This is a genomic window from Salmonella sp. HY31, from assembly GCF_042604575.1.
Taxonomy (GTDB): Bacteria; Pseudomonadota; Gammaproteobacteria; order Enterobacterales; family Enterobacteriaceae; genus Salmonella; species Salmonella diarizonae.
Genome location: NZ_CP170479.1, coordinates 345292 through 457014, shown reverse-complemented (window position 1 = coordinate 457014; position 111723 = coordinate 345292). Strand labels below are relative to the sequence as shown.

Below are 111723 nucleotides of genomic sequence, written 5' to 3'. Positions count from 1 at the left end.
TAAAATATTGCCGGGTGGCGCAAGCTTACCCGGCCTACACGCTATCCGCCCGTTCCGTATTGCCGTAGACTAAATGCATCGGCTAACTGAGGGCACCCGTATGGCACTCCCCCGCATTACCCAAAAAGAGATGACCGAGCGCGAACAACGCGAACTGAAAACGTTGCTGGACCGCGCCCGTATTGCGCACGGTCGTCCGCTGACCAATTCTGAGACCAACAGCGTAAAAAAGGAGTACATCGATAAGCTGATGGCGCTGCGTGAGGCTGAAGCGAAAAAAGCCCGCCAGTTGAAGAAAAAGCAGGCGTATAAACCCGATACGGAAGCGTCATTCTCCTGGTCGGCAAATACGCCGACGCGCGGCAGACGTTAACGTCCTTTCTTCTTTCTTCCCGGCGAGGTAAAGCGTTTACCGCTCGATGCCGGGCGCGCTTTATCATTGCTTTTTTCGATCGCAACGACCGGACGCTTAATGCCCGCGGTTTTCGGCTTCGCTTTGGTTTTTGTTTTGGCTTCGGAAGAAGAACGCTCAATCAATTTAAACAGATCGATCAGCTCATCGTCCGTCAGATCGCGCCACTCGCCCAGCGGAATCCCGCTCAGGCTGACGTTCATAATGCGCGTACGCTCCAGCTTCTTCACTTCATAACCAAAGTGTTCACACATACGACGGATCTGACGATTTAGCCCCTGTACCAGGATGATGCGAAAGACAAACGGCGCCTCTTTTTTCACCTTACATTTTTTGGTGACAGTACCAAGAATCGGTACACCCGCGCCCATACCACGAATAAACTCGTCGGTAACGGGTTTATCCACCGTCACCAGATACTCTTTTTCATGATCGTTACCGGCACGCAGAATCTTATTGACCAGATCGCCGTGGTTAGTCAGAAATATCAGCCCCTGCGAATCCTTATCCAGACGGCCAATCGGGAAGATACGTTTGCTGTGGTTCACAAAATCGACGATGTTGTCGCGCTCGCCGTCTTCAGTGGTACTGACAATGCCAACCGGTTTATTCAGCGCAATCAGCACTAAATCATCCGCTTCTCGCGGCTCAATCAACCGACCATTTACTTTAACAACATCCCCAGCGACCACCTGATCGCCAATAGCGGCGCGTTTGCCGTTGATAAAGACGTTGCCCTGTTCGATAAAGCGGTCCGCCTCGCGACGTGAACAGATGCCGCTTTCACTGATATATTTATTAAGTCGGGTAGATGTGTCGGTCAGCATATTTACTCTCTGAGAAATTTTTTCTACATAAACATTGGTAATGTGACTTACCACATCAAATCGTCGGGAACTTTAAAATCGGCATACGGATCATCTTCGTCCTGCTCTTCCTGACTCAGCGCACTGTTTACGACAATACTGTCCGCATCTCGTTGTGCAATTTTATCGGCGACGCTCGCGGGAATAATCGCATATTCACATTCCCCGCTATTCTCGATAACCAGACGCGCAATCGCGAGACGACCATTAATCAGTTGCGTCTGGGTGAGCTTATCCACGTCTATTTTTTTGATGACGTTATTATCTGTGAAGTTAAAACCAATATCGCCTTTAGATACATTGATTCTATTCATTTCAATGAGTTGCTTAACCTGAGCTTTAAACTCTTTCGCTAAAACCGCTTGTTTTTGCTGTTCACTGAGTTGTTTATCACGCTCAAGTTGCGCCTTTTTATTTTCTTCCACCGCCTCTCTGGCCTCACGAGCCTGAACGCGTGATTTTTTAGCCGTGCGTTGGACTTTGGCCATTTTTTTACTGGTCACTAATCCCGCTTGTAACAGTTGCTCTTGTAAGGTCAGTTTTGCCATTTTCGTCTCTAAACTCGTTAAATAATTTTGCGGATTATACCTGTAATTTTTCAGGCTATACCAGATGACAGATCTGGCCTGGTTTCACTTTTAGCGTCCCTGCGCTTCGCATGCTTTGCCCGTAACACGCGCAACATCATGAGCCATGTCAGTAAGGCAATAAATGGATAATGGTAGCATTATTGCGTTTTGACATTTCCTGATGAGGTGGAGAAGTAATGGAACTGCTTTTATTAAGTAACTCGACGCTGCCGGGTAAAGCCTGGCTGGAACACGCTCTGCCGCTGATAGCGAATCAGTTGAACGGTCGACGCTCAGCCGTGTTTATTCCGTTTGCCGGGGTCACGCAAACATGGGATGAGTACACGGATAAAACCGCAGAGGTGCTTGCGCCATTAGGCATAAACGTCACAGGGATTCATCGTGTCGCCGATCCGCTTGCGGCGATTGAGAAAGCGGAAATCATTATTGTCGGCGGCGGAAATACCTTCCAGCTACTGAAAGAATCGCGTGAACGCGGGCTGCTGGCGCCGGTGGCGGACAGGGTAAAACGCGGTGCGCTGTATATCGGCTGGAGCGCGGGCGCCAATCTTGCCTGCCCGACTATCCGCACGACTAACGATATGCCGATCGTTGATCCAAACGGTTTCGACGCGCTGGATCTGTTCCCGCTGCAAATTAATCCTCACTTCACTAACGCCTTGCCGGAAGGCCATAAGGGCGAGACCCGCGAGCAGCGTATTCGTGAACTGCTGGTGGTCGCGCCGGAACTGACAGTGATTGGTTTGCCGGAAGGTAACTGGATTCAGGTGAGCAACGGCCAGGCGGTTCTCGGCGGCCCGAATACCACCTGGGTGTTTAAAGCGGGCGAAGAGGCGGTGGCGCTGGAAGCGGGTCATCGCTTTTAATCCCTGGCCACATTGAATGCCGGATGGCGGGCCTACACGCATGTTCTCCGTAGACCAGAAGACGTTTACGCCGCCATCCGGCATTTCACTTAATAATCGCCCCGTTCCTCGTCCTGATCCGGCTGTTCCAGTACGCTATAGGCGACCGAACAGAACAGTGAGTTAAGACGCTTCATATCGCCCAGAAGCCCTAAATGGAGCGAGCTGGTTTCAATGCTTTGCACGTTCTGCTGGTGCAGGCGGTCGACATGCGCATGTGAGTATCGGCGATTAAGTATACGGAAGCGATGTTTACTGCGGCGCAACCGACGGGCGCTGGTGACATCGCCGGAGAAAAAGACCGACATCGCCAGTTGCAGATTACTGAGCAGTTGATCGTAAAGCGCATCCAGTTCTTTCAATCCTTCTTCTGAAAATGCCCGACGCGCCGCCAGCGACTTGTCGGCAATCTCACTGCCCATTCGCTCGATAATATCCGACGCCTGTTCGAGGTTCAGGGCCATCTCGATAATCTCCGCCCACCGGCGGGACTCCTCCGCCGCCAGCTCGTCTTTCGGCATTCGCGCCAGATAAAGCTTAATCGCGGTGTAGAGCACGTTAACGTCATCCGCCAGCTTGCGCAGCGCTTTCTCTTCACGCGGCTCGCCGTGCATGACCTTTTTTAGCCCTTCCATCATCTGTTCCATCGCATCGCCAATGCGCAACACCTCACGGGCAGCATTAGCCAGCGCCAACGTTGGCGTATCCAGCGCGCTGACATCCAGATGTTTCGGCTTCAGATGGGTATCCAGTTCAGGCTCATCACGAATAATCCGTTTACAAAAACGCGCCATCAGCTCGGCAAATGGCACCATCGCCAGGCAGCGCACCAGGTTATAGAAAACGTGGAAATAGATCACCAACTCTGATTTCGGTAGCGGTAGCTCATCCATCAGATTCGCCAGCGGATGGACAAACGGTAGGATGACCAGGCTGCCGATCAATTTGAACAATAGGCTGCCGAGCGCCACGCGACGCGCGGCAGCATTGGCGGCGCTGTTATTAAGCATCGCCAGCAGCCCCGATCCCAGGTTGGCACCGATAACCAGACACAACGCGACCGGGAACGATATAATCCCCGCCGCCGTCAGGGTTGCTGTCAGCAACACCGCCGCCAGGCTGGAATAACTGATAATGGCGAACATCGCGCCAATCAACGCATCCAGCATAATGTCGCCCGTCAGCGACGCGAAAATTACCTGCACGCCATTAGCTTGAGTGATCGGCGTCACCGCCTGCACAATCAGCTCCAGCGCCAGTAGAATCAGGCCAAGCCCGATACCGACGCGACCAAGCTGTCCGGCGCGGGACTGCTTACGTCCCAAAAAGAAGATCACGCCAATAAAAATTAGTAGCGGCGATAGCCACGACAAATCAAAGGTGAGAATACGCGCCATTAGCGCAGTACCCACATCGGCGCCCAACACAATCACCAGCGCTGGCGTCAGGGCGACAAGATCCTGGGCGACAAACGACGTTACCAATAAGGTGGTGGCGTTACTGCTTTGTACCAGCGCGGTAACACCGATACCCGCACAAAAGGCGAGCGGTTTCTTTTCCACACTGCGGCTGAGAACAGTGCGCAGACGCGCGCCAAACACGCGCATTACGCCAGTACGAACGATATGTGTTCCCCACACCAACAGCGCAACGGCAGAAAGTAGATGGAGCAAAGTTAACACGGCGTCAGGTTCTCCTTATCGTTATACGTTTTCCTGAAGCTCACTTGCGATAAATTGCCTGATGGCGCACAGCGTTAAGGCCTACTTGCATTGCCCGTCACCGGGCTTACTATGCGCAATACCATAAGCTGGATAAGGCGTTTACGCCGCCATCCGGCAAATTCAGCGTAGAGCCTTCCTTCAGTATAAGGGTTTAATTGTAAGAAAGAGACAGGACGCTCAACGAACGTCCTGTGAGTTGTAAGGAAAAGTGACGATTTTATGAATCAGTCCGCATCGTAGCCCAGGTTCGGCGCTAGCCACCGCTCAACGTCCTCAACGCTCATTCCTTTACGGAAAGCATAATCTGTCACCTGATCGCGTTGGATCTGCGCCACTGCGAAGTATTTGCTCTCAGGATGGCTGAAGTACCAGCCGGAGACCGACGCGCCAGGCCACATGGCGAAAGATTCGGTGAGCTTCATCCCGGTGTGTTTTTCGACATCCAGTAGCTGCCAGATAGTGCCTTTTTCGGTATGTTCCGGGCAGGCAGGATAACCCGGCGCCGGGCGAATCCCCTGGTAGTTTTCGCGGATCAGCTCTTCATTACTGAGGCTCTCTCCTGGTGCATAACCCCAGTAAACCTTACGCACGCGCTCATGTAGATACTCGGCAAACGCTTCCGCCAGACGGTCGGCAATCGCTTTCACCATGATCTTGTTATAGTCGTCGTGTTGCGCCTCGTAAGCATCAGCCAGGGCGTCTTCTTCAAGACCGCCAGTGACTGCAAACGCGCCGATGTAGTCTGCTTTTCCACTCAGTTTCGGCGCGACAAAATCCGCCAGACAGTAGTTGGCAAAACCCACTTTCTCGGTCTGCTGGCGCAGGTGGTGGCTGACCGTCAGCACATGAGTACGGGTTTCGTCGCGATAAATTTCGATGTCATCGACGACGCGGTTCGCCGGAAACAGCCCAACCACGCCACGCGGATTCAACAGTTTCTCCGCGCTCAGTTTATCCAGCATGTCATTGGCGTCTTTAAACAGCCGTTTGGCCTCCTCGCCCACCACCTCATCTTCCAGAATGCGCGGGTATTTGCCTGCCAGCGACCAGGTCATAAAGAACGGCGTCCAGTCAATGTAGTTGCGCAGGGTTTCGATGCTTGCTTCCACCTCCTGCACGCCCAGACGGTGAGCTACCGGCGGGGTGTAGCGTTCCCAATCGAATGCCAGATCGTTATCGCGCGCCGCTTCCAGCGTGACCGGCGGCGTGCGCGGTTTTTTGCGGGCGTGCTGAATACGCACCGTTTCATACTCTTTGCGGGTACGGGCGACAAAATCATCGCGCTGGGTGTCGGAGAGTAGCGCCGCCACCACGCCCACGGTACGCGAAGCATTCTGCACGTAAACCGTCGGACCGCTGTAGTTCTGCTCGATTTTTACCGCCGTATGCGCTTTCGAAGTGGTCGCGCCGCCGATCAGTAGTGGAATCGTGAAGCCCTGACGCTCCATCTCTTTCGCCACGTTAACCATCTCGTCCAGCGACGGGGTAATCAGCCCGGAGAGGCCGATCAGGTCCGCGTTCACTTCACGGGCGGTTTTAAGGATTTTATCCGCTGGCACCATCACGCCAAGATCGATAATTTCGTAGTTGTTGCATTGCAGCACCACGCCGACGATATTTTTACCAATGTCGTGAACATCGCCCTTCACGGTGGCAATCACCATCTTGCCGTTGCTGGAACCTTTCTCTTTGCTGGCTTCGATAAACGGCTCCAGGTAAGCCACCGCTTGTTTCATCACGCGGGCGGATTTCACCACCTGCGGCAGGAACATTTTCCCTTCGCCAAACAGGTCGCCGACCACATTCATGCCGTCCATCAGCGGCCCTTCTATCACCTCAATCGGGCGTGCGGCCTGCTGGCGGGCTTCTTCGGTATCCTGCTCGATAAACTCGGTAATGCCTTTCACCAGCGAATATTCGAGGCGTTTTTTGACATCCCAGGAGCGCCATTCCGCTTGCTGGGCATTGGCGGCCTCGTCGGTTTTACTACCGCGATATTTCTCCGCCAGATCCAGCAAACGCTCGGTGCCGTCATCGCGACGGTTAAGAATGACATCTTCAACTGCATCGCGCAGTTCGGCAGGCAGGTCGTCATAAATCGCCAGTTGCCCGGCGTTGACGATGCCCATATCCATGCCATTACGGATGGCGTAGTAGAGGAATACAGCGTGAATCGCCTCGCGCACCGGATCGTTGCCGCGGAATGAGAACGAAACGTTAGAGACACCGCCGGAGATCAGCGCGTGCGGCAGTTCACGTTTAATATCTTCACAAGCGCCGATAAAGTCCTGCGCGTAGTTGTTGTGCTCGTCGATACCGGTCGCTACGGCGAAGATGTTTGGATCGAAAATAATGTCTTCCGGCGGGAAACCGACCTCTTTGGTCAGAATATTGTAGGCACGGCGGCAAATTTCGATTTTACGCTCGCGGGTGTCGGCCTGTCCCTGTTCGTCAAAGGCCATGACCACCACTGCCGCGCCGTAGCGACGCAGCAGCTTCGCGTGATGGATAAAAGTTTCCACCCCCTCTTTCATCGAGATGGAATTAACGATGCCTTTACCCTGGATGCACTTCAGCCCTTTTTCGATAACCTCCCATTTGGAGGAGTCGATCATGATTGGCACACGGGCAATGTCCGGCTCACCGGCAATCAGACTGAGGAAACGTACCATCGCCGCTTCGGCATCAAGCATCCCCTCATCCATGTTGATATCAATAATCTGCGCGCCGCTTTCTACCTGCTGACGGGCAACATCCAGCGCTTCACTGTATTTCTCTTCTTTGATCAGGCGTTTAAATTTCGCCGAACCGGTGACGTTGGTACGTTCGCCGACGTTGACGAACAGGCTGTCATCGCCAATATTTAGCGGCTCCAGGCCAGAGAGACGGCAGGCGACCGGGATTTCCGGCAGCTTACGCGGCGGCAAGTGTTCTACTGCGCGGCTCATCGCCGCAATATGTTCCGGCGTGGTACCGCAGCAGCCGCCAACGATATTCAGGAAGCCCGCCTGCGCCCATTCGCGAATGTGCTTCGCCATCGTATCGGCGTCCAGATCGTATTCGCCAAAGGCGTTTGGCAGGCCAGCGTTCGGGTGCGCGGTAACGTAGCATTCGGCAATGCGCGACAGCTCCTGGACGTACTGACGCAGTTCATCCGGCCCCAGAGCGCAGTTAAGGCCAAAGGTGAGCGCCTCGGCATGGCGCAGCGAGTTATAGAACGCTTCGGTAGTCTGGCCGGAAAGCGTGCGCCCGGAAGCGTCGGTGATGGTGCCGGAAATCATGATCGGCAAGTCTACGCCCAACGCCTCAAACTCCTCTTTCACCGCGAAGACCGCCGCTTTCGCATTCAGGGTGTCAAAAACGGTCTCAATCAGAATCAGGTCTGCGCCACCTTCCACCAGCGCTTTGGTGGATTCACGGTAGGCCGCCACCAGTTGATCGAAGGTGATATTACGAAACGCCGGGTCGTTGACGTCCGGTGAAATGGAGGCCGTGCGGTTAGTTGGACCAAGCACGCCCGCAACAAAGCGCGGTTTTTCTGGTGTTCGCGCGGACCATTCATCGGCGCAGGCGCGCGCCAGTTTGGCCGCCGCATAGTTAATTTCCGCCGACAGGGATTCCATCCGGTAATCCGCCATCGCAATGGTTGTCGAGTTAAAGGTGTTGGTTTCGATGATATCCGCGCCAGCCTCAAAGTAGGCGTTGTGGATAGCGGCGATCACCTCCGGCTTGCTGAGTACCAGCAGATCGTTGTTGCCTTTCAGGTCGCAGGACCAGTCGGCAAAGCGCTCCCCGCGGAAATCTTCTTCATGTAGACGATAACTCTGGATCATGGTGCCCATACCGCCGTCCAGCACCAGAATACGTTCATTTAACTGCGCACGCAGTTGTTCAACTTTGCTGCTCACACTCGCTCCCGACAACGCTCCACGTAACGAGTCATACTGGCACAAAGCATGCTGGCGGAAAAGAGAACAACGGGCAACATGAGACATGTTCAGCTTGCTGACGCTATTGGTTCTGTTTTGCCGGATGGCGGCGCAAGCACCTTATTCGGCCTACGATCCCTGGTAGGCCTGATAAACGAAGCGCCATCAGGCAGCTTGTTGTCGGTCACTCATCCGATCAGTTCAGGAACTCTTGCATTATAATTAAATAAAACGAAAATGATTTCCACGATACAGAAAAAGGAGTCTGCCATGGTTGCCCCTGTTCCCGCGAAACGCGGGAGAAAACCTACCGCTACCACTGCACCCGTAACCGGGCAGGTTCAGTCTTTAACCCGCGGTCTTAAGCTGCTGGAGTGGATTGCGGAGTCCAACGGTAGCGTCGCGCTGACCGAACTGGCGCAGCAGGCGGGTTTACCTAATTCCACCACTCACCGTCTACTCACCACCATGCAACAGCAGGGGTTTGTCCGCCAGGTCGGTGAGCTGGGCCACTGGGCCGTAGGCGCACACGCGTTTATCGTCGGCAGCAGCTTTTTGCAGAGCCGTAATCTGCTGGCGATTGTCCATCCGATTTTGCGCAAGCTGATGGAGGACTCCGGCGAAACGGTAAACCTTGCCGTACTCGACCAGAGCGACCATCAGGCAATTATTATCGACCAGGTGCAGTGCACGCAATTGATGCGCATGTCCGCTCCTATTGGCGGTAAACTGCCGATGCATGCGTCCGGGGCGGGCAAGGCGTTTTTATCGCAGCTCAGTGAGGAGCAGGTTACAAGTCTGCTGCACCGCAAGGGGTTGCACGCTTATACCCATGCGACGCTGGTGTCGCCGATCCATCTGAAAGATGACCTCGCCCAGACACGCAAGCGCGGCTACTCCTTTGACGATGAAGAACATGCGCTCGGTCTGCGCTGCGTGGCCTCGTGTATTTATGACGAGCACCGCGAACCGTTTGCGGCCCTCTCTATTTCCGGCCCCTGCTCACGCATTACCGACGATCGCGTCACCGAACTTGGCGCCATGGTGATTAAAGCGGCAAAAGAAGTGACGCTGGCGTATGGTGGAGTTCGCTGAAATGAGCAGCCTGAAATTATACTGGCAGGAGAAGTACCCACAGGCCTTCTGTTGGTCTTTCGGTGATTCGCCGACGCTGGCCGACGAGCTGGCGGCGCTGGTGGTCGCCGGTAAAAAGCGTGGCACCTGTAGCTCGCTGGTTAGCTATCAGAAAGAGCAGCCCCCTGTCACGCCCGGGGCATATCACATTGTGCTCAACGGCACAGGCGACGCCGTGTGCGTCATACGCACGCTGACGCTCAGGCTGATCCGTTTTAACGAGATGAGCGCCGATCTCGCCGCACTGGAAGGCGAAGGCGATCTTAGCCTGGCGTACTGGCAAACGGCACACCGGGCCTTTTTTGAGCGCGAGGGTAATTGGTCCCCGGAGATGGAACTGGTTTACGAAGAGTTTGCCGTACTCGAGATCGCGCCGTAGCGTACGCCAAAGCGCTGGCGACGACGATAGGCATACACATCTTCTATATGCCCTTCTTTAATACGCGTCTGTAGCGCGCGCCAGTAATCGGCGCGAAACAGGTCGGCATGCATCTCTTCAAACAATGGCCCGATACGCGGATCGGCGCATAGCCAGTGACGAAACTCCTCCGGGAAAACGTCACCCGGCGAGACGCTATACCAGGGTTCGCTGGCCAGTTCGTCTTCCGGATAACGCGCTGGCGGAATATCGCGGAAATTCACTTCCGTCATGTAGCAAATTTCATCGTAGTCGTAGAACACCACGCGACCATGACGGGTAACGCCAAAGTTTTTAAACAACATATCGCCGGGGAAAATATTAGCGGCGGCAAGCTGGCGAATCGCATTACCATATTCTTCTATCGCATCGCGCAACTGCTGGCCTTCTACCTGTTCCAGCCAGATATTGAGCGGCACCATGCGACGTTCAATATAGAGATGGCGAATGACGATCTGTTCCCCAAGATCGGTAATCTTCTCTGGCGCTTCTTGCCGTAACAGCGCCATCAGCGCCGGATCGATTTGCCGTTTATCCAGCACGAAATTCTCAAACTCCTGGGTATCCGCCATACGACCGACGCGATCATGCTCTTTTACCAGTTGATAACAGGCACGCACATGGGCGGCAGACATCTCTTTCTGCGGGGCGAATTTGTCTTTAATGATTTTAAATACCCGGTCGAAACCTGGCAGAGTAAACACCAACATCACCATGCCGCGGATGCCAGGCGCCTCAATGAATTTCTCATCGCTTTCAGCCAGATAACACAAATATTCGCGGTAGCTTTCGGTTTTCGCATGTTTCTGGCAGCCAATCGCCATATACAGCTCGGCGGTGGTTTTGCCCGGCAGGATTTCACGCAACCACTCAACCAGCGCGGCAGGCAGCGGCGCATACACCATAAAATAAGAGCGGGCAAAACCAAACACAATGCTCGCTTCTGCCGTAGTGGTCAGGCAGGTATCGACAAACAGTTCGCCCTCATCAGTGCGATGAATCGGCAATAAAAACGGCAGCGTACCGTCAGGTGTGGTTAATTTACCTACCAGCCAGGCCGCTTTATTACGGTAAAACAACTCGTTCGCCACCTGGACATGGCAGCGAGGTAGCGCGTCCTCGCCCAATGTTTCAGTCAGGTGCGCGATGATATAGCGGATATCCCGGCTTTTATTCTGCCAGGGCAGACGCAGCGGTAAATCACTGAGTATCCGCATCAACAGCGACTCCCAACCGTGATCGGGAAAGAAGTCTTTGGCCAGCGGACGCGGGATAGTACGGAAGCGGCGCTCCGGTTGTGAACTGAAAATAAACAACCGCTCGGGTGTTAACGAGCGGTGGTCAAATAACCGGCAATAAACGGAGTTGAAAAAGCTCTCCGCAATCTCGAAGCGCGGGTAATCCGGCAACAGCCGGGTGTAATGCTCTTTAACGCGTAAAAGGAAATCCGCGTCGGTACTTTTGCCATCGGTAATACAACGCAGTTGCTCCACCACCAGACCCACATGATGATCATAGAGATGGATACGGCTTTTCATCGCCTGTTGGACGGCCTGCCAGTCGGCCTGTTCAAAACGCTGCTGCGCGCCGGAAGTCACTTCCAGAAATCGACCATACTGCGCGTCAAAGCCTTGCAGGATGGTTTGAGCAATCAGTAATTCCAGGCAACGCGGCATTTTTTCCCCCATCCGGCACCACGTCATGCCGGATGGCGCGTTTGCTTATCCGGCCTACGATATCTGTAGGCCCGGTAAGCGCTGCGCCACCGGGCATCAATCAAAACTGCGATTCTTCCGTCGATCCTGTTAACGCGGTAACGGATGACGCGCCGCCCTGGATAATGGTGGTGACTTTGTCGAAGTAACCTGTACCCACTTCCTGCTGGTGGGAAACAAAGGTGTAGCCGTCTTTCGCCGCGGCGAACTCGGGTTGTTGAACCTTCTCAACATAGTGTTTCATACCCTCGCCCTGAGCGTATGCATGCGCCAGGTCGAACATGTTGAACCACATGCTGTGGATGCCCGCCAGGGTAATAAACTGGTATTTGTAACCCATGTCCGACAACTGCTGCTGGAAGCTGGCAATGGTCTTGTCGTCCAGATTTTTCTGCCAGTTGAAGGACGGCGAGCAGTTATAGGCCAGCAGTTTTCCCGGATACTTCGCGTGGATAGCATCGGCAAAACGACGCGCCAGTTCGAGATCCGGCGTAGAGGTCTCGCACCACACCAGATCGGCATAAGGGGCATACGCCAGACCGCGGCTGATCGCCTGCTCAATGCCCGCATGGGTGCGGTAGAAACCTTCGCTGGTGCGTTCACCGGTAATAAAACCGCTGTCATAGGGATCGCAGTCGGAGGTGATCAGATCTGCCGCATCCGCATCGGTACGCGCAATCACCAGCGTCGGGACGCCCATCACATCAGCGGCCAGACGCGCAGCAACCAGTTTCTGAATCGCCTCCTGCGTGGGGACCAGCACCTTGCCGCCCATATGCCCGCACTTTTTCACCGACGCCAACTGATCTTCGAAGTGTACCGCCGCTGCACCGGCTTCAATCATCGATTTCATCAGTTCGAAGGCATTCAGAACGCCGCCAAAACCGGCTTCCGCATCAGCAACGATCGGCAGGAAGTAATCCACATAGCGCGGATCGTTGGGTTCAATACCGGATGCCCACTGGATCTGATCCGCACGACGGAAAGTGTTGTTGATCCGATCCACCACCGCCGGAACAGAGTTTGCCGGATACAACGATTGATCCGGGTACATGCTGGATGCAAGGTTGGCATCCGCCGCGACCTGCCAGCCGGAGAGATAGACCGCCTCAATACCGGCTTTCGCCTGTTGCAACGCCTGACCGCCGGTCAGCGCGCCAAGACTGTTGATATAGCCTTTTTTCGCTTCTCCGTGCAACAGCCGCCACATTTTCGCGGCGCCGAGCTGTGCCAGCGTGCATTCAGGGTTAACCGATCCGCGTAATTTCACCACCTCCTCCGCACTGTACGGGCGGGTGATGCCTTCCCAGCGCGGTTGTGTCCACTCTTTCTGTAATTCTTCGATTTGTTGAGTACGGGTTTTCATGTGCAGATGCTCCATATTGTTATGTGGTGAATTAAGCCAGTAAGCGATAGCCCGGCAGGGTGAGGAAGTCGATTAAGTCATCTGAGGTGGTGATTTGCTCCATCAGACGTGCGGCATCGTCGAAACGCCCGCTGCTGTAGCGGTGCTCGCCCAGTTCGTCCTGGATTACCCGCATCTCTTCCGCCAACATTTCGCGGAAAAGCGCTTTCGTTACGGGTTTTCCATTGCTCAGTGTTTTCTCATGGTGAATCCACTGCCAGATAGAGGTTCGTGAGATTTCCGCCGTCGCGGCATCCTCCATCAGACCGTAAATCGGTACACAGCCATTGCCGGAGATCCACGCTTCAATGTACTGCACTGCCACGCGAATATTGGCGCGCATTCCCGCTTCTGTACGTTCGCCTTCACACGGCTCCAGTAACTGCTCAGCGGTAATCGGCGCATCTTCATCACGAGTAATGAACAACTGATTTTTGTGCTCGCCCAGTACCTCGTTAAAGACTGCCATTGCGGTATCCGCCAACCCGGGATGCGCAATCCACGTGCCGTCGTGGCCGTTGTTAGCTTCCAGCGCTTTATCCGCTTTCACTTTGGCAAGGACCTGATTGTTGCGTTCAACATCTTTACTCGGGATAAACGCCGCCATACCGCCCATCGCGAACGCGCCGCGCTTGTGACAGGTTTTGATCAGCAGGCGCGAGTAGGCACTCAGAAACGGTTTGTCCATCGTTACCACCTGCCTGTCCGGCAGGACGCGATCCGGGTGATTTTTCAACGTCTTGATATAGCTGAAAATATAATCCCAGCGACCACAGTTGAGGCCGACGATATGATCACGCAGCGCATGAAGAATCTCATCCATCTGGAAAACAGCAGGCAGGGTTTCAATCAACAGGGTCGCTTTGATCGTACCGCGCGGCAGGTTGAAGCGGTCTTCGGCGTAGCTGAAGACTTCGCTCCACCAGGCAGCCTCCTGCCAGGCTTGCGTTTTCGGCAGGTAAAAATACGGGCCGCTACCTTTAGCGAGCAGCGCTTTGTAGTTGTGGAAAAAATACAGAGCAAAATCAAACAGGCTCCCGGGAATTGCTTCACCCCGCCAGGTAACATGCTTTTCTGGCAGATGCAGACCGCGTACACGACAAATCAATACGGCCGGATCGGGCTTGAGCTGATAGATTTTTCCGGCTTCGTTGGTATAGCTAATGGTGCCGTTCACCGCATCACGTAGGTTGATTTGACCATCAATAACTTTATTCCAGTCCGGCGCCAGCGAGTCTTCAAAATCCGCCATAAACACTTTCACATTTGCGTTCAGGGCATTAATTACCATTTTACGTTCAACCGGCCCGGTAATTTCCACCCGGCGATCCTGTAAATCCTCAGGAATACCACGAATCTGCCAATTACTTTTTCTAATGGAAGTGGTTTCCGAAATAAAATCAGGCAACTTACCGTTATCAATATCCTGCTGTTGCTGGATACGTGCAGCCAGGAGTTTATTGCGTTTTGGCGTAAAACGTGTGACTAATTCCGTCAAAAACTCGACTGCCTCAGCGGTCAGGACTTTCTTTTCCAGCTCGCCTTGCGGCCTGGTAAAGGTTAATTCATCAGTTGTGGTTGCCTGTGGATTCATCATGCTGCTCCTCGTCGTTGATCCAGATACATCCCCAATGCGAACGAAGGATCATTGTGCGCTTTTCGTTCAACACAACTAAGACTACTCAATTAAAAATCAAAATCAAAAACAATTTCCATTTTTAATGGAAATTAAATATAACCTATTGATAAAAAAGGATATAAAGTTTAATCAGAAGGTGAAGGTGATTTCACAAATGAAAAAAGCACCCAAAGGTGCCTGATTCATTATGCTGAAACGCTTTAGGATCGTCAGGAGCAGAAGATTAATCCAGGGTTGGATTCATGTGACGCAGATCATATGGCGTAATCTGGTAGACATAATAGTTGAGCCAGTTAGTAAAGAGTAAATTACCGTGGCTGCGCCAGGTTGCGCGCGGTATGTTTTGCGGATCGTTTTTCGGGAAATAGTTGTACGGAATATCCGGATTTAACCCAGCCTCAACGTCACGAAAATATTCACTCGCTAACGTATGAGCGTCATATTCAGGATGGCCGGTGACAAACGCAATACGTTTATCTTTGCTGGCAAACAGGTACGCATCCCCCTCTTCTGTTTCGGCCAGAATGTCAAGATCCGTATAATCTCGTATCAGCGCCGCCGGGAAATCGGCATAACGTGAGTGTGGCGCAAGAAACGAATCATCAAAACCACGCGTCAACAGAGCATGAGGATGAAGGATGTGATGTTCATAGACGCCGGAAAGTTTATCTGTACGGGTCTGCTTAGGGATACCATAAAGAATATTGAGCGCGGCCTGAACGGCCCAACAGACAAATAGCGTCGAAGTGACGTGATCTTTCGCCCATTCCAGCACCTGCCTAATCTGCGGCCAATAAGCCACGTCATTAAACTCCACCAGACCCAGCGGCGCTCCGGTCACGATAAGCCCATCAAAGTTCTGATCGCAGATATCCTCGAAGTTACAGTAAAAGTTGTTCAGATGCTCGGCTGGCGTGTTTCTCGACTCGCGGGCATCTATCCGCAGCAGTTGAATATCGACCTGCAATGGCGAGTTCGACAGCAGGCGCAGAAACTGGTTTTCCGTTTCAATCTTCTTCGGCATCAGGTTAAGGATAAGTACCTTTAGCGGGCGAATTTCCTGTCCTGATGCGCGAGAAGTCGTCATGACGAAGACATTTTCCTCACGTAAAAAATTGACGGCGGGCAGCTCGTCCAGCACACGAATCGGCATAACCTGATAACCTCACTACATACGTTTAAACGTTTAGACATCCAGATAGCTGAAGATACGCAGAAATCAGGCGAATGTCGAGTCTGCAAGTTCAAGGTGAGAAAGTTTCACGACAGCATTTGCATTAGAATAGAAGTAAGCAAAAAAGGAGTGAAGATGATTATTAACATTCGCCGTTCAAGGCATGGGGAAGGGGAAAAACTGATTGCGATCTGGCGTCGCTCAGTCGATGCCACGCACGATTTTCTGTCAGACGCTTATCGGGCCGAACTGGAAGAACTGGTGAGCGATTTTCTGCCAGAAGCGCCACTATGGGTTGCCGTGACCGATCAGGACGAGCCGGTAGGATTTATGCTGCTTACCGGTGAACATATGGATGCGCTGTTTATCGATCCGGACGTGCGTGGTCAGGGTATCGGTAAGAGGTTGGTTGAACATGCGTTAACCCTGGCGCCAGGGTTGACAACCAATGTTAACGAGCAGAATACACAAGCTGTTGGATTTTATAAGAAAATAGGATTTAAGGTGACGGGACGTTCGGAGATGGACGATCTTGGGAAACCGTATCCATTGTTGAATCTGGCATATGGCTAATGGAATCGCAGGCCGGATAAGGCGGAGCCGCCATCCGGCAGTGCATACCCGGCCACAGACGCAAAAAAGCCCATCCGTCAGGATGGGCTTCTTCACTATTCGATGCCTGGCAGTTTATGGCGGGCGTCCTGCCCGCCACCCTCCGGGCCGTTGCTGCGCAACGTTCAAATCCGCTCCCGGCGGATTTGTCCTCCTCAGGAGAGCGCTCACCGACAGACTACAGATAAAACGAAGGGCCCTGTCTTGCGACAGGGCCCTTCGTTTTATTTGATGCCTGGCAGTTCCCTACTCTCGCATGGGGAGACCCCACACTACCATCGGCGCTACGGCGTTTCACTTCTGAGTTCGGCATGGGGTCAGGTGGGACCACCGCGCTACGGCCGCCAGGCAAATTCTTTTGTGCTCTGTACGCAATTCTTTATCGCATCAGCGGTGTTGGCTGCATTCGTAAAGTCAGGCACATACTTCTGTATGCTCCTTCCTTTCCTTCGCTTGCCGCCTTGCTGCTGCGCAAATTATTGCGTACTCAACTCTGAATCAGTGCTGAAAATCGTCTCTCAACCGCCAAAACATCTTCGGCGTTGTAAGGTTAAGCCTCACGGTTCATTAGTACCGGTTAGCTCAACGCATCGCTGCGCTTACACACCCGGCCTATCAACGTCATCGTCTTTAACGTTCCTTCAGGAGACTCAAGGTCTCAGGGAAGACTCATCTCGGGGCAAGTTTCGTGCTTAGATGCTTTCAGCACTTATCTTTTCCGCATTTAGCTACCGGGCAGTGCCATTGGCATGACAACCCGAACACCAGTGATGCGTCCACTCCGGTCCTCTCGTACTAGGAGCAGCCCCCCTCAGTCTTCCAGCGCCCACGGCAGATAGGGACCGAACTGTCTCACGACGTTCTAAACCCAGCTCGCGTACCACTTTAAATGGCGAACAGCCATACCCTTGGGACCTACTTCAGCCCCAGGATGTGATGAGCCGACATCGAGGTGCCAAACACCGCCGTCGATATGAACTCTTGGGCGGTATCAGCCTGTTATCCCCGGAGTACCTTTTATCCGTTGAGCGATGGCCCTTCCATTCAGAACCACCGGATCACTATGACCTGCTTTCGCACCTGCTCGCGCCGTCACGCTCGCAGTCAAGCTGGCTTATGCCATTGCACTAACCTCCTGATGTCCGACCAGGATTAGCCAACCTTCGTGCTCCTCCGTTACTCTTTAGGAGGAGACCGCCCCAGTCAAACTACCCACCAGACACTGTCCGCAACCCGGATTACGGGTCCACGTTAGAACATCAAACATTAAAGGGTGGTATTTCAAGGTCGGCTCCACGCAGACTGGCGTCCACGCTTCAAAGCCTCCCACCTATCCTACACATCAAGGCTCAATGTTCAGTGTCAAGCTATAGTAAAGGTTCACGGGGTCTTTCCGTCTTGCCGCGGGTACACTGCATCTTCACAGCGAGTTCAATTTCACTGAGTCTCGGGTGGAGACAGCCTGGCCATCATTACGCCATTCGTGCAGGTCGGAACTTACCCGACAAGGAATTTCGCTACCTTAGGACCGTTATAGTTACGGCCGCCGTTTACCGGGGCTTCGATCAGGAGCTTCGCTTGCGCTGACCCCATCAATTAACCTTCCGGCACCGGGCAGGCGTCACACCGTATACGTCCACTTTCGTGTTTGCACAGTGCTGTGTTTTTAATAAACAGTTGCAGCCAGCTGGTATCTTCGACTGACTTCAGCTCCATGAGTAAATCACTTCACCTACGTGTCAGCGTGCCTTCTCCCGAAGTTACGGCACCATTTTGCCTAGTTCCTTCACCCGAGTTCTCTCAAGCGCCTTGGTATTCTCTACCTGACCACCTGTGTCGGTTTGGGGTACGATTTGATGTTACCTGATGCTTAGAGGCTTTTCCTGGAAGCAGGGCATTTGTTGCTTCAGCACCGTGGTGCCTCGTCATCACGCCTCAGTGTTAAAGTGAACCGGATTTACCTGGAACACACACCTACACGCTTAAACCGGGACAACCGTCGCCCGGCCAACATAGCCTTCTCCGTCCCCCCTTCGCAGTAACACCAAGTACGGGAATATTAACCCGTTTCCCATCGACTACGCCTTTCGGCCTCGCCTTAGGGGTCGACTCACCCTGCCCCGATTAACGTTGGACAGGAACCCTTGGTCTTCCGGCGAGCGGGCTTTTCACCCGCTTTATCGTTACTTATGTCAGCATTCGCACTTCTGATACCTCCAGCACCCCTCACAGGACACCTTCAACGGCTTACAGAACGCTCCCCTACCCAACAACACACAGTGTCGCTGCCGCAGCTTCGGTGCATGGTTTAGCCCCGTTACATCTTCCGCGCAGGCCGACTCGACCAGTGAGCTATTACGCTTTCTTTAAATGATGGCTGCTTCTAAGCCAACATCCTGGCTGTCTGGGCCTTCCCACATCGTTTCCCACTTAACCATGACTTTGGGACCTTAGCTGGCGGTCTGGGTTGTTTCCCTCTTCACGACGGACGTTAGCACCCGCCGTGTGTCTCCCGTGATAACATTCTCCGGTATTCGCAGTTTGCATCGGGTTGGTAAGCCGGGATGGCCCCCTAGCCGAAACAGTGCTCTACCCCCGGAGATGAGTTCACGAGGCGCTACCTAAATAGCTTTCGGGGAGAACCAGCTATCTCCCGGTTTGATTGGCCTTTCACCCCCAGCCACAGGTCATCCGCTAATTTTTCAACATTAGTCGGTTCGGTCCTCCAGTTAGTGTTACCCAACCTTCAACCTGCCCATGGCTAGATCACCGGGTTTCGGGTCTATACCCTGCAACTTAACGCCCAATTAAGACTCGGTTTCCCTTCGGCTCCCCTATGCGGTTAACCTTGCTACAGAATATAAGTCGCTGACCCATTATACAAAAGGTACGCAGTCACCCCCCATAAAGAGAGGCTCCCACTGCTTGTACGTACACGGTTTCAGGTTCTGTTTCACTCCCCTCGCCGGGGTTCTTTTCGCCTTTCCCTCACGGTACTGGTTCACTATCGGTCAGTCAGGAGTATTTAGCCTTGGAGGATGGTCCCCCCATATTCAGACAGGATACCACGTGTCCCGCCCTACTCATCGAGCTCACAGCATGTGCGCTTTTGTGTACGGGGCTCTCACCCTGTATCGCGCGCCTTTCCAGACGCTTCCACTAACACACATGCTGATTCAGGCTCTGGGCTCCTCCCCGTTCGCTCGCCGCTACTGGGGGAATCTCGGTTGATTTCTTTTCCTCGGGGTACTTAGATGTTTCAGTTCCCCCGGTTCGCCTCATTAACCTATGGATTCAGTTAATGATAGTGTGACGAGTCACACTGGGTTTCCCCATTCGGACATCGCCGGTTATAACGGTTCATATCACCTTACCGGCGCTTTTCGCAGATTAGCACGTCCTTCATCGCCTCTGACTGCCAGGGCATCCACCGTGTACGCTTGGTCGCTTAACCTCACAACCCGAAGATGTCTTGTTCTGTCCGGTTTGTTGCGCGTTGTGAATACTGCGTTGTTCCGTACTCGCGATGCTCATGGACATCAAGTCCACTGCGCTCGCTGCGTGCGGTACGCCTTGTCTTCACTTCGCTCACTTCACCTTTTACAGGTCATCTTCATGATTGCGAAAATTTGAGAGACTCATGAACAATCGGAATTGTTCTTGTTTCAATTTTCAGCTTGATCCAGATTTTTAAAGAGCAAATATCTCAAACATGACTCGTAAGTCAGTTTTGAGATACTGATGGCAACGCCTTTCACACATTACCGCGCAAGTGGCGTCCCCTAGGGGATTCGAACCCCTGTTACCGCCGTGAAAGGGCGGTGTCCTGGGCCTCTAGACGAAGGGGACACTGAAGTCTCAATCGCAAGACGCCTTGCTTTTCACTTTTCATCAGACAATCTGTGTGAGCACTGCAAAGTACGCTTCTTTCAGGTAAGGAGGTGATCCAACCGCAGGTTCCCCTACGGTTACCTTGTTACGACTTCACCCCAGTCATGAATCACAAAGTGGTAAGCGCCCTCCCGAAGGTTAAGCTACCTACTTCTTTTGCAACCCACTCCCATGGTGTGACGGGCGGTGTGTACAAGGCCCGGGAACGTATTCACCGTGGCATTCTGATCCACGATTACTAGCGATTCCGACTTCATGGAGTCGAGTTGCAGACTCCAATCCGGACTACGACGCACTTTATGAGGTCCGCTTGCTCTCGCGAGGTCGCTTCTCTTTGTATGCGCCATTGTAGCACGTGTGTAGCCCTGGTCGTAAGGGCCATGATGACTTGACGTCATCCCCACCTTCCTCCAGTTTATCACTGGCAGTCTCCTTTGAGTTCCCGACCTAATCGCTGGCAACAAAGGATAAGGGTTGCGCTCGTTGCGGGACTTAACCCAACATTTCACAACACGAGCTGACGACAGCCATGCAGCACCTGTCTCACAGTTCCCGAAGGCACATTCGCATCTCTGCAAACTTCTGTGGATGTCAAGACCAGGTAAGGTTCTTCGCGTTGCATCGAATTAAACCACATGCTCCACCGCTTGTGCGGGCCCCCGTCAATTCATTTGAGTTTTAACCTTGCGGCCGTACTCCCCAGGCGGTCTACTTAACGCGTTAGCTCCGGAAGCCACGCCTCAAGGGCACAGCCTCCAAGTAGACATCGTTTACGGCGTGGACTACCAGGGTATCTAATCCTGTTTGCTCCCCACGCTTTCGCACCTGAGCGTCAGTCTTTGTCCAGGGGGCCGCCTTCGCCACCGGTATTCCTCCAGATCTCTACGCATTTCACCGCTACACCTGGAATTCTACCCCCCTCTACAAGACTCAAGCCTGCCAGTTTCGAATGCAGTTCCCAGGTTGAGCCCGGGGATTTCACATCCGACTTGACAGACCGCCTGCGTGCGCTTTACGCCCAGTAATTCCGATTAACGCTTGCACCCTCCGTATTACCGCGGCTGCTGGCACGGAGTTAGCCGGTGCTTCTTCTGCGGGTAACGTCAATTGCTGCGGTTATTAACCACAACACCTTCCTCCCCGCTGAAAGTACTTTACAACCCGAAGGCCTTCTTCATACACGCGGCATGGCTGCATCAGGCTTGCGCCCATTGTGCAATATTCCCCACTGCTGCCTCCCGTAGGAGTCTGGACCGTGTCTCAGTTCCAGTGTGGCTGGTCATCCTCTCAGACCAGCTAGGGATCGTCGCCTTGGTGAGCCGTTACCTCACCAACAAGCTAATCCCATCTGGGCACATCTGATGGCAAGAGGCCCGAAGGTCCCCCTCTTTGGTCTTGCGACGTTATGCGGTATTAGCCACCGTTTCCAGTAGTTATCCCCCTCCATCAGGCAGTTTCCCAGACATTACTCACCCGTCCGCCACTCGTCAGCAAAGCAGCAAGCTGCTTCCTGTTACCGTTCGACTTGCATGTGTTAGGCCTGCCGCCAGCGTTCAATCTGAGCCATGATCAAACTCTTCAATTTAAGTTTGATGCTCGTGAATTAAACTTCGTAATGAATTACGTGTTCACTCAGAGACTTGGTATTCATTTTTCGTCCGTGGACGTTAAGAATCCGTATCTTCGAGTGCCCACACAGATTGTCTGATAAATTGTTAAAGAGCAGGTGCGACGCGGCTTTCAGCTCACCGTCGCGAGGTGGCGTATATTACGCTTTCCTCTTTCAGAGTCAACCCTGAATGTCAGGATTTTTCTCTTCAACCGACCGGCTGTTTGTGTGAAGTGATTCACATCCGCCGTGTCGATGGAGGCGCATTATAGGGATCACATTTTTTTGCACAAGCGTTTTTTGGATCTTTTTTTCTGTTTGTTGATTTTTCATCCCTTTCGCTCCATTCCTGCGCAAACTGGCGATTTTTTGATGCTATCTCCTCTTGCACAACGCCGTTAAAGCAACCAAAGTCTTCATGACTATTCAGTTATGATGAGGTAGACATGTCTGACACATTACGTCCTTATAAGGATCTTTTTCCTGAAATCGGTCAGCGCGTGATGATCGATACCAGCAGCGTAGTTATTGGCGATGTCCGTCTGGCGGATGATGTCGGGATCTGGCCGCTTGTGGTGATTCGCGGCGATGTGAATTACGTTGCGATAGGAGCTCGTACAAACATTCAGGATGGCAGCGTCCTTCACGTAACCCACAAGTCTGCATCCAACCCACAAGGCAACCCCTTAATCGTTGGCGAAGATGTTACCGTTGGCCATAAAGTTATGCTGCACGGCTGTACCCTCGGTAATCGCGTGCTGGTAGGTATGGGCTCCATTGTGCTGGATGGCGCGATAATAGAAGATGACGTAATGATTGGCGCGGGAAGCCTGGTGCCGCAGCACAAACGGCTGGAAAGCGGATATTTATATCTTGGCAGTCCGGTAAAACAGATCCGCCCCCTGAGCGATGCTGAGAGATCGGGCCTGCAATACTCCGCCAATAACTATGTAAAATGGAAAGACGAATATCTCTCTCAGGATAACCAAATCCAACCGTGATCGTCTTCCTGCTGGGCCAGGATTAATGCTTCAGCCTCTTCTTCCAGGTCCCAGCGATACTCACGAAAAATTGCCAGCCACTGCTCCGGCGTTTCTCCACCAAAACGATACGCCAGCACATCTTCTTTTATTGCACACATGAGTTGCATCCCATTGACCAGGGCGGGAAAGATGATAGCGCTGGCGGCAGTATCCCATTCTTCGCGGTCAGGGAATTGTATTGCCTGGTTCACGCTGATAATTCCTGCTGTAGCAACTTAATCACTGGCTCGACCTCCGGTAATACACCGTGCCAAAGTAAAATAGCATGTGCTGCCTGCCCCACCAGCATTCCCAGCCCATCTGCATATTGTTTTGCTCCCTGTTGTACACACCAGGAAAGAAATGGCGTATTCCCTTTTTGATAGAACATGTCATAGCAACAGAGGGAAGGGTGAATAAGTGACGCCGGAATCGCCGGGATTTCGCCCTGTATGCCGCTGGAAGTTGCATTAATAATCAGGTCAAACTCACAGCCATCCAGCTTATCCATATCCGTGGCATGAACGCTGCCGGTATGAGCAAAGATTTGCGCCAACGCTTCGGCACGTGAAGCTGTACGGTTAGTGATAGTGACCGCGCAATCCAGAGAAAGCAGAGGTAACAGCACGCCCCGAGATGCACCACCCGCGCCAATCAGCAAAATACGCAACCCTGGCCGGATAAAATTTAAGCGTTCGAGATCGCTTAATAAACCGATACCGTCGGTATTGTCGCCAAGCAAACGACCATCCTCCAGCCGTTTTAATGTATTGACCGCTCCCGCCAGCGATGCTCGTTCCGTTAACTCATCCGATCGCGCAAACGCCTCCTCTTTAAAAGGTACCGTGACGTTCGCGCCTTTCCCGCCCGCAGCAAAAAAAGCATTAAGCGTATTAATGAAATCATTAATGGGAGCCAGCACGCGACCATAGGGGTGAACAATATTTAGCTGCTGAGCAAATTGCTGATGAATAAATGGCGATTTGCTGTGCGCAATCGGATTTCCAAAAACAGCATAGGTTTCTATCATATTACCCTTGTCGAAACAGTTCGCCCGTCAGGGCATCGCGAATTTCCGAAGGATTTAAACGTCCGCCCGTTGCGCCTTCAACCATTGGAAAATCATCGCCAAATTGCGCACGCACCTCTTCAACAGTACGGCATGGCGGTAATCCGCTCAGATTGGCGCTGGTGGAAACCAGCGGTTTGCCATATGCATCGCATAGCGCTACCACCAGCGGGTGGTCGGTAACACGAACGGCCAGGGAATCAAAACGTCCCGTGAGCCACCGCGGCGTTGTCGCGGGCGCAGGAAAAACAAACGTTACCGGCCCGGGCCAGCAATCAAATACCGCTTTACGCTGTGCGGCGGTAAGTATGCTGTCATCAATATAAGGTTTTAACTGCTCAAAGTTGGCGGCAATCAAAATGAGCCCCTTATCGACGGGCCGTTGTTTTAACTCCAGCAGGCGCGTAACGGCTGTTTCACTATCGGGATCGCAGCCGACGCCGAAAACGGCTTCTGTTGGATAAGCGATGACATTTTCTTTATTCAGGAGATCTACCGCCGCGGCGATAGACCCTGTTGGCAGGTTATTATTCACTTGTTTGTTCCACCGGAACCGGCTTTCCACATTGTTTACTGGCGCAAAAGCGCTTCACGCCCTGCGCGGTTTTCTTTTCGATGAGTAGCGGATAATGGCACTCGGGGCACTCCCCCGCAACCGGTGTGAAGTTAATAGCAAACTGGCACTCCGGATAACGATCGCAGGAATGAAAGGTTTTGCCATAACGAGAGCGACGCTGAACCAGATGGCCTTTTTGACATTGCGGACAAACGATCGCAGTTTCATCAGGTTTATCAATGAGCTCGGTATGATCACAGGCCGGATACTCACTACATCCGATAAACATACCAAAACGTCCCTGCCGCAACACCAACGAAGCACCGCAATCGGGGCAAAACTTACCCTCCAGAACTTTGACAATATGCCCGTCAGCAGACGACTTCAGCGGACGAATATACTCACATTCCGGATAGCGAGAACAGCCGAGAAACGGACCATGTTTCCCGGAACGAATTACCAGTTCAGCCCCGCACTGCGGGCAGGGCTCATTTTTACGCACAGAAAACAGTGCTGATTTAGCCATATTCACCCATGCAGCATTAACACCTATTAATGCAGCATACCTTCATTTACCTCAAAGAGTAATTCTTCCATTTGCTGATAGGCATTTTCACAGCCCGGAATATTGAATAACACCATCAAAATAACCCATTTCAGGTCTTCCAGGTCGAACTCTGCGGTATCCAGCGCCAGCACACGCTCAATCACCATTTCTCGTGTTTCGAGGTTTAGCACCTGAATCTGCTCAAGGAATAACAGGAATCCCCGGCAACTGGCATCAAGCCTTTCACACTCTTCAACCGTATAAATACGCATTGAAAGAGGGTCGGAAGCAAGTTGCATGGGTTCCGCGAGGCCATCCTGATAGTCAGCGAGTTTTTCCAGCCACAGCAGCGCATTGTAGATGTCTTCGCGATCAAACCCAGCGTCGGTGAGATCACGCTCCAGTCTGTCCTGATCCACGCGCAGCTCGGCTTCGTTATGGATGTATGTTTCAAACAAATACATTAGTACGTCGAACATGGCTTGCCCTCCTTAATCGGACATAGCCGCCGGGTACAGCTGCGATCCATCCTGCTAACTCCAGTTCGAGTAGCTGAGCCACTACCGCTGGCACAGGTTGGCCGGCACGTTCAGCGACGACGTCAACAGGTGTTACCTCATCTCCTACGTTAGCCAGGAGCTCAGGAAATGGCAATGCCACCTCATCCTGATTTAGTGAATAAAGTGAATTTTCCGCCGTAGTTGGCAACCAGTGTAAGCCGTATTGCAAATTTTCCAGAATATCCTCCGGCGTCGTCACAAGCATAGCCCCCTGTTTAATTAACCAGTGCGTGCCTTCGCTTCCCGGGCTACCGATGGGGCCAGGCAATGCAAAAACGTCCCGTCCTTGTTCAAGCGCGCAGCGTGCCGTCACCAACGAACCGCTGCGCAACGCCGCCTCAACCACCAGTACGCCTTTACTCAGCCCGCTGATGATGCGGTTTCTGCGAGGAAAATTTTGCGGTAGCGGAGGCGTTGAAAGCGGAAATTCCGAGACCACTGCGCCGCCAGCGGCAACCAGGCTTTCGGCCAGCATGGCATGTCGGCGCGGATAAATCTTTGCTAAGCCATTCCCTAACACCGCTACACTTTTTCCGCCAATACTCACCGCGGCGTTGTGTGCAACGCCATCAATTCCCCGGGCAAGGCCGCTGGTGATCGTCAAACCGCTTTTCGCAAGGCTTTCGCAGAGCAGACGTCCCCAGCGTTCTCCATACCAGGAGTGGTCCCGGCTCCCTACGACGGCAAGTTGGCAGGTATGAAGGCAGGCGGGAGCGCCGTCAATAAAAATAGCGCCGGGATAATCGTCAATAGCACGCAGTTGGGGAGGATAAACCTCACTATCCGCACACAGAAAATGGTGCTGCGGTAGTTCAAGCCAGCGTAACGTCTCCTCAAGCACACCGGCTGGAAGCTGTAAAAAACGTTCAGCTTGCCGTGCGCTAAGACCAGCCTCCTGCAGGCGCGCGCTATTTATCTGAGGCTGGCGAATAAGCGAATTCGCCATGTTCAACATCGCCTCGCCATAGAGGTCGCCGACGTACATTAAACGTAACCAAATTTCGGTACGGGTCATCCTTTCCCTCCCCTGCCACAAGCAGTCTGAGCAATCTTTGCGATTGGTCACTGATGCTGTCAATCAGGTGGGGATTTGTCTAGAATAGAGGTAATAATCTTTTCAACTCCTGAACACAACTCTGGATAATTATGTCAGTTTTGCAAGTGTTACATATTCCGGACGAGCGCCTTCGCAAAGTCGCAAAGCCGGTTGAAGAAGTGAATGCAGAAATTCAGCGTATCGTCGATGATATGTTCGAGACGATGTACGCGGAAGAAGGTATTGGTCTGGCAGCAACGCAGGTCGATATCCACCAGCGGATCATCGTGATTGACGTTTCGGAAAACCGCGATGAGCGCCTGGTACTCATTAATCCGGAATTGCTGGAGAAAAGCGGCGAAACGGGTATCGAAGAAGGCTGCCTGTCGATTCCGGAGCAGCGCGCTTTAGTGCCGCGCGCCGAGAAAGTGAGAATCCGCGCGCTGGATCGCGACGGCAACCCGTTTGATCTTGAAGCGGATGGTTTGTTGGCGATCTGCATTCAGCATGAGATGGATCACCTGGTCGGTAAACTGTTTATCGATTATTTGTCGCCGCTGAAGCAACAACGTATTCGTCAGAAAGTAGAAAAACTCGACCGCCTGAACGCCCGGGCTTAAAGGACAAGAACCAACGTGTCAGATTCACTACGTATTATTTTTGCGGGTACACCTGACTTTGCAGCGCGTCATCTCGACGCGCTGTTAACTTCTGGACATAACGTTGTCGGCGTATTTACCCAACCCGATCGTCCAGCAGGTCGCGGCAAAAAGTTGATGCCCAGCCCGGTAAAAGTGCTGGCGGAAGAAAAAGACCTGCCCGTTTTCCAGCCCGTGTCGCTTCGTCCTCAGGAAAACCAACATCTGGTTGCTGACTTACATGCCGACGTCATGGTTGTCGTAGCATATGGTCTGATTCTCCCAAAGGCAGTGCTGGATATGCCCCGTCTCGGATGTATCAACGTTCACGGTTCGCTGCTTCCACGCTGGCGCGGCGCGGCGCCTATTCAGCGCTCACTCTGGGCAGGCGATGCGGAAACCGGCGTCACAATTATGCAGATGGATGTAGGGCTGGATACCGGCGACATGCTGTATAAACTTGCGTGCCCGATTACCGCAGAAGATACCAGTGGCTCACTGTATAATAAGTTGGCTAAACTTGGCCCGCAGGGATTAATTACCACACTAAAACAACTGGCGGACGGCACAGCGACGCCTGAAGCGCAGAATGAAGCGCTGGTCACTCATGCGGAAAAGCTCAGTAAAGAAGAAGCGCGTATTGACTGGTCTCTCTCCGCAGCACAACTGGAGCGTTGCATTCGCGCCTTTAATCCGTGGCCAATGAGCTGGCTGGAAATCGACGGCCAGCCGGTAAAAGTCTGGCAGGCCTCCGTCATTGAGGACGCCACGCAGCCACTGCCAGGAACCATTCTGGCAGCGACGAAACAGGGCATCCAGGTTGCCACAGGCAAGGGGATATTAAATTTGCTTTCGCTTCAGCCTGCCGGCAAAAAAGCGATGAGCGCCCAGGATCTGTTAAATTCACGCCGGGAATGGTTTATTCCTGGTAACCGCCTTGCCTGACGGTCACGTCTTTATAAGCCCGGTGTTACCGGGCATTTTTATTTTATACATATGAAAAAACAAAACAATTTACGTAGTCTGGCGGCACAGGCCGTTGAACAGGTCGTCGAGCAGGGACAATCATTAAGTAATGTGCTCCCGCCGCTGCAACAAAAAGTCGCCGATAAAGACAAAGCGCTACTTCAGGAGCTGTGCTTTGGCGTCCTGCGCACCCTTTCGCAGTTGGAATGGCTGATTAATAAGCTGATGTCTCGTCCAATGACCGGCAAGCAGCGTACTGTGCATTACTTAATTATGGTCGGCTTTTATCAGTTGCTGTACACCCGCGTTCCTCCCCATGCGGCGCTGGCTGAAACCGTTGAAGGCGCGGTTGCTATTAAACGTCCTCAGCTTAAGGGGCTGATTAATGGCGTCCTGCGCCAGTTCCAGCGCCAACAGGAGCCATTACTGGCTGAATTTGCCAGCAATGAATCGCGCTTTTTACATCCTGCATGGTTACTGAAGCGCCTGAAAAATGCGTATCCGACCCAGTGGGAATACATTGCCGAGGCCAATAATCAGCGCCCGCCGATGTGGTTACGCGTAAACCGTACACACCATTCCCGTGACGCCTGGCTGGCGTTGTTAGAAGAAGCTGGTATGAAAGGTTTCACCCACCCGGCTTATCCCGATGCTATACGTCTGGAAACCCCCACGCCGGTTCATGCTCTTCCTGGATTCGATGAAGGCTGGGTAACGGTTCAGGACGCCTCCGCTCAGGGCTGCGTCGCTTTCCTCCAGCCACAAAACGGTGAGCACATTTTAGACTTGTGCGCGGCTCCCGGCGGGAAAACCACCCATATTCTTGAAGCCGCTCCCGAAGCCGAGGTGATGGCTGTCGATATTGATGAGCAGCGTCTTTCCCGCGTCTATGACAACCTGAAGCGTCTGGGAATGAAAGCAACGGTTAAGCAGGGTGATGGACGCTATCCGTCACAGTGGTGCGGCGAGAAGCAGTTCGATCGTATTCTGCTGGATGCGCCCTGTTCCGCAACCGGCGTCATTCGCCGTCATCCAGATATCAAATGGCTGCGTCGCGATCGTGATATCGCGGAACTGGCGCAATTACAGGCGGAAATTCTTGATGCCGTCTGGCCGCACCTGAAGCCCGGTGGGACGCTGGTTTACGCCACCTGCTCCGTACTGCCGGAAGAAAACAGCAATCAGATCAAAACCTTTTTGCAACGCACTCCCGATGCCGCGCTCAACGAAACGGGAACGCCAGACCAGCCGGGACAACAAAATCTACCGGGCGCCGAAGAAGGTGACGGGTTCTTTTACGCTAAGCTAATCAAAAAGTGATGAGATAACGGGCCACGACTGATGAAAATTATCATACTGGGCGCAGGGCAAGTTGGCGGAACACTGGCGGAAAACCTGGTCGGCGAAAACAACGACATCACGGTGGTTGATACCAACGGCGAACGGTTACGCAGTTTGCAAGATAAGTTCGATCTACGCGTGGTTCAGGGGCATGGATCGCATCCCCGCGTACTGCGCGAAGCGGGCGCTGACGATGCGGATATGCTGGTCGCTGTCACCAGTTCAGATGAAACCAATATGGTTGCCTGTCAGGTAGCCTATTCACTCTTCAACACCCCAAACCGTATCGCCCGCATTCGCTCCCCGGACTATGTTCGCGATGCGGATAAACTCTTTCACTCTGAAGCGGTTCCGATTGATCATCTGATCGCGCCGGAGCAGTTGGTTATCGATAATATTTATCGCCTGATCGAGTATCCAGGCGCATTACAGGTTGTAAACTTTGCCGAAGGGAAAGTCAGTCTGGCAGTAGTAAAAGCCTACTATGGCGGTCCACTAATAGGTAACGCGCTCTCGACGATGCGAGAACATATGCCGCATATCGATACCCGCGTTGCCGCAATTTTCCGCCATGACAGACCAATCCGCCCTCAGGGCTCGACTATCGTGGAAGCAGGGGATGAAGTCTTCTTTATTGCGGCTTCACAGCATATCCGTGCAGTAATGAGCGAATTACAGCGTCTGGAAAAACCCTACAAACGCATCATGCTGGTTGGCGGCGGCAATATCGGCGCCGGGCTGGCAAGACGTCTGGAAAAAGACTATAGCGTTAAATTGATCGAACGCGATCAACAGCGCGCCGCAGAACTGGCTGAGAAGCTGCAAAACACGATCGTCTTTTTTGGCGACGCTTCCGATCAGGAATTGCTGGCGGAAGAGCATATTGATCAGGTCGATCTCTTCATCGCGGTCACTAACGATGACGAAGCCAATATCATGTCCGCGATGTTGGCTAAGCGTATGGGTGCCAAAAAAGTCATGGTGCTAATTCAGCGTCGAGCTTATGTCGACCTTGTGCAGGGTAGCGTTATAGATATTGCGATTTCTCCGCAGCAGGCCACCATCTCTGCATTACTGAGCCATGTGCGTAAAGCGGATATCGTCGGCGTTTCCTCATTACGCCGCGGCGTCGCGGAAGCCATCGAGGCCGTGGCGCATGGTGATGAAAGCACATCTCGCGTGGTGGGCCGCGTCATTGACGAAATTAAATTACCGCCGGGAACAATTATCGGCGCGGTCGTTCGCGGCAATGATGTCATGATTGCCAATGACAACCTCCGTATTGAGCAAGGCGATCACGTCATTATGTTTCTGACCGATAAAAAGTTTATTACCGACGTCGAGCGTCTGTTCCAGCCAAGCCCTTTCTTCCTCTAATTTAAGGGGCGCTCATTCAGCGCCCTTTTTAATTCCCTTTATTTATCAAGGTTTAATTTATTTCGCTAAACAGAAGCCGTAAATGGAAAATGCCTTAGCATTTGTTAAACTTATAACGTCATCTGCATAGGGAGAATAAAAATGAGTTTTATTAAAGAATTTCGCGAATTCGCGATGCGCGGGAATGTTGTGGATTTGGCAGTGGGTGTCATTATTGGCTCGGCATTCGGGAAGATTGTTTCTTCACTGGTTGCCGATATCATTATGCCGCCGTTGGGGTTATTAATTGGCGGGATCGACTTTAAACAATTTGCTTTTACGCTACGCGAAGCGCAGGGAGATATCCCGGCGGTCGTCATGCATTACGGCGTGTTTATCCAGAACGTATTTGATTTTGTGATTGTGGCGTTTGCTATTTTTGTTGCCATTAAGCTTATCAACAGACTCAACCGTAAAAAAGCAGAAGAGCCGACAGCCCCGCCAGCGCCTTCTAAAGAGGAAGTGTTATTGGGCGAAATCCGCGATCTGCTGAAAGAACAAAGTAACCGTTCTTAATAAGCAGAAGGCCAGTGGTAAAAAAGTCACTGACTTTCTTGCCACTGGCCTCCCAGTTCCCTCGATTACCGTGTTTACCTTTACGCAAATAGCTTCCCTTTGTCAGCGCCAGTGATATAAAACGGTAATTCACCATTTGGATTGTCCGCTCCACCCAACATGTTGTTTCCTTAAGGTTCTCACACCAGAAAGGACATCAACATGCTGAGCAGAGAGGACTTTTACATGATAAAGCAAATGCGCCAGCAGGGCGCGTACATTGTCGATATTGCGACTCAGATTGGTTGCTCTGAACGGACGGTCAGACGCTACCTCAAATACCCTGAACCGCCAGCCAGAAAGACCCGCCACAAAATGGTTAAGCTGAAACCGTTTATGGATTACATCGACATGCGCCTGGCAGAGAATGTCTGGAATAGTGAGGTTATCTTCGCGGAGATTAAGGCAATGGGTTATACGGGCGGACGTTCCATGCTGCGTTACTACATCCAGCCCAAACGTAAAATGCGTCCGTCAAAAAGAACAGTTCGCTTCGAAACTCAGCCTGGATACCAGCTCCAGCACGACTGGGGCGAAGTTGAGGTGGAGGTTGCCGGGCAACGGTGCAAAGTTAACTTTGCGGTTAATACGCTGGGGTTCTCCCGCCGCTTCCATGTCTTCGCAGCACCAAAACAGGATGCTGAGCATACCTACGAATCACTGGTTCGCGCCTTCCGCTACTTCGGTGGTTGTGTGAAAACGGTGCTGGTTGATAACCAGAAGGCTGCGGTGCTGAAGAATAACAACGGGAAAGTCGTGTTCAACTCCGGATTCCTGTTGCTGGCCGACCACTATAACTTCCTGCCACGGGCATGCCGTCCACGCAGGGCCAGAACAAAAGGTAAGGTTGAGCGAATGGTGAAATACCTCAAGGAGAACTTCTTCGTCCGGTACCGCAGGTTCGACAGCTTCACTCATGTTAATCAACAACTGGAGCAATGGATAGCCGATGTGGCTGACAAACGGGAACTTCGCCAGTTCAAAGAAACGCCGGAACAGCGCTTCGCGCTGGAGCAGGAACATCTGCAGCCGTTACCGGATACGGACTTCGATACCAGTTACTTCGATATCCGCCATGTGTCCTGGGACAGCTATATCGAGGTTGGTGGTAATCGTTACAGCGTTCCCGAAGCGCTGTGTGGTCAGCCGGTATCGATACGAATATCGCTGGATGACGAGTTGCGGATCTACAGTAATGAGAAACTGGTGGCCTCACATCGCCTCTGTTCGGCATCGTCTGGCTGGCAGACAGTGCCGGAGCATCACGCCCCGCTCTGGCAGCAGGTCAGTCAGGTGGAACATCGACCACTGAGTGCCTATGAGGAGCTGTTGTGATGCATGAGCTGGAAGTCCTGCTGAGTCGCCTGAAAATGGAGCATCTGAGTTATCACGTTGAAAGCCTGCTGGAACAGGCAGCTAAAAAAGAGCTGAACTACCGGGAGTTCCTGTGCATGGCGCTACAGCAGGAATGGAACGGCAGGCATCAGCGCGGTATGGAGTCCAGGCTGAAGCAGGCTCGTCTGCCGTGGGTCAAAACGCTGGAGCAGTTCGACTTTACCTTCCAGCCGGGCATCGACCGTAAGGTTGTCCGGGAACTGGCTGGTCTGGCGTTCGTGGAGCGCAGCGAAAACGTGATCCTGCTGGGACCTCCTGGTGTCGGAAAAACTCATCTGGCCATAGCTCTTGGCGTGAAAGCGGTGGATGCGGGACATCGGGTACTGTTTATGCCACTGGACAGACTGATCGCGACACTGATGAAAGCGAAACAGGAAAACCGTCTGGAGCGTCAGCTGCAGCAACTGAGTTATGCCCGGGTGTTGATCCTGGATGAAATAGGCTATCTGCCGATGAACAGAGAGGAAGCCAGCCTGTTCTTCCGGCTACTGAACCGTCGATATGAAAAAGCGAGCATCATACTGACGTCAAACAAAGGGTTCGCAGACTGGGGAGAAATGTTCGGAGATCACGTGCTGGCAACAGCGATACTGGATCGGTTGCTACATCACTCAACCACGCTGAATATCAAAGGAGAGAGTTACCGGTTAAAAGAGAAACGTAAAGCTGGAGTGCTGACCAAAAACACAACGCCAATCAGTGATGATGAAATGGTGAAAAGCGGACAGCATCAGTAACGAAAGTATCTTAGCGGGCATGAAAATGGCAAATAACGGTCAAACATCGTGGCGTTGACACCTTACCTTTCTTATTTTTTTCAACGCGTTGCCTGAAAAGGGGATCGTGTAACAATGCCTCGATGGCGTTATCCTTTATCTGCCCTTTCTTATGTTGATAGCGACTCATAATATCTCCCGTTTGTATAAATTAACGGCGCGAGTGTAGTCCCGCCGGTTCAATAAATCAACATCCTGATTTCACTCCACTGGCCCCCTGCTCCAGGGCTTCCAGAATGGAACAATAGACGCTACTATGCGCCGTTCCGCAACAAGCATCATTAAGCCTTTGTAACGAACGCCGCATCGTTTCCAGCTCCGCAATCCTGGCTTCAACCTCCTGCAATCGATCTTGCACAATGCTTTTTGACTCCTGGCAGGTATGATGCTCAGGATCAATTCGGATCGATAAAAGTTCGCGGATCGACTCAAGCGTGAAACCCAACTGCCGCGCATGACGAATAAACTTGAGACGCTGAAGATCGTTTTCCGTATATAGACGAAACCCGCCTTCAGTACGTACCTCATGATCCATCATCTGCTGTTTTTCATAGTAGCGAATGGTATCAGGCGTTACTTCTGCCAGCTTTGCCAGCTCACCAATGCGATACATACAAGCTCCGTTAATTATCGTTGATTTTATGCAACAGTTTTTCTGCATACTCACCATGTAAAAAGTCGGTACTCAACCCAGCCTGTCGAAGTTTTAGTTCAAGCAGTGAGAGCTGGCGACTTACCTGATGGTATCGAGGGTCATCTTCCCGGATACTGTTGAGGATATCAAGTAACTGAATAGCATCTCTGCGCTGCTCCAGTTCAGGAGGAAGACAGCCCGCATACTTGAGTAAGCGATAACCCGCACGAAGTTCCGCCGGCACATGAGAATCATCATCCAGAATAAGCGGTTCGCCGCGGCCAGGCAGATTATCAAACTCGCCTTTACGCTGTGCCTCGATAATATGACGCTCTGCCCACTGGTCAAGTAACCACATACGACACTCCATGGGTTGAACAAAAAGAATACAAGTATTGTAGATATGTGGGGATCGGGCGGGTATAAAAAAACCCGCCGAAGCGGGTCTTTTTACGTTACTACAGATTACTCTGCAGCAGCTTCTGCTTTCGATTCAGAGCGATCAACCAGCTCGATGTATGCCATCGGCGCATTGTCGCCTGCACGGAAGCCACACTTCAGAATGCGAGTGTAACCACCGGCGCGGCTCGCGAAACGCGGGCCCAGCTCGTTAAACAGTTTTGCCACGATCTCGTTATCACGAGTACGGGCGAATGCCAGACGACGATTAGCAACGCTATCAGTCTTGGCAAGAGTAATCAGCGGCTCAACTACGCGACGCAGCTCTTTCGCTTTAGGCAGGGTCGTCTTGATGATTTCATGACGAACCAGTGAACCTGCCATATTGCGGAACATAGCCTGGCGATGGCTGCTGTTGCGGTTCAGTTGACGACCACTCTTACGATGGCGCATGACCTTATCCTTCTCAGTAAAACCTTAACCTGTGATCCGGTTACTCGTCAGCGATGCTTGCCGGTGGCCAGTTTTCCAGGCGCATACCCAGAGACAGTCCACGGGAAGCCAGCACGTCTTTAATCTCGGTAAGAGATTTTTTACCCAGGTTAGGCGTCTTAAGAAGCTCAACCTCGGTACGCTGTACCAGATCACCGATATAGTGGATAGCTTCTGCCTTGAGGCAGTTAGCAGAGCGGACAGTCAATTCCAGATCGTCAACAGGGCGCAGCAGGATCGGATCGAATTCTGGTTTCTCTTCTTTCACTTCCGGCTGACGTACATCACGTAAATCAACGAAAGCTTCCAGTTGTTCAGCCAGGATGGTTGCCGCACGACGAATCGCCTCTTCAGGATCGATTGTGCCGTTGGTTTCCATTTCGATGACCAGCTTGTCCAGGTCGGTACGCTGTTCTACACGCGCTGCTTCAACATTGTAGGCAATACGCTCTACAGGGCTGTAGCAGGCGTCGACCAGCAGACGGCCGATTGGGCGCTCATCTTCTTCCGAATGAATTCGGGTAGAAGCCGGCACATAACCACGACCGCGCTGAACTTTGATACGCATACTAATAGACGCGTTTTCATCGGTCAGGTGGCAGATCACGTGCTGCGGCTTGACGATTTCGACATCCCCATCATGGGTGATATCGGCTGCAGTCACAGGGCCAATGCCAGATTTATTCAAGGTAAGAATAACTTCATCTTTACCCTGAACTCTCACCGCCAGCCCTTTCAGGTTGAGCAGGATTTCCAGGATGTCTTCCTGAACGCCTTCTTTGGTGCTGTACTCATGTAGTACACCATCAATCTCAACCTCGGTCACCGCGCAACCCGGCATCGATGAGAGCAGAATACGGCGCAGTGCGTTACCCAGAGTATGGCCGAAGCCACGCTCTAAAGGCTCAAGGGTCACCTTGGCGTGCGTCGAACTCACTTGCTCGATATCTACCAGGCGCGGTTTTAGAAACTCTGTCACAGAACCCTGCATTGTGTCCTCTCTTTGGTACTAAGCTTTACTTGGAGTAAAGCTCGACGATCAGGTGTTCGTTAATGTCCGCAGACAGATCAGAACGCTCAGGCTTACGCTTGTACGTACCTTCCATCTTGCCAGCATCAACTTCCAGCCAGGTTGGCTTTTCACGCTGCTCAGCCAGCTCCAGAGCGGCTTTCACGCGAGACTGCTTCTTCGCTTTCTCACGAATGCTAACAACGTCATTCGGACTAACCTGATAAGAAGCGATGTTAACAACACGACCGTTTACCATAATTGCTTTATGGCTAACCAGCTGACGTGCTTCTGCACGAGTGGCACCGAAGCCCATACGGTATACAACGTTGTCCAGACGACCTTCCAGCAGAGCCAACAGGTTTTCACCGGTGTTGCCTTTCAGACGTGCTGCTTCTTTGTAGTAGTTACGGAACTGACGCTCCAGCACACCGTAAATGCGGCGAACTTTTTGCTTTTCACGCAACTGCACACCATAGTCAGACAGACGCGGCTTACGCGCACCGTGCTGGCCAGGAGCTTGTTCAATTTTACACTTGGTATCGATCGCGCGAACGCCAGACTTAAGGAATAAGTCGGTGCCCTCACGACGGCTCAGCTTGAGCTTAGGACCCAAATATCTTGCCATTTTCTTTCTCCAACTAACCTGGAAAACGAAGCGTTATACGCGACGTTTTTTCGGCGGACGACAACCGTTATGAGGGATCGGAGTCACATCAGTAATATTAGTGATGCGGAAACCAGCGGCGTTCAGTGCACGAATCGTAGATTCGCGGCCTGGACCCGGACCTTTAACCATAACTTCCAGATTCTTGATGCCGTATTCTTTCACGGCGTCAGCGCAACGCTCTGCTGCAACCTGAGCTGCAAACGGAGTGGATTTGCGAGAACCACGGAAACCGGAACCACCGGCTGTTGCCCAACCCAGCGCATTACCCTGACGATCGGTAATAGTCACGATGGTGTTGTTGAAAGAAGCATGGATATGAGCCACGCCGTCAGAGACTTGTTTTCTTACACGTTTACGTGCGCGAACTGGTGCCTTTGCCATTATTCAATCACCCCGATTATTTCTTGATCGGTTTGCGCGGACCCTTACGGGTACGAGCGTTGGTCTTGGTACGCTGACCGCGAACCGGGAGACCACGACGATGACGCAAACCGCGATAGCAACCAAGATCCATCAGGCGCTTGATGCTCATGCTGATTTCACGGCGCAGATCACCTTCAACGACAAATTTGGCAACTTCGTCACGCAGCGTGTCGATTTGTTCTTCAGACAGCTCACTGATCTTAACATTTTCAGCGATACCCGCTGCAGCCAGGATGGCTTTAGAACGGGTCTTGCCGACACCGTAGATCGAAGTTAATGCGATCACGGCGTGTTTCTGATCAGGAATGTTAATGCCTGCTATACGGGCCACTATGCACTCCTACTATTTAATATGTACGTACCATGCTGAAAAGCCCGTTTTCAGGATACTCAAATGGAAACGTACAGACATACAAAAGATTGGCTGGCTAATCTAGCCAGCTCAACCCAACTTTGCAAGAAAAATATGCGAAAAAATCAGCCTTGGCGCTGTTTATGCTTCGGCTCGGCACTGCAAATCACACGGATGACGCCATCACGCTTAACGATTTTGCAGTTACGGCATAATTTCTTGACGGAAGCACGAACTTTCATTTTTACTCTCCGTAACTTCTCAGGCGACCAATTAACGGCCGTAGCCTTTCAGGTTCGCCTTCTTCAATGCAGACTCATACTGACTGGACATCATCAGAGTTTGCACTTGAGCCATAAAGTCCATAATCACGACAACAACGATAAGCAGTGAGGTCCCACCGAAGTAGAACGGCACTTTCATTGCATCACGCATGAACTCCGGGATCAGGCAGATAAAGGTAATGTACAGTGCACCAACCAGGGTCAGGCGGGTCATTACTTTATCGATATACTTCGCCGTTTGCTCTCCCGGACGAATTCCTGGTACAAATGCACCGGACTTCTTCAGGTTATCTGCTGTTTCACGCGGGTTGAAAACCAACGCCGTGTAGAAGAAACAGAAGAAGATGATTGCAGACGCATAGAGTAACACATAAAGCGGTTGCCCAGGCTGCAAATACAGCGAAATTGTTGTCAGCCAGTTCCAACCAGTACCGCCCCCGAACCATGACGCAATGGTCGCTGGGAACAGAATAATACTGGAAGCGAAGATTGCCGGGATTACCCCCGCCATATTCACTTTCAGCGGTAAATGTGTGCTCTGTGCAGCATAGACACGACGACCTTGCTGACGTTTGGCGTAGTTTACCACAATGCGGCGTTGACCACGTTCAACGAAGACTACAAAGAACGTCACTGCAAATACTAATACTGCAACCAACAGCAACACGAGGAAGTGCAGGTCGCCTTGACGCGCTTGCTCGATAGTATGGGCAATGGCTGGCGGGAGTCCCGCAACGATACCAGCGAAGATGATGATTGAGATACCGTTACCGATACCACGTTCAGTAATCTGTTCGCCGAGCCACATCAGGAACATAGTTCCTGTAACCAGACTTACAACAGCGGTGAAATAGAATGCAGCGCCTGGATTCATCACCAGGCCCTGCATACCAGGCATATTCGGTAGACCGGTAGCAATACCGATCGACTGGAATATCGCCAGCACCAGAGTACCGTAGCGGGTGTACTGGCTGATCTTACGACGACCAGACTCCCCTTCTTTCTTAATTTCCGCTAACGTTGGGTGAACCACCGTCAGTAGCTGGATAATGATCGATGCCGAAATATACGGCATGATCCCCAGAGCAAAGATAGAAGCACGGCTGAGAGCACCACCAGAGAACATGTTAAACATTTCAATGATGGTGCCTCGCTGTTGCTCAAGCAGTTTGGCAAGTACAGCGGCATCAATACCAGGGATCGGAATAAAAGAGCCAATACGGAACACAATCAGCGCGCCGATAACAAACAGCAGTCTGCGTTTCAGCTCGCCTAAGCCACCTTTGGCACTTTGAAAATCTAATCCCGGTTGTTTAGCCATCTGCTACTTATTCCTCGATTTTACCGCCAGCAGCTTCGATAGCAGCACGAGCGCCTTTAGTAACACGCAGGCCACGAACAGTTACCGGAGTAGTGACTTCGCCAGCCAGGATCACTTTCGCGAACTCGATCTGGATACCGATAATGTTTGCCGCTTTCAGCGTGTTCAGGTCTACAACGCCGCCTTCTACTTTCGCCAGGTCAGACAGACGAACTTCGGCTGTAATCGCTGCTTTGCGAGAAGTGAAGCCGAATTTCGGCAGACGACGGTACAGAGGCATCTGACCACCCTCGAAACCGCGACGTACGCCACCGCCAGAACGAGACTTCTGACCTTTGTGACCACGACCACCGGTTTTACCGAGGCCAGAACCGATACCACGACCCAGGCGTTTACCCGCCTTTTTGGAGCCTTCGGCCGGAGACAGAGTATTTAAACGCATCTCTTACTCCTCAACTTTAACCATGAAGGAAACCGCGTTGACCATACCACGAACAGCAGGAGTATCCTCGCGCTCTACGGTGTGGCCAATACGACGCAGACCCAGGCCAAGCAGCGTTGCCTTGTGTTTCGGCAGACGACCGATTGCACTGCGGGTTTGAGTAATTTTAATAGTCTTTGCCATGGTTTATTTCCCCAGAATTTCTTCAACGGATTTACCACGCTTGGCAGCGACCATTTCTGGAGAATTCATATTTTCCAGGCCATCAATAGTTGCACGAACCACGTTGATCGGGTTAGTGGAACCGTATGCTTTAGCCAGAACGTTATGAACCCCAGCAACTTCCAGAACGGCGCGCATTGCACCACCGGCGATGATACCGGTACCTTCGGAAGCTGGCTGCATGAATACACGAGACCCCGTGTGAACACCTTTAACCGGGTGTTGCAGGGTGCCGTTGTTCAGCGCGACGTTAATCATATTGCGACGGGCTTTTTCCATCGCTTTCTGGATCGCTGCTGGAACTTCACGCGCTTTACCGTAACCAAAACCAACGCGACCGTTACCATCACCCACTACAGTCAGAGCTGTGAAGGAGAAAATACGACCACCTTTAACGGTTTTAGATACGCGGTTTACCGCGATCAGCTTTTCCTGCAGTTCGCCAGCTTGTTTTTCGATGTGAGCCATCTTACACCTCTACCTTAGAACTGAAGGCCAGCTTCACGGGCAGCATCTGCCAGTGCCTGGACACGACCATGATATTGGAACCCGGAACGGTCAAAGGACACATCTTTGATGCCTTTTTCCAGAGCGCGTTCAGCGACAGCTTTACCCACAGCTGCAGCCGCGTCTTTGTTACCGGTGTACTTCAGTTGTTCAGCGATAGCTTTTTCTACAGTAGAAGCAGCTACCAGAACTTCAGAACCGTTCGGTGCAATTACCTGTGCGTAAATATGACGCGGGGTACGATGTACCACCAGGCGAGTTGCGCCCAGCTCTTTGAGCTTGCGGCGTGCGCGGGTCGCACGACGGATACGAGCAGATTTCTTATCCATAGTGTTACCTTACTTCTTCTTAGCCTCTTTGGTACGCACGACTTCGTCGGCGTAACGAACACCCTTGCCTTTATAAGGCTCAGGACGACGGTAGGCGCGCAGATCTGCTGCAACCTGGCCGATCATCTGCTTATCAGCGCCTTTCAGCACGATTTCAGTTTGAGTCGGACATTCAGCAGTAATACCTGCCGGCAGCTGATGATCAACCGGGTGAGAGAAACCTAAAGACAGGTTTACTACATTCCCTTTAACCGCTGCACGATAACCTACACCAACCAGCTGCAGCTTCTTAGTGAAGCCTTCGGTAACACCGATAACCATTGAGTTCAGCAGGGCACGCGCGGTACCAGCCTGTGCCCAACCGTCTGCGTAACCATCACGCGGACCGAAGGTCAGTGCATTATCTGCATGTTTAACTTCAACAGCATCGTTGAGAGTACGAGTCAGCTCGCCGTTTTTACCTTTGATCGTAATAACCTGACCGTTGATTTTGACATCAACGCCGGCAGGAACAACGACCGGTGCTTTAGCAACACGAGACATTTTTTCCTCCGATTAGGCTACGTAGCAGATAATTTCGCCACCAAGACCAGCCTGGCGCGCTGCACGATCAGTCATAACACCTTTAGAGGTAGAAACAACCGCGATACCCAGACCGGCCATAACTTTCGGCAGCTCATCTTTACGTTTGTAGATGCGCAGGCCTGGGCGGCTGACACGCTGAATGCTTTCTACAACAGCTTTACCCTGGAAATACTTAAGTGTCAGTTCCAGTTCCGGCTTGGTGTCGCCTTCAACTTTAAAATCTTCAATAAAACCTTCTTCCTTCAGCACGTTGGCAATTGCCACTTTCAGCTTGGAGGAAGGCATGGTGACCGCAGCTTTGTTCGCGGCCTGACCGTTACGGATACGGGTCAGCATATCCGCGATCGGATCTTGCATGCTCATCTGTCTTTACTCCCGTGATTCAATTGGTGACAATTACCAGCTAGCCTTTTTCAGACCCGGAATTTCACCGCGCATAGCGGCTTCACGGACCTTAATACGGCTCAACCCGAACTTCCGCAGGAAAGCGTGCGGACGACCAGTTTGACGGCAGCGGTTACGCTGACGTGACGGGCTGGAATCACGCGGCAGAGTCTGCAGCTTAAGAACCGCATTCCAACGATCTTCGTCGGTTGCGTTCACATCAGAGATGATCGCTTTCAGTTCAGCGCGTTTCGCGAAGTATTTATCAGCTAAAGCTACGCGTTTTACTTCGCGTGCTTTCATTGATTGCTTAGCCATTTAGTAACCCTACCTTACTTGCGGAACGGGAAGTCAAAGGCAGCCAGCAGAGCACGGCCTTCTTCGTCAGATTTCGCAGTAGTGGTAATGGTAATATCCAAACCACGAACGCGGTCGACTTTATCGTAGTCGATTTCTGGGAAGATGATCTGCTCACGGACACCCATGCTGTAGTTACCACGACCGTCGAATGACTTAGCGGACAAGCCACGGAAGTCACGGATACGAGGAACAGCAATAGTGATCAGGCGCTCAAAGAACTCCCACATGCGTTCGCCACGCAGAGTTACTTTACAGCCGATCGGATAGCCCTGACGGATTTTGAAGCCTGCAACAGATTTGCGTGCTTTGGTGATCAACGGCTTTTGACCGGAGATTGCTGTCAGGTCTGCTGCTGCGTTATCCAGCAGTTTCTTGTCAGCGATCGCTTCACCAACACCCATGTTCAGGGTGATCTTCTCGACCCGAGGGACTTGCATGACAGAATTGTAGTTAAACTCAGTCATGAGTTTGTTAACTACTTCGTCTTTGTAGTAATCATGCAGTTTCGCCATCGTACTACTCCAAATTACTTGATAGTTTCGCTGTTAGACTTGAAGAAACGGACTTTTTTGCCGTCTTCGAATCTAAAGCCTACACGGTCAGCCTTGCCGGTTGCCGCATTGAAGATTGCAACGTTAGAAACCTGAATTGCAGCTTCTTTTTCAACGATGCCGCCTGGTTGGTTCAGAGCCGGAACCGGCTTCTGGTGTTTCTTAACCAGGTTGATACCTTCAACAATGACCTTGCCGGAAGACAGGACATTCTTAACTTTACCGCGCTTACCTTTATCTTTACCGGTTAACACGATAACTTCGTCATCACGACGGATTTTCGCTGCCATGATTCGCTCCTTAGAGTACTTCTGGTGCCAGAGAGATAATTTTCATGAACTTCTCGTTACGAAGTTCACGAGTTACCGGCCCAAAAATACGCGTACCGATAGGCTGCTCGCTGTTATTGTTTAAAATAACGCATGCATTACCATCGAAGCGAATGACAGAACCGTCCGGGCGACGAACACCCTTCTTGGTGCGCACCACTACCGCCTTCAGCACATCACCTTTTTTGACCTTACCACGCGGAATCGCTTCTTTGATGGTGATCTTAATGATGTCGCCTACGCCTGCGTAGCGACGGTGCGAGCCACCCAGAACCTTGATACACATTACGCGACGTGCACCGGAGTTGTCGGCGACGTTCAGCATAGTCTGTTCTTGGATCATTTTAGTGCTCCGCTAATGTCAACTACTACTGAGACCCGAAAATCAGGTCGTTAAAAAAACCCCATATCGAGGGCGCGGCATTATAACACCGCAAATCAGATATGGGTAGAAAAAATAAACGGCCCATCGGTGAGCCGTTTATTCGTATCGAGAATATACACGTCGTACTTCAAGTTGCAGATGCGTTGGCCGCGTTCACTCACTCCAGTCACGTACTAATGTACGCTCCTGGGATTCGCTCTCTTGCCGCCTTTCTGCGACTCGAATTGCTTAGTGTATCGGTACTGTATTACAGAACCGCTTTCTCTACAACGCGAACCAGAGTCCAGGATTTAGTCTTGGACAGCGGACGGCATTCGCGGATTTCAACCACGTCGCCGATACCACATTCGTTGTTCTCGTCATGTACGTGCATTTTGGTCGTACGCTTGATGAATTTACCGTAGATCGGGTGTTTCACAAAACGTTCGATAGCAACAACAATGGATTTCTCCATTTTGTCGCTAACCACGCGACCTTGCAGAGTACGGATTTTATCGGTCATTACGCACCCGCCTTCTCAGTCAGTAAAGTCTTAACGCGTGCGACATCACGACGCACTTGCTTCAACAGGTGAGACTGTTGCAGCTGGCCACTTGCAGCCTGCATACGCAGGTTGAACTGCTCACGCAGCAGGTTCAGTAGCTCGGTGTTCAGCTCTTCAACGCTCTTCTCACGCAGCTCTTTTGCTTTCATTACATCACCGTCTTAGTTACAAAGGTGGTTTTAATCGGCAGTTTCGCTGCTGCCAGCTTGAATGCTTCACGGGCCAGCTCTTCCGGTACGCCGTCCATTTCATACAGGACTTTACCCGGCTGAATCAAGGCAACCCAATACTCCACGTTACCTTTACCTTTACCCATACGCACTGCCAGCGGCTTTTCAGTGATCGGTTTGTCCGGGAATACACGGATCCAGATCTTACCTTGACGCTTAACTGCACGGGTCATAGCACGACGTGCTGCTTCGATCTGACGGGCAGTCAGACGACCACGGCCAACAGCTTTCAGGCCGAAGCTGCCGAAGCTAACATCCGCGCCAGCAGCCAGACCACGGTTGCGGCCTTTGTGCATTTTACGGAATTTTGTACGCTTTGGTTGTAACATCAGCGACGCTCCTTATTTACGGCCTTTACGCTGCTGCTTTTTCGGTTGAGCAGCCGGTTTTTCCGGTTGTTCAACAGCAGCCATACCACCCAGGATCTCGCCTTTGAAGATCCACACTTTAACGCCGATTACACCGTAAGTGGTGTGCGCTTCAGAGGTGTTGTAGTCGATGTCAGCACGCAGAGTGTGCAGCGGTACGCGACCTTCGCGGTACCATTCGGTACGTGCGATTTCCGCGCCGCCCAGACGGCCGCTAACTTCAACTTTGATACCTTTAGCGCCCAGACGCATAGCGTTCTGTACAGCACGCTTCATCGCACGACGGAACATAACGCGACGTTCCAGCTGAGAAGTGATGCTGTCAGCAACCAGTTTAGCGTCCAGTTCAGGTTTACGAACTTCGGCGATATTGATCTGTGCAGGAACGCCAGCGATATCCGCTACGACCTTACGCAGTTTCTCTACGTCTTCACCTTTTTTACCGATAACGATACCCGGACGAGCGGTGTGAATGGTCACACGGATGCTCTTAGCCGGACGCTCGATAACGATACGAGATACAGACGCTTTAGCCAGTTCCTTTGTCAGGTACTGACGTACTTTAAAATCGCTGTCCAGGTTGTCAGCGAATTCTTTGGTGTTCGCAAACCAGGTAGAGTTCCATGGTTTTACAATACCCAGGCGAATACCATTAGGATGTACTTTCTGACCCATTGCTAGTCTCCAGAGTCTCAGCGATCGGACACAACCACAGTGATGTGGCTGGTGCGCTTCAGGATGCGATCTGCACGACCTTTTGCACGCGGCATAATGCGCTTCATGCTCGGGCCTTCGTCTACGAAAATTTTCGTAACTTTCAGATCGTCAATGTCAGCGCCATCGTTGTGTTCAGCGTTAGCAATGGCAGATTCCAGAACTTTCTTGACCAGTACAGCCGCTTTCTTATTGGTGTAGGTCAGAATATCCAGAGCCTGCGACACTTTCTTACCGCGAATCAGGTCAGCAACAAGGCGAACCTTCTGAGCAGAAGAACGAGCATGGCGATGTTTAGCGATAGTTTCCATCTCTTCCTCCTACCTTATTTCTTCTTCGCTTTTTTATCAGCAGCGTGGCCGCGATAAGTACGAGTCGGTGCGAATTCACCCAGTTTGTGACCGACCATTTCGTCGGAAACAAATACCGGAACGTGCTGACGACCATTATGGACAGCGATGGTCAAACCGATCATGTTAGGAAAGATCGTTGAACGACGGGACCAGGTGCGCAGGGGCTTCTTGTCTCCGCTTTCCACCGCTTTCTCTACCTTCTTCAGCAAGTGCAGGTCAATAAAAGGACCTTTCTTGAGAGAACGTGGCATGGCTTATCCTCTAAAATTATTTGCTACGGCGACGTACGATGAATTTATCGGTACGCTTGTTGCTGCGGGTCTTCTTACCTTTGGTCTGAACGCCCCACGGAGTTACCGGGTGCTTACCAAAGTTACGACCTTCACCACCACCATGTGGGTGATCTACTGGGTTCATCGCAGTACCGCGAACGGTAGGACGAACGCCACGCCAGCGTGCAGCACCTGCTTTACCCAGAACGCGCAGCATATGCTCAGCATTGCCAACTTCGCCCAGGGTTGCACGGCAGTCTGCTTCGACTTTACGCATTTCACCAGAACGCAGACGCAGGGTGACATAAGCGCCATCGCGAGCAACGATCTGAACGTAAGTACCAGCGGAACGCGCCAGCTGACCGCCTTTACCTGGTTTCATTTCTACGTTATGAACGGTAGAACCAACCGGGATATTGCGCATCGGCAGGGTGTTGCCTGCTTTGATTGCAGCATCAACGCCAGACTGAATCTGGTCGCCAGCTTTCAGGCCTTTCGGGGCCAGGATGTAACGGCGTTCGCCGTCTTTGTACAGAACCAGCGCGATATTCGCGGAACGGTTCGGATCGTACTCAAGACGTTCAACAACTGCCGGGATACCGTCTTTGTTGCGTTTGAAGTCAACAATACGGTAAGCCTGTTTGTGACCACCACCGATATGACGAGTGGTGATACGGCCATTGTTGTTACGACCACCGGATTTGCTGTTTTTTTCAACCAGCGGAGCAAAAGGTTTGCCCTTGTGCAGCTCTGGGTTGACCACTTTAACGACGTGGCGACGACCCGGAGATGTCGGTTTACATTTAACAACTGCCATTGTATTACTCCTCCGACTTACTCAGCGCCGCCGACGAAGTCCAGATTCTGGCCTTCTTTCAGGGTGACGTAAGCTTTTTTCCAGTCGCTACGACGACCGATACGCTGTCCGTGACGTTTAACTTTCCCTTTAACAACCAGGGTGTTAACGACTTCGACTTCGACTTCAAACAGTTTCTGCACAGCAGCTTTGATTTCTGCTTTGGTCGCGTCTTTAGCAACTTTGAGAACGATGGTGTTGGTTTTTTCCATCGCAGTAGACGCTTTTTCAGAAACGTGCGGTGCGCGCAGCACCTTCAGCAGACGTTCTTCACGAATCATGCCAGCATCTCCTCAACTTGCTTAACAGCATCAGCAGTCATTACGACTTTGTCGAAGGCGATCAGGCTAACCGGGTCGATACCAGTCGCATCGCGTACGTCAACCTTGTGCAGGTTACGTGCGGCCAGGAACAGGTTCTCGTCCAGCTCACCGGTGATGATCAGCACATCTTCCAGAGCCATGTCTTTCAGTTTCTGTGCCAGCAGCTTAGTTTTCGGCGCTTCTACAGAGAACTTTTCGACAACGATCAGACGATCCTGACGTACCAGTTCGGACAGGATGCTTTTCAGCGCGCCGCGGTACATCTTCTTGTTAACTTTTTGACTGTGGTCCTGCGGACGAGCAGCGAAGGTCACGCCACCAGAACGCCAGATCGGGCTCTTGATAGAACCTGAACGCGCACGGCCTGTGCCTTTCTGGCGCCACGGTTTTTTACCGGAACCAGTTACTTCAGCACGAGTCTTCTGAGCACGAGTACCCTGACGAGCACCAGCTGCATAAGCAACAACAACCTGGTGAACCAGCGCTTCGTTGAAATCACGACCGAAGGTAGTTTCGGAAACAGTCAGCGCGCTCTGCGCGTCTTTCAATACTAATTCCATTGCTATCCCCTTACGCCTTCACAGCTGGTTTAACGATCAGGTCGCAACCGGTTGCACCCGGAACGCCACCCTTAACCAGCAGCAGGTTGCGCTCAGCGTCAACGCGTACTACGTCAAGGCTCTGAACGGTTACGCGCTCATTACCCATCTGACCTGCCATTTTCTTGCCTTTGAACACTTTGCCCGGAGTCTGGTTCTGACCGATAGAACCCGGAACGCGGTGAGACAAGGAGTTACCGTGAGTCGCGTCCTGGGTACGGAAGTTCCAGCGCTTAACGGTACCTGCGAAACCTTTACCTTTAGAGGTACCGGTTACGTCAACTTTTTTAACGTCAGCAAACAGTTCAACGCTGATGCTCTGACCTACGGTGTATTCTTCGCCTTCAGCCAGACGGAATTCCCACAGACCACGGCCAGCTTCTACGCCAGCTTTAGCAAAGTGACCCGCTTCCGGCTTGGTGACACGGTTAGCTTTTTTAGCACCCGTAGTAACCTGAACAGCGCGGTAGCCATCGTTAGCCAGGTCTTTAACCTGAGTAACACGGTTTGCTTCAACTTCGATTACGGTTACTGGGATAGAGACGCCATCTTCAGTGAAGATGCGGGTCATACCCACTTTTTTACCGACTAAACCAATCATTGTATCAACCTCTCAATCGCTCGATGACCTGATTAACCCAGGCTGATCTGCACGTCTACACCGGCAGCCAGGTCCAGACGCATCAGAGCATCAACGGTTTTCTCGGTTGGCTCAACGATGTCAACCAGACGCTTGTGAGTGCGAATTTCGTACTGATCGCGCGCATCTTTGTTAACGTGCGGAGAAATCAGAACGGTAAAGCGCTCTTTGCGGGTCGGCAGCGGGATCGGACCGCGAACCTGCGCACCAGTGCGCTTGGCAGTCTCGACGATTTCCGCGGTTGATTGATCGATCAGACGATGATCAAACGCTTTCAGGCGGATACGGATTCTTTGGTTCTGCATGAGACCAGAGCTCCAATTATTTTATAAACGAAAATGATTACTCCTCACACCCATTACGATTGATGGGAGAGTGTAACCGTTCTTACGTAGCTCCCCGATTGGGAGCATTGTTAAATAGCCAAATCGGCTATTCGAGGTTCAAATCGAACCTGCCGTCAATTACGACAAGCCCGCGCATTATACGTAAATCTCAGCCTGACGCAAGTGTCGGATAGAAATTAAACACTTTATCCTTATGCGAGCATGATTCCAGATAGCGCGCATGGGATAGCAACGCGCATCTTTTCTTTGGAAGGCATCAGGCAAAGCTGGCAATACGTCGTTGTCGCTGTCGCATAAATCTATAAAGGTGAGCACAAGCTTTGACGAGGATTTGCTTATGTTTGTCGCCCTTCTCTTTCTGATCTTTTATGCGTCGTTCTCTTTATTGCTTGGCATATACGACGCGCGTACCGGCCTGCTGCCTGACCGGTTTACCTGTCCATTGCTGTGGGGTGGTCTGCTTTATCACCAGATTTGCCTGCCGGAGCGTTTACCGGATGCGCTTTGGGGCGCTATCGCCGGCTATGGCGGATTCGCGTTAATTTACTGGGGCTATCGCCTGCGTTATCAGAAAGAGGGACTGGGGTATGGTGACGTCAAGTTCCTTGCTGCCTTAGGGGCGTGGCATTGTTGGGAAGGACTACCATTACTGATTTTCCTTGCCACCATGCTGGCCTGTGGTGGCTTTGGCGTCGCGCTACTGGTGAGAGGTAAATCGGCATTAATAAACCCGCTACCTTTTGGGCCATGGCTGACGGTGGCGGGTTTCATGACAAGTTGGAAAGATTTCTTTCCGGATGGTTAATCGGTAACCTTAATTTGTGATTGCAGATAATTTTGCATGCCAAGTTTGGCAATCAAATCCAGCTCAGTTTCCAGCCAGTCGATGTGGCCTTCCTCGTCAGCAAGGATTTCAATCATCATATCCCGACTGACATAATCATGAACGCTATCGGCATAGGCTATTGCCTCACGTAGGTCTTTTGCGCCTTCCAGCTCAAGCCGGAGATCCGATCGTAACATCTCTTCGACATCTTCACCGATGCCCAGCTTACCCAGATCCTGTAGGTTCGGTATGCCTTCCAGAAATAAGATACGCTCAATGTACTTATCCGCGTGTTTCATCTCATCAATGGATTCATGGTACTCAACATCATTAAGCCGGGTCAGCCCCCAGTTTTTAAACATACGGGCATGAAGAAAATACTGATTAATTGCGACAAGCTCATTTCCCAATAGTTTATTGAGATAATTTATGATTTTAACATCACCTTTCATTTTATAGTCCCTCCGCTTCCACTCTCTAGAGCGTAGATGGGGCTACAGGGATGTCAAAAAAAAGAGTGTGACTCAGGCGATCTCTTTAAATTCCGGCATTTGTGTTAACTCATCCTGCATCACTTCTCGCGCGGCGCGAATACACTTACCACATTGATTTCCCACAGGAATAAATTTACGCAACTGTTGAAATGACTGTGGATGAAATTGTCGTACAGCCTGGCGGATTTTTTTATCGCTTATACCATTACACAAACAAACGTACATGATCGCTCCCGTTCAATTTCTGCGCAAAGTGTAAATGAGAATGGTTATGATTACAATAGCACAAAGCGATTTACGCCACGGGAGAAACGTTAAAAAGGGCGAATAAATATAACGGCGACTAAATAGCAGGCAACAAAAAAGGGCGCCTAAGCGCCCTTTTCAATTCAAAACTAATTAACGAGTAATTAGCCGAGAACTTTAGCAACAACGCCCGCGCCAACGGTACGGCCGCCTTCACGGATTGCGAAACGCAGACCGTCGTCCATCGCGATCGGGTGGATCAGGGTAACAACCATTTTGATGTTGTCGCCCGGCATTACCATCTCCACGCCTTCCGGCAGTTCGATGGTGCCAGTCACGTCAGTGGTACGGAAGTAGAACTGCGGACGGTAGCCTTTGAAGAACGGAGTATGACGGCCGCCTTCATCTTTGGACAGAATATACACTTCAGATTCGAACTTGGTGTGCGGCTTGATGGTGCCCGGCTTAGCCAGTACCTGACCACGTTCGATTTCTTCACGTTTGATACCACGCAGCAGAACACCTACGTTCTCACCAGCACGGCCTTCGTCCAGCAGTTTGCGGAACATTTCAACGCCAGTACAGGTAGACTTCTGAGTCTCTTTGATACCAACGATTTCAACTTCTTCGCCCACTTTGATGATACCGCGCTCTACACGACCGGTAACAACGGTACCACGACCGGAGATGGAGAATACGTCTTCGATCGGCAGCAGGAACGGCTTGTCAATCGCACGCTCTGGTTCCGGAATGTAAGAATCCAGGAAGCCAGCCAGTTCGATGATTTTCGCTTCCCACTCTGCGTCGCCTTCCAGCGCTTTCAGAGCAGAACCACGAACGATCGGAGTATCGTCGCCCGGGAAGTCGTACTGAGACAGAAGTTCACGAACTTCCATTTCAACCAGTTCCAGCAGCTCTTCGTCATCAACCATGTCGCATTTGTTCAGGAACACGATGATGTACGGAACGCCTACCTGACGGCCCAGCAGGATGTGCTCACGGGTCTGCGGCATCGGGCCGTCAGTCGCAGCAACAACCAGGATCGCGCCGTCCATCTGAGCAGCACCGGTGATCATGTTTTTAACATAGTCGGCGTGCCCCGGGCAGTCTACGTGTGCGTAGTGGCGGGTCGGGGTATCGTATTCAACGTGAGAAGTGTTGATGGTGATACCACGCGCTTTTTCTTCCGGCGCGTTATCGATCTGGTCGAATGCGCGAGCGGCACCGCCGTAGGTTTTAGCCAGTACGGTGGTGATTGCAGCGGTCAGGGTAGTTTTACCGTGGTCAACGTGGCCGATGGTGCCGACGTTAACGTGCGGTTTTGTACGTTCAAATTTTTCTTTAGACACGGCTATATTCCTTACTATAGCGCTCTCCCCTTCAGGAGAGAGCACGGGATTTTGGTTTTTAACCCTGCGGCTTATTTACCACGGGCTTCGATTACGGCCTGAGCAACGTTGTTCGGCGCATCATCATACTTCAGGAATTCCATAGTGTACGATGCGCGACCTTTGGTCAGAGAACGCAGCTGAGTTGCATATCCGAACATTTCAGACAGCGGTACTTCAGCGTGGATCTTAACGCCTGTAACTTCAGATTCCTGACCTTTGAGCATACCACGACGGCGGCTAAGGTCGCCGATAACGTCACCGGTATTCTCTTCTGGTGTTTCTACTTCAACCTTCATGATCGGCTCAAGCAGAACTGGTTTTGCTTTCTTAAAGCCTTCTTTAAAGGCGATAGACGCAGCCAGTTTAAACGCCAGCTCAGAGGAGTCAACGTCATGGTAAGAACCGAAGTGCAGACGCACGCCGAGATCAACTACCGGATAACCCGCCAGCGGGCCAGACTTCAGCTGCTCCTGGATGCCTTTATCAACGGCCGGGATGTATTCGCCAGGAATTACACCACCTTTAATGTCGTTGATGAACTCGTAACCTTTCGGGTTAGAGCCCGGCTCCAGCGGGTACATGTCGATAACAACATGACCATACTGACCGCGACCACCGGACTGTTTCGCGTGTTTACCTTCGATATCGGTAACTTTCGCGCGAATCGCTTCGCGGTAAGCAACCTGAGGCTTACCAACGTTCGCTTCAACGTTGAATTCACGCTTCATACGGTCAACGATGATGTCGAGGTGCAGCTCGCCCATACCAGCGATGATAGTCTGGTTAGATTCTTCGTCAGTCCATACGCGGAACGACGGGTCTTCTTTCGCCAGACGGCCCAGAGCCAGACCCATTTTTTCCTGGTCAGCTTTGGTTTTCGGTTCAACCGCGATGGAGATTACCGGCTCAGGGAATTCCATACGTTCCAGAATGATCGGGTTTTCCGGATCACACAGGGTGTCACCGGTAGTCACGTCTTTCAGGCCGATAGCAGCAGCGATGTCGCCCGCGCGAACTTCTTTGATCTCTTCACGTTTGTTCGCGTGCATCTGAACGATACGACCGAAACGCTCACGTGCAGCTTTCACGGAGTTCATTACGGTGTCACCAGAGTTAACCACACCGGAGTACACACGGAAGAAGGTCAGGTTACCTACAAACGGGTCGGTAGCGATTTTGAACGCCAGCGCAGAGAACGGCTCGTCGTCGCTTGCGTGACGCTCAGCCGGAGTATCTTTACCGTCATCCAGAATACCGTTGATCGCAGGTACGTCTACCGGGGATGGCAGGTAATCAATTACCGCATCCAGCATCGCCTGAACACCTTTGTTCTTGAATGCAGAACCACAGGTTACCAGGATGATTTCGTTGTTCAGAACACGCTGACGCAGAGCTTGTTTGATCTCTTCTTCAGTCAGTTCTTCACCGCCCAGGTATTTTTCCATCAGCTCTTCAGAAGCTTCCGCAGCGGACTCGATCAGGTTCTGGTGCCATTCGTCAGCCAGGTCCTGCATGTCAGCCGGGATATCTTCATAAGTGAAGGTAACGCCTGCGTCTGCTTCGTTCCAGTTGATGGCTTTCATTTTCACCAGGTCAACAACACCGGTGAAACCTTCTTCAGCACCAATTGCCAACTGCAGCGGAACCGGGTTCGCGCCCAGACGGGTTTTGATCTGACCAACAACTTTCAGGAAGTTCGCGCCCATGCGGTCCATTTTGTTAACGAACGCAATACGCGGAACTTTGTATTTGTTTGCCTGACGCCATACGGTTTCAGACTGCGGCTGAACACCACCAACTGCGCAGTAAACCATTACCGCACCATCGAGAACACGCATGGAACGTTCTACTTCGATGGTGAAGTCAACGTGCCCCGGGGTGTCGATGATGTTGATGCGATGCGGTTCATACTGCTTAGCCATACCAGACCAGAATGCAGTAGTCGCTGCGGAGGTGATAGTAATACCACGCTCCTGCTCCTGCTCCATCCAGTCCATGGTAGCTGCGCCGTCATGAACTTCACCGATTTTGTGGTTTACACCGGTGTAGAACAGAATACGTTCGGTAGTAGTGGTTTTACCGGCGTCGATGTGCGCACTGATACCGATATTACGGTAGCGTGCGATGGGTGTTGTACGAGCCATTTGATTCCTCGTTGATATCTTTAGGCGTTCAGTTAAGTTATCCAAAACGGGCGACTTACCTGAAGCGCCCGCCTGGTGACTATGACTCCGAAGGGATTACCAACGGTAGTGTGCGAACGCCTTGTTGGCTTCTGCCATACGGTGAACGTCTTCACGTTTCTTAACTGCAGTACCTTTGTTGTCTGCAGCATCAGAAAGTTCGTTCGCCAGGCGCAGAGCCATGGATTTATCACCGCGTTTACGAGCAGCTTCAACGATCCAACGCATTGCCAGAGCATTACGACGAACCGGACGGACTTCAACTGGTACCTGATAAGTAGAACCACCAACGCGGCGAGACTTAACTTCGACAGTCGGGCGCACGTTTTCGAGAGCGACTTCGAAAGCTTCCAGTTCAGATTTACCAGAACGCTGAGCCAGGGTCTCCAGCGCACTGTATACGATTGATTCTGCAGTAGATTTTTTACCATCTACCATCAGGATATTGACAAATTTAGCCAGCAGTTCTGATCCGAACTTCGGATCCGGCAGAATTTTACGCTGACCAATGACGCGACGACGTGGCATGGAAATACTCCGTTGTTAATTCAGGATTGTCCAAAACTCTACGAGTTTAGTTTGACATTAATTTAAAACGTTTGGCCTTACTTAACGGAGAACCATTAAGCCTTAGGACGCTTCACGCCGTACTTAGAACGAGCTTGCTTACGGTCTTTAACGCCGGAGCAGTCAAGCGCGCCACGAACGGTGTGGTAACGAACACCCGGGAGGTCTTTAACACGACCGCCACGGATCAGGATCACGGAGTGCTCCTGCAGGTTGTGACCTTCACCACCGATGTAGGAAGTCACTTCAAAACCGTTAGTCAGACGAACACGGCAAACTTTACGCAGTGCGGAGTTCGGTTTTTTAGGAGTGGTAGTATATACACGAGTACATACACCACGTTTTTGCGGGCATGCTTCCAGCGCAGGCACGTTGCTTTTCGCAACTTTGCGAGCACGTGGTTTGCGTACCAGCTGGTTAACTGTTGCCATTAAATAGCTCCTGGTTTTAGCTTTTGCTTCGTAAACACGTAATAAAACGCCCTCACACAATATGAGGACGCCGAATTTTAGGGCGGTGTCGAAAAGGTGTCAAGAAATATACAACGATCCCGCCATCACCAGGCCATCTGGTTGGCATACTTAACCGTGAGTCTGACAAACTCAGTATAGTCAACCCTGACGACACTGTCTGAAATTTGACCACCCAGGCCGCGGGCGTCAATGTCTTCTTTCAAGGCATAGACTGTTATGGGGGCGTCGCGCAGACTTTCAAGGAAGCGGTTACCTTCAATAGCGACGGTAACGCCATCCTGGAGCAATAAAAGCGCATCGCCCTCTTTTAGCAGGCGCAGCAAAGCGGGAAAATCAACGCCCGAAGCGCAATGGGGTAAGGTATGCAGCATAAACGACTCAGAATCTCAGGATGACATCATAGTTGCCAAGCTCGCGGCGTAACGCCACGGGTTCAAGCGGCGTGGCGTCTACCACAAAATTGACATTCTCCAGACCACGCTCGCGCAGCGATGCCGCGCAGATCCAGCATTGATCAATATCGTACAAATCAAATAGTTTGAAAGTAGCAATATAGTCACGCGCCAACACGGCGTCTGGTTTTTGCCCGGGTAATAACTGAAAGACGCCGTCACTGATAAAAAAGACGCCCAGCGCTTCCGTTAACGCTGACGTCGCCAACAACGCATCCAGCCCTTCACGGCCTGAGGCGCTGCCATGCGGCGCGGTGGAAAAGACAAATGCAATACGTTTCATTAAAACTGCACCACCCGATCGCAGGTGAGAGATGCCTCCGCCAGCGCGCCCAGTCCGCTTAGCGTAAAGCCCGGCTGAAGATTGGCGGACGGCACCCCCAGTCTGCCTGCTTCAGTTTCATCAATAATACCGCGACGAAGCGCCGCCGCCACACAGATGTTCAGCGCCACGCCATGCTGCGTATTCAATTTCTGCCAGGCGCGTACCAGATCATATTCATCGCTCGCCGGCGCGGTCAGGAGATTGGCGTTATAGACACCCTCCCGATAGAAAAAGACGCTGACTAACTCATGCCCCTCATTAAGCAGCGCGTGGGCGAACTGCAATGCGCTGCTGGCCTGCTGGGTGCCATATGCCGGCCCGGTGACCATAATGGCATAACGCATTATTTATCCTGCCCCTGAAAATCGCCGCTTTTGAACTGGCGAATATAGAGGTAAACCGTGTGTTTTGAGATATTCAGACGATCGGCTACCTGGTTGATGGCGTCTTTAATATCGAAAATACCTTTTTCGTACAGGTTAAGGACAATCTGACGATTTTTCGCATTGTTAGAGACATTACGATCGGCATTCACCTCTTCGATAGTGAATTCCAGCGTCTGGGTGACTAAATCTTCTACCGAGGAGGCAAAATTAACCGCTGAGCCGACTTCCGGCGTTTCCGGCGGAATAAAGGTATTCATAATCTGTGAAAATGGCACATCAAGATTCATGTTGATGCACAGTAGACCAATAACGCGATGCTCGCGGTTGCGAATGGCAATCGTCAACGACTTCATCAAGACACCGCTTTTCGCGCGCGTGAAATAGCATTTCGACACGCTACTGTCCGCCCCTGTCATATCGTGCAACATGCGCAACGCAAGGTCGGTAATCGGCGAGCCAATTTTACGGCCCGTATGTTCGCCGTTGGCAATACGAATGGCTGAACATTTTAAATCCTGCAAAGAGTGCAATACGATTTCACAATGGGAACCTATAAGCATCGCTAACCCGTCCACTACCGCTTCGTAGGATTTCAGAATATCGAAGTCGGTTTGATCGAAGGGACGCTGATCCAGCAAATCAAGCTCACTGGTTTCGTTGGTTAAAAGCGACCTGGACATGAAAAAAAACACTCCTTTTCAGGAGCCTGTCGTTATGTTTTCAGGGCAGGCTCATTATTTACGCGGATGATTAAATTAATACAGTGAGGGTTCCTCTTTCCAGTACTAATTTACTCGTCTATTTCAGGCTGCGTGTGCGTTGGCGGTCATTCAGCCACGGTCTCGCCCTTAACGACCGGCGCAAGCGCCGTTATCCGCAAATCAAATTATGGTGAGTAATATATCCGGCCTGCATAAAAAAAACCGCCGCTATAACAAGCGGCGGCTCTCAATTTTTATTTTTTAGCAGCATCTGCGGCTTTAGCGTCAGCCGCATCGGCAGGTTTAGCATCCGCTTTCGGCGCTGGTTTGATATCCAGCAGCTCTACGTCGAATACCAGGGTGGAGTTCGCCGGGATACCCGGAACGCCTGTTTTGCCGTAGGCCAGCGCCGGTGGGATAACCAGCTTGATCTTGCCGCCTTTCTTAATATTTTTCAGGCCTTCAGTCCAGCCAGGGATAACGCCGTCCAGACGGAAGGAGAGCGGTTCGCCGCGCGTGTAAGAGTTATCAAACTCTTTACCGTCGATCAGCGTACCTTTGTAGTTCACCACAACGGTATCGCTATCTTTCGGCGCCTCGCCTGTGCCCTCTTTCTCTACTTTGTAAAGCAGACCGGTAGAGGAGGTTTTCACGCCTTTCTCTTTAGCAAAAGCGTCGCGGAACGTTTTGCCTTTTGCTTCGTTATCGGCAGCGTCTTTTTCCATCTTCGCCTGAGCAGCGCTCTTCACGCGTGCTTCAAACGTCTGCAACGTTTGCTCGATTTCCTGATCGGACAGTTTGCTCTTATCGGCAAAGGCATCCTGAACGCCGGCAATCAACTGATCTTTATCCAGTTTGATGCCCAACTTTTCCTGCTCTTTAAGCGAATTTTCCATGTAACGACCCAGCGAGGCGCCCAGCGCATAAGCCGCTTTTTGATCGTCGTTTTTAAAGGCTGCTTTGCTATCAGCGGTAGCTGCCGGTTTCGCCGCATCAGCAGCAAAAGTGATCGGAGCGTGCAGAGCAACGGCCATCGTAGTTGCCAGCAGCGTGGCTTTAAACAGTGATTTCATCCATATCTCCAGGGCCGGGGCATCTCGCCCCATGTTAATTTACATAAGAAGCGTACTATAAATCGTTGCAGAACAAATCAACATACGAACACGCCCTATTATCACTTCTTTTCAGACTCTTTTTGTTTAAATTAGTTTCGTAGGGCGCGTAATGGTTGCTGTGAAAGCCGGTAAAGTTAAGTAGAATCCGCCGACGGAGACAACATAAAGAGGTACATCATGCAGGATATCACGATGGAAGCTCGTCTGGCTGAACTGGAAAGCCGTCTGGCATTCCAGGAGATTACCATAGAAGAACTAAACCTGACGGTAACCGCACATGAAATGGAGATGGCGAAGCTACGCGATCATCTGCGTTTGCTCACGGAAAAGTTAAAAGCCAGTCAGCCGTCAAATATCGCCTCTCAGGCAGAAGAAACGCCGCCGCCGCATTATTGAGACGAAAAAAAAGCGGGTTAACCCGCTTTTTTTGTGTCCGATGATTTATCGAACCGATGATAATACCCTAAGGATTTCGAGTCACAGCAAGGCGGCAAGCTTGCAAATTCCCCGGGAGCATAGATAACTATGTGACCGGGGTTTGAAAGCGTAGCCAACACCGCGGTGGCTTGAAAGACGACGGGGATTAATGACAGCCGCAGCCGCCTTTACCACCACCGCCGCAGCAGCCTTCGCCGCCGTGCTCGTGACCATGGTCATGACCATGACCGCCGCAGCAGCCGTCTTCACCGTGATCGTGGTGGTGATCGTGCGCGCCGTGAACATGACCGTGAGCCAGTTCTTCTTCAGTCGCTTCCCGAATCGCAACAACTTCTACGTTAAATTTCAGATTCTGGCCAGCCAGCATGTGGTTACCATCAACCACAACGTGATCGTCTTCCACTTCGGTAATTTCTACCGGTACCGGACCCTGGTCGGTTTCCGCCAGGAAACGCATACCTACCTGCAGTTCATCAACGCCCATAAAGACGTCTTTAGGCACGCGCTGCACCAGATTTTCGTCATACTGGCCGTAAGCGTCGTTCGCGCCAACAGCGACATCAAATTTGTCGCCAACTTCATGGCCTTCCAGAGCGGTTTCCAGGCCAGAGATCAGAGAGCCGTGGCCGTGCAGGTAATCCAGCGGCGCACTCACCGGAGACTCATCAACCAACACACCGTCTTCTGTACGTACCTGATAGGCCAGGCTGACCACCAGGTCTTTTGCTACTTTCATGATATCTCCTGAGCATGGGAAGAATAGTGGCGCAGATTGTAGCGGAATTCTGCAGCCGTGTACCCCTTAGCTTAAAAAAACCTGCGGCATATCGCTAGTCCGGATGAAAAATCCCGATCACTTGCTCTTCTTTGCGAACATGCTCGCGAATGTCTTTATCTGCTTCCCGCATTTGATGCCCGCACTTAACGCATTCAACAATATCGACATTATTTTCACGCCACATCGCCATTGTATCCTGTGCCTGACAGGCCGGACATTTCGCGCCTGCAATAAAACGTTTACGGATTGCCATTGTTCACCTCTACTCAAATTCATCCCAGCCATCCAACTGGCGCCGCTCCTGTTGCATTTCGCGCTGAAAAATCTCCTCCAGCTCGCGTCGGGCCTCTCTGGCGCGCGAAATCTGTACCGTGTCGGTATGCTCAGGGATCAGCTCCCGCAACATTCGCATATCCAGCCGACGAAAATGCAACTGCGCGCGCTGCGCCTGATGCGGATGCATACCTAACGACACCAGAGTCTTACGTCCCAGTTCCAGCGCGCTGGAAAACGTTTCACGGGAAAACTGCGTGACCCCAGCCTGTAATAACTCATGCGCCTCCACACGTCCGCGCGCTCGCGCAAGAATATGCAGATGCGGAAAATGCTGCTGACACAATTCCACCAGCTTCATCGTATCTTCCGGTTCATTACACGTAATGACTATCGACTCCGCCGCCTCCGCGCCCGCAGAACGCAGCAGCTCTACTTGTGTAGCATCGCCGTAATACACTTTATAACCATATTTGCGCATCAGATTAACGGCGCCGATATCGCGTTCCAGCACGGTGATACGCATCTTATTCGCCATCAATAAGCGAGCGATCACCTGACCAAAACGGCCAAAGCCGACGACAATCACCTGGGGTTTATCATCTTCGACCCACGGCTTTTCATCATTCTCTTCCGGGCCGTTAAGACGGTGCGATAACCACTTATCAATCCCTTTCATCAGTAGCGGCGTGGTCATCATTGATAACGTGACAGTCACCAATAATAACGCCATCTGATCGCCCTGAAACAGACGCTGAGAAGAGGCGGTAGAAAAGAGCACAAAAGCGAACTCGCCCCCCTGACTCAGCACGCTGGCAAACTGCATCCGTTCAGAACTTCTTATTCCATATAGCCGCGCCAGGAGATACAGCGTCAGCATTTTTATGACGACCAGGATAACGACGCCCGCCGCCACCCACAGTAAATGGGTATAAAGTACGCCAAGATTTAGCGACATACCGACAGAGATAAAGAACAACCCAAGCAGTAAACCTTTAAACGGATCGATAGCGTTTTCCAGCTCATGCCGGTATTCACTCTCTGCCAGTAAAACGCCGGCAATAAAGGTTCCCAGAGCCATCGACAGTCCCAGCGCATCCATAAATAAGGCGGCGCTCAACACCAGCAACAACGTCGCGGCAGTGAAGACCTCCCGTACGCCGGACGCAGCAATAAAACGAAATACCGGGCGCAGCAGGTAGCGCCCGCCAATCAGCATTACCACAAAGGCCAGTACCTTCATTGCCACTTTAAACCAGTCAAAATGCTCGTCGGCAGATCCCGCCAATAAAGGCACCAACGCCAGCGCGGGGATCACCGCTAAATCCTGAAACAATAAGACTGAAAACCCTAGCTGCCCGGACTCGCTACGGTTCATGCCTTTCTCGCGCATCAGTTGTAGCGCCATCGCCGTCGAAGACATCGCCAGGCCAATCCCGCCGACTACCGCCGCCTGCCATAAGAAATCAGCAAGCATCAGTAATCCCGCCAGCACCGCCGCGCTTAGCAGCACCTGAGCAGCGCCGACGCCGAAGATAGAACGCCGCAGTTGCCAAAGCCGGGAAGGATTAAGTTCGAGGCCAATGATAAACATCAGAAACACGACGCCCAGTTCGGAAAAGTGCAGGATCTCGTCAACATCGCTGATAAATCCCAGCCCCCACGGGCCGATGGCGATTCCCGCCAGCAAATACCCTAATACCGCGCCAATGCCCAACCTGGCCGCCAGCGGCACCGCCACGACCGCCGCGAAGAGAAACAGCGTTCCCGCCATCAATAAATCAGCACCTTCCATCAATAGCCCCCCGCGCTCACAGGATTCGCCAGCCACTCACCATAAGCTTGCGCATGACTGGCCAGCGCCTGCGGCGACTGGCGGCGCGCCCAATACACAATAATGGGAGGCATCCAGTGCATCCGGCACATGGCCGCGGTCAGTTCAAAGGGGCGCAGTACATCGCTCATCGGATAGCGGTTTAGCGCGTCATACCGGTAAGCGCTCTCCGGCTCGCCGGTCGTAATCACGCTACGCCAGTACTTTCCCACCAGTTGGTTTCCTCCTGGTCCGCTGGCGAACCCCCGACTCAGAACACGATCAAGCCATTCTTTCAGTAAAGCCGGACAGCTATAGGTGTAAAGGGGATGCTGAAAAACAATGACGTCGTGCTCACGTAGCAAGGCTTGTTCATAGGGCGTATCAATAAAAAAATCAGGATAGCGCGCATAAAGATCGTGCACGGTTACGTTATTGTGCTGTATGGCCGGTTTAAGCAGTACCCGGTTAGCGACCGAGTCCTGAGATTCCGGATGGGCATACAACAGCAAGACTTTTGCTGGCTGAGACATCAATCCCCCTCCCGGTTCTTTTGGGTAGATACCCTTCATTCTTCAGGCTACTTCTACGTTGACGGCGTTTGTTCACCCCCAGCCACGTACTCTATGTACGCCGCTGGGGATTAATGAGAGATATTCTTGTCCCTCACCAAAGGCGGCCTGAATGATTTTGTGTATCGTTGTTGTTTTGAGCTACCATTGCGCTCCAGCGCGGCGGTACGCCCGAATATTACATTATCATAACGATAAATTAACATAGCCTGAACATACGGCGCCTTATGATTGTTTTCTCCTCGTTACAAATTCGTCGCGGCGTGCGCGTCCTACTGGACAATGCCTCGGCTACCATTAATCCCGGCCAGAAAGTCGGCCTGGTGGGTAAAAACGGCTGCGGTAAATCTACCCTGCTGGCATTGCTGAAAAATGAAATCAGCGCCGATGCCGGGAGTTTTACCCTGCCCGGAACCTGGCAATTAGCGTGGGTGAATCAGGAAACGCCTGCGTTGCCCCAGCCAGCGATTGAGTATGTCATTGACGGCGACCGTGAATACCGTCATCTGGAAGCGCAGCTTAACGACGCCAACGAACGTAACGACGGACATGCTATCGCCGCCATACACGGCAAGCTGGACGCCATCGACGCATGGACCGTTCGCTCGCGCGCCGCCAGCCTGCTTCACGGCCTCGGCTTCTCTAACGATCAGCTGGAACGTCCGGTCAGCGACTTTTCCGGCGGCTGGCGAATGCGCCTTAACCTGGCCCAGGCGCTGATTTGCCGTTCCGATTTACTGCTGCTCGACGAACCGACCAACCACCTCGATCTGGATGCCGTCATCTGGCTGGAAAAATGGCTGAAGAGCTATCCGGGCACCCTGATTCTGATCTCCCACGATCGCGACTTCCTCGACCCGATAGTGGATAAAATTATCCATATCGAACAGCAGACTCTGTTCGAGTACACCGGCAACTACAGCGCGTTTGAAGTACAGCGCGCCACGCGCCTGGCGCAGCAGCAGGCGATGTATGAAAGTCAGCAGGAGCGTGTGGCGCATCTGCAAAGTTATATCGACCGTTTCCGCGCCAAAGCGACCAAAGCGAAACAGGCGCAAAGCCGTATCAAGATGCTGGAGCGTATGGAGCTTATCGCTCCGGCTCATGTGGACAACCCGTTCCATTTCAGCTTCCGCGCGCCGGAAAGCCTACCAAACCCGCTGTTGAAGATGGAAAAAGTCAGCGCAGGTTATGGCGATCGCATCATTCTGGAATCTATCAAGCTAAACCTGGTGCCCGGCTCGCGTATTGGTCTGCTGGGACGTAACGGCGCGGGGAAATCGACGCTGATTAAACTGTTGGCGGGCGAACTGGAACCGTTGCACGGCGAAATCGGCCTCGCCAAAGGCATTAAGCTCGGCTACTTCGCCCAGCACCAACAGGAGTATTTACGCGCCGATGAATCGCCGTTGCAGCATATGGCGCGTCTGGCGCCGCAGGAACTGGAGCAGAAGCTGCGTGATTATCTCGGCGGCTTCGGTTTCCAGGGCGACAAAGTAACGGAAGAGACGCAACGTTTCTCCGGCGGCGAGAAAGCGCGCCTGGTACTGGCGCTGATCGTCTGGCAGCGACCAAACCTGCTGCTGCTCGATGAGCCGACCAACCACCTGGATCTCGACATGCGCCAGGCGCTCACCGAAGCGCTGATCGATTTCGAAGGCGCGCTGGTGGTTGTCTCGCACGATCGTCACCTGATCCGCTCCACCACCGACGACCTCTATCTGGTGCACGACAAAAAAGTCGAACCCTTCGACGGCGATCTGGAAGATTACCAGCAGTGGCTGAGCGACGTGCAGAAGCAGGAAAACCAGACCGACGACGTACCAAAAGAGAACGCCAACAGCGCGCAGGCGCGTAAAGATCAGAAGCGCCGCGACGCGGAACTGCGTACTCTGACGCAACCGTTGCGTAAAGAGATTGCCCGTCTGGAAAAAGAGATGGAGAAGCTCAACGCTCAATTAGCGCAGGCGGAAGAGAAGCTCGGCGACAGCAGCCTGTACGACCCGAGCCGCAAAGCGGAGATGACGGAATGCCTACAGCAACAGGCCAGCGCCAAATCCGGGCTGGAAGCGTGCGAAATGGCGTGGCTGGAAGCACAGGAGAGGCTTGAGCAGATGATGAACGATTAACCGTAAAGGCCGGACGATGAGCGTATCAATTACCGATGACATAACCTTCCGCAAGCTGACCATCTTCATGACCTTTATGGCGAAGGGCAATATCGCCCGCACCGCCGAGGCGCTGGATATCAGCGGCGTCAGCGTGCACCGGGCGCTGCACACGCTGGAAGAGAACGTGCGTTGTCCGCTGTTCATCCACAAAGGCCGCAACCTGATTGCCCAACCGGCGGCATGGACGCTGCTGGAATATTGCCAGGAAGTGACGCATTTGATGGCCCGAGGGCTGGAAGAGACCCGTAAAACGGCAGGTGTCGGTCAGGGGCGTTTGCGCGTCGGCACGCTCTACTCGCTGACGCTGGAAACGGTACCGCACCTGATTATGGGCATGAAGCTGCGCCGCCCGGATCTGGAGCTGGATCTCACCATGGGCTCTAACGAAGCACTGCTGAAAATGCTGGAAGACGGTACGCTGGACGCGATTCTGATCTCGATTTCTGAAAGCGAAATCGATCGCAATAGTCTGGAAGTGCTGCCGCTGTTTCACGATGATATTTATCTCGCGGCGCCAGCAACGGCTACCCTCAATACCTCATCACCGGCTGACCTGCGCGATTACCGGGAGCAGAAGTTTGTCTCGCTGGCGGAAGGGTTCGCCACCTATGCTGGGTTTCAGGAAGCCTTTCATATCGCCGGCTTTGAGCCGGAGATTGTCACCCGCGTGAACGATATCTTTTCGATGCTCAGCCTGGTGCAGGCGGGCGTGGGCTTTACGCTGATGCCGGGGCGAATGAAGAAGATGTACGAGAATACCGTGCAACTACTGAAACTTTCCGAGCCATACCAGATGCAGCAGCTTATCGCCATTGTCTTTGCCCGCAACCGGGAGCGCGATCCAAGCCTGCTGGCGCTGGCCGCCGAAGGGCGGATGTACGCGCGCAGCCTTAACCCGAACGGCTGATTGCAGGAGGGCGACGCTTCGCGTCTTTTCCGGCCTACAGCAAGCACGAGCGTAGGCCCGATAAGCGCAGCACCATCGGGCAACAACATTACGCGCGAAGCCGCTTCGCCAGATGCACGGCTACCTCCACCCCGTTGCGCTCCAGTGAGACAGACTCACCTTCCCACGCCGCCTGACGCGTTAAGCAGGTCAGCACGCCGCCCGGAGGCATCTCTATCGCCAGCCGCGCTTCGCGCTCGTTGGCGGAAATGACCGCCTCCTGCCAGCGCACCGTGCGCGCCATATTCATCGCCAGGTCATCAGCAATTTTTTCCGGCTGCCATAAAACGCGTCCGGTACTGCCGCTCAAATACGCGCAGCGTGGTCGAGAGAGCGTCACATTGCTGAACGCCGCCGCCAGTTTTTGCGCGGGTTCTGCCAGCAACTCACAATGCGACGGTACGCTGACCGCCAGACGATGCGCCTTACTGGCCCCTTTCGCTAATGCCCGTTTCGCCACGCCAGCCATCGCTTCGTCGGTGCCGGCAATCACAATCTGGGTTTCCGCGTTCAGGTTGGCGATCCAGGTGCCGCTGCCTTCCACCAGGCTTTCCACCTGCGGCAGGGTCAGTCCCATAATCGCCGTCAGGCCATAGCCGTGCGGATACGCCTGTTCCATTAAATCACCGCGCAGCGCCACCAGCTTCAGCGCGTCGCTAAAATCGAGCGCCCAGGCCACCCCGGCAATCAGCAACGCCAGTTGCACTGCCCGGGTGTGTTTCAGCGCGTCGGGGGAATCCAGTCCGTCCGCCTCCGCGCCTAACACTTCTCGCGCCTGTGCTAATTCCGGTCCCGGAAGGTTTTGCAGCATATCGGGATGCTGCGTACCCTGCCCCGGAAAGGTAAACAGGATTTTCATGACTCCTCCCTGCTCCACGGGTCGCTCACCAGCCGCGGCCCCTGCGAGGTTTTTAACAATGCTTTGCCATCGCGCAGCCACTCATTGAGCGCAAACGCGCCGTGCGGCGTTTCCACCTGGGTGTCTGCCCGGCAGAGTCCGCCCGCTAACTGCTGCTGCCACGTTTTAAGCTCCTCACGCGCCAGCGGCTGCGGCGCGCGGATCAGCAGATCCAGATCGCTTGCCGCATGGATAACCGGAATACCGGTCGCCAGCGCATAGCCGGTACTGCCGGTAATGCCCCACGTCCAAGGCCACGTTTGCTGAGCCAATAATAAAGCTACCTGAACCGGCGGCTGAGAGATAAAGGGCGAGCGCAACAACGTCTGCGAGTCGACCAGCGATTGCGGCGAGCAGATACGAACGACGGCCGCCGGCTGCACCCAGCCCGCCGCCCGTTGGTCGCGCTTCATGCCGCGCACACCAACGGGCACACGCCCCTGCGCATCAACATCACGCCGCACTACCACCGGCAGACCGCTATGCCAGACGGTATCCACCCAGGATTCCGTGACATCTTCGAGCGCGTCGCGCGCGTTCAGCCAGATAAGGTCGTGTGGGCGTAATGTTGTGCTCATGATTTAGATTCCTGAAGTCAGCGAGATAAACAGCGGCAGCGACAGGATACACAGGACCGAGCTCAACAGCAGCACGGCTTCTGCATCTGGAGACTGCACGCCAAAGCGGTTACCGAACACCACGCCGAAGAAGCCCGCGGACAGCGCAATCATCAGGATAGCGGTAATCGCCACGGAGCCATGCAGGCCGAAGATAAGCACGATACCCCAGGCAATCGCCGGTTGAATCAGCAGTTTGGCGATGGTGGAGGTGATCACCACAGTATTGATCTGCAGTTTACGCGCAGACAGGATCACCCCGGTCAGGAACAGCGCTGCGGCGGTCGCAGACAGACCCAACGGTTTAATCGCCGCGAGGAACAGTTCCGGCATTTTGATACCGATAGCTGAGAGGATAACCCCCAGCAGCGGGCCCATCACGATCGGTTTTTTCAGCGAGCGCCACATCAGTACAGGCAGCATCGCCAGGGTAGAACCGGTGTTGTTGCCTTCGGCGCGCGCTTTTTCACGTTCCAGAATCAGCAGACAGAACGGCGTCATCAGTACCGAACCGCAGGCAATGGAAACAGCGACGGACAGCGAGGTCGTCGCGCCTTCGCCCAATACGCTGCCGAGAATCGGCAGACCGAGCGCCGCATAGTTTGGCAGCGCCACCGTCAGGGTCAGCACAGCGGCATCCTGTGGCGACTTTTTAAAGACGGTTGTCGCCAGGAAGTAGATAGCCGCATAGGTAATCCACATCGCCAGCGTCAGTACCAGAATCAGTGGCGACTGGGCGAGAATTCCCGTCCAGGGCGTTTGTACCGTCGCGCTAAACAACGTCGCTGGTAATGCGAAATCCATGACGAAAATATTAAGTAGGGAAACATTCTTGTTATCGACCATTTTGGCCTTCCCGGCCCAGAATCCCAGCAGCATGATGATAAAAATCGGTGCAAGGGCATGAACAATCACGTAAGTCATAAATCACCTGTCATTTAAAAAGTTAGCACTATCGCGATGGTTATTATTTTTCAGATACAGCGGCCCGCGCGGGCGCAACGAGCGCGCCCACGGAACCGGGCATCCGGCAGGTCTCTTTTTACTTACCAGCTTGCTCGCATACGTTCGCGCACAAGGGCTGAACTGCGGCGATTGTCAGCGCCCAGACGGCTTTTCAGCGTCGGGTCCTGACGAGCGTCATTGATGGCCTGTTGCAGGGTGGTTTTCACCAGCGTCAGATCGGTAACAGACGGGGCATCCGGATTGCTGATATCCAGCAGGTTCTCCAGCAGCCCCAGGGTGGCGTAATTGCTGATGTCATACGCCATTGGCGGAATGGTCGCCGCCAGTTTTTCCAGCGCCTCGACGGTACGCAGGGTAATGCGTGCTGCGGACTCTTTACCCATCGCATGGATCAGCACCCCTTTATCGTTAAACGCAATCAGACGGTTCGCCTGGTAGCCGTGCGCCAGAAACGCGCCGGACATCGCTTTACCGACGATCAGGCCAATCACCGGATGCCCCGCCAGTCGCGCGTTGGCATAGGCTGCCGCCGCACCCGCCAGCGCCTGATGAATACCAAAACCCTCTTCACGACGACCGTAGGCCTGGCTTGGTACGTCAATCACCGCCACAATCGGGCGTTTCACCGCTTTATCGGCATCGGCGTCGATGGTTTCGCTTACCACTTTCGCCAGTGTCCAACCTTCCAGCAGCCCGACCTCGCCTTTAGCAGCGCGCGGGTAGTGGTTATTGGCATCGGGCACCACGGCAATAAAACGCACCGCTTCACTGTTCAGCTCGCCGTCGGCGGCCTGCACGGACGGGCACAGCCCTTCAAGACGTTTGGCATTGGGTACCAGGGTTTCCAGCCATAATTGGCCACGGCTCATTGCGTTACTCATCATTTCACCTCCCGGGCGAAAAGCGCTTTAATCTGTTCAGCATCGGCCTGTTTGCGGGTGTCGAAGTTCGTCAGGCGATCGAGATACCCGTCGTAGTTATCGGTGCGATGTTTTGCCGGTACGCCTTTGGCCAGCGCCTCGTTCATCGCCGCTTTCACCGCGTTGACGCCGTCGCCGACCAGCGCTTCCACCAGCCCGCTTTGATAACGCACTTCACCACCGGTCATGCTCCAGATAAACGGGCGATCGCGGGAGTCGTACTCTTCGATCCCGGCTTCCTGTTCGATAACCTGCGGGCCGTTCAGACCGAGACGCGCTTCACGGGTGACAATCAGATAGCTGCACAGCGCGGCGGCAATCGACATCCCGCCGAAGCAACCAACGGTCCCGGCCACGATGCCGATAACCGGGGTATAGCGACGCAGGTCGACAATCGCCGCGTGAATATCGGCAATCGCCGCCAGGCCCAGGTTGGCCTCTTGTAAACGCACACCGCCGGTTTCCAGGCACAATACCGCCTGCGTCGGAATGCCGTTGCGGTTATCTTCCGCCGCCAGCTCCAGCGCCGCCGCCATTTTGGCGCCGGACACTTCGCCCATACTGCCGCCCTGGAACGCGCCTTCGATCGCTACCACCACCGCCGGTTTGCCGTTGATGGTACCTTTTGCGACGACCATACCGTCATCAGCCTGCGGAACAATGCCCTGCGCGCCCAACCACGGCGACATCACGCCTTCAAACGGGTCGAGCAGTTCACGGTAACTGCCTTCATCCAGCAGCGCCTGCGCACGCTGACGCGCTTTTAATTCGATAAAACTGCGGTCATCACGCATAGTTCACCTCTTCAAATACCTGTTCGATACGAATGCGCGCTACGCCCGGGGTTGCGCCGAAATCGTGGATGGTCAGTTGGCCCGCCGGCAGACTGCTGACCGTTTGCAGACGGTTGAACAGCGCTTCCCAGCGGCTACGGCTGTTATCGACGGAAGTGGTGATATCAATGGTTAACGTCTGGCCCTGGTCGGCGGTGAATAACACCTCCATATCCCCGGAGCCCACAACGCCTGCCAGCGCTTTGCCGCTTAAGGTACGGCTGGCCGGTACGGTTAATGTAATGTGTTCCATAACATCCTCTTAATGCTTTAAATATACACGTCGTACTTCACGTTACAGATGCGTTGGCTACGCTCGTTCCCCCCAGTCACGTACTTATGTACGCTCCTGGGGATTCACTCCCTTGCCGCGTGATTCGGCCTTTTGGCCTCACCCCTTCGGGGCCAGCGCAAGCGCTGTTCAAAACGCGGTGCGTTTTGTCCTGCAACTCGAATTACTTTGTGTATAGGGCGATTCGATGCGGTCAAGAAACAGGGTGGCGGCCAGTAAATCGGCTGCGCCGCCCGGCGAGGCGTTCAGCGCCAGCATCTGACGATCGAGCGCCGCCAGCGCCCTCTGACCCGCCGGATGGGCGCTGCCACCAGCACTCAGGACGGCGCGCGCGCCGTGCTGCATGACGTCCAGCCCCTCCAGCCCCGCGCGGGAGAGCACGCAGGTGTCGGTCAACGAAGTCATAATCGCCATCAGGGCATCTAACCGCGCATGCGTTTCGCTACTGCCGCTCAATCGGCTTAAACGCAATTGCGGTAGCGCCCGCTGCATAATGTGCGGAAACGCCTGCTGCGCCTCTTCGCGCGCGCCCGGTACGCGATAACGGCGTGTGGCACGCAGCCCCTTGCTAAAGACCTTCGGCGCGGCGTCGTCCGGCAGCGTCGCCAGCTCGCCGGCAGTGTTCGCCACCTGCTGCGCGCTACCTACACCGCCGTGCATCGCTACTGCGCTCACCAGCATCCCCAGCGCCCAAATCGCGCCGCGGTGGGTGTTCACGCCGTCGGTAGCGGCCATCATCTGTTTCTCGCCTTCGCGACCGAGTCGCCCTATGGTTTGTCTGAGCGCAATATCCGCTGGACGCTGCCAGCTTTGTAGCGCCAGCGCCTGAAACGTAGGGGTCAGGCTGTGCGCCGAGCGCTCCATGAGCGCCAGAGTCAAATCGTGATGCGCGCCGTTCCCCCGACTGTCCACCAGACCGGGCTTCGGGCTTAATCGTGCTTCGTCAATCAGACACTGCGTGGCGGTTCGCGCCAGCCATTCGGCACCGCCTGCAACCTGAATCTGAGGCAGAAGTTTCATTACCAGCTCCGAAATTTCGCAGGTGGGTTGTAAAGACCGCCGGACCACTCCACCAGGTCGGCGACGCTACCGGCCGCCAGCAGCGAACGGGTGGCGTCGGTACGACGAATATCCATATCTTCCGGGTAGACCACCTTGCCGCTACTACGCAGTTCGGCGACGCGTTTCGCGTCAACGCCCAGACCGATGTCGGTGATACCGGCAACCGCCGCCACCATCGCACGGCGCTCTTCCAGATCTTTAGCCCGGTAGAGATAAGCGATGCCTTCTTCAGTCAGCACGTGCGTTACGTCGTCGCCGTAAATCATCACTGGCGCCAGCGGCATACCGGAAGCTTTCGCCACGTCAATGGCATCCAGTTTTTCCACGAAGGTCGGCTTCACGCCCGCCTGGAAGGTTTCTACCATCTGTACGACGAGTTTTTTACCGCGCTGCATCGGGTCCGGTTCGGTAATCATGTTCAGCCAGGCCGGGGTCGCGTGACGGCGACCGTGCGGGTCGTGCCCCATGTTCGGCGCGCCGCCGAAACCGGAGAGACGACCACGGGTGACCGTTGAGGAGTTAGCATAGCCGTCAACCTGCAAGGTCGAACCGATAAACATATCCACCGCATACTGCCCCGCCAGTTGGCAGAAGGCGCGGTTAGAACGCATGGAGCCATCAGCCCCGGTAAAAAATACGTCAGGGCGGGCGCGGATGTACTCTTCCATCCCCAGTTCGCCGCCGAAGCAGTGCACGCTCTCCACCCAGCCGCTTTCAATTGCCGGGATCAGCGTCGGATGCGGGTTCAGAGTCCAGTGTTTACAGATTTTGCCTTTCAGACCGAGCTGTTCGCCGTAAGTCGGCAGCAGCAGCTCGATAGCGGCAGTGTTGAAGCCGATACCGTGGTTCAGCGACTGCACCTGATGCTCGGCGTAGATGCCTTTGATGGCCATCATCGCCATCAGGATGTGTTCCTGTTTGATCAGGCGCGGGTCGCGGGTAAACAGTGGTTCGATGAAGAACGGCTTGTCAGCGACCACTACGTAGTCAATCCAGGAGCCCGGTATATCCACGCGCGGCAGGTCGCATTCGTCATCTACCAGTTCGTTCACCTGAGCGATAACAATACCGTCGTGGAAGGCCGCGGCTTCCACCAGCGCCGGAGTATCTTCGGTACTCGGCCCGGTGTAGAGGTTTCCTTTGCGGTCAGCTTTGTAACCAGCAATCAGCGCCACATTCGGGGCCAGGTCGACGTACAGACGGGAGTACAGTTCGATGTAAGTGTGGATGGCGCCGATTTCCAACTGGCCATCTTCCAGTAGCTGCGAGATGCGCAGGCTTTGGGTGCCGGAGAAGGAGAAATCCAGCTTGCGGGCGATGCCTTTTTCAAAGATATCCAGATGCTCGCTACGCCCGACGCTTGGCATAATCATGTGCAGGTCGTGTACTTTCTGCGGATTGACTTCCGCCAGCATACGGGACAGGAAATCCGCCTGCTTTTGGTTATTCCCTTCTAATACCACGCGGTCACCCGGCGCGATCAGTTTTTCCAGCATCGCGGTCAGGTCTGCGGTAGGCAGTACCTTACCCTGCACCGGAACGGAAGCCAGACGGCGCTGTTTTTCGTTGCGGCGCGTGTTCCAGACGCGTGCTGGCGTTTGTCCAGATAACATTATTAACCTCCTGATTCAGCAATCAGTTTGATTGGCTTAACACTGAAAAGAGTCTGAGCTTTGGTGAGAAAATCATCAATTAAGCGCAGGTAAAAATCATTAGCCTGAGAGTAATAATTGAAGTAACAATTTGTGATGACGATCACGCCAGACAGCAGCATGCCGAACGACGCGGTGTTATTGGTATAGGTTTGAAGGGGGCCAATGGCTGGGAACGGACGTAGTTCGCAGGCTGGCCGGGATGGGAAGCCTGCGTTATATGATTTATCGGCAGAGGTTGCCGTGATTTATTTTCGTCAGCGCGTCGTTCACGCCAAATAATTTAAACGTCACCTCATCAACACCAAGATTTTTCAGACGTGCAGTGTGTTTTTTAATATAAGCCTGCGCCGTTTCTTCGGATTCAAACAGATAAATGCCGCCAGCTTGCTGGTTTTTCTCGCTTTCTGTCCAGATTTTCCAGATAAAGCCCGGCTCCTCATTGATGGACTCCGCCAGTCCGTTCAGTTGCTGAGTCATCTCCTCGCCAAAAGGGCCGCTAAAGTTAAAGTGGATCTGTAAAAGTGTCTTCGACATGCCTTCTCCTTGAGTCACATAACCATCGTACTGCCACACTACCACGATTAATTCGGCTGATGCAGGGGTTCACACTATTTCTGCAGGGTATTGCGCGCGCAGTGAATACCGCCCCCCCCCCTGGCGAAATGAGGCGCAATTCTTATTTCGCCGGGTGATTTATTGAACGTAAAATCACATATTGATTAATCTGTGAACCTTATGCGCGGTATAGTATTGTTTCCAATTATCAATTGTTCTGGTGCTATGGTTGAGATCACGTCTACAGAAATGACCCCGCCTGTCAATGACTCGCATGAATTTATTCCCATGCGCGGCATTCGTAATCGCCATTTACAGACTATGCTGCCGCGTTTAATCCGCCGCAAAGTGAAGTTCAACGCCTACTGGCAGCGGCTGGAATTACCGGACGGCGATTTTGTCGATCTGGCATGGAGCGAAAAGCCGCAACAGGCAAAGCATAAACCGCGGCTGGTGGTCTTTCACGGCCTGGAAGGCAGCCTGAACAGCCCCTATGCCCACGGACTGATTGAGGCGGCGCAAAAGCGCGGATGGCTGGGCGTAGTGATGCACTTTCGCGGCTGTAGCGGTGAGCCAAACCGTCTGAATCGAATTTACCACTCCGGCGAAACGGAGGATGGCGCCTGGTTTTTACGCTGGCTACAGCGGGAGTTCGGCACCGTTCCGACAGCCGCCGTGGGCTATTCGCTCGGCGGTAATATGCTGGCGTGCCTGCTGGCGAAAGAAGGCCGCAATATCCCCATCGAGGCGGCGGTGATTGTTTCTGCGCCCTTTGTTCTCGAAGCCTGTAGCTACCACATGGATAAAGGGTTTTCCCGCGTCTATCAGCGTTATTTGCTCAATCTGTTAAAAGCGAATGCGTCACGCAAGCTGGCGGCGTATCCCGGGTCGCTGCCGGTGAATCTGGGGCAACTCAAATCAATGCGCCGTATCCGCGAGTTTGACGACCTGATCACCGCGAAAATTCATGGCTTTGCCGACGCCATCGACTACTATCGTCAGTGTAGCGCCATGCCGTTGCTTAACCAGATTGCTAAACCGACGCTGATTATTCATGCCAAAGACGATCCGTTTATGGATCATCATGTGATCCCTAAAGCGGAAGATCTGCCCCCACACGTGGAGTATCAGTTAACTGAGCATGGCGGACACGTAGGATTTATCGGCGGTACGCCGCTGCGCCCTGAAATGTGGCTGGAACGCCGAATTCCTGACTGGCTGACAACGTATCTGGAGGCGTCATCATGATCATTCCCTGGCAGGGGCTCTCCCCCGACACGCTGGACAACCTGCTCGAAAGCTTTGTGTTGCGCGAAGGCACCGATTATGGTGAACATGAACGTTCGCTTGAACAAAAAGTCGCGGACGTAAAACGTCAACTGCAATCCGGCGAGGCCGTTCTGGTATGGTCTGAATTACATGAAACGGTCAATATTATGCCGAAAAAACAGTTTCGCGAATAAAACGCCTTTGACGGCAATACATTATTATTAAAGCTTAATCATGGAGTTGCCATGTCAGCCAAACATCCGGTGATAGCAGTAACAGGGTCAAGTGGCGCGGGGACCACCACCACCAGCCTCGCGTTTCGTAAAATTTTCGCGCAGTTAAATCTGCACGCCGCCGAGGTGGAAGGCGACAGTTTTCATCGTTATACCCGCCCGGAAATGGACATGGCGATCCGCAAAGCGCGCGACGCCGGGCGGCATATCAGCTATTTCGGGCCTGAAGCCAATGACTTCAGCCTGCTGGAACACACTTTCATTGAGTACGGGCAGACGGGTAAAGGCCAGTCACGTAAATATCTGCATACCTATGATGAAGCCGTACCGTGGAATCAGGTTCCCGGCACGTTTACACCCTGGCAGCCGCTTCCCGAGCCGACCGATGTGCTGTTTTATGAAGGACTGCACGGCGGCGTCGTCACGCCGCAACATGATGTCGCGCGTCATGTTGATCTGTTGGTTGGCGTGGTGCCTATCGTCAACCTCGAATGGATTCAGAAACTGATTCGTGACACCGGCGAACGTGGACACTCCCGTGAAGCAGTGATGGATTCCGTGGTGCGCTCCATGGACGACTACATCAATTACATTACGCCGCAGTTCTCCCGTACCCATATTAACTTCCAGCGCGTGCCGACCGTCGACACCTCCAATCCGTTCGCCGCAAAGGGCATTCCGTCGCTGGATGAGAGTTTTGTGGTGATCCATTTCCGCAACCTGGAAGGGATCGATTTTCCCTGGCTACTGGCGATGCTCCAGGGCTCGTTCATTTCTCACATTAATACATTAGTGGTGCCGGGCGGCAAAATGGGACTGGCGATGGAGCTGATTATGTTGCCGTTGGTACAGCGATTAATGGAAGGCAAAAAAATCGAATAACCGCGTTGAAACGCCCGATGGCGCTACGCTTATCGGGCCTACGGGATAAAAACTGGTAGGTCCGATAAGGCGAAGCCGCCATCAGATAATGATAATCACGCCGCAATCACTTCATACGAATGGGTAATATGGACCGCTTTTTCCAGCATTAGCGCCACCGAGCAATATTTTTCCGCAGAGAGATCAACAGCGCGCGCGACGGCAGCCTCTTTCAGATCGCTGCCGGTAACCATAAAATGCAAATTAATGTGCGTAAACAGGCGCGGCGCGTCTTCCCGGCGCTCGGATGTCAGCTTCACTTCGCAGTTGGTGACATTCTGACGCCCCTTTTGTAGGATCGATACCACATCAATAGCGCTACATCCGCCAGCCGCCATTAATACCATCTCCATCGGACTCGGCGCTTTGTCACCGGAGTTGCCATCCATTAAAATCTGGTGGCCGGAGGAAGACTCTCCGAGGAACGTGAGTCCTTCAACCCACTTTACACGCGCTTGCATATTTCGTAACTCCAATGTTTCAATTTTCCTGAAAGATTACGCGCATACAACAAAACTCGCAATGGAAGGCGACTTGGGTCATGCTGAAGCGAGACACCAGGAGACACACGGCGAAAGCTATGCTAAAACAGACAAGATGCTACAGTAATACATTGACGTACTGCATGTATGCAGAGGACATCACATTACAGGCTACAGTCTATTTTCGTAGCCCTCTTCCCAGGTAGCGGGAAGCATATTTTTGCAACCCCAGAGACAGTGCCGTTTTCTGGCTCTGGAGACAGCTTATAACAGAGGATAACCGCGCATGGTGCTTGGCAAACCGCAAACAGACCCGACTCTTGAATGGTTCTTGTCTCATTGCCACATTCATAAGTACCCGTCAAAGAGCACGCTGATTCACCAGGGTGAAAAAGCAGAAACGCTGTACTACATCGTTAAAGGCTCCGTGGCAGTGCTGATCAAAGATGAGGAAGGGAAAGAAATGATTCTTTCTTATCTGAATCAGGGTGATTTTATTGGTGAATTGGGCCTGTTTGAAGAAGGCCAGGAACGCAGCGCCTGGGTACGTGCGAAAACCGCATGTGAGGTCGCTGAAATTTCCTACAAAAAATTTCGCCAATTAATCCAGGTAAACCCGGATATTCTGATGCGCCTCTCTTCCCAGATGGCTCGTCGCTTACAAGTCACGTCTGAAAAAGTAGGTAACCTCGCCTTCCTCGACGTCACCGGGCGTATCGCTCAGACGCTGCTGAATCTGGCGAAACAGCCCGATGCCATGACGCACCCGGATGGGATGCAGATCAAAATCACCCGTCAGGAAATTGGCCAGATCGTCGGCTGCTCCCGCGAAACCGTTGGTCGTATTTTGAAGATGCTGGAAGATCAAAACCTGATCTCCGCGCATGGCAAGACCATCGTCGTCTACGGCACCCGTTAATCCCGTCAGAATGGCGCGTTTTATCATGCGCCATTTTTGTTTGCATCGATGTGGCGAAGACTGATTTATCACCCAGAGATTAATTACGCACTACGGCAAACGCTGGTGCTGTGCCTGCCTGTGGCTGTCGGTTTATTGATAGGCCAGCTACACCTGGGATTACTTTTCTCTCTCGTTCCCGCCTGCTGCAACATTGCAGGTCTGGATACACCGCACAAACGCTTTTTTAAACGCCTGATCATCGGCGCGTCGCTGTTCGCCGGATGCAGTCTGGCAACGCAACTCCTGCTGGCGGAATCCGTCCCCCTGCCGTTGATCCTGACCGGGCTCACGCTGGTGCTTGGCGTGACGGCGGAAATTAGCCCACTTCATGCGCGGCTACTGCCAGCGTCGCTGATTGCCGCCATATTTACCCTGAGCCTTGCGGGATACATGCCCGTCTGGGAGCCGCTGCTTATTTATGCGCTGGGCACCCTATGGTACGGCGTGTTTAACTGGTTTTGGTTCTGGCTATGGCGCGAACAGCCGCTGCGCGAGTCATTGAGTTTGTTATATCGTGAACTGGCCGATTACTGCGAAGCGAAATACAGCCTGCTCACCCAACATATCGATCCGGAAAAAGCGCTGCCTCCCCTGCTGATACGCCAGCAAAAAGCGGTCGATCTCATTACCCAGTGTTACCAACAGATGCATATGCTTTCGGCGCACAACAATAATGATTACAAGCGCCTACTGCGGGCTTTTCAGGAAGCGATGGATTTGCAGGAACACATCTCCGTCAGCCTGCATCAGCCGGAAGAGGTACAGAAACTGGTAGAACGCAGCCATGCGGAAGAGGTAATTCGCTGGAATGCGCAAACGGTCGCCGCTCGCCTGCGCGTGCTGGCGGATGACATCCTTTATCATCGTCTGCCGACGCGCTTCTCTATGGAAAAACAGATTGGCGCGCTGGAGAAGATTGCCAATCAACATCCTGAAAACCCGGTAGGCCAGTTCTGCTATTGGCACTTCAGCCGAATCGCCCGCGTGCTGCGTACTCAGCGACCGCTTTACGCCCGCGACCTGATGGCCGATAAACAGCGTCGCCTGCCACTACTCCCGGCGCTGAAAAATTATGTGTCGCTTAAATCGCCGGCGCTACGCAACGCCGGACGCATTAGCGTAATGATGAGTATCGCCAGTCTGATGGGCAGCGCGTTGCACCTGCCCAAACCGTACTGGATCCTCATGACGGTGCTGTTTGTCACCCAAAACGGCTATGGCGCGACGCGCGTACGTATTCTGCACCGTTCGGTCGGAACGCTGGTCGGCCTGGTGATTGCCGGCGTCACGCTGCACTTACATATTCCCGAAAGCATTACGCTGGCGGTCATGCTGGTACTAACGCTGGCAAGTTATCTGATTATTCGTAAAAACTACGGCTGGGCGACGGTCGGCTTTACGGTGACGGCGGTATACACCATCCAGTTACTGACGTTAAACGGAGAGCAGTTTATTGTGCCGAGGCTGATCGATACGCTTATTGGCTGTTTAATTGCCTTTGGCGGCATGGTTTGGCTGTGGCCGCAATGGCAAAGCGGGCTATTACGTAAAAACGCCCATGATGCGCTGGAAGCCGATCAAGAAGCTATCCGACTGATCCTCAGTAACGATCCGCAGGCCACCCCGCTCGCTTATCAAAGAATGCGGGTCAACCAGGCGCATAACACGCTATTCAACTCGTTAAATCAGGCAATGCAGGAACCCGGATTCAATACCCACTATCTGTCGGATATGAAACTGTGGGTCACGCACAGCCAGTTTATTGTCGAGCATATCAACGCCATGACGACGCTGGCGCGGGAACACACCATGCTGACGCCGGATCTGGCGCAGCGCTATCTGGAATCTTGCGAGATTGCGATTCAGCGCTGCCAGCAGCGCCTGGAGTACGACAGGCCAGGCGGTTCCGGCGACGTCAACATTCTGGAGTCGCCGGACATGCCGTCACATGGCTTATTGAGCACTCTGGAACAACATTTACAGCGCATCATCGGCCATCTGAACACCATGCACACCATTTCGTCGATGGCCTGGCGTCAGCGTCCGCATCACGGTATCTGGCTGAGTAAGCGGCTACGGGATACAAAAGGTTAGATCGACTGCCGGATGCGCTACGCTTATCCGGCAATCCGCCATCAGGCAACCACTTTCCCTATCGCCTGCGCAAAGCGCTGCATTCCTTCATTGATATCCGCCTCTTCCACCACCAGCGACGGGGCAAAACGCATCACGTCTGGTCCGGCATTGAGCACCATCACCCCGGCCTCTGCGCCTGCGTACAGAAAATCGCGCGCCCGACCTTTATACTTCGGCTTCAGTTCCGCGCCAATCAGCAGCCCCATGCCGCGAATATCGCTGAAAATGTCAAATTGTTCGTCAATCGCCTGCAAATGTTGCACAAACTGTTGCCGCTTAGTGTGAATGCCTTCTAGTACCTCTGGCGTATTAATGATATCGAATGCCGCGCCAGCCACCGCACAGGCCAGCGGATTGCCGCCATAGGTTGAACCGTGCGAACCGACATGGAAGGCCGAGGCAATCTCCTGCGTGGTCAGCATGGCGCTCACCGGAAAACCGCCGCCTAACGCTTTGGCGCTGGTGAGGATATCCGGCGTGACGCCGTAGTGCATATAGGCAAACAGGTCTCCGGTGCGCCCCATCCCGCACTGCACTTCATCAAACACCAGCAACGCCTGATGCTTGTCACACAGGTCGCGTAACCCTTTGAGGAATTCCGGTGTAGCCGCCTGCACGCCGCCTTCACCCTGAATCGGCTCGACCACCACCGCGCAGGTGTGGTCATCCATTACCGCTTTCACCGCATGGAGATCGTTGAAGGGAACGTGAATAATATCGGCGGGTTTCGGCCCAAAGCCGTCGGAATATTTCGGCTGCCCGCCTACAGAGACGGTAAACAAGGAACGGCCATGAAAGGCGTTATGGAAGGCAATGATTTTCGTTTTGAACGGGCTATGGCGCACGCAGGCATAATGACGCGCCAGTTTAAAAGCGGTTTCGTTCGCTTCGGTGCCGGAATTCATAAACAGCACGCGCTCGGCAAACGTGGCGTCGATCAATTTACGTCCCAGACGCAACGCCGGTTCGTTGGTAAAAACGTTGCTGGTATGCCATAAGGTTTCACCCTGGGATTTCAGCGCCTCGACCAGCGCCGGATGGCAATGGCCCAGCGCAGTCACTGCGATCCCGCCGGCGAAATCGATATACTCTTTGCCCTGCTGATCCCATACGCGACTGCCTTTACCTTTAACCGGAATAAAGTCCGCCGGTGCATAAATGGGCAGAATCACTTCATCAAAAGTTGCGCGCGTAATAGCCGTTTGTTCAGTTGCCATATCATTACCACCCGGTTAAGCAGAAATGCCAGTGAAATTATAATCACAAAATATGAATAAAAAATCACTTAATAGCAACCACAAATCAACGCCGGAGGAAATTCTCCAGGAGAGCGTGTCCTTGTTCGCTGAGAATACTTTCCGGGTGGAACTGCACGCCTTCCAGATCCCACTCGCGGTGGCGAATGCCCATAATCTCCTGCGTTTCGCTCCAGGCGGTGATCTCAAAACACTCAGGCAACGTGGCAGGGTCGACAATCAGCGAGTGGTAACGTGTCACGGTTAACGGGCTGGGCAATCCCCGAAACACGCCCTGTCCATTGTGCGTAACAGGTGACGTTTTACCGTGCATTACTTTCGCTGCCCGCACCACCGTCGCGCCAAAAGCCTGCGCCATCGCCTGGTGCCCAAGGCAGACGCCCAGCATCGGAATACGTCCGGCATAATGGCGGATGACCGTCAGTGAAATGCCAGCGTCATCCGGCGTACAGGGGCCGGGAGAGATAACGATTTTTTGCGGGTTCAAAGCGTCAATGTGCGCCAGCGTCAGCGCATCATTGCGCCTGACCTGCACTTCCGCGCCCAGTTCACAAAAATACTGGTAGAGGTTCCAGGTAAAGGAATCATAGTTATCGATAAGCAGGATCATGGCGGCTCCGGGTCAGTAGAACCGCACTATTTTACTCAGTTTCGCGAGCTTCGCTTACCGCTTTCTGAAAAATCGCCTGCAAAGCGGAGAGATCGCCCATCGCGCCGCTCTGGTTCGCCTGATTCCACGTTTCAACCGCAATACCTTGCCAACTCAGCGCGTAGCCTGCATGTAGCGCCAGTTGTTCAAAGAAGATGCGCTGCGCCAGCCCGCTCCCCAAACGAAACGGGTGAAGTACGTTAATTTCGCAGTAGTAATGCGCCAGCCGCTCGACAAACTTTTCATGCGCCAGACCGACCAGATAGCCCTCTTCTTCCAGATCCTGCATCAGGACATTACCCTCTTTTTCGATATAGGCAAAGTGGCAGAAACGGGTATCGCCCTGGTAAATATCGACCTCCCGCAGTTGCCCTGCCCAGTCGAAAATATCCTGATAGAGCTGGCGATGAATCGCGCACAGATGGGGCAAGCCGCGTATCAGCGGCCCCAGTTCAATCGTGGCGGCGCGGAGCGCGGTCATTTCATATGCCGCTTGCGCCAGTCGCTGGGCCTGATGAATCCCCAGCCGATTACGCATCACATTCAGCCCCGGATAGAGGTACGGATCGCGTCCTTCGCCAAATTTATCGCTCATAGTGCCTCCGAAGTTCGTCAAGGCGTGCCAGCGCTTCGTCGGCGGTCAGGGTTACTAAGGGGATCTCAATACCTTCGAGACGGCGGCTTTGCTGGAAGTTAACGTTGCGCCGCTGTTCCCAAAAGCGTGACTTTTGTTTATCGGTAAGTTTCTTCACCTGGCCTCCCTGAATATGCCTGTGCTTGCCCACAAGTATAAGCAGCAATTTCAGGTTACGCTGAGACAGGGAGAAAACGCGGGTGGCTCGCCCCCGCGCAGGCATATTTTATGGCAGGACTTTCGCGGAAAGGATAACGACTGGTTTTGTCGGCACATTCTGATAAGGCCCGACATCGTGCGTCGGCACCTGAGAGATTTTATCAGCGACGTCCATACCTTTTACCACTTTACCAAAGACTGCATAGCCAAAGTCACGCTGGCCGTGGTCGAGAAAAGCGTTATCCGCGACGTTAATAAAGAACTGGCTGGTGGCGCTGTCTTTATCCGCGGTACGCGCCATCGCGATCGTGCCGCGAGTATTACGCAGGCCGTTGTCGGCTTCATTCTTAATAGGCGGATTCGGTTTCTTCTGCTGCATCTGCTCGTTAAAACCACCGCCCTGAATCATAAAGCCAGGAATAACGCGGTGAAACGTGGTGTTGTTATAGAAACCACTGTTGACGTAATCGACAAAGTTTTTCACGGAAACCGGCGCTTTCTGGCTGTTCAGCTCCAGCTCAATATTCCCGGCGGAGGTGGTTAACAGCACATGAGGATCGCCTTTTGCTGCCAACGCTGCGGGAGAAAGAGCAGAAAGAGCGAAAACAGCTACGACAGCCGCCAGAGTCGATTTGAGCATGAGATTTCCTTAACAAGAGCAGAAATAAAGCAAGTGGACTGATTCTAAAGAGCCTTCCAGGGTCAGGCCAGTCCTTTACCTAATTTTACGTATCTGAAACAAATGTAACGTCACGGCACAATGCCTGAGCCTCGCAATATATCGTGATCATGATCACGTTAAAAATGTAACGGGCAATACGTTTGCTAATAATTATTTAAATGCGTCACTAAAGCGCCTAAAATCTGCCCGCTTAACGCGCCCTCCACGCGCTTCACTTCTCTTCAAGGCCAGACATGACTAACAGCAACCGCATCAAGCTCACATGGATCAGCTTTCTTTCCTACGCCCTGACCGGGGCGCTGGTGATTGTCACCGGGATGGTGATGGGAAATATCGCAGACTATTTTCATCTGCCCGTTTCCAGCATGAGTAACACCTTTACTTTCCTGAACGCCGGGATTTTGATCTCGATCTTCCTCAATGCGTGGTTGATGGAAATCGTCCCGCTGAAAACACAGCTACGCTTTGGTTTTATCCTGATGGTGCTGGCGGTTGCCGGGCTGATGCTCAGTCATAGCCTGGCGCTGTTCTCAGCGGCGATGTTTGTGCTGGGGCTGGTCAGTGGGATCACCATGTCGATTGGCACCTTCCTGATTACGCAACTGTATGAAGGGCGTCAGCGCGGTTCCCGACTGCTGTTTACCGACTCCTTCTTCAGCATGGCGGGGATGATTTTTCCCATGGTCGCCGCCTTCTTGCTGGCGCGTAGTATTGAGTGGTACTGGGTCTATGCCTGCATCGGCCTGGTCTATCTGGCGATTTTCATCCTGACCTTCGGCTGTGAATTTCCGGCGCTGGGTAAACATGCGCAGCACTCTCAGGCGCCTGTCGCCAAAGAAAAATGGGGCATTGGCGTACTGTTTCTCGCCGTCGCTGCGCTGTGCTATATCCTCGGTCAATTAGGCTTTATCTCCTGGGTGCCGGAATACGCCAAAGGCCTCGGCATGAGCCTGAATGACGCCGGGGCGCTGGTGAGCGATTTCTGGATGTCCTATATGTTTGGCATGTGGGCGTTCAGCTTTATCCTGCGCTTTTTCGATCTGCAACGCATTCTGACCGTGCTGGCGGGTATGGCGGCAGTACTGATGTATCTGTTTATTACCGGCACACAGGCGCACATGCCGTGGTTTATTCTGACGCTGGGCTTCTTCTCCAGCGCCATTTATACCTCCATCATTACGCTGGGATCGCAGCAAACGAAAGTGGCCTCGCCTAAGCTGGTCAACTTTATTTTGACCTGCGGTACCATCGGAACGATGCTGACATTCGTCGTCACCGGCCCGATTGTGGCGCACAGCGGCCCGCAGGCGGCCTTACTCACCGCAAATGGTCTGTATGCGGTGGTATTTGTGATGTGCTTTGCGCTCGGCTTTGTGTCCCGTCATCGCCAACATAGCGCCCCAGCGGCGCATTGATAATGATTGCCGGATGGCGACGCAATGCGTCTTATCCGGCCTACAGCGTAAGCCGTTGGTAGGCCGGATAAGGCGCAGCAGCCTTCCGGCAACCTATTTTCCCTCTCCTCCCGACGAGGTAGGCCTGGTGGTCTAAAACCCCCTCATTTTGTACATTATTTGTACAAACCTGAAAAGCCTGACAATTCCGCCACTTATAAAAATCCTGACAAATCAGCCATATACCCATTAAGAGGTATATAAAGGTGAATTTGATTTACATCAATAAGTGGGGTTGCTGAATCGTTAAGGTAGGCGGTAATAGAAAAGAAATCGAGGCAAAAATGAGCAAAGTCAGACTCGCTATTATCGGTAATGGTATGGTCGGCCACCGCTTTATTGAGGATCTCCTTGATAAATCCGACGCTAGCCTGTTCGACATTACCGTGTTCTGTGAAGAACCCCGTAAAGCCTATGACCGTGTCCACCTGTCATCCTACTTCTCTCACCACACCGCGGAAGAGCTCTCTCTGGTGCGTGAAGGGTTTTATGAGAAGCATGACGTAAAGGTACTGGTTGGCGAACGCGCAATTACCATTAACCGTCAGGAGAAAGTTATTCACTCCAGCGCGGGTCGTACCGTTTATTATGACAAGCTGATCATGGCGACTGGTTCATATCCGTGGATTCCACCGATTAAAGGCTCAGAAACCCAGGATTGCTTCGTTTACCGTACCATTGAAGACCTTAACGCTATCGAATCCTGCGCCCGCCGCAGCAAGCGCGGGGCGGTGGTCGGTGGCGGCCTGCTGGGGCTGGAAGCCGCCGGCGCGCTGAAAAACCTCGGCGTGGAAACTCACGTCATTGAATTTGCGCCGATGCTGATGGCGGAACAGCTCGATCAGATGGGCGGCGAGCAGCTACGTCGCAAGATCGAAAGCATGGGCGTACGTGTACACACCAGTAAAAATACGCAAGAGATTGTTCAGCAAGGTACCGAAGCGCGTAAAACCATGCGTTTTGCCGACGGCAGCGAGCTGGAAGTCGATTTTATCGTCTTCTCTACCGGTATTCGCCCCCGCGACAAACTGGCTACCCAGTGCGGTCTGGCCGTCGCGCAGCGCGGCGGTATCGTCATTAACGATTCCTGTCAGACTTCCGACCCGGATATCTACGCCATTGGTGAGTGCGCCAGTTGGAATAACCGCGTTTACGGTCTGGTCGCGCCGGGCTATAAAATGGCCCAGGTCGCCGTTGACCATATCCTCGGCAGTGAAAACACCTTTGAAGGGGCGGATCTCAGCGCCAAACTGAAGCTGCTGGGCGTGGACGTGGGCGGCATCGGCGACGCCCATGGCCGCACGCCGGGCGCCCGTAGCTATGTCTACCTCGACGAAAGCAAAGAAGTCTACAAACGTCTCATCGTTAGCGAAGATAACAAAACGCTGCTCGGCGCAGTACTGGTCGGCGACACCAGCGATTACGGCAATTTGCTGCAACTGGTACTGAACGCCATCGAACTTCCGGAAAACCCGGATTCGCTGATCCTGCCGTCACACGCGGGCAGCGGCAAACCGTCTATCGGCGTGGATAAGCTGCCGGACAGCGCGCAGATCTGCTCCTGCTTCGACGTGACTAAAGGCGATCTGATCGCCGCCATCAATAAAGGCTGCCATACCGTGGCGGCGCTGAAAGCGGAGACCAAAGCCGGAACCGGCTGCGGCGGCTGTATCCCACTGGTGACGCAGGTACTGAACGCCGAACTGGCGAAACAGGGTATCGAAGTCAACAACAATCTGTGCGAGCACTTTGCTTATTCTCGCCAGGAATTGTTCCACTTAATCCGCGTAGAAGGCATCAAAACTTTTGAAGAGCTGCTGGCGAAACACGGTAAAGGCTACGGCTGCGAAGTGTGTAAGCCAACCGTTGCTTCGCTGCTGGCGTCGTGCTGGAACGAATACATCCTTAAGCCGCAGCACACTCCGCTACAGGATACCAACGATAACTTCCTGGCGAATATTCAGAAAGATGGTACCTACTCGGTGATCCCACGCTCGGCGGGTGGTGAAATCACGCCGGAAGGTCTGGTGGCCGTGGGTCGTATCGCCCGCGAGTTTAACCTCTATACCAAAATTACCGGTTCTCAGCGTATCGGTCTGTTTGGCGCGCAAAAAGACGATCTGCCGGAAATCTGGCGTCAGCTGATTGAAGCGGGCTTCGAAACCGGTCACGCGTACGCCAAAGCGCTGCGGATGGCGAAAACCTGCGTCGGCAGCACCTGGTGCCGCTACGGGGTTGGCGACAGCGTCGGTTTCGGCGTGGAGCTGGAAAACCGCTACAAAGGCATTCGCACCCCGCACAAAATGAAGTTCGGCGTCTCCGGCTGTACCCGCGAATGTGCGGAAGCGCAGGGTAAAGATGTCGGTATCATCGCCACCGAAAAAGGCTGGAATCTGTACGTCTGCGGTAACGGCGGCATGAAACCGCGTCACGCGGATCTGCTGGCAGCCGATCTCGATCGCGACACTCTGCTCAAGTATCTCGACCGCTTTATGATGTTCTACATTCGTACCGCCGATAAGCTGACCCGTACCGCGCCGTGGCTGGATAATCTGGAAGGCGGCATCGACTATCTGAAATCGGTCATTATCGACGATAAGCTGGGCCTAAACGAACATCTGGAAGAAGAGATGGCGCGCCTGCGCGCAGCGGTGGTCTGCGAGTGGACGGAAACCGTCAACACGCCAGCGGCGCAGGTTCGTTTCAAACACTTCATCAACAGCGACAAGCGCGACCCAAATGTCCAGGTCGTCCCAGAACGCGAACAGCATCGTCCGGCCACGCCGTATGAACGTATCCCGGTAACTCTGGTGGAGGAAAACGCATGAGCCAGTGGCAAAACATCTGCAAAATCGATGACATCCTGCCGGGAACCGGCGTCTGCGCGCTGTCAGGCGGCGAACAGGTAGCGATTTTCCGTCCTTACCATAACGATCAGGTGTTCGCTATCAGTAACATCGACCCGTTCTTTGAGGCCAGTGTGCTGTCTCGTGGGCTGATTGCGGAACACCAGGGCGAACTGTGGGTCGCCAGCCCGTTGAAAAAGCAGCGCTTCCGCCTGAGCGATGGTTTGTGCATGGAAGATGAGCAGTTCTCTGTAAAACATTACGAAGCGCGGGTGAAAGAGGGCATGGTTCAGTTGCGCGGTTAATTAATTTTGGGAGGCGCAACGCCTCCCCTTTTTTGTATTTTTTTAAATTTTAATTGTTATTGCAAATTTAAGGATGATCAAATGCTTACAGACACTATCAACAAGTGTGCGGCTAACGCTGCGCGCATCGCACGCCTGTCGGCGAATAATCCGCTTGGCTTCTGGATCAGTTCCGCAATGGCCGGGGCTTATGTCGGCCTCGGGATTATTCTCATCTTCACCCTCGGTAATTTACTCGATCCTTCTGTGCGTCCTTTGGTGATGGGCGCCACCTTCGGTATCGCCTTAACGCTGGTGATTATTGCCGGCTCCGAACTGTTTACCGGCCACACCATGTTCCTGACGCTGGGCGTCAAAGCAGGCACCATCAGCCACGGTCAAATGTGGGCTATCCTGCCGCAAACCTGGCTCGGCAACCTGGCCGGTTCCGTATTTGTCGCGCTGCTTTACAGTTGGGGTGGCGGCAGTTTGTTGCCAGTCGATACCAGTATCGTTCACTCAGTCGCACTGGCGAAAACCACAGCGCCCGCCGCGGTACTGTTCTTTAAAGGCGCACTGTGTAACTGGCTGGTTTGTCTGGCAATCTGGATGGCGATCCGCACGGAAGGCACGGCGAAATTTCTTGCTATCTGGTGGTGTCTGCTGGCGTTTATCGCTTCCGGATACGAGCACTCCGTCGCGAATATGACGTTGTTCGCCCTCTCCTGGTTTGGTCATCACAGCGACGCCTATACCCTGTCCGGAATCGGACACAATCTGTTATGGGTCACTCTCGGCAATACTTTGTCCGGCGTCGTGTTCATGGGATTGGGTTATTGGTATGCTACGCCAAAATCGGAGCGCCCTGTTCCGCAAAAAATCAACCACATTAAGGTTACAGCCAGCCATTAAGGGGTAATGTCGTGGACCATTTGCCTATATTTTGTCAATTACGCGACCGCGACTGTCTGATCGTCGGCGGTGGCGATGTCGCAGAACGCAAAGCACGTTTGCTACTGGAAGCAGGCGCACGTTTAACGGTCAATGCGCTAACCTTTATTCCACAGTTCACCGTATGGGCAAATGAAGGCATGTTGACGCTGGTCGAGGGGCCGTTCGACGAAACGCTTCTCGACCCGTGCTGGCTGGTGATCGCGGCCACCGACGACGATACCGTCAACCAGCGCGTCAGCGAAGCGGCGGAGTCACGCCGTATCTTCTGCAACGTGGTGGATGCGCCGAAAGCCGCCAGCTTTATCATGCCCTCCATTATCGACCGCTCGCCGCTGATGGTAGCGGTCTCTTCCGGCGGTACCTCCCCGGTGCTGGCGCGTCTGCTGCGCGCGAAGCTGGAATCGCTACTGCCGCAACATCTGGGGCAGGTCGCGCGCTATGCCGGACAACTCCGCGCCCGGGTAAAAAAACAGTTCACCACCATGGGCGAACGCCGTCGCTTCTGGGAAAAATTTTTCGTCAACGACCGGCTGGCGCAGTCGCTGGCAAATGCCGATGAGAAAGCGGTTAACGCGACGACCGAGCAACTGTTTAGCGAACCGCTGGATCACCGCGGTGAAGTGGTGCTGGTCGGCGCCGGGCCGGGCGATGCCGGACTGCTCACGCTGAAAGGGTTACAACAAATCCAACAGGCGGATATCGTGGTTTATGATCGCCTCGTCTCCGACGACATTATGAACCTGGTACGCCGCGATGCCGATCGGGTATTTGTGGGGAAACGCGCAGGCTACCACTGCGTCCCGCAGGAGGAAATCAACCAGATCCTGCTACGTGAAGCGCAAAAAGGTAAACGCGTGGTACGCCTGAAAGGCGGCGATCCTTTTATCTTTGGTCGCGGCGGCGAAGAGCTGGAAACACTATGTCATGCCGGTATTCCTTTCTCGGTAGTACCGGGGATTACCGCGGCTTCCGGTTGTTCCGCCTACTCCGGTATTCCACTAACCCATCGCGATTACGCACAGAGTGTGCGTCTGGTCACGGGTCATCTGAAAACCGACGGCGAGCTGGACTGGGCAAACCTGGCGGCAGAAAAACAGACACTGGTGTTCTATATGGGTCTGAGTCAGGCGGTGACTATCCAGGAAAAACTGATCGCATTCGGTATGCAGGCTGATATGCCGGTCGCGCTGGTTGAAAATGGCACCTCTATCAAACAGCGGGTGGTCAATGGCGAACTGGCGCAGTTGGGCGAACTGGCGAAACAGGTGGTCAGTCCGGCGCTGATTATTGTTGGTCGCGTGGTCGGGCTACGCGATAAATTAAACTGGTTCTCGAATCATTGATTTCCGTGATGCCCTGTTATTCAGGGCGTCTATTTATTTTCGCCATTAAGTAATGATTTATTCTTACGTTACATTTTAATTAAATTAAATTCATTTATATTTAATATTATTCCCTGCAACAATTAGCCCTCACCGTCAAAAAAATAGCCTTTTCGCCCCTTTTTCGTGCTCCAGTAATTAGCCAGGCAAATACTTATTAATTCCTTAACAAACGAAGCAATTTTGGATACGCAGAGTCCAAACTATAAACTGACCTTTCTGACAAAATGTAAATCACGTTTTCTTTATACGCCCAGTTTAATTAATGATAACCTATGCAAAGGAAAAAACTCCTGGCTATTGGTATTGCGCTTGCCCTGCAAACCTCTTATTACCCCGCTATGGCTGCCGATAATACCGACGATGATAATAAATGTCCCACTAATATTTCCTCATTATCTCAGGCTGAGAGGGAAAAATTGCCCGCCGAATGTCTTATTACTAAAGTAGAGCAGGATAATCACTGGGGATGGGCGGCTGGCGGTATTGCGGCACTGGCAGCCAGTGTCGCACTGGGCGTGCATAATAGTGACAGTGATGGCAACTCGCATCACACTGTTTCTCCGACACCGTCGGATGATGGCGGCGATGTCACACCAACACCTCCTGATGATACCTCTATCATATCCTACAGTAACGGCGTCACTGATGACAGAGGCGCGGACACGCTGAGTTTCAATGATATTAAGCTGGATAACGGCAAACATCTCGGCCCGGCAACGCTAAGTTATTCCAAACAAGACGAGCGATGGCAGTTAACCACCCTTAGCGGTAAGACGCTGAATGTCTCCGGCTGGAATGTCACAGACGATAACGCTGCCGTCATTGAAGGTACTCAGGAAAACGGTCTGTACTGGAAGTATGACAGCCGGGGATATCTGATCCTTGCTGATGACCAGACGCAGGTGACCACTGGGGATAACGAGACCCACGCTACCGATCGCGGAATGACCGTAAGCGGCGCTAACAAAACCGGCGTTATCATTTCCGGCGATAAAACCACCAATACCCTCACCGGCGACGCCATTGTTAGCGACGGCGCAGTCGGTCTGGTGATTACCGGCGATAACACCACCAACACGATTTCAGGCGGTACGTCGGTTGACGGCGCCATCGGCGCCTTGATTTCCGGCAGCAACTCAAGTACCACGCTTTCCGGCAATATCAACGTCAGTGGAGGTGGAACGGGTATGGTTATCGATGGTAACCGAACCATCATTGATAATACCGGTACCTCCACCATTAGCGGTGAGGGTTCCACAGGTTTGATTATTCTTGGCGATAACACGCGTCTCATCAACGATGGTGAGTTAGAGGTCTCCGATGGCGCTACCGGGGCAAAGATCGTCGGCGATGGCGCAATTGTCGATAATACGGGTAATTCCACCACCCGTGGAGCAGGCTCTACCGGGCTGTACATTGAGGGTGACGACGCCTATGTGGTCAATGCTGGCGACCAGACGATTACCGATGGCGCTACGGGCACCCACATTAAGGGCGACAACGCCCGCATGATGAACGCCGGTAATGTGCATGTAGACGGTGCGGGCTCAACCGTCGCCGTCATTGACGGCAATAACGCCAAACTGACTCAGAACGGCGACCTGCTGGTGACCAATGGCGCGATGGGCATTATTACCAACGGTCAGGGCGTGACGCTGACCAACAACGGCAACATCACCGTGCATGACGAGGGATCGACTGGTTTTGTGGTGGCGGGAGAACAAAACACCCTCACCAACAAAGGCGACATAGACGTCAGTCTCAACGGTACGGGCGCTCTGGTCAGCGGTACTGAGTCAGACGTTAATCTGAGCGGCGACATCAACGTCGACTCGGTGCAGGACAGTGACGGCGTCTTCCAGGGGGCCACTGGCGTCAATGTCAGCGGCAGCGATAACGCGGTAAATATCCTGGGTAACGTCAACGTTGGCGCCAGCTACGCCCAGGACTCGCTAATTTCTGATGAGATCCCACTCAACGGTATTGCCATCACCGGGAATAACAATGACGTGACGCTTGACGGTACGTTGAATCTCAACGCCAGCGATCTTAGCAATGTCGCCGGCCAGACCCAGGACATTACGGGTCTGGACATCCAGGGTGATGATAACAATGTGAACATCACCGGTGGTCTTAACATTACAGCCACCGGCTCCACAAATGATGAAAACAGTGCTATCCAAGCCATTAATATTAACGGCAACAGCAAAGTCACGCTGAGCGGCCACTCTACCGCAGACTTAACCACTATAATTGGCGGGAACGTGATGCTGGCGAAGGTACAGAACGGCGGCCAACTGGTGCTGGACGAAAACTCCAGCGTCGATATCGACATGAACTTCCTGGGCTCCGGGTATGTTGACTACAACGCGCTGTTAGTCGCCTCCGGGGCGGATTCCGATATTGAGAACCAGGGCACTATCAACGACAATGGCGCTGCGCAACTGTTGATGGCGCGTGATGGCGCGCATGTCGCCAACAGCGGCGCTATCACCGCCTGGACAAAGGATAATTTCAATAACGGCGTTACCCGCGCGGGCATTATCATCGCCGGGGATACAGGTTCCGTCAGCGAAAATAAGGCAGGCGGCAATATCACACTGCTCTCCGATCAGAAACCGTTCGATAGCGGCGGCATATCGGTGTACCCACTGAAATGGTACGGTAATACCTATTACGCGATGCTGGCGTACAACTATGGCGAAGTCAGCAATGACGCCGGGGCGACAATTATGCTTCAGGGCGCGGGTGTATACGGCGTTTCAGCCGCCAAAGGTACTGCGAGCAATGCCGGTGATATTTATCTCGACGGTTTCGTCCCGACGCTGGATGATGCGGGCAACATTACCAGTAAAACATTCTGGCAGCCCGCAAACCTCAATATAACCAGTGCAGGTATGGTTGCTGGCTCAACGGATTCGGGTAACGGCGACGCCACCGCCACCAATACCGGCACTATCACCGTCAATAATGCCGGGTTCGGCATGATGGCGCTCAACGGCGGCACCGCGATTAACCAGGGCACAATTACGCTGACGGCAGATGAAGGCGTCACGCAAGCCGATGAAAACCAACTGGTCGGCATGGCGGCATTAAACGGCGGTACGGTCATTAACGACACCACTGGCACTATTAATATCGACGCCAGTTTCGGCAAGCCGTTCCTCGCCGACAGCAGCAGCCTGGTCGTTAACTATGGCACCATCTGTATAGAGAATAACTGTCAGGACAGTGATGAATATAACCCAACGGACAGCAACATCTCTGACGCGTTCAAAGATGGCGACGTTATTACGGCGGAGGGGGAAACACGGACCGGCGAGGCTATCATTACCGATCCGATGGCGACCGATATCATCCATATCACGAATGCCGGCACCATCATCGGCGGCAACGTCACCATTAAAAATTATGGCGACGTCACCAATGAATCCACCGGCAATATCAGTAGCGTCAGCATTGATACCGGGGGAACCTACACCAACGATGGGACGACGGGAACGGTTTCTGTCGATGGCGGCGTCTTCAATAATACCGGCTCCGTGACCGGGGAAACCGGCACTACCGTGGGTGGTTCCATCATTAATAACAGCGGTTCCATGAACACGGTGACTCAGTGGTCTAGCGCCATGAGCAACACGGGTACCGTGACATCATGGGAAGGAGCATCCGGCAGCGCCGTGCTGAACAATAATGCAGGCGGCGAGGTAGATAAACTGACGTTCACCGCTGCCGCCACCGTTAACAATGCCGGGGTCATTAAAAACGGTTCAGTGGACAAAGGCGGTACGCTTAATAACCTTGAAGGCGGCACCATGACGCTACAGGACAATGGCTTATGGTCCGGGACCTTCAACAACTGGGGAACGGTCAACAGCGATGCCGATATCGCTACTGGCGGCAGCGGTCATACTCTGTATAACGGGACAACGGGCGTTATTAACGGGCAGATTACTACCTCAAAAAATAACGGCGGCAGTAAAGCCATCAACGACGGCACTATCAACATTGATAAAACCGGCAATGTGGCGATGTCGGCGCACGGTAGCGCGAAGATGGTCAACAACGGCACCATTAATGTGGGGACTCAAGGTACTGAACAGACTGGCATGATTGGGATGCAACTGGAATCAGACGCCAAAGCCGATGCGGTAATTGAAAACAACGGTACCATTAACATCTATGCCAATAACTCATACGCCTTCAGCCAGTTAGGTAGCAACGGTCATATCGTCAACAACGGTACGGTCTATATCGACGACAGCGTAACGGGCTCCGGCTTTATCAAACAGAATGATAAAACCATCGAAGGTAGCGGTGAATACGGCGCCGGCACCGAAGTACATTATGTTGATTTCACCGCGCCAACCGAACCTACCATTGACGACAGCACTACGACGATGGCGACCGGCGACATCTCAACGTCATCAGGGACTAACAATCTCTCCGGTTATATCGTCGGCACCAGTGCCGACGGCAACGCGGGTAAGCTAATGGTGAGCAACGCCAGTCTGGACGGCGTGGAGATTAATACCGGCTTTACCGCAGGTACTGCCGACACCACCATCACGTTTGATAACGTCGTTGAAGGCAGCAACCTATCGGATGCAGGCGCAATCCAGTCCACCACTGTGGTCTGGAACGCGCAGGGGAGTACGGATAGCAGCGGCAACGTTGATGTCACGATGACCAAAAACGCCTATGCCGATGTCGCCACCGACAGCAGCGTTTCTGACGTCGCGCAGGCGCTGGATGCAGGTTATACCAATAATGAGCTGTACACCAGCCTCAACGTCGGCACCACCGCCGAACTGAACAACGCCCTTAAACAAATCAGCGGCAGCCAGGCGACCACCGTCTTCCGCGAGGCCCGTATTCTCAGTAATCGCTTTACTATGCTGGCCGATGCCGCGCCGCAAATTAAAGATGGCCTGGCATTCAACGTGGTGGCGAAAGGCGATCCGCGTGCCGAACTGGGCAATGATACCCAGTACGACATGCTGGCGCTGCGCCAGACGCTGGATTTGACCGCAAGCCAGAACTTGACGCTGGAGTACGGTATTGCTCGTCTTGATGGCGACGGTTCGCAAAAAGCGGGCGATAACGGCCTGACCGGCGGCTACAGTCAGTTCTTCGGTCTGAAACATAACATGGCGTTTGGTGAAGGCCTGGCCTGGAATAACAGCCTGCGCTATGACGTGCATAACCTCGACAGCAGCCGTTCTGTTGACTATAGCGATGTCAACAAAGTCGCCGATTCCGATGCGCGTCAGCAGTACATGGAATTCCGTAGTGAAGGCGCAAAAACCTTCTCTCTGATGGACGATGCGCTGAAAGTGACGCCGTATGCTGGTGTGAAATTCCGTCACACTATGGAAGACGGCTACAAAGAGCGCAGCGCCGGAGACTTTAACCTGTCAATGAACTCTGGCAACGAAACGGCAGTGGACTCCCTTGTCGGTCTGAATCTGGACTATACCGGGAAAGATGGCTGGAGCGCCACCGCCACTCTGGAAGGCGGTCCGAACCTGAGCTACAACAAGAGCCAGCGCACGGCGTCATTACAGGGCGCGGCGGGTCAATCGTTCAGCGTGGATGACGGTCAAAAAGGCGGCGGCGTTAATGGACAAGCAACCATCGGCGTGAAATACAGCAGCAATGATACCGCGCTGCATCTGGACGCATACCAGTGGAAGGAAGACAGTATCAGCGATAAAGGCTTTATGCTTAACGTTAAGAAAACATTTCGTTAAATAAACGACATTATAGAACACTAATACAGGCCGCTTATTATTAAGCGGTCCTGTTTAAATCATATTTTCTGGTAAAGATGAAGTCCTTATTTGGACTACCTGTATGGTTTATTAATTGCTATCGTAATATACGCTAAATAGACATTATATTTATCCCATAAATAATATCCCTTTTATTCAACAAGGATTTTGATATGTTCAAATTTGTAAAAACTGCCATTGTGGCAGGGGTTCTGGCGACGCTCACCGCCTGTACGGGTCATATTGAAAACAAAAAAAACAACTGTAGCTACGATTATTTGCTGCACCCTGCAATTTCTATTTCTAAAATTATTGGCGGTTGCGGCCCGGCTGCCGATCAATAATAGAAACGACTGCGCAGATACAAAAAAACCGGGATTTCCCGGTTTTTTACAGGCCTGATAAACGGTACAGCGCAGGTGCCTTGTCCAACTTCGCTCGTTTGTAGGCCCGATAAGCTAGCGCCATCGGGCAGGCAATAACCGTTACGGTTTCGCCACAAAGCCAATGGCTTCGTAAACCGCTTTTAGCGTTTCGGCCGCACGCGCGCTGGCTTTTTCCGCCCCGTCTTTCATCACCTTCTGCAAGAACACTTCGTCGTTGCGGAAACGGTGATAGCGCTCCTGCAACTCAGACAGCATTCCGGAAACCGCCTCCGCCACTTCGCCTTTCAAATGACCATACATTTTACCTTCAAACTGTTTTTCCAGTTCAGGAATGCTCTGACCGGTCACGGCGGAAAGAATATCCAGCAGGTTAGAGACACCCGCTTTCTCTTTCACATCATAACGCACTACCGGCGGCTCGTCGGAGTCAGTGACCGCACGTTTGATTTTCTTCACTACCGATTTCGGATCTTCCAGCAGACCGATCACGTTATTACGGTTATCGTCCGATTTGGACATTTTCTTCGTCGGCTCCAGCAGCGACATCACGCGCGCGCCGGATTTCGGAATAAACGGTTCCGGTACTTTGAAAATATCGCCATACAGCGCATTAAAACGCTGGGCGATATCGCGACTCAGCTCCAGATGCTGCTTCTGATCTTCGCCTACCGGCACCAGATTGGTTTGGTACAGCAGAATGTCAGCGGCCATCAGCACCGGGTAATCAAACAGACCGGCATTAATGTTTTCCGCATAGCGCGCAGATTTATCTTTAAACTGCGTCATACGACTCAGCTCGCCGAAATAGGTATAGCAGTTCAGCGCCCAGCCAAGCTGCGCGTGTTCCGGCACATGGGACTGAACGAAAATAGTGCTCTTTTCAGGATCAATACCACATGCCAGGTACAGCGCCAGCGTATCCAGCGTCGCTTTACGTAGCTGCTGCGCGTCCTGACGCACGGTAATAGCATGTTGGTCTACGATGCAGTAGATGCAATGATAGTCATCCTGCATGTTTACCCACTGACGCAATGCCCCCATATAGTTGCCAATGGTCAATTCACCTGAGGGCTGTGCGCCACTAAAAACGATGGGCTTAGTCATTTTTTATTTCCTGGTTATCGCTATGCGGAAGCCCAAGTGCGGGCAAAAGATCGTTAAAACTGTCATAAATGACGTCCGGCTCGCTAAGAGCGATCGCTTCGCCATAATTGTAGCCGTATGTCAGGCCAACCGAAGGGCAGCCCGCCGCTTTTGCAGCCTGAATATCATTACGCGAATCGCCGACAAAAAGCATCTGCTCCGGCATCATGCCCAGTCGGCTTGCCACCAGCAACAGCGGATCCGGATGCGGCTTCTTATTTTGCACATCATCGCCGCCGATAACCACGCTAAAGTATTTGGCGATATCAAGCGACTCAAGCAACGGCGCGACGAACGGCGTCGGCTTATTCGTCACCAGACCTAATGACAATCCGCTGGCGTGCAGCGCGCCCAGCGTGTCGGCGACATGCGGAAATAAAAAGGTGCCCTCTTCCGCCACTTCGCCATAATACCTGTCGAACAGTTTACGCAGAATGCGTACCTGTTCCTCGGCAGGAATATCTTCATCAACGGGCGGTTTACCCATCGTCTTACGCAGCGCGGCACGTTCCTCGCGAGCCCAGGCCAACGCGCGCTCCATCAATACATCTGCGCCGTTACCAATCCAGGTAATCACGCGCTCCTCGCCCGCGATCGGCAGTTCCAGCGCATACAGCGCCATGTCCACCGCCGCGGCAAGCCCCGGCGCGCTATCCACCAGCGTACCGTCAAGATCAAAGGCGACGCCCCGAATATTTTGCAACTTATCCATGACTTACCTTTGCCAGCTCACTGCGCATTTCATCAATCACTTTTTTGTAATCAGGCTTATCGAAAATCGCCGACCCCGCAACAAACATGTCCGCACCTGCTGCTGCGATCTCGCCGATATTGTTCACCTTCACGCCGCCGTCCACTTCCAGACGAATGTCGTAGCCAGACGCATCAATCCGGCGACGCACTTCGCGCAGCTTATCCAGCGTCTGCGGAATAAAAGACTGACCGCCGAAGCCAGGATTCACAGACATCAGCAGGATCACATCCAGTTTGTCCATTACGTAATCGAGATAACTGAGCGACGTTGCCGGGTTGAATACCAGCCCCGCTTTACAGCCGTGTTCTTTGATCAGTTGTAGCGTGCGGTCAACATGTTCGGAGGCTTCCGGGTGAAAAGTAATGATGCTCGCGCCAGCGGCGGCAAAATCGGGTACGATACGGTCGACCGGCTTGACCATCAGGTGGACATCAATAGGCGCGGTAATACCATATTGACGCAGGGATTTCAGCACCATCGGGCCGATAGTCAAGTTCGGCACATAGTGGTTATCCATGACGTCAAAGTGTACAACATCAGCACCGGCAGCCAGCGCTTTTGCGGTGTCTTCACCCAGGCGAGCAAAATCAGCCGACAGAATTGAGGGGGCAATCAAATACTGTTTCATCCGCTTCTCCTTGAGAATTATTTTCTTGCAGGCGCTGCGACTCCTGGTTGGTACAGAGCCAGCAGTTCGTCCACCTTTTTACGTGTGCCGCCGTTGCTGCTTATACTGCGTCTAACTTTGACGACATGCAATTTTGCGAGTTGATACCACTCGCGCGTGAGCGCCGTATCATGGTTGGAAATGAGCACCGGTATCCGGTTACTGACCAGATTCTCAGCGATTTCCGCCAGATGCGCTTGTTGCGTCAGGCTAAAACTATTGGTGTGATACGCTGTGAAGTTAGCCGTGGCGGACAACGGCGCATAAGGAGGATCGCAATAGACCACCGACGACTTGTCCGCACGCGCCATACTGTCTGCGTATGACTCACAGTAAAAGAACGCATTCTGCGCCTTTTCTGCAAAGTGGTACAACTCCGCTTCCGGGAAGTAAGGTCTTTTATAACGACCAAACGGTACATTAAATTCCCCGCGTAAGTTATAGCGACAGAGTCCGTTATAACCGTAGCGATTCAGATATAAAAACAGTACCGCCCGACGAAAGGGGTCCTGGCAGGTGTTGAACTCCTCGCGGAGTTGGTAATAGACCTCAGCCTGGTTAGTTTCAGGCATAAACAGCTCGCGCGAAGCCTGTACGTACTCGTCGGTACGTAACTTCACGATGTTATAGAGGCTAATAAGGTCGCTGTTGATATCGGCGAGGATATAACGAGAAAAGTCGGTGTTAAGAAACACCGATCCGGCACCCACAAAAGGTTCGACCAGGCACTCGCCTTTTGGCAAATGTCGTTTGATATCATCAAGCAGAGGGTATTTTCCCCCTGCCCACTTCAAAAAAGCGCGATTTTTTTTCATGCTGACTAACTAATTACACCTTCTCCGGCTGTGGAGAAAGCTCCGACAGCATCCTGCGCTTTAGGCTGTGCCGCGTTGCTTTACGGCGCATTTGGCGGTAGCAAATGCGCCCCTCGCGCCTGTCCTGAACAAAAATAGCTGTCAGCGACACTCACAGGCAATTGCAGGACACAGCCTGGATTATTTCAGATCGGCCTGAACCTGATGCAACGGTTTTGCCCACGGATTTTTCGCCTGCACATCAGCAGGCAGCGTGGACACTGCGCGTTTAGCATCTTCTTTCGAAGCATACACTCCGGTTACCAGCACATACCACGGTTGTCCATTACGCGTCGTCTCGTATACCACATAATTTTTCAGGTTCTCTTTCTTCGCCCAACGATTCAGGTTGTCGTAATTTGAAGAACTACTGAGCTGCAACGTGTAGTGGCTGGATGGCGCGCTCTTTAACGCGCCAACGTTGCCGGCGCTTTTCCCGCCGCCTGCGACAGGCGTCGTCGAGGCTTGCGCTGGCTTCGCGGTTTGTACCGGCGCGGCGCTTGCCGTCGCTTTCGGCGTCGCGGCTGGCGCTGCCGGTTCCGTGCGTTTCACTGGCGCGACCGGTTTCTTCGGTTCCGCGGTCGTGGTTTTCGCCGTTGTTTGCGGTTTCTTAGGTTCAATGACGGCCTGTTTACGTTCCGGACGCGAGGTATGACGTTCGGCAGGTTCGCTAACTGCCGCCTGACGCGACGCGCTACCATTGCGAACTGGCGCGACGGTTGCAGGCTCTGTCGGCAACGTAGAGTTCACCGCAACGTTGTTCATCTGCTCAGGATTCTGCGTCAGCGCATTATTCAGATCGCCCTGCACTTCCACGCGCTGCTGACCGTCAGCGACCACGGGCGACGGTCCCTGCGTCGGCGTTGAAGAAATCGGCGGCAACGAAATATCCTGCGACGTATTGCCCGCCGTTTGCTCTGCGGAGGTGGTACCCGGCGCAGGCTGGGTTGCATTAGCCTGATCGGCGGCGTTACCGGAAAGATCGATACTCTTTTCGCCAGAAGCCGACGGCTCGCTGGAAGACGTTGAGGGGGCTTTCAGCGCGGAACCGATACCGATAATCAACAGTAGCAGCACCAGTACGCCAACGCCCATCATCATGTACTGACGAGAGGCTGGCTTATGGGCCGCTTTTTTACGCTTACGTGGACGGCGTTCTACACGCTCCTCATCCACCGTATCGTCTTCATCGGATTCGTACTCTTCTTCGACTTCAGGTTCTTCACTACGCGCTCTACGCACACGCGTCGGACGGCGATCGTCAGCATCCAGATCAACGTCATCAAAGTTGATCTGCGGCTCATTATCGCGTTCTGAAGATTGACGAGAACGACCAGTACGACGATCGCTGGGATCGGGTTTCAGCTCGTCTTCTGGTTTGAATTCATCCATTTAACACCCCACTCAAAGGTTAATGCTTACGACATTGCACATAACCTGAAGCTAAAAAACTGACATCTACGCAATATCAGTCTGACCTTTCTTGTTGTTACGCCTGCTGACAGTCAGCAATCGCGCTAAGAACGACTTCGTGCGACACTCCGCCGCGTACTTCACTTTTCCCTATGGCCAGCGGAAGCACTAAACGCAGCTCCCCCGCCAACACTTTTTTATCTCGCAGCATGTGCGGCAAATAGGCCTGCGCGGACATCTCGCGAGGGCCGTTGACAGGCAACCCGGCCCGTTCGAGCAGAGCGATGATGCGCTGCGTATCAGCAGAACTAAACTGTCCCAGACGCTCGGACGTGCGCGCAGCCATCACCATACCTGCGGCAACGGCTTCGCCATGTAACCAATTGCCATATCCCATTTCCGCTTCAATGGCGTGGCCAAAGGTATGTCCAAGATTCAGTAAAGCACGTAAGCCCGCTTCACGCTCGTCGGCGGCAACAACTTCCGCCTTCAGCTCACAACAACGACGAATACAGTACGCCATCGCCGGGCCATCCAGACGCAATAGCGCATCCAGATTACCCTCAAGCCAGGTGAAGAAGTCCGCGTCGAGTATGATGCCGTATTTGATCACCTCTGCCAGCCCCGATGCCAGTTCGCGTGCAGGAAGCGTTTTCAGGCAATCAAGATCGACGACCACAGTAGCGGGTTGGTAAAACGCCCCAATCATGTTTTTGCCAAGGGGATGGTTGACGGCGGTTTTCCCGCCCACGGAGGAATCAACCTGCGACAGTAGGGTGGTTGGTACCTGGATGAAACGAACGCCTCGCTGGTAACTGGCCGCCGCAAAACCGGTGAGATCGCCAATCACGCCGCCGCCCAGTGCGACCAGCGTGGTATCACGACCATGCGGTTTTTTCAGTAACGCCGTAAACACCGTATCCAGCACCGTCAGGCTCTTATACTGCTCGCCGTCAGGAAGAATCACGCTGTCTACGTTAACGCCCGCCCGTTCGAGTGCGCCGCGAACCTTGTCCAGATAAAGCGGCGCCAGGGTTTCGTTGGTCACTAACATGACCTGATCGCCTGATTTCAGCGGCAAGAATGAAGCTGGTTCGTTAAACAAACCAGCCGCGATGGTGATCGGGTAACTACGTTCCCCGAGAGTGACTGTAATCCTCTCCATGACGCGACATCCACCTTAGTTACTTGTACCCGCTTACCCAGCGTATTCTGCTTGAATTAGTTGCTTTCCAGCATATGAATAATCTGGTTTGCCACAACCTTAGCGCTTTGATCGTCGGTGCGAATGGTGACGTCGGCAATCTCTTCGTACAGAGGATTGCGTTCGTTGGCCAGCGCTTCCAGAACTTCGCGAGGCGGCGCTTCAACCTGCAACAGCGGGCGTTTTTTATCACGCTGCGTGCGCGCCAGTTGTTTTTCGATGGTCGTTTCAAGGTAAACCACGACGCCACGCGCGGAAAGACGGTTACGCGTTTCACGCGATTTTACAGAGCCACCGCCGGTTGCCAGCACAATACCCTGTTTTTCCGTCAATTCGTTGATAACTTTTTCTTCACGATTACGGAAGCCGTCTTCACCTTCAACATCGAAGACCCAGCCCACATCAGCTCCGGTTCGTTTCTCAATCTCTTGATCAGAATCATAAAATTCCATATTGAGTTGTTGAGCTAACTGGCGCCCAATAGTGCTTTTTCCGGCACCCATAGGCCCAACCAGAAAGATATTGCGTTTCTCTGCCATTTTTTCGGTACTACTAAGACTATTCGTTAATGGTAAACCCGCTTCACAGACACCCAGCGCAGCAGGACATGAACTGAAACCTCATAAGATATTGCGAGAGTCAGACTGAAAATTATCTCAATACTCAAGCGGGTTTGGCAACTGAATAAATCACCAAGCCTGATTGTTGCAAAACCCGAGTTAGCGTTGCCGGACGGCGGCCAGAACAACATATCCGGCCTACAAATTGCTCTACTTTCAAACAATTGTGTGCAATCCGCAGAACCAATAAGTCTGCATCAGCGGACATTCAGCCGTTTATCATCGGTCTTATGCACACCTTCGGCAAGGCAAAGCGCATTTATCAATGCGTAAGCAACGAAAAGCACGACTCTCAAATCGGTACTCCTTGTATGCTAAATACATCCGCACGTCAAATCCCTGAGACGCGTTCAGTACAAAAACAGCGCTTTTTTATGCATAAATTATTCTGCCGCAACCAGTCTGGGGGTGATAAACACCACTAATTCGCGTCGCTCGTCCTCTTTGCCGTCATGGCGGAAGAGCTGACCAAACCAGGGGATATCCCCCAACAGCGGCACGCTATCGCTACCCGATTTATTTTTTCGCGAAAAAATACCGCCCAGCGCCAGCGTCTCGCCGCTTTTTACCTCTACCAGCGTTTCAATTTCCTGTTTATCTATCGCCAGCACTTCGCCGTCGGCCTGTTGTAGTACCTGACCGGGAACATTCTGGCTGATATGCAACTTCAGGCGGATGCGTCCTTTTTGCAAAACGGTGGGCGTCACCTCCATTCCCAGCACCGCTTCTTTAAATTCAACGGATGTCGCGCCACTTTCGCCGCTGGAGACCTGATAAGGAATTTCGCTGCCTTGCTTAATACTGGCCGGCTGCAGATGCGAAGCCAGCAGCCGGGGGCTGGCGATAATATCCAACTGCTGCTTCTGTTCCAGCGCTGACAGTTCCAAATCCAGCAGGCGTCCGTTAATGCGCCCGATGTTAAATCCTACGCGTGAGGTGGCGGCGGCGACGGATAAATCACTGGAAAGCGTCGTCACGTCGCCCACCGCTCCCGCTTGCTGGGCATCAGCCAGCGTCCACTTTACGCCCAGCTCCCGGAGACTCTTTTCGTTAATGGTGACGATATGCGCCGCCAGCTCCACCTGCGCCACCGGCAGATCCATTTGCGATACCCATTTTTCCAGCTCCGCCAGGGCCGCGCGGTTATCGTGCAACAGCAGACGGTTGGTGCGCTTATCTACCGTGATGGTTCCCTTCGCGCTCAGGAGTTTCTCGCCCGCTTTCGACAGTTCGGCGGCATCGGCGTATTGCAGGCTAATGCTGCGGTTTTCCAGTGGTAAATTAGCCTGAAGCCTTAATCGCTCGGCCTCCTGGCGCGCGCTGTGTTCTTTCTGCCAGGTCTGCGAATGCACATAGAGAATATTCCCTTCCTGACGCAGCACCAGCCCCGCGCTATCGACCACCGTCTGTAGCGCCTGTTTCCACGGCACATTCGTCAGATGCAGCGATAACGTGCCGCTGACGTCCGGCGACGCCACCAGGTTCTGCCGTTCCTGTTCAGCTAAGGCCTGCAAAACCTGCACCACAGGGACGTCGTCAACCACCAGCGTCACTTTCGCCGCTTTTCCCGCCTGCGCGGCGGGCATCAAGACTATCAGTATTATGGCTATCCATCGCTTCATTGTCCGCTCCCTGACGTAGCCACCGCCACTGCGGCGGTGCACAATTTTTACCGGTCGTTAACGTTAAGGTTTGCGCCGTCAGGCGGACAATCGTCCAGCCGTTTTCCAGCTTCTGCCCCTCTTCCACTCGCCGCCATTTTTGCTGACTGTCTTTAAGAATGCCGATCCATCGCTCGCCTTTACGCACCGCGCCCTGATACCGCCACTGCGAGAGTTCCGCTATCCGGCAGCGGTCCTCCGGCGGGCGAAAGGGATCGCGTATTCCCGTCAACGTCAGCAAACAAAAACAGAGCAATACACTGCGGCTAGCCTTCATTCGCCAGGCGCTCCAGTTGCAGCGTCATCAATAATTCCGCCCCCTCCCTACGCAATGAAAACCGACTTACGCTCATCTCGCTTTCGGCCAACCGGACAAACAGTGACGGCACCGCATCCCAGGACGTTTTCAGCGCCATTTCTCCCCCCTGCGCCGATGGCTGCCAGTGCAGCAAACGCAGGGGAGGCGCCTGGAAATCTAACGGCGAAAAAGGACGCGGATTTTCAACGGTGCCCCCGAAAAGCGGTTCAGCCGCGACGCTCAGACGGCGCAGATGACGCCACTGTTGCCGGGCGGCCTCGCGCTGCTGGCTTAACCGCGTTTGTTGCGTATCCAGCGTCTTCCAGCCGGGATAGCCCACAGATAACGTGACCGTCAGCGTCAGGCACAGCACGCCTGCACACCAACAAAAAACCCGACCACGGCGCGACATCCCGTACCAGATATCAAAGAACGCGTTCACGGGCGGCGCTCCTCGTTAACTGATAATGGAACTGCCAGCGCCCTTGCGCATCCTGCCGCGTGGCGCCCGTGCGGTTTAGCGGAAAACTGACATAGTGACGAAGTGATGTCTCAAGCGTGAGCAGGGCGTCAAACGTTCTCGCCAACCCTTCCAGCTCTAGCGTCTCTTGCTGATAATTGAGGCTTGTCAGCCATGCCTGATCCGGCAACAGGTTGGCAAGATCGATCAAGATAGATTGCCAGGCTTGCGTCAGTTCACGCTGCGCCTGACGTAGTAATCGCGCCTGTTGCTGCCGCTGACGCTGCTGTAACTGCGGCATGTTCGCCGCAAGCGCCATCGTGCGCCCGTTTTCCGCCGTCAGTAGCAGTTCGTTAATCCTCCCCTCCTGCCAAAAAGCCAACCGGGCGATCGTCGCGAGGCTTGCTATCAGCAGCAGGGACGCGCCCCATACCACGCACCACAGCCGCAGACGCGCCACGTAATGTTGGCGTCGCCAGGGGAGCAAATTGACAGAATGCGCCATCAGCGTATCTCCCCCATGGCTAAACCCAGCGCAATCGCAAAGCGATAACCGTCCGGCGGAACCGGCGGTTGACGGACGATAACGGCGCGCCAGGGGTCGAATTCGCCTTCGGCGCATAACGAAATATGTTCCGGCATGACGGATAACGTTGCGGCAAGGTCATGCAGCGTCGTCGCCTCTCGCGCCGATTTACGCCCCCACGCATAGCGCATCGCCCACAGCCACTGGCTCTCATCGCGCCAGACCAGACATTGCCGCCCCGGTGGTATAAACGGCAGTAAGCGCTGTAACGCGCAGGCATCGGGCGTCACGGCGGCGATGCGCACATTGAGCGTTTGCGCCAGCGTTAACAGCGCTGAAATGTCTTTGCTTTGTGCGGCGGTAACGTTGAACGCAGGGCTCAGCGCATCGTCCTGAAAATCGAAACGTAATAAGTCTGGTTCCATATCCAGCTCACGCCCCATCGTTTGTGCAAGCCATGCGACTTGCTCACGTTCCCGCAGGCGCATCGGCGGATGCGGAAAAGCGCGTTGTAATGTCCGATTGGCGGGAAAAGAGAGGTGAATACGGTGACGTAGCGGTAGCTCGCGGCTCCAGGACCGCAGTACGTGAGCCAGCGATTGCGGGTCAGGAATCGTACCCTCTGCCGTAGAGGCGTTCATCAGCGGCAGTCGCCACCAACGTTGCAGGGACCAGCCTGATGCGCCGCGAACAACGGCGATGGCCAGCGCTTCATGCTGCTGAATATGCAATCCTATTTGCCAGGTTTTAAAAGCCATAACGGTCGATCTCCTTATCACCCGTCGCGTTAACGGGTATATCAATGCGTCTGGCTTGCCTTTATACTACCGCGCGTTTGTTTATAAACTGCCCAAATGACACTAAATGGGAAATCTCCAGTGAAGTTCGTAAAGTATTTATTGATCCTTGCAGTATGTTGCATCCTGCTGGGAGCAGGCTCGATTTATGGCCTTTATCGCTATATTGAGCCGCAGCTACCTGACGTCGCGACATTGAAAGATGTGCGTTTGCAAATTCCGATGCAGGTTTACAGCGCGGATGGCGAACTTATCGCGCAATATGGCGAAAAACGCCGTATTCCCGTTACGCTCGATCAAATTCCACCGGAAATGATCAACGCCTTTATCGCGACCGAAGATAGCCGCTTTTATGAGCATCACGGCGTTGACCCGGTAGGTATTTTCCGCGCGGCCAGCGTCGCGCTCTTCTCCGGTCACGCATCGCAGGGAGCAAGTACCATTACCCAGCAACTGGCGCGAAACTTCTTCCTTAGCCCCGAACGCACGCTGATGCGCAAGATCAAGGAAGCGTTTCTGGCGATTCGTATTGAGCAGTTGCTGAATAAAAATGAGATCCTCGAACTCTATCTGAACAAGATCTATCTCGGCTACCGCGCCTATGGCGTTGGCGCGGCGGCGCAGGTCTACTTTGGTAAGACGGTCGACCAGCTTAGCTTAAGCGAAATGGCGGTCATCGCCGGGCTACCTAAAGCGCCTTCTACCTTTAACCCGCTCTACTCGATGGATCGGGCGACGGCGCGCCGTAACGTAGTGCTCTCGCGAATGTTAAGCGAGGGATATATCACTCAGGCGCAGTACGATCAGGCCCGTAGCGAGCCTATCGACGCAAATTATCACGCGCCGGAAATCGCCTTCTCCGCGCCTTATCTGTCGGAAATGGTGCGCCAGGAAATGTATAACCGTTATGGCGAAAGCGCCTACGAAGATGGTTATCGTATTTACACGACCATCACCCGCAAAGTGCAGCAGGCCGCACAACAGGCTGTGCGTAATAACGTGCTGGACTATGACATGCGCCACGGTTATCGCGGCCCGGCGAATGTGCTATGGAAAGTGGGCGAAACGGCGTGGGACAGTAAAAAAATTACCGATACGTTGAAGGCGTTACCGACCTACGGACCGTTGCTTCCCGCCGTGGTCACCAGCGCTAATCCGCAAGAGGCGACCGCTGCGCTTGCCGACGGTACGTCCGTTTCGCTACGTATGGAAGGGATGCGTTGGGCGCGGCCTTACCGCTCGGATACGCAGCAGGGGCCGACGCCGCGTAAAGTTACCGATGTCGTCCAGACAGGCCAACAAATCTGGGTTCGTCAGGTGGATAACGACTGGTGGCTGGCGCAGGTACCGGAAGTGAACTCCGCACTGGTTTCGCTTAACCCGCAAACCGGCGCGGTACTGGCGCTGGTCGGCGGTTTCGATTTTAATCAGAGTAAATTTAACCGCGCGACGCAAGCGCTGCGTCAGGTGGGGTCGAACATCAAACCGTTCCTCTACACCGCCGCAATGGATAAAGGACTGACGCTCGCCAGTATGCTCAACGATGTGCCGATTTCCCGCTGGGACGCCGGGGCAGGTTCAGACTGGCGTCCGAAAAACTCCCCACCGCAATACGCCGGACCGATTCGTTTACGCCAGGGGCTGGGGCAGTCGAAAAACGTGGTGATGGTACGCGCCATGCGCGCAATGGGCGTCGACTATGCGGCGGAGTATCTGCAACGCTTCGGCTTCCCGGCGCAGAATATTGTACATACCGAATCGCTGGCGCTGGGCTCCGCCTCCTTCACGCCGATGCAGGTTGCGCGCGGTTATGCGGTGATGGCGAATGGCGGTTTTCTAATCGACCCGTATTTCATCAGCAAGATTGAGAACGATCAGGGCGGCGTGATCTTCGAAGCGAAACCGAAAATCGCCTGCCCGGAGTGCGATATCCCGGTCATTTACGGCAATACGCAGAAATCCAACGTGCTGGAAAACACCAATGTGGAAGAGGTCGCGGTTTCGCAAGAGCAACAAAACAGCGCCGTACCGATGCCTAAGCTGGAACAGGCAAACCAGGCGCTGGTCGCGCAAAACGGTACGCAGGAATACGCGCCGCATGTGATCAATACGCCGCTGGCGTTTCTGATAAAAAGCGCGCTGAACACCAATATCTTCGGCGAACCCGGCTGGATGGGTACCGGCTGGCGTGCGGCGCGCGACCTTAAACGTCGCGATATCGGCGGCAAAACCGGTACGACCAACAGCTCGAAAGACGCATGGTTCTCCGGCTATGGTCCTGGCGTCGTCACATCCGTATGGATCGGCTTTGACGATCACCGCCGTGATTTAGGCCGCACCACTGCTTCCGGCGCGATCAAAGATCAAATATCCGGCTATGAGGGCGGCGCCAAGAGCGCGCAACCTGCATGGGACGCCTATATGAAAGCCGTGCTGGAAGGCGTGCCGGAACAGCCGCTAACGCCGCCGCCGGGCATCGTCACGGTAAATATCGACCGCAGTACCGGACAACTGGCGAACGGCGGTAACAGCCGTGAAGAGTATTTCATCGAAGGCACGCAGCCGACACAGCAGGCGGTGCATGAGGTGGGAACCACCATTATTGATAATGGTGAAACACACGAACTGTTCTGATCAAAAAAGGCGCTCCGGCGCCATTTTTATTGTGTTTACCGGATGGCGGCGAACAGGGAGACGAACTTTCCGTTGGCTTGATAAACGCTGCGCCATCAGGCAATCCGTCCCTGCGCTTTCAACCACTCGCGTACCAGAAACAGCGCGCTGACGTTGCGGGCTTCGTTAAAATCGGGGTCTTCCAGCAGATCCATTAAATGCGCCAGCGGCCAGCGTACCTGCGGCAATGGTTCAGGCTCGTCGCCTTCCAGCGACTCTGGATAGAGGTCTTCCGCCACCACGATATTCATTTTGCTGGAAAAATAAGAGGGCGCCATGCTGAGTTTTTTTAAGAAGGTCAGGTTATACGCGCCAAACCCAACCTCTTCTTTGAGCTCCCTGTTCGCCGCTTCAAAAACGGTCTCGCCCGGGTCTATTAATCCTTTCGAGAAGCCCAGTTCATAGGACTCGGTTCCCACCGCATACTCACGAATAAGAATCAGATGCTCATCAACGATCGGCACAATCATTACCGCCTCACGGGTTGATGGTCGCATACGTTCATACACGCGACGCACGCCGTTGCTGAACTCCAGATCCACGCTTTCTACGTTAAACAGTCGGGATTGTGCGACGGTTTCTACTTTCAGAATGGTGGGTTTTTGTAATGATTTGCTCATTGTGAGAATCTTTGCAGTGAAATCTGTGGTCATTGTGCGATATACAGCACGGTTTCGGCAATGCGAATTGCCGTTTATTTACATTTATGTAACGTAATAAAAATTAATTATTATTTCAAATTAAAAGTCAATAGGTTGAAATAACTCCAGGAATTTGCTGATATTTCGTTTTTGGTGGTATTGCTATGATTTGCCTTCACTGGGATGCGCTTTACAATGCTCAAGTTCAACTCCACGCTTGCCGATAGCCAACCACAGAAAAATGTTTATTGGACAGGGTGCGACTGACCACGCCTGACAGACTTAGTAAGATGGGGAAAGCATGGGCACCATTCTGATTTTTATAGCTGCTTTGCTGGCCTGCTCTCTACTGGCAGTATGGCGGTTCCGGGTAAAGTCCAGACGAGGGAGTTTACCGTGGATCAGCGCCTTTCAGGACGCGCAAACGCGTAAACTGTTGCCTGAAGAGCGCAGCGCGGTAGAAAACTATCTCGATAACCTTAGCCAGATCCAGCAAGTTCCGGGGCCGACAGGCGCCAGCGCTGCGCCCATCTCGCTGACGCTAAACGCGGAAAGCAACAGTGTCGTGATACTGACCCACTCCATCACCCGCTACGGCATTACCACTGACGATCCCAATAAATGGCGCTACTACCTCGACTCCGTCGAAGTCCATCTGCCACCTTTCTGGGAACAGTACATCAATGATGAAAACAACGTTGAGCTAATCCTTACGGATACGCTGCCGCTGGTGATCTCTTTAAACGGCCATACGCTGCAAGAGTATATGCAGGAGTCGCGCGGCTACGCGCTACAGAATACGGCCTCTACGCAGGCGTCGATTCGCGGCGAAGAGAGCGAGCAGATCGAGCTGTTGAACATCCGTCAGGAGACCCACGAAGAATATGCGCTCAGCCGCCCGGCCGGCTTGCGCGAAGCATTATTAATTGTTACCTCCTTTTTCTTATTCTTTTTCTGTCTGATAACGCCGGATGTTTTTGTACCGTGGATGATAGGCGGCGCGATCCTACTGCTGGCAGCCGGACTTTGGGGACTTTTTGCGCCGCCGTCGAAAAGCGCGCTGCGGGAAATTCACTGTTTGCGGGGAACGCCCCGCCGCTGGGGACTGTTTGGGGAGAATAATCAGGAGCAGATTAACAATATTTCCCTGGGCATCATCGACCTTATTTACCCTGCCCACTGGCAACCTTACATTACGCAGGATCTTGGGCAACAAACGGATATCGATATTTACCTTGATCGTCATGTCGCCCGCCAGGGCCGGTTTTTATCCCTGCATGATGAAGTCAAAAACTTCCCGTTGCAGCACTGGTTACGCAGCACTGTTATTGCTATCGGTTCGCTGCTGGTGTTGTTTATGCTGCTGTTCTGGATCCCGCTGGATATGCCAATCAAGTTCACGCTATCGTGGATGAAAGGCGCGCAAACCATTGAGGCAACAACGGTAAAACAGCTTGAAGAGGCTGGCGTGCGGGTGGGCGATACGCTGCACCTGAGCGGTAAAGGAATGTGTAATATTCATTCCGGCACGACCTGGAGCGGGCAGTCTAACTCACCGTTTATGCCGTTCGATTGCTCGCAAATCATCTGGAACGACGCGCCTGCGCTACCGCTGCCGGAATCAGACCTGGTGAATAAAGCGATGGCGCTAAGCCAGGCGGTAAATCGTCAGCTCCATCCAAAACCCGAAGACGACTCGCGCGTAAGCGCATCTTTACGCTCCGCGATACAAAAATCGGGCATGGTATTATTAGATGACTTTGGCGATATTGTTCTGAAAACCGCTGATTTGTGCGCGGCGGAAGACGAGTGCGTGCGCCTGAAAAATGCGCTGGTTAATCTCGGTAACAGTAAGGACTGGAACGCGCTGGTGAAACGCGCGAACGCCGGCAAACTGGACGGCGTCAACGTGCTGCTACGCCCCGTAAGCGCAGAATCGCTGGAAAATCTGGTCACGACCTCAACGGCGCCGTTTATTTCTCGCGAGACCGCGCGCGCCGCCCAGTCGCTGAATAGCCCCGCTCCCGGCGGATTCCTGATCGTCAGCGATGAAGGCAGCGAACTGGTCGATCAGGCCTGGCCGTCAACGTCGCTGTACGACTATCCCGCGCAGGAACAGTGGAGCGCTTTCCAGCGTCTGGCGCAAACGCTAATGCAAACGCCATTTAGCGCCGAGGGAATTGTCACCAGCGTGTATACCGATGCCAATGGCACACAGCATATCGGCCTGCATCGTATACCCGATAAATCCGGCTGGTGGCGTTACCTCGGCACCACACTACTGATGCTGGCAATGATAGTGAGCGCGGTCTATAACGGCGTTCAGGCGTTCAGACGTTATCAACGCCACCGTACCCGTATGGCGGACATCCAGGAATACTATGAAAGCTGCCTCAATCCCAGGTTAACCATCTCTCCGGAAAATCTCATCTGATAACGCCGCCGTGCGGCAGGGTATGCTACCCTGTCGCGCAAATTGCGTTACCCTGGAGTTCCCCATGCATATTGATATTGACTGGCAAAACGTGGATACCGTTTTGCTGGATATGGACGGCACCCTGCTCGATCTCGCGTTCGATAACTATTTCTGGCAAAAGCTGGTACCGGAAACCTACGGTGCGCAGCAGGGTATTTCGCCGCAGGACGCGCAGAAATATATTCGCCAGCAGTATCATGCCGTACAGCATACGCTAAACTGGTACTGTCTGGATTACTGGAGCGAGCGCCTGGGTCTGGATATTTGCGCCATGACGACGGCGCAAGGGCCGCGCGCCG

At 53.2% G+C, this 111723-nt stretch carries 121 protein-coding genes, 1 tRNA gene, 3 rRNA genes and 3 pseudogenes (1 of these 128 only partly in view); 33 read left to right on the top strand and 95 right to left on the bottom strand.

Annotation, left to right across the window (positions count from 1 at the left end):
• Positions 1–100 precede the first annotated feature (100 nt).
• The gene (locus tag ACE15A_RS02185; RefSeq protein ID WP_001207628.1) at positions 101–373 is read left to right on the top strand and encodes a DUF3811 domain-containing protein; all 273 of its coding nucleotides are present in this window, start codon (positions 101–103) and stop codon (positions 371–373) included.
• Here ACE15A_RS02185 and rluF read toward each other — a convergent pair.
• The 3 genes and pseudogenes from rluF to ACE15A_RS02170 all read right to left on the bottom strand — a co-directional run bounded on the left by rluF (position 370) and on the right by ACE15A_RS02170 (position 1973).
• On the bottom strand, positions 370–1239 hold the full coding sequence (rluF, locus tag ACE15A_RS02180; protein WP_023246267.1) for a 23S rRNA pseudouridine(2604) synthase RluF: 870 nt from the start codon (positions 1237–1239) through the stop codon (positions 370–372). The genes ACE15A_RS02185 and rluF overlap by 4 nt on opposite strands.
• Before the next feature lie 47 nt (positions 1240–1286).
• Positions 1287–1826: a DUF2058 domain-containing protein gene (locus ACE15A_RS02175; protein ID WP_053508348.1), complete on the bottom strand. Its 540-nt coding sequence runs from the start codon at positions 1824–1826 to the stop codon at positions 1287–1289.
• Between the two features lie 55 nt (positions 1827–1881).
• Positions 1882–1973: pseudogene (locus tag ACE15A_RS02170) on the bottom strand (hypothetical protein).
• 71 nt (positions 1974–2044) lie between these two features.
• Between ACE15A_RS02170 and pepE the strand changes: the two are divergent.
• Complete coding sequence (gene pepE, locus ACE15A_RS02165) at positions 2045–2734, top strand: dipeptidase PepE (protein WP_000421783.1); 690 nt, start codon at positions 2045–2047, stop codon at positions 2732–2734.
• 89 nt (positions 2735–2823) lie between these two features.
• Here the strand turns inward: pepE and ACE15A_RS02160 are convergent, their stop codons facing one another.
• Entirely contained in the window at positions 2824–4455 is a 1632-nt protein-coding gene (locus ACE15A_RS02160; protein WP_000956808.1) for a Na/Pi cotransporter family protein, read from the bottom strand.
• A 266-nt stretch (positions 4456–4721) separates the two neighbouring features.
• Positions 4722–8405: a methionine synthase gene (metH, locus tag ACE15A_RS02155; RefSeq protein ID WP_053508344.1), complete on the bottom strand. Its 3684-nt coding sequence runs from the start codon at positions 8403–8405 to the stop codon at positions 4722–4724.
• A gap of 48 nt (positions 8406–8453) precedes the next feature.
• Here metH and ACE15A_RS02150 point away from each other — a divergent pair, with 48 nt between their 5' ends.
• Genes ACE15A_RS02150 through ACE15A_RS02140 form a run of 3 tightly spaced genes read left to right on the top strand, consistent with a single transcriptional unit; the run spans position 8454 to position 9939 of the window.
• Positions 8454–8648, top strand: coding sequence for a hypothetical protein (locus tag ACE15A_RS02150; protein WP_071790738.1), 195 nt, complete (start codon positions 8454–8456; stop codon positions 8646–8648).
• A 48-nt stretch (positions 8649–8696) separates the two neighbouring features.
• Positions 8697–9521, top strand: a complete 825-nt coding sequence (gene iclR, locus ACE15A_RS02145) for a glyoxylate bypass operon transcriptional repressor IclR (protein ID WP_053508341.1) — start codon at positions 8697–8699, stop codon at positions 9519–9521.
• A 10-nt stretch (positions 9522–9531) separates the two neighbouring features.
• Positions 9532–9939 (top strand): ASCH domain-containing protein, encoded by a 408-nt coding sequence (locus ACE15A_RS02140; RefSeq protein ID WP_077918391.1) that lies wholly within the window; start codon positions 9532–9534, stop codon positions 9937–9939.
• Here the strand turns inward: ACE15A_RS02140 and aceK are convergent.
• From aceK to metA, 4 genes are all read right to left on the bottom strand, one after another.
• Positions 9903–11654 (bottom strand): bifunctional isocitrate dehydrogenase kinase/phosphatase, encoded by a 1752-nt coding sequence (aceK, locus tag ACE15A_RS02135; RefSeq protein ID WP_053508339.1) that lies wholly within the window; start codon positions 11652–11654, stop codon positions 9903–9905. The two genes, ACE15A_RS02140 and aceK, sit on opposite strands and share 37 nt — an antisense overlap.
• Before the next feature lie 100 nt (positions 11655–11754).
• Positions 11755–13059 (bottom strand): isocitrate lyase, encoded by a 1305-nt coding sequence (gene aceA / locus ACE15A_RS02130; RefSeq protein WP_000857887.1) that lies wholly within the window; start codon positions 13057–13059, stop codon positions 11755–11757.
• A 31-nt stretch (positions 13060–13090) separates the two neighbouring features.
• Complete coding sequence (gene aceB, locus ACE15A_RS02125; RefSeq protein WP_053508336.1) at positions 13091–14692, bottom strand: malate synthase A; 1602 nt, start codon at positions 14690–14692, stop codon at positions 13091–13093.
• 268 nt (positions 14693–14960) lie between these two features.
• A complete protein-coding gene (metA, locus tag ACE15A_RS02120; RefSeq protein ID WP_023246259.1) occupies positions 14961–15890 on the bottom strand; it encodes a homoserine O-succinyltransferase in 930 nt (309 codons plus the stop codon).
• Between the two features lie 156 nt (positions 15891–16046).
• Between metA and ACE15A_RS02115 the strand changes: the two genes are divergently transcribed.
• Complete coding sequence (locus ACE15A_RS02115) at positions 16047–16484, top strand: acetyltransferase (RefSeq protein WP_064055772.1); 438 nt, start codon at positions 16047–16049, stop codon at positions 16482–16484.
• Between the two features lie 272 nt (positions 16485–16756).
• Here the strand turns inward: ACE15A_RS02115 and rrf are convergent.
• The 5 genes from rrf to ACE15A_RS02090 all read right to left on the bottom strand — a co-directional run bounded on the left by rrf (position 16757) and on the right by ACE15A_RS02090 (position 22356).
• A 5S ribosomal RNA gene (gene rrf / locus ACE15A_RS02110) occupies positions 16757–16872 on the bottom strand.
• Positions 16873–17069: 197 nt separating this feature from the next.
• A 23S ribosomal RNA gene (locus ACE15A_RS02105) occupies positions 17070–19977 on the bottom strand.
• Between the two features lie 319 nt (positions 19978–20296).
• A tRNA-Glu gene (locus tag ACE15A_RS02100) sits at positions 20297–20372 on the bottom strand.
• 85 nt (positions 20373–20457) lie between these two features.
• A 16S ribosomal RNA gene (locus ACE15A_RS02095) occupies positions 20458–21999 on the bottom strand.
• Together the 16S, 23S and 5S rRNA genes with 1 tRNA gene alongside form the textbook arrangement of a ribosomal RNA operon.
• Before the next feature lie 204 nt (positions 22000–22203).
• Entirely contained in the window at positions 22204–22356 is a 153-nt protein-coding gene (locus tag ACE15A_RS02090) for a hypothetical protein (protein WP_164984560.1), read from the bottom strand.
• Between the two features lie 113 nt (positions 22357–22469).
• On the opposite strand from ACE15A_RS02090, the gene ACE15A_RS02085 reads away from it, so the two are divergent.
• A complete protein-coding gene (locus tag ACE15A_RS02085) occupies positions 22470–23024 on the top strand; it encodes a gamma carbonic anhydrase family protein (protein WP_023246875.1) in 555 nt (184 codons plus the stop codon).
• On the opposite strand, the gene ACE15A_RS02080 is transcribed toward ACE15A_RS02085, so the two are convergent.
• From ACE15A_RS02080 to dprA, 6 genes are read right to left on the bottom strand one after another with little or no spacing between them, the layout of a single operon-like run.
• Positions 23000–23257 carry a DUF1488 domain-containing protein gene (locus ACE15A_RS02080; RefSeq protein ID WP_023246876.1) on the bottom strand — a complete coding sequence of 86 codons (258 nt, stop codon included), beginning with the start codon at positions 23255–23257 and terminating at the stop codon, positions 23000–23002. The genes ACE15A_RS02085 and ACE15A_RS02080 overlap by 25 nt on opposite strands.
• Positions 23254–24072: a shikimate dehydrogenase gene (gene aroE, locus ACE15A_RS02075; protein ID WP_024149567.1), complete on the bottom strand. Its 819-nt coding sequence runs from the start codon at positions 24070–24072 to the stop codon at positions 23254–23256. Before aroE ends, ACE15A_RS02080 begins: the two co-directional genes overlap by 4 nt.
• A gap of 4 nt (positions 24073–24076) precedes the next feature.
• Positions 24077–24649 (bottom strand): L-threonylcarbamoyladenylate synthase type 1 TsaC, encoded by a 573-nt coding sequence (tsaC, locus tag ACE15A_RS02070; protein ID WP_053510244.1) that lies wholly within the window; start codon positions 24647–24649, stop codon positions 24077–24079.
• Positions 24642–25196 (bottom strand): type I DNA topoisomerase, encoded by a 555-nt coding sequence (locus tag ACE15A_RS02065; protein ID WP_053510242.1) that lies wholly within the window; start codon positions 25194–25196, stop codon positions 24642–24644. Before ACE15A_RS02065 ends, tsaC begins: the two co-directional genes overlap by 8 nt.
• Before the next feature lie 26 nt (positions 25197–25222).
• The gene (gene smg, locus ACE15A_RS02060) at positions 25223–25696 is read right to left on the bottom strand and encodes a DUF494 family protein Smg (protein ID WP_000460663.1); all 474 of its coding nucleotides are present in this window, start codon (positions 25694–25696) and stop codon (positions 25223–25225) included.
• Entirely contained in the window at positions 25668–26792 is a 1125-nt protein-coding gene (dprA, locus tag ACE15A_RS02055; protein WP_053510241.1) for a DNA-protecting protein DprA, read from the bottom strand. The genes smg and dprA overlap by 29 nt, the downstream gene beginning before the upstream one ends.
• A 131-nt stretch (positions 26793–26923) precedes the next feature.
• Between dprA and def the strand changes: the two genes are divergently transcribed.
• The 5 genes from def to mscL all read left to right on the top strand — a co-directional run bounded on the left by def (position 26924) and on the right by mscL (position 31690).
• Positions 26924–27433: a peptide deformylase gene (def, locus tag ACE15A_RS02050; protein ID WP_053510239.1), complete on the top strand. Its 510-nt coding sequence runs from the start codon at positions 26924–26926 to the stop codon at positions 27431–27433.
• Positions 27434–27448: 15 nt separating this feature from the next.
• Positions 27449–28396, top strand: coding sequence for a methionyl-tRNA formyltransferase (gene fmt / locus ACE15A_RS02045; RefSeq protein WP_053510237.1), 948 nt, complete (start codon positions 27449–27451; stop codon positions 28394–28396).
• Between the two features lie 51 nt (positions 28397–28447).
• Complete coding sequence (gene rsmB / locus ACE15A_RS02040) at positions 28448–29737, top strand: 16S rRNA (cytosine(967)-C(5))-methyltransferase RsmB (protein WP_053510235.1); 1290 nt, start codon at positions 28448–28450, stop codon at positions 29735–29737.
• Between the two features lie 21 nt (positions 29738–29758).
• Positions 29759–31135, top strand: coding sequence for a Trk system potassium transporter TrkA (gene trkA / locus ACE15A_RS02035; RefSeq protein ID WP_000691374.1), 1377 nt, complete (start codon positions 29759–29761; stop codon positions 31133–31135).
• 141 nt (positions 31136–31276) lie between these two features.
• The gene (gene mscL, locus ACE15A_RS02030; RefSeq protein WP_129382346.1) at positions 31277–31690 is read left to right on the top strand and encodes a large-conductance mechanosensitive channel protein MscL; all 414 of its coding nucleotides are present in this window, start codon (positions 31277–31279) and stop codon (positions 31688–31690) included.
• On the opposite strand, the pseudogene ACE15A_RS02025 reads toward mscL, so the two are convergent.
• Positions 31626–31790 (bottom strand): annotated as a pseudogene (locus tag ACE15A_RS02025) (alternative ribosome-rescue factor A); the annotation flags it as partial. The gene mscL and the pseudogene ACE15A_RS02025 sit on opposite strands and share 65 nt — an antisense overlap.
• Positions 31791–31891: 101 nt before the next feature.
• Here ACE15A_RS02025 and istA point away from each other — a divergent pair.
• Both istA and istB read left to right on the top strand, forming a co-directional pair.
• Complete coding sequence (gene istA / locus ACE15A_RS02020; RefSeq protein WP_000952373.1) at positions 31892–33064, top strand: IS21-like element IS21 family transposase; 1173 nt, start codon at positions 31892–31894, stop codon at positions 33062–33064.
• Entirely contained in the window at positions 33064–33861 is a 798-nt protein-coding gene (istB, locus tag ACE15A_RS02015; RefSeq protein WP_000544830.1) for an IS21-like element IS21 family helper ATPase IstB, read from the top strand. The genes istA and istB overlap by 1 nt, the downstream gene beginning before the upstream one ends.
• Positions 33862–33916: 55 nt before the next feature.
• Here the strand turns inward: istB and arfA are convergent.
• The 31 genes and pseudogenes from arfA to rpsJ form a co-directional block, all read right to left on the bottom strand.
• Positions 33917–34030, bottom strand: a pseudogene (arfA, locus tag ACE15A_RS02010) (alternative ribosome rescue factor ArfA); the annotation flags it as partial.
• Between the two features lie 57 nt (positions 34031–34087).
• Positions 34088–34513 (bottom strand): Zn(2+)-responsive transcriptional regulator, encoded by a 426-nt coding sequence (zntR, locus tag ACE15A_RS02005; protein ID WP_023246885.1) that lies wholly within the window; start codon positions 34511–34513, stop codon positions 34088–34090.
• A 10-nt stretch (positions 34514–34523) separates the two neighbouring features.
• Complete coding sequence (locus tag ACE15A_RS02000) at positions 34524–34892, bottom strand: DUF1992 domain-containing protein (RefSeq protein WP_053510231.1); 369 nt, start codon at positions 34890–34892, stop codon at positions 34524–34526.
• Positions 34893–34999: 107 nt separating this feature from the next.
• Complete coding sequence (gene rplQ, locus ACE15A_RS01995; protein WP_001216372.1) at positions 35000–35386, bottom strand: 50S ribosomal protein L17; 387 nt, start codon at positions 35384–35386, stop codon at positions 35000–35002.
• A gap of 40 nt (positions 35387–35426) precedes the next feature.
• Positions 35427–36416: a DNA-directed RNA polymerase subunit alpha gene (locus tag ACE15A_RS01990; RefSeq protein WP_001162094.1), complete on the bottom strand. Its 990-nt coding sequence runs from the start codon at positions 36414–36416 to the stop codon at positions 35427–35429.
• 25 nt (positions 36417–36441) lie between these two features.
• Entirely contained in the window at positions 36442–37062 is a 621-nt protein-coding gene (gene rpsD / locus ACE15A_RS01985; RefSeq protein WP_000135226.1) for a 30S ribosomal protein S4, read from the bottom strand.
• A gap of 33 nt (positions 37063–37095) precedes the next feature.
• Positions 37096–37485 carry a 30S ribosomal protein S11 gene (rpsK, locus tag ACE15A_RS01980; RefSeq protein WP_001029758.1) on the bottom strand — a complete coding sequence of 130 codons (390 nt, stop codon included), beginning with the start codon at positions 37483–37485 and terminating at the stop codon, positions 37096–37098.
• Between the two features lie 16 nt (positions 37486–37501).
• Entirely contained in the window at positions 37502–37858 is a 357-nt protein-coding gene (gene rpsM / locus ACE15A_RS01975; protein ID WP_000090780.1) for a 30S ribosomal protein S13, read from the bottom strand.
• 146 nt (positions 37859–38004) lie between these two features.
• Positions 38005–38121 (bottom strand): 50S ribosomal protein L36, encoded by a 117-nt coding sequence (rpmJ, locus tag ACE15A_RS01970; RefSeq protein ID WP_000868187.1) that lies wholly within the window; start codon positions 38119–38121, stop codon positions 38005–38007.
• A 31-nt stretch (positions 38122–38152) separates the two neighbouring features.
• Positions 38153–39484, bottom strand: coding sequence for a preprotein translocase subunit SecY (gene secY / locus ACE15A_RS01965; RefSeq protein ID WP_023246887.1), 1332 nt, complete (start codon positions 39482–39484; stop codon positions 38153–38155).
• 7 nt (positions 39485–39491) lie between these two features.
• Positions 39492–39926, bottom strand: a complete 435-nt coding sequence (gene rplO, locus ACE15A_RS01960) for a 50S ribosomal protein L15 (RefSeq protein WP_001238917.1) — start codon at positions 39924–39926, stop codon at positions 39492–39494.
• Between the two features lie 3 nt (positions 39927–39929).
• Positions 39930–40109, bottom strand: coding sequence for a 50S ribosomal protein L30 (gene rpmD / locus ACE15A_RS01955; RefSeq protein ID WP_001140434.1), 180 nt, complete (start codon positions 40107–40109; stop codon positions 39930–39932).
• A gap of 3 nt (positions 40110–40112) precedes the next feature.
• Positions 40113–40616 (bottom strand): 30S ribosomal protein S5, encoded by a 504-nt coding sequence (gene rpsE, locus ACE15A_RS01950; RefSeq protein ID WP_000940121.1) that lies wholly within the window; start codon positions 40614–40616, stop codon positions 40113–40115.
• 14 nt (positions 40617–40630) lie between these two features.
• Entirely contained in the window at positions 40631–40984 is a 354-nt protein-coding gene (gene rplR, locus ACE15A_RS01945; RefSeq protein WP_000358956.1) for a 50S ribosomal protein L18, read from the bottom strand.
• Positions 40985–40993: 9 nt separating this feature from the next.
• Positions 40994–41527, bottom strand: a complete 534-nt coding sequence (gene rplF, locus ACE15A_RS01940; RefSeq protein WP_023246888.1) for a 50S ribosomal protein L6 — start codon at positions 41525–41527, stop codon at positions 40994–40996.
• Positions 41528–41539: 12 nt separating this feature from the next.
• Positions 41540–41932 (bottom strand): 30S ribosomal protein S8, encoded by a 393-nt coding sequence (gene rpsH, locus ACE15A_RS01935; protein ID WP_000062611.1) that lies wholly within the window; start codon positions 41930–41932, stop codon positions 41540–41542.
• Positions 41933–41965: 33 nt separating this feature from the next.
• Complete coding sequence (rpsN, locus tag ACE15A_RS01930; protein ID WP_001118932.1) at positions 41966–42271, bottom strand: 30S ribosomal protein S14; 306 nt, start codon at positions 42269–42271, stop codon at positions 41966–41968.
• A 14-nt stretch (positions 42272–42285) separates the two neighbouring features.
• Entirely contained in the window at positions 42286–42825 is a 540-nt protein-coding gene (gene rplE / locus ACE15A_RS01925) for a 50S ribosomal protein L5 (RefSeq protein WP_001096206.1), read from the bottom strand.
• 14 nt (positions 42826–42839) lie between these two features.
• Entirely contained in the window at positions 42840–43154 is a 315-nt protein-coding gene (gene rplX, locus ACE15A_RS01920) for a 50S ribosomal protein L24 (RefSeq protein WP_000729185.1), read from the bottom strand.
• Between the two features lie 10 nt (positions 43155–43164).
• Complete coding sequence (rplN, locus tag ACE15A_RS01915) at positions 43165–43536, bottom strand: 50S ribosomal protein L14 (protein WP_000613954.1); 372 nt, start codon at positions 43534–43536, stop codon at positions 43165–43167.
• Between the two features lie 289 nt (positions 43537–43825).
• Positions 43826–44080, bottom strand: a complete 255-nt coding sequence (gene rpsQ, locus ACE15A_RS01910) for a 30S ribosomal protein S17 (protein WP_000130101.1) — start codon at positions 44078–44080, stop codon at positions 43826–43828.
• Positions 44080–44271 (bottom strand): 50S ribosomal protein L29, encoded by a 192-nt coding sequence (rpmC, locus tag ACE15A_RS01905; RefSeq protein ID WP_000644742.1) that lies wholly within the window; start codon positions 44269–44271, stop codon positions 44080–44082. The genes rpsQ and rpmC overlap by 1 nt, the downstream gene beginning before the upstream one ends.
• Positions 44271–44681 (bottom strand): 50S ribosomal protein L16, encoded by a 411-nt coding sequence (gene rplP / locus ACE15A_RS01900; protein ID WP_000941208.1) that lies wholly within the window; start codon positions 44679–44681, stop codon positions 44271–44273. Before rplP ends, rpmC begins: the two co-directional genes overlap by 1 nt.
• A gap of 12 nt (positions 44682–44693) precedes the next feature.
• Positions 44694–45395 (bottom strand): 30S ribosomal protein S3, encoded by a 702-nt coding sequence (gene rpsC / locus ACE15A_RS01895; protein ID WP_000529945.1) that lies wholly within the window; start codon positions 45393–45395, stop codon positions 44694–44696.
• A 17-nt stretch (positions 45396–45412) separates the two neighbouring features.
• Positions 45413–45745, bottom strand: a complete 333-nt coding sequence (gene rplV, locus ACE15A_RS01890; protein ID WP_000447529.1) for a 50S ribosomal protein L22 — start codon at positions 45743–45745, stop codon at positions 45413–45415.
• Positions 45746–45759: 14 nt separating this feature from the next.
• The gene (gene rpsS, locus ACE15A_RS01885; RefSeq protein WP_001138115.1) at positions 45760–46038 is read right to left on the bottom strand and encodes a 30S ribosomal protein S19; all 279 of its coding nucleotides are present in this window, start codon (positions 46036–46038) and stop codon (positions 45760–45762) included.
• A 16-nt stretch (positions 46039–46054) separates the two neighbouring features.
• Positions 46055–46876: a 50S ribosomal protein L2 gene (gene rplB, locus ACE15A_RS01880; RefSeq protein ID WP_000301869.1), complete on the bottom strand. Its 822-nt coding sequence runs from the start codon at positions 46874–46876 to the stop codon at positions 46055–46057.
• A 17-nt stretch (positions 46877–46893) separates the two neighbouring features.
• Positions 46894–47196 carry a 50S ribosomal protein L23 gene (gene rplW / locus ACE15A_RS01875; protein ID WP_000617546.1) on the bottom strand — a complete coding sequence of 101 codons (303 nt, stop codon included), beginning with the start codon at positions 47194–47196 and terminating at the stop codon, positions 46894–46896.
• Positions 47193–47798 (bottom strand): 50S ribosomal protein L4, encoded by a 606-nt coding sequence (gene rplD, locus ACE15A_RS01870; RefSeq protein ID WP_000424395.1) that lies wholly within the window; start codon positions 47796–47798, stop codon positions 47193–47195. Before rplD ends, rplW begins: the two co-directional genes overlap by 4 nt.
• 10 nt (positions 47799–47808) lie before the next feature.
• Complete coding sequence (gene rplC, locus ACE15A_RS01865) at positions 47809–48438, bottom strand: 50S ribosomal protein L3 (RefSeq protein WP_000579838.1); 630 nt, start codon at positions 48436–48438, stop codon at positions 47809–47811.
• Between the two features lie 32 nt (positions 48439–48470).
• Positions 48471–48782, bottom strand: coding sequence for a 30S ribosomal protein S10 (gene rpsJ / locus ACE15A_RS01860; protein ID WP_001181005.1), 312 nt, complete (start codon positions 48780–48782; stop codon positions 48471–48473).
• A gap of 379 nt (positions 48783–49161) precedes the next feature.
• Here rpsJ and hopD point away from each other — a divergent pair, with 379 nt between their 5' ends.
• Positions 49162–49629: an A24 family peptidase gene (hopD, locus tag ACE15A_RS01855; protein ID WP_023246889.1), complete on the top strand. Its 468-nt coding sequence runs from the start codon at positions 49162–49164 to the stop codon at positions 49627–49629.
• On the opposite strand, the gene bfr is transcribed toward hopD, so the two are convergent.
• The 11 genes from bfr to fkpA all read right to left on the bottom strand — a co-directional run bounded on the left by bfr (position 49626) and on the right by fkpA (position 57941).
• A complete protein-coding gene (bfr, locus tag ACE15A_RS01850; RefSeq protein ID WP_000675530.1) occupies positions 49626–50102 on the bottom strand; it encodes a bacterioferritin in 477 nt (158 codons plus the stop codon). The two genes, hopD and bfr, sit on opposite strands and share 4 nt — an antisense overlap.
• A gap of 72 nt (positions 50103–50174) precedes the next feature.
• Positions 50175–50369: a bacterioferritin-associated ferredoxin gene (bfd, locus tag ACE15A_RS01845; RefSeq protein WP_000289082.1), complete on the bottom strand. Its 195-nt coding sequence runs from the start codon at positions 50367–50369 to the stop codon at positions 50175–50177.
• Between the two features lie 185 nt (positions 50370–50554).
• Positions 50555–51739: an elongation factor Tu gene (gene tuf / locus ACE15A_RS01840; RefSeq protein WP_000031748.1), complete on the bottom strand. Its 1185-nt coding sequence runs from the start codon at positions 51737–51739 to the stop codon at positions 50555–50557.
• 71 nt (positions 51740–51810) lie between these two features.
• Entirely contained in the window at positions 51811–53925 is a 2115-nt protein-coding gene (gene fusA, locus ACE15A_RS01835) for an elongation factor G (protein ID WP_023247910.1), read from the bottom strand.
• Positions 53926–54021: 96 nt separating this feature from the next.
• Positions 54022–54492: a 30S ribosomal protein S7 gene (rpsG, locus tag ACE15A_RS01830; RefSeq protein ID WP_001138042.1), complete on the bottom strand. Its 471-nt coding sequence runs from the start codon at positions 54490–54492 to the stop codon at positions 54022–54024.
• A 95-nt stretch (positions 54493–54587) separates the two neighbouring features.
• Positions 54588–54962 (bottom strand): 30S ribosomal protein S12, encoded by a 375-nt coding sequence (gene rpsL / locus ACE15A_RS01825; RefSeq protein ID WP_000246815.1) that lies wholly within the window; start codon positions 54960–54962, stop codon positions 54588–54590.
• Between the two features lie 125 nt (positions 54963–55087).
• Positions 55088–55375, bottom strand: a complete 288-nt coding sequence (tusB, locus tag ACE15A_RS01820; RefSeq protein ID WP_000903398.1) for a sulfurtransferase complex subunit TusB — start codon at positions 55373–55375, stop codon at positions 55088–55090.
• Positions 55376–55382: 7 nt separating this feature from the next.
• Positions 55383–55739, bottom strand: a complete 357-nt coding sequence (tusC, locus tag ACE15A_RS01815) for a sulfurtransferase complex subunit TusC (protein ID WP_000820705.1) — start codon at positions 55737–55739, stop codon at positions 55383–55385.
• A complete protein-coding gene (gene tusD, locus ACE15A_RS01810) occupies positions 55739–56125 on the bottom strand; it encodes a sulfurtransferase complex subunit TusD (protein ID WP_023247909.1) in 387 nt (128 codons plus the stop codon). Before tusD ends, tusC begins: the two co-directional genes overlap by 1 nt.
• Positions 56125–56847: a transcriptional regulator gene (locus ACE15A_RS01805; protein WP_000091462.1), complete on the bottom strand. Its 723-nt coding sequence runs from the start codon at positions 56845–56847 to the stop codon at positions 56125–56127. Before ACE15A_RS01805 ends, tusD begins: the two co-directional genes overlap by 1 nt.
• 275 nt (positions 56848–57122) lie before the next feature.
• Positions 57123–57941 carry an FKBP-type peptidyl-prolyl cis-trans isomerase gene (fkpA, locus tag ACE15A_RS01800; RefSeq protein ID WP_023247908.1) on the bottom strand — a complete coding sequence of 273 codons (819 nt, stop codon included), beginning with the start codon at positions 57939–57941 and terminating at the stop codon, positions 57123–57125.
• A 219-nt stretch (positions 57942–58160) separates the two neighbouring features.
• Between fkpA and ACE15A_RS01795 the strand changes: the two genes are divergently transcribed.
• Positions 58161–58379, top strand: coding sequence for a protein SlyX (locus ACE15A_RS01795; RefSeq protein ID WP_001152701.1), 219 nt, complete (start codon positions 58161–58163; stop codon positions 58377–58379).
• A gap of 187 nt (positions 58380–58566) precedes the next feature.
• Here ACE15A_RS01795 and slyD read toward each other — a convergent pair whose 3' ends face one another.
• From slyD to kefG, 4 genes are all read right to left on the bottom strand, one after another.
• Positions 58567–59157, bottom strand: a complete 591-nt coding sequence (gene slyD, locus ACE15A_RS01790) for a peptidylprolyl isomerase (RefSeq protein ID WP_000861341.1) — start codon at positions 59155–59157, stop codon at positions 58567–58569.
• A 94-nt stretch (positions 59158–59251) separates the two neighbouring features.
• Complete coding sequence (locus tag ACE15A_RS01785) at positions 59252–59452, bottom strand: YheV family putative zinc ribbon protein (protein WP_053507944.1); 201 nt, start codon at positions 59450–59452, stop codon at positions 59252–59254.
• A gap of 9 nt (positions 59453–59461) precedes the next feature.
• Positions 59462–61267: a glutathione-regulated potassium-efflux system protein KefB gene (kefB, locus tag ACE15A_RS01780; RefSeq protein ID WP_053507945.1), complete on the bottom strand. Its 1806-nt coding sequence runs from the start codon at positions 61265–61267 to the stop codon at positions 59462–59464.
• A complete protein-coding gene (kefG, locus tag ACE15A_RS01775) occupies positions 61267–61818 on the bottom strand; it encodes a glutathione-regulated potassium-efflux system ancillary protein KefG (RefSeq protein ID WP_023247905.1) in 552 nt (183 codons plus the stop codon). Before kefG ends, kefB begins: the two co-directional genes overlap by 1 nt.
• A 266-nt stretch (positions 61819–62084) precedes the next feature.
• On the opposite strand from kefG, the gene ACE15A_RS01770 reads away from it, so the two are divergent.
• Positions 62085–63986 (top strand): ABC transporter ATP-binding protein, encoded by a 1902-nt coding sequence (locus tag ACE15A_RS01770; RefSeq protein ID WP_380912465.1) that lies wholly within the window; start codon positions 62085–62087, stop codon positions 63984–63986.
• 16 nt (positions 63987–64002) lie between these two features.
• Complete coding sequence (locus ACE15A_RS01765) at positions 64003–64935, top strand: LysR substrate-binding domain-containing protein (RefSeq protein WP_023247903.1); 933 nt, start codon at positions 64003–64005, stop codon at positions 64933–64935.
• A gap of 88 nt (positions 64936–65023) precedes the next feature.
• Here the strand turns inward: ACE15A_RS01765 and ACE15A_RS01760 are convergent, their stop codons facing one another.
• From ACE15A_RS01760 to ACE15A_RS01720, 9 genes are all read right to left on the bottom strand, one after another.
• Entirely contained in the window at positions 65024–65833 is an 810-nt protein-coding gene (locus tag ACE15A_RS01760) for an ACP S-malonyltransferase (RefSeq protein WP_129382345.1), read from the bottom strand.
• Positions 65830–66450 (bottom strand): malonate decarboxylase holo-ACP synthase, encoded by a 621-nt coding sequence (locus tag ACE15A_RS01755; protein WP_023247901.1) that lies wholly within the window; start codon positions 66448–66450, stop codon positions 65830–65832. The genes ACE15A_RS01760 and ACE15A_RS01755 overlap by 4 nt, the downstream gene beginning before the upstream one ends.
• A 3-nt stretch (positions 66451–66453) precedes the next feature.
• Positions 66454–67413: an AEC family transporter gene (locus ACE15A_RS01750; protein ID WP_023247900.1), complete on the bottom strand. Its 960-nt coding sequence runs from the start codon at positions 67411–67413 to the stop codon at positions 66454–66456.
• Positions 67414–67535: 122 nt separating this feature from the next.
• Positions 67536–68336: a biotin-independent malonate decarboxylase subunit gamma gene (mdcE, locus tag ACE15A_RS01745; protein WP_053507946.1), complete on the bottom strand. Its 801-nt coding sequence runs from the start codon at positions 68334–68336 to the stop codon at positions 67536–67538.
• Positions 68336–69169: a biotin-independent malonate decarboxylase subunit beta gene (locus tag ACE15A_RS01740; RefSeq protein WP_053507947.1), complete on the bottom strand. Its 834-nt coding sequence runs from the start codon at positions 69167–69169 to the stop codon at positions 68336–68338. The genes mdcE and ACE15A_RS01740 overlap by 1 nt, the downstream gene beginning before the upstream one ends.
• Positions 69162–69461, bottom strand: a complete 300-nt coding sequence (mdcC, locus tag ACE15A_RS01735) for a malonate decarboxylase acyl carrier protein (RefSeq protein WP_023247897.1) — start codon at positions 69459–69461, stop codon at positions 69162–69164. Before mdcC ends, ACE15A_RS01740 begins: the two co-directional genes overlap by 8 nt.
• Before the next feature lie 168 nt (positions 69462–69629).
• A complete protein-coding gene (locus ACE15A_RS01730) occupies positions 69630–70520 on the bottom strand; it encodes a triphosphoribosyl-dephospho-CoA synthase (protein WP_053507948.1) in 891 nt (296 codons plus the stop codon).
• Positions 70520–72175: a malonate decarboxylase subunit alpha gene (gene mdcA, locus ACE15A_RS01725; protein WP_023247895.1), complete on the bottom strand. Its 1656-nt coding sequence runs from the start codon at positions 72173–72175 to the stop codon at positions 70520–70522. Before mdcA ends, ACE15A_RS01730 begins: the two co-directional genes overlap by 1 nt.
• Before the next feature lie 264 nt (positions 72176–72439).
• Positions 72440–72751, bottom strand: a complete 312-nt coding sequence (locus tag ACE15A_RS01720) for a monooxygenase (RefSeq protein WP_023247894.1) — start codon at positions 72749–72751, stop codon at positions 72440–72442.
• 201 nt (positions 72752–72952) lie between these two features.
• Here ACE15A_RS01720 and ACE15A_RS01715 point away from each other — a divergent pair, with 201 nt between their 5' ends.
• The 3 genes from ACE15A_RS01715 to ACE15A_RS01705 are packed head-to-tail and all read left to right on the top strand — an operon-like array spanning position 72953 to position 75156.
• Positions 72953–74020, top strand: a complete 1068-nt coding sequence (locus tag ACE15A_RS01715; RefSeq protein ID WP_077950626.1) for a hydrolase — start codon at positions 72953–72955, stop codon at positions 74018–74020.
• The gene (locus ACE15A_RS01710) at positions 74017–74235 is read left to right on the top strand and encodes a YheU family protein (RefSeq protein WP_023247892.1); all 219 of its coding nucleotides are present in this window, start codon (positions 74017–74019) and stop codon (positions 74233–74235) included. Before ACE15A_RS01715 ends, ACE15A_RS01710 begins: the two co-directional genes overlap by 4 nt.
• A gap of 51 nt (positions 74236–74286) precedes the next feature.
• Positions 74287–75156 carry a phosphoribulokinase gene (locus ACE15A_RS01705; protein WP_001274689.1) on the top strand — a complete coding sequence of 290 codons (870 nt, stop codon included), beginning with the start codon at positions 74287–74289 and terminating at the stop codon, positions 75154–75156.
• Between the two features lie 95 nt (positions 75157–75251).
• Here the strand turns inward: ACE15A_RS01705 and ACE15A_RS01700 are convergent, their stop codons facing one another.
• Positions 75252–75656, bottom strand: coding sequence for an OsmC family protein (locus ACE15A_RS01700; protein WP_053507951.1), 405 nt, complete (start codon positions 75654–75656; stop codon positions 75252–75254).
• Between the two features lie 307 nt (positions 75657–75963).
• On the opposite strand from ACE15A_RS01700, the gene crp reads away from it, so the two are divergent.
• Positions 75964–76596: a cAMP-activated global transcriptional regulator CRP gene (gene crp / locus ACE15A_RS01695; protein ID WP_000242758.1), complete on the top strand. Its 633-nt coding sequence runs from the start codon at positions 75964–75966 to the stop codon at positions 76594–76596.
• A 48-nt stretch (positions 76597–76644) separates the two neighbouring features.
• Complete coding sequence (locus ACE15A_RS01690; protein ID WP_023247890.1) at positions 76645–78732, top strand: YccS/YhfK family putative transporter; 2088 nt, start codon at positions 76645–76647, stop codon at positions 78730–78732.
• Between the two features lie 41 nt (positions 78733–78773).
• On the opposite strand, the gene ACE15A_RS01685 is transcribed toward ACE15A_RS01690, so the two are convergent.
• The 5 genes from ACE15A_RS01685 to ppiA form a co-directional block, all read right to left on the bottom strand.
• Entirely contained in the window at positions 78774–79991 is a 1218-nt protein-coding gene (locus tag ACE15A_RS01685; protein WP_053507952.1) for an aspartate aminotransferase family protein, read from the bottom strand.
• 85 nt (positions 79992–80076) lie between these two features.
• Complete coding sequence (gene pabA / locus ACE15A_RS01680; RefSeq protein ID WP_023247888.1) at positions 80077–80640, bottom strand: aminodeoxychorismate synthase component 2; 564 nt, start codon at positions 80638–80640, stop codon at positions 80077–80079.
• Between the two features lie 31 nt (positions 80641–80671).
• Positions 80672–81274: a putative adenosine monophosphate-protein transferase Fic gene (locus tag ACE15A_RS01675; protein ID WP_023247887.1), complete on the bottom strand. Its 603-nt coding sequence runs from the start codon at positions 81272–81274 to the stop codon at positions 80672–80674.
• Complete coding sequence (locus ACE15A_RS01670) at positions 81264–81431, bottom strand: YhfG family protein (protein ID WP_001519136.1); 168 nt, start codon at positions 81429–81431, stop codon at positions 81264–81266. The genes ACE15A_RS01675 and ACE15A_RS01670 overlap by 11 nt, the downstream gene beginning before the upstream one ends.
• A 108-nt stretch (positions 81432–81539) precedes the next feature.
• Positions 81540–82112, bottom strand: a complete 573-nt coding sequence (gene ppiA / locus ACE15A_RS01665; RefSeq protein ID WP_053507953.1) for a peptidylprolyl isomerase A — start codon at positions 82110–82112, stop codon at positions 81540–81542.
• A gap of 275 nt (positions 82113–82387) precedes the next feature.
• Here ppiA and tsgA point away from each other — a divergent pair, with 275 nt between their 5' ends.
• The 7 genes from tsgA (at position 82388) to ACE15A_RS01630 (ending at position 95195) form a co-directional block, all read left to right on the top strand.
• Positions 82388–83569, top strand: a complete 1182-nt coding sequence (gene tsgA, locus ACE15A_RS01660; protein ID WP_023247885.1) for an MFS transporter TsgA — start codon at positions 82388–82390, stop codon at positions 83567–83569.
• 323 nt (positions 83570–83892) lie between these two features.
• A complete protein-coding gene (nirB, locus tag ACE15A_RS01655; RefSeq protein ID WP_023247884.1) occupies positions 83893–86436 on the top strand; it encodes an NADPH-nitrite reductase large subunit in 2544 nt (847 codons plus the stop codon).
• Positions 86433–86759, top strand: a complete 327-nt coding sequence (gene nirD, locus ACE15A_RS01650; RefSeq protein ID WP_023247883.1) for a nitrite reductase small subunit NirD — start codon at positions 86433–86435, stop codon at positions 86757–86759. Before nirB ends, nirD begins: the two co-directional genes overlap by 4 nt.
• Before the next feature lie 81 nt (positions 86760–86840).
• Positions 86841–87650, top strand: a complete 810-nt coding sequence (gene nirC / locus ACE15A_RS01645) for a nitrite transporter NirC (protein ID WP_053507954.1) — start codon at positions 86841–86843, stop codon at positions 87648–87650.
• Between the two features lie 11 nt (positions 87651–87661).
• Positions 87662–89035, top strand: a complete 1374-nt coding sequence (gene cysG / locus ACE15A_RS01640; protein ID WP_380912450.1) for a siroheme synthase CysG — start codon at positions 87662–87664, stop codon at positions 89033–89035.
• A 314-nt stretch (positions 89036–89349) separates the two neighbouring features.
• Complete coding sequence (locus ACE15A_RS01635) at positions 89350–94830, top strand: autotransporter outer membrane beta-barrel domain-containing protein (RefSeq protein WP_129382344.1); 5481 nt, start codon at positions 89350–89352, stop codon at positions 94828–94830.
• A gap of 194 nt (positions 94831–95024) precedes the next feature.
• On the top strand, positions 95025–95195 hold the full coding sequence (locus ACE15A_RS01630) for a YhfL family protein (RefSeq protein WP_023247879.1): 171 nt from the start codon (positions 95025–95027) through the stop codon (positions 95193–95195).
• Between the two features lie 141 nt (positions 95196–95336).
• Here ACE15A_RS01630 and trpS read toward each other — a convergent pair whose 3' ends face one another.
• The 12 genes from trpS to ACE15A_RS01570 all read right to left on the bottom strand — a co-directional run bounded on the left by trpS (position 95337) and on the right by ACE15A_RS01570 (position 105595).
• Positions 95337–96341, bottom strand: a complete 1005-nt coding sequence (gene trpS, locus ACE15A_RS01625; protein WP_000165559.1) for a tryptophan--tRNA ligase — start codon at positions 96339–96341, stop codon at positions 95337–95339.
• Positions 96334–97092 (bottom strand): phosphoglycolate phosphatase, encoded by a 759-nt coding sequence (gene gph, locus ACE15A_RS01620; protein WP_053507957.1) that lies wholly within the window; start codon positions 97090–97092, stop codon positions 96334–96336. The genes trpS and gph overlap by 8 nt, the downstream gene beginning before the upstream one ends.
• Positions 97085–97762 (bottom strand): ribulose-phosphate 3-epimerase, encoded by a 678-nt coding sequence (rpe, locus tag ACE15A_RS01615; RefSeq protein ID WP_000816286.1) that lies wholly within the window; start codon positions 97760–97762, stop codon positions 97085–97087. Before rpe ends, gph begins: the two co-directional genes overlap by 8 nt.
• 17 nt (positions 97763–97779) lie before the next feature.
• Positions 97780–98616 (bottom strand): adenine-specific DNA-methyltransferase, encoded by an 837-nt coding sequence (gene dam, locus ACE15A_RS01610; protein ID WP_023247876.1) that lies wholly within the window; start codon positions 98614–98616, stop codon positions 97780–97782.
• Between the two features lie 180 nt (positions 98617–98796).
• Positions 98797–100047 carry a cell division protein DamX gene (gene damX / locus ACE15A_RS01605; RefSeq protein WP_023247875.1) on the bottom strand — a complete coding sequence of 417 codons (1251 nt, stop codon included), beginning with the start codon at positions 100045–100047 and terminating at the stop codon, positions 98797–98799.
• Between the two features lie 97 nt (positions 100048–100144).
• Positions 100145–101233 carry a 3-dehydroquinate synthase gene (gene aroB / locus ACE15A_RS01600; protein ID WP_023247874.1) on the bottom strand — a complete coding sequence of 363 codons (1089 nt, stop codon included), beginning with the start codon at positions 101231–101233 and terminating at the stop codon, positions 100145–100147.
• A 56-nt stretch (positions 101234–101289) separates the two neighbouring features.
• The gene (aroK, locus tag ACE15A_RS01595; protein WP_000818621.1) at positions 101290–101811 is read right to left on the bottom strand and encodes a shikimate kinase AroK; all 522 of its coding nucleotides are present in this window, start codon (positions 101809–101811) and stop codon (positions 101290–101292) included.
• 464 nt (positions 101812–102275) lie between these two features.
• On the bottom strand, positions 102276–103514 hold the full coding sequence (hofQ, locus tag ACE15A_RS01590) for a DNA uptake porin HofQ (RefSeq protein ID WP_053507959.1): 1239 nt from the start codon (positions 103512–103514) through the stop codon (positions 102276–102278).
• Positions 103429–103830, bottom strand: coding sequence for a HofP DNA utilization family protein (locus ACE15A_RS01585; protein ID WP_053507960.1), 402 nt, complete (start codon positions 103828–103830; stop codon positions 103429–103431). The genes hofQ and ACE15A_RS01585 overlap by 86 nt, the downstream gene beginning before the upstream one ends.
• Positions 103820–104293: a hypothetical protein gene (locus ACE15A_RS01580; protein WP_053507961.1), complete on the bottom strand. Its 474-nt coding sequence runs from the start codon at positions 104291–104293 to the stop codon at positions 103820–103822. The genes ACE15A_RS01585 and ACE15A_RS01580 overlap by 11 nt, the downstream gene beginning before the upstream one ends.
• Positions 104277–104816: a PilN domain-containing protein gene (locus ACE15A_RS01575; protein ID WP_053507962.1), complete on the bottom strand. Its 540-nt coding sequence runs from the start codon at positions 104814–104816 to the stop codon at positions 104277–104279. The genes ACE15A_RS01580 and ACE15A_RS01575 overlap by 17 nt, the downstream gene beginning before the upstream one ends.
• The gene (locus ACE15A_RS01570) at positions 104816–105595 is read right to left on the bottom strand and encodes a hypothetical protein (protein WP_053507963.1); all 780 of its coding nucleotides are present in this window, start codon (positions 105593–105595) and stop codon (positions 104816–104818) included. Before ACE15A_RS01570 ends, ACE15A_RS01575 begins: the two co-directional genes overlap by 1 nt.
• Before the next feature lie 120 nt (positions 105596–105715).
• Here ACE15A_RS01570 and mrcA point away from each other — a divergent pair, with 120 nt between their 5' ends.
• A complete protein-coding gene (mrcA, locus tag ACE15A_RS01565) occupies positions 105716–108268 on the top strand; it encodes a peptidoglycan glycosyltransferase/peptidoglycan DD-transpeptidase MrcA (RefSeq protein ID WP_023247869.1) in 2553 nt (850 codons plus the stop codon).
• Between the two features lie 95 nt (positions 108269–108363).
• Here mrcA and nudE read toward each other — a convergent pair whose 3' ends face one another.
• The gene (nudE, locus tag ACE15A_RS01560) at positions 108364–108927 is read right to left on the bottom strand and encodes an ADP compounds hydrolase NudE (protein WP_023176215.1); all 564 of its coding nucleotides are present in this window, start codon (positions 108925–108927) and stop codon (positions 108364–108366) included.
• A 322-nt stretch (positions 108928–109249) separates the two neighbouring features.
• On the opposite strand from nudE, the gene igaA reads away from it, so the two are divergent.
• Complete coding sequence (gene igaA / locus ACE15A_RS01555; protein WP_053507964.1) at positions 109250–111382, top strand: intracellular growth attenuator protein IgaA; 2133 nt, start codon at positions 109250–109252, stop codon at positions 111380–111382.
• 64 nt (positions 111383–111446) lie between these two features.
• A protein-coding gene (gene yrfG, locus ACE15A_RS01550; RefSeq protein WP_023247867.1) for a GMP/IMP nucleotidase crosses the window boundary here: on the top strand, positions 111447–111723 show its start. The gene runs 392 nt beyond the window's last position; 277 of the gene's 669 nt are visible here — the first part of the coding sequence; the start codon lies at positions 111447–111449; the stop codon falls past the right edge of the window.

What these genes read in the sequence shown, in the direction of transcription:
- rplR (WP_000358956.1), bottom strand. Translation starts at nt 40,984, where the DNA reads ATGGATAAGAAATCTGCTCGTATCCGTCGTGCGACCCGCGCACGCCGC.
- hofQ (WP_053507959.1), bottom strand. Translation starts at nt 103,514, where the DNA reads ATGAAGCGATGGATAGCCATAATACTGATAGTCTTGATGCCCGCCGCG.
- kefG (WP_023247905.1), bottom strand. Translation starts at nt 61,818, where the DNA reads ATGTCTCAGCCAGCAAAAGTCTTGCTGTTGTATGCCCATCCGGAATCT.
- ACE15A_RS02150 (WP_071790738.1), top strand. Translation starts at nt 8,454, where the DNA reads ATGCTGGCGGAAAAGAGAACAACGGGCAACATGAGACATGTTCAGCTT.
- ACE15A_RS01750 (WP_023247900.1), bottom strand. Translation starts at nt 67,413, where the DNA reads ATGACTTACGTGATTGTTCATGCCCTTGCACCGATTTTTATCATCATG.
- trkA (WP_000691374.1), top strand. Translation starts at nt 29,759, where the DNA reads ATGAAAATTATCATACTGGGCGCAGGGCAAGTTGGCGGAACACTGGCG.
- ACE15A_RS01570 (WP_053507963.1), bottom strand. Translation starts at nt 105,595, where the DNA reads ATGGCTTTTAAAACCTGGCAAATAGGATTGCATATTCAGCAGCATGAA.
- zntR (WP_023246885.1), bottom strand. Translation starts at nt 34,513, where the DNA reads ATGTATCGCATTGGTGAGCTGGCAAAGCTGGCAGAAGTAACGCCTGAT.
- ACE15A_RS01765 (WP_023247903.1), top strand. Translation starts at nt 64,003, where the DNA reads ATGAGCGTATCAATTACCGATGACATAACCTTCCGCAAGCTGACCATC.
- gph (WP_053507957.1), bottom strand. Translation starts at nt 97,092, where the DNA reads ATGGATAAGTTGCAAAATATTCGGGGCGTCGCCTTTGATCTTGACGGT.
- tusD (WP_023247909.1), bottom strand. Translation starts at nt 56,125, where the DNA reads ATGCGTTATGCCATTATGGTCACCGGGCCGGCATATGGCACCCAGCAG.
- aroB (WP_023247874.1), bottom strand. Translation starts at nt 101,233, where the DNA reads ATGGAGAGGATTACAGTCACTCTCGGGGAACGTAGTTACCCGATCACC.
- ACE15A_RS01705 (WP_001274689.1), top strand. Translation starts at nt 74,287, where the DNA reads ATGTCAGCCAAACATCCGGTGATAGCAGTAACAGGGTCAAGTGGCGCG.
- rpmC (WP_000644742.1), bottom strand. Translation starts at nt 44,271, where the DNA reads ATGAAAGCAAAAGAGCTGCGTGAGAAGAGCGTTGAAGAGCTGAACACC.
- rpsH (WP_000062611.1), bottom strand. Translation starts at nt 41,932, where the DNA reads ATGAGCATGCAAGATCCGATCGCGGATATGCTGACCCGTATCCGTAAC.
- ACE15A_RS01795 (WP_001152701.1), top strand. Translation starts at nt 58,161, where the DNA reads ATGCAGGATATCACGATGGAAGCTCGTCTGGCTGAACTGGAAAGCCGT.
- ACE15A_RS01700 (WP_053507951.1), bottom strand. Translation starts at nt 75,656, where the DNA reads ATGCAAGCGCGTGTAAAGTGGGTTGAAGGACTCACGTTCCTCGGAGAG.
- kefB (WP_053507945.1), bottom strand. Translation starts at nt 61,267, where the DNA reads ATGGAAGGTGCTGATTTATTGATGGCGGGAACGCTGTTTCTCTTCGCG.
- rplX (WP_000729185.1), bottom strand. Translation starts at nt 43,154, where the DNA reads ATGGCAGCGAAAATCCGTCGTGATGACGAAGTTATCGTGTTAACCGGT.
- aceK (WP_053508339.1), bottom strand. Translation starts at nt 11,654, where the DNA reads ATGCCGCGTTGCCTGGAATTACTGATTGCTCAAACCATCCTGCAAGGC.
- nudE (WP_023176215.1), bottom strand. Translation starts at nt 108,927, where the DNA reads ATGAGCAAATCATTACAAAAACCCACCATTCTGAAAGTAGAAACCGTC.
- slyD (WP_000861341.1), bottom strand. Translation starts at nt 59,157, where the DNA reads ATGAAAGTAGCAAAAGACCTGGTGGTCAGCCTGGCCTATCAGGTACGT.
- pabA (WP_023247888.1), bottom strand. Translation starts at nt 80,640, where the DNA reads ATGATCCTGCTTATCGATAACTATGATTCCTTTACCTGGAACCTCTAC.
- ACE15A_RS01770 (WP_380912465.1), top strand. Translation starts at nt 62,085, where the DNA reads ATGATTGTTTTCTCCTCGTTACAAATTCGTCGCGGCGTGCGCGTCCTA.
- mscL (WP_129382346.1), top strand. Translation starts at nt 31,277, where the DNA reads ATGAGTTTTATTAAAGAATTTCGCGAATTCGCGATGCGCGGGAATGTT.
- ACE15A_RS01805 (WP_000091462.1), bottom strand. Translation starts at nt 56,847, where the DNA reads ATGTCCAGGTCGCTTTTAACCAACGAAACCAGTGAGCTTGATTTGCTG.
- tusC (WP_000820705.1), bottom strand. Translation starts at nt 55,739, where the DNA reads ATGAAACGTATTGCATTTGTCTTTTCCACCGCGCCGCATGGCAGCGCC.
- ACE15A_RS02115 (WP_064055772.1), top strand. Translation starts at nt 16,047, where the DNA reads ATGATTATTAACATTCGCCGTTCAAGGCATGGGGAAGGGGAAAAACTG.
- rpsG (WP_001138042.1), bottom strand. Translation starts at nt 54,492, where the DNA reads ATGCCACGTCGTCGCGTCATTGGTCAGCGTAAAATTCTGCCGGATCCG.
- ACE15A_RS01715 (WP_077950626.1), top strand. Translation starts at nt 72,953, where the DNA reads ATGCGCGGTATAGTATTGTTTCCAATTATCAATTGTTCTGGTGCTATG.
- rplD (WP_000424395.1), bottom strand. Translation starts at nt 47,798, where the DNA reads ATGGAATTAGTATTGAAAGACGCGCAGAGCGCGCTGACTGTTTCCGAA.
- ACE15A_RS02085 (WP_023246875.1), top strand. Translation starts at nt 22,470, where the DNA reads ATGTCTGACACATTACGTCCTTATAAGGATCTTTTTCCTGAAATCGGT.
- bfr (WP_000675530.1), bottom strand. Translation starts at nt 50,102, where the DNA reads ATGAAAGGTGATGTTAAAATCATAAATTATCTCAATAAACTATTGGGA.
- rpmJ (WP_000868187.1), bottom strand. Translation starts at nt 38,121, where the DNA reads ATGAAAGTTCGTGCTTCCGTCAAGAAATTATGCCGTAACTGCAAAATC.
- metA (WP_023246259.1), bottom strand. Translation starts at nt 15,890, where the DNA reads ATGCCGATTCGTGTGCTGGACGAGCTGCCCGCCGTCAATTTTTTACGT.
- ACE15A_RS02175 (WP_053508348.1), bottom strand. Translation starts at nt 1,826, where the DNA reads ATGGCAAAACTGACCTTACAAGAGCAACTGTTACAAGCGGGATTAGTG.
- rpsD (WP_000135226.1), bottom strand. Translation starts at nt 37,062, where the DNA reads ATGGCAAGATATTTGGGTCCTAAGCTCAAGCTGAGCCGTCGTGAGGGC.
- trpS (WP_000165559.1), bottom strand. Translation starts at nt 96,341, where the DNA reads ATGACTAAGCCCATCGTTTTTAGTGGCGCACAGCCCTCAGGTGAATTG.
- rpsL (WP_000246815.1), bottom strand. Translation starts at nt 54,962, where the DNA reads ATGGCAACAGTTAACCAGCTGGTACGCAAACCACGTGCTCGCAAAGTT.
- def (WP_053510239.1), top strand. Translation starts at nt 26,924, where the DNA reads ATGTCAGTTTTGCAAGTGTTACATATTCCGGACGAGCGCCTTCGCAAA.
- rplO (WP_001238917.1), bottom strand. Translation starts at nt 39,926, where the DNA reads ATGCGTTTAAATACTCTGTCTCCGGCCGAAGGCTCCAAAAAGGCGGGT.
- rpe (WP_000816286.1), bottom strand. Translation starts at nt 97,762, where the DNA reads ATGAAACAGTATTTGATTGCCCCCTCAATTCTGTCGGCTGATTTTGCT.
- ACE15A_RS01785 (WP_053507944.1), bottom strand. Translation starts at nt 59,452, where the DNA reads ATGGCAATCCGTAAACGTTTTATTGCAGGCGCGAAATGTCCGGCCTGT.
- dam (WP_023247876.1), bottom strand. Translation starts at nt 98,616, where the DNA reads ATGAAAAAAAATCGCGCTTTTTTGAAGTGGGCAGGGGGAAAATACCCT.
- rpsQ (WP_000130101.1), bottom strand. Translation starts at nt 44,080, where the DNA reads ATGACCGATAAAATCCGTACTCTGCAAGGTCGCGTGGTTAGCGACAAA.
- crp (WP_000242758.1), top strand. Translation starts at nt 75,964, where the DNA reads ATGGTGCTTGGCAAACCGCAAACAGACCCGACTCTTGAATGGTTCTTG.
- istB (WP_000544830.1), top strand. Translation starts at nt 33,064, where the DNA reads ATGCATGAGCTGGAAGTCCTGCTGAGTCGCCTGAAAATGGAGCATCTG.
- ACE15A_RS01585 (WP_053507960.1), bottom strand. Translation starts at nt 103,830, where the DNA reads ATGAAGGCTAGCCGCAGTGTATTGCTCTGTTTTTGTTTGCTGACGTTG.
- hopD (WP_023246889.1), top strand. Translation starts at nt 49,162, where the DNA reads ATGTTTGTCGCCCTTCTCTTTCTGATCTTTTATGCGTCGTTCTCTTTA.
- secY (WP_023246887.1), bottom strand. Translation starts at nt 39,484, where the DNA reads ATGGCTAAACAACCGGGATTAGATTTTCAAAGTGCCAAAGGTGGCTTA.
- aroK (WP_000818621.1), bottom strand. Translation starts at nt 101,811, where the DNA reads ATGGCAGAGAAACGCAATATCTTTCTGGTTGGGCCTATGGGTGCCGGA.
- ACE15A_RS01990 (WP_001162094.1), bottom strand. Translation starts at nt 36,416, where the DNA reads ATGCAGGGTTCTGTGACAGAGTTTCTAAAACCGCGCCTGGTAGATATC.
- istA (WP_000952373.1), top strand. Translation starts at nt 31,892, where the DNA reads ATGCTGAGCAGAGAGGACTTTTACATGATAAAGCAAATGCGCCAGCAG.
- ACE15A_RS01730 (WP_053507948.1), bottom strand. Translation starts at nt 70,520, where the DNA reads ATGAAACTTCTGCCTCAGATTCAGGTTGCAGGCGGTGCCGAATGGCTG.
- aceB (WP_053508336.1), bottom strand. Translation starts at nt 14,692, where the DNA reads ATGAATCCACAGGCAACCACAACTGATGAATTAACCTTTACCAGGCCG.
- ACE15A_RS01635 (WP_129382344.1), top strand. Translation starts at nt 89,350, where the DNA reads ATGCAAAGGAAAAAACTCCTGGCTATTGGTATTGCGCTTGCCCTGCAA.
- smg (WP_000460663.1), bottom strand. Translation starts at nt 25,696, where the DNA reads ATGTTCGACGTACTAATGTATTTGTTTGAAACATACATCCATAACGAA.
- rpmD (WP_001140434.1), bottom strand. Translation starts at nt 40,109, where the DNA reads ATGGCAAAGACTATTAAAATTACTCAAACCCGCAGTGCAATCGGTCGT.
- rpsK (WP_001029758.1), bottom strand. Translation starts at nt 37,485, where the DNA reads ATGGCAAAGGCACCAGTTCGCGCACGTAAACGTGTAAGAAAACAAGTC.
- ACE15A_RS01720 (WP_023247894.1), bottom strand. Translation starts at nt 72,751, where the DNA reads ATGTCGAAGACACTTTTACAGATCCACTTTAACTTTAGCGGCCCTTTT.
- ACE15A_RS01710 (WP_023247892.1), top strand. Translation starts at nt 74,017, where the DNA reads ATGATCATTCCCTGGCAGGGGCTCTCCCCCGACACGCTGGACAACCTG.
- rplE (WP_001096206.1), bottom strand. Translation starts at nt 42,825, where the DNA reads ATGGCGAAACTGCATGATTACTACAAAGACGAAGTAGTTAACAAACTC.
- ACE15A_RS01575 (WP_053507962.1), bottom strand. Translation starts at nt 104,816, where the DNA reads ATGGCGCATTCTGTCAATTTGCTCCCCTGGCGACGCCAACATTACGTG.
- rplP (WP_000941208.1), bottom strand. Translation starts at nt 44,681, where the DNA reads ATGTTACAACCAAAGCGTACAAAATTCCGTAAAATGCACAAAGGCCGC.
- rpsE (WP_000940121.1), bottom strand. Translation starts at nt 40,616, where the DNA reads ATGGCTCACATCGAAAAACAAGCTGGCGAACTGCAGGAAAAGCTGATC.
- aceA (WP_000857887.1), bottom strand. Translation starts at nt 13,059, where the DNA reads ATGAAAACCCGTACTCAACAAATCGAAGAATTACAGAAAGAGTGGACA.
- mdcE (WP_053507946.1), bottom strand. Translation starts at nt 68,336, where the DNA reads ATGAGTAACGCAATGAGCCGTGGCCAATTATGGCTGGAAACCCTGGTA.
- fusA (WP_023247910.1), bottom strand. Translation starts at nt 53,925, where the DNA reads ATGGCTCGTACAACACCCATCGCACGCTACCGTAATATCGGTATCAGT.
- rpsS (WP_001138115.1), bottom strand. Translation starts at nt 46,038, where the DNA reads ATGCCACGTTCTCTCAAGAAAGGTCCTTTTATTGACCTGCACTTGCTG.
- ACE15A_RS01760 (WP_129382345.1), bottom strand. Translation starts at nt 65,833, where the DNA reads ATGAAAATCCTGTTTACCTTTCCGGGGCAGGGTACGCAGCATCCCGAT.
- pepE (WP_000421783.1), top strand. Translation starts at nt 2,045, where the DNA reads ATGGAACTGCTTTTATTAAGTAACTCGACGCTGCCGGGTAAAGCCTGG.
- rsmB (WP_053510235.1), top strand. Translation starts at nt 28,448, where the DNA reads ATGAAAAAACAAAACAATTTACGTAGTCTGGCGGCACAGGCCGTTGAA.
- damX (WP_023247875.1), bottom strand. Translation starts at nt 100,047, where the DNA reads ATGGATGAATTCAAACCAGAAGACGAGCTGAAACCCGATCCCAGCGAT.
- rplQ (WP_001216372.1), bottom strand. Translation starts at nt 35,386, where the DNA reads ATGCGCCATCGTAAGAGTGGTCGTCAACTGAACCGCAACAGCAGCCAT.
- iclR (WP_053508341.1), top strand. Translation starts at nt 8,697, where the DNA reads ATGGTTGCCCCTGTTCCCGCGAAACGCGGGAGAAAACCTACCGCTACC.
- rpsC (WP_000529945.1), bottom strand. Translation starts at nt 45,395, where the DNA reads ATGGGTCAGAAAGTACATCCTAATGGTATTCGCCTGGGTATTGTAAAA.
- rplC (WP_000579838.1), bottom strand. Translation starts at nt 48,438, where the DNA reads ATGATTGGTTTAGTCGGTAAAAAAGTGGGTATGACCCGCATCTTCACT.
- ACE15A_RS01630 (WP_023247879.1), top strand. Translation starts at nt 95,025, where the DNA reads ATGTTCAAATTTGTAAAAACTGCCATTGTGGCAGGGGTTCTGGCGACG.
- ACE15A_RS02000 (WP_053510231.1), bottom strand. Translation starts at nt 34,892, where the DNA reads ATGTGGTTACTTGACCAGTGGGCAGAGCGTCATATTATCGAGGCACAG.
- dprA (WP_053510241.1), bottom strand. Translation starts at nt 26,792, where the DNA reads ATGACCCGTACCGAAATTTGGTTACGTTTAATGTACGTCGGCGACCTC.
- ACE15A_RS01755 (WP_023247901.1), bottom strand. Translation starts at nt 66,450, where the DNA reads ATGAGCACAACATTACGCCCACACGACCTTATCTGGCTGAACGCGCGC.
- ACE15A_RS02065 (WP_053510242.1), bottom strand. Translation starts at nt 25,196, where the DNA reads ATGGCTAAATCAGCACTGTTTTCTGTGCGTAAAAATGAGCCCTGCCCG.
- rluF (WP_023246267.1), bottom strand. Translation starts at nt 1,239, where the DNA reads ATGCTGACCGACACATCTACCCGACTTAATAAATATATCAGTGAAAGC.
- ppiA (WP_053507953.1), bottom strand. Translation starts at nt 82,112, where the DNA reads ATGCTCAAATCGACTCTGGCGGCTGTCGTAGCTGTTTTCGCTCTTTCT.
- nirD (WP_023247883.1), top strand. Translation starts at nt 86,433, where the DNA reads ATGAGCCAGTGGCAAAACATCTGCAAAATCGATGACATCCTGCCGGGA.
- rplN (WP_000613954.1), bottom strand. Translation starts at nt 43,536, where the DNA reads ATGATCCAAGAACAGACTATGCTGAACGTCGCCGACAACTCCGGTGCA.
- rpsN (WP_001118932.1), bottom strand. Translation starts at nt 42,271, where the DNA reads ATGGCTAAGCAATCAATGAAAGCACGCGAAGTAAAACGCGTAGCTTTA.
- ACE15A_RS02185 (WP_001207628.1), top strand. Translation starts at nt 101, where the DNA reads ATGGCACTCCCCCGCATTACCCAAAAAGAGATGACCGAGCGCGAACAA.
- rpsJ (WP_001181005.1), bottom strand. Translation starts at nt 48,782, where the DNA reads ATGCAGAACCAAAGAATCCGTATCCGCCTGAAAGCGTTTGATCATCGT.
- rplB (WP_000301869.1), bottom strand. Translation starts at nt 46,876, where the DNA reads ATGGCAGTTGTTAAATGTAAACCGACATCTCCGGGTCGTCGCCACGTC.
- tsgA (WP_023247885.1), top strand. Translation starts at nt 82,388, where the DNA reads ATGACTAACAGCAACCGCATCAAGCTCACATGGATCAGCTTTCTTTCC.
- ACE15A_RS01675 (WP_023247887.1), bottom strand. Translation starts at nt 81,274, where the DNA reads ATGAGCGATAAATTTGGCGAAGGACGCGATCCGTACCTCTATCCGGGG.
- ACE15A_RS01690 (WP_023247890.1), top strand. Translation starts at nt 76,645, where the DNA reads ATGTGGCGAAGACTGATTTATCACCCAGAGATTAATTACGCACTACGG.
- tusB (WP_000903398.1), bottom strand. Translation starts at nt 55,375, where the DNA reads ATGCTGCATACCTTACCCCATTGCGCTTCGGGCGTTGATTTTCCCGCT.
- mdcA (WP_023247895.1), bottom strand. Translation starts at nt 72,175, where the DNA reads ATGTTATCTGGACAAACGCCAGCACGCGTCTGGAACACGCGCCGCAAC.
- bfd (WP_000289082.1), bottom strand. Translation starts at nt 50,369, where the DNA reads ATGTACGTTTGTTTGTGTAATGGTATAAGCGATAAAAAAATCCGCCAG.
- fkpA (WP_023247908.1), bottom strand. Translation starts at nt 57,941, where the DNA reads ATGAAATCACTGTTTAAAGCCACGCTGCTGGCAACTACGATGGCCGTT.
- nirC (WP_053507954.1), top strand. Translation starts at nt 86,841, where the DNA reads ATGCTTACAGACACTATCAACAAGTGTGCGGCTAACGCTGCGCGCATC.
- igaA (WP_053507964.1), top strand. Translation starts at nt 109,250, where the DNA reads ATGGGCACCATTCTGATTTTTATAGCTGCTTTGCTGGCCTGCTCTCTA.
- ACE15A_RS01740 (WP_053507947.1), bottom strand. Translation starts at nt 69,169, where the DNA reads ATGCGTGATGACCGCAGTTTTATCGAATTAAAAGCGCGTCAGCGTGCG.
- mdcC (WP_023247897.1), bottom strand. Translation starts at nt 69,461, where the DNA reads ATGGAACACATTACATTAACCGTACCGGCCAGCCGTACCTTAAGCGGC.
- rplW (WP_000617546.1), bottom strand. Translation starts at nt 47,196, where the DNA reads ATGATTCGTGAAGAACGTCTGCTGAAGGTGCTGCGCGCACCGCACGTT.
- rplV (WP_000447529.1), bottom strand. Translation starts at nt 45,745, where the DNA reads ATGGAAACTATCGCTAAACATCGCCATGCTCGTTCTTCTGCTCAGAAG.
- ACE15A_RS01685 (WP_053507952.1), bottom strand. Translation starts at nt 79,991, where the DNA reads ATGGCAACTGAACAAACGGCTATTACGCGCGCAACTTTTGATGAAGTG.
- rplF (WP_023246888.1), bottom strand. Translation starts at nt 41,527, where the DNA reads ATGTCTCGTGTTGCTAAAGCACCGGTCGTTGTTCCTGCCGGCGTTGAT.
- nirB (WP_023247884.1), top strand. Translation starts at nt 83,893, where the DNA reads ATGAGCAAAGTCAGACTCGCTATTATCGGTAATGGTATGGTCGGCCAC.
- ACE15A_RS02090 (WP_164984560.1), bottom strand. Translation starts at nt 22,356, where the DNA reads ATGAAAAATCAACAAACAGAAAAAAAGATCCAAAAAACGCTTGTGCAA.